This is a genomic window from Bacillus horti (assembly GCF_030813115.1).
Taxonomy (GTDB): Bacteria; Bacillota; Bacilli; order Caldalkalibacillales; family JCM-10596; genus Bacillus_CH; species Bacillus_CH horti.
This window is the reverse complement of the sequence record NZ_JAUSTY010000013.1, coordinates 1-115,343: the sequence shown is the minus strand read 5'-3', so window position 1 is coordinate 115,343 and position 115,343 is coordinate 1. Positions and strand designations below refer to the sequence as shown.

The 115,343-nt window shown below is 39.8% G+C and carries 111 protein-coding genes and 1 pseudogene (1 of these 112 running past the window's edge); 34 read left to right on the top strand and 78 right to left on the bottom strand.

Annotated features, from left to right (window positions below):
* From katG to J2S11_RS15255, 5 genes are all read right to left on the bottom strand, one after another.
* A protein-coding gene (gene katG, locus J2S11_RS15275) for a catalase/peroxidase HPI (protein ID WP_307395977.1) crosses the window boundary here: on the bottom strand, nucleotides 1-1,867 show its 5' portion. The gene continues 347 nt to the left of window position 1, outside the view; only the first 1,867 of its 2,214 coding nucleotides appear in the window; it begins with the start codon at nucleotides 1,865-1,867; its stop codon lies off the left edge, out of view.
* A 238-nt stretch (nucleotides 1,868-2,105) separates the two neighbouring features.
* Complete coding sequence (locus tag J2S11_RS15270; RefSeq protein ID WP_307395976.1) at nucleotides 2,106-2,549, bottom strand: SRPBCC family protein; 444 nt, start codon at nucleotides 2,547-2,549, stop codon at nucleotides 2,106-2,108.
* A gap of 70 nt (nucleotides 2,550-2,619) precedes the next feature.
* Entirely contained in the window at nucleotides 2,620-2,937 is a 318-nt protein-coding gene (locus J2S11_RS15265) for an acyl-CoA dehydrogenase family protein (RefSeq protein ID WP_307395992.1), read from the bottom strand.
* Between the two features lie 10 nt (nucleotides 2,938-2,947).
* Nucleotides 2,948-3,274 (bottom strand): type II toxin-antitoxin system RelE/ParE family toxin, encoded by a 327-nt coding sequence (locus J2S11_RS15260; protein ID WP_307395975.1) that lies wholly within the window; start codon nucleotides 3,272-3,274, stop codon nucleotides 2,948-2,950.
* Complete coding sequence (locus J2S11_RS15255; protein ID WP_307395974.1) at nucleotides 3,258-3,530, bottom strand: type II toxin-antitoxin system Phd/YefM family antitoxin; 273 nt, start codon at nucleotides 3,528-3,530, stop codon at nucleotides 3,258-3,260. The genes J2S11_RS15260 and J2S11_RS15255 overlap by 17 nt, the downstream gene beginning before the upstream one ends.
* 380 nt (nucleotides 3,531-3,910) lie before the next feature.
* On the opposite strand from J2S11_RS15255, the gene ilvA reads away from it, so the two are divergent.
* Nucleotides 3,911-5,176 (top strand): threonine ammonia-lyase IlvA, encoded by a 1,266-nt coding sequence (gene ilvA / locus J2S11_RS15250; RefSeq protein WP_307395972.1) that lies wholly within the window; start codon nucleotides 3,911-3,913, stop codon nucleotides 5,174-5,176.
* Between the two features lie 107 nt (nucleotides 5,177-5,283).
* On the opposite strand, the gene J2S11_RS15245 is transcribed toward ilvA, so the two are convergent.
* The 3 genes from J2S11_RS15245 to J2S11_RS15235 form a co-directional block, all read right to left on the bottom strand.
* Nucleotides 5,284-5,562 (bottom strand): hypothetical protein, encoded by a 279-nt coding sequence (locus tag J2S11_RS15245; protein WP_307395971.1) that lies wholly within the window; start codon nucleotides 5,560-5,562, stop codon nucleotides 5,284-5,286.
* Between the two features lie 180 nt (nucleotides 5,563-5,742).
* Nucleotides 5,743-6,111, bottom strand: a complete 369-nt coding sequence (locus J2S11_RS15240; RefSeq protein WP_307395969.1) for a hypothetical protein — start codon at nucleotides 6,109-6,111, stop codon at nucleotides 5,743-5,745.
* A gap of 237 nt (nucleotides 6,112-6,348) precedes the next feature.
* Nucleotides 6,349-6,807 (bottom strand): hypothetical protein, encoded by a 459-nt coding sequence (locus J2S11_RS15235; protein ID WP_307395967.1) that lies wholly within the window; start codon nucleotides 6,805-6,807, stop codon nucleotides 6,349-6,351.
* Between the two features lie 419 nt (nucleotides 6,808-7,226).
* Between J2S11_RS15235 and J2S11_RS15230 the strand changes: the two genes are divergently transcribed.
* The 4 genes from J2S11_RS15230 to J2S11_RS15215 are packed head-to-tail and all read left to right on the top strand — an operon-like array spanning nucleotide 7,227 to nucleotide 12,673.
* Nucleotides 7,227-8,531, top strand: coding sequence for a phenylacetate--CoA ligase family protein (locus J2S11_RS15230; protein WP_307395965.1), 1,305 nt, complete (start codon nucleotides 7,227-7,229; stop codon nucleotides 8,529-8,531).
* Nucleotides 8,532-8,545: 14 nt separating this feature from the next.
* On the top strand, nucleotides 8,546-9,922 hold the full coding sequence (locus tag J2S11_RS15225; protein ID WP_307395963.1) for an ATP-grasp domain-containing protein: 1,377 nt from the start codon (nucleotides 8,546-8,548) through the stop codon (nucleotides 9,920-9,922).
* Between the two features lie 40 nt (nucleotides 9,923-9,962).
* The gene (locus tag J2S11_RS15220) at nucleotides 9,963-11,348 is read left to right on the top strand and encodes a glutathionylspermidine synthase family protein (RefSeq protein ID WP_307395962.1); all 1,386 of its coding nucleotides are present in this window, start codon (nucleotides 9,963-9,965) and stop codon (nucleotides 11,346-11,348) included.
* 2 nt (nucleotides 11,349-11,350) lie between these two features.
* The gene (locus J2S11_RS15215) at nucleotides 11,351-12,673 is read left to right on the top strand and encodes an MATE family efflux transporter (RefSeq protein ID WP_307395961.1); all 1,323 of its coding nucleotides are present in this window, start codon (nucleotides 11,351-11,353) and stop codon (nucleotides 12,671-12,673) included.
* Nucleotides 12,674-12,797: 124 nt separating this feature from the next.
* Here J2S11_RS15215 and J2S11_RS15210 read toward each other — a convergent pair whose 3' ends face one another.
* The 6 genes from J2S11_RS15210 to J2S11_RS15185 form a co-directional block, all read right to left on the bottom strand.
* Nucleotides 12,798-12,977, bottom strand: coding sequence for a hypothetical protein (locus J2S11_RS15210; RefSeq protein WP_307395959.1), 180 nt, complete (start codon nucleotides 12,975-12,977; stop codon nucleotides 12,798-12,800).
* Nucleotides 12,978-12,992: 15 nt separating this feature from the next.
* The gene (locus J2S11_RS15205; protein ID WP_307395957.1) at nucleotides 12,993-14,141 is read right to left on the bottom strand and encodes an AimR family lysis-lysogeny pheromone receptor; all 1,149 of its coding nucleotides are present in this window, start codon (nucleotides 14,139-14,141) and stop codon (nucleotides 12,993-12,995) included.
* A 239-nt stretch (nucleotides 14,142-14,380) separates the two neighbouring features.
* Nucleotides 14,381-15,181, bottom strand: a complete 801-nt coding sequence (locus tag J2S11_RS15200) for a CPBP family intramembrane glutamic endopeptidase (RefSeq protein ID WP_307395956.1) — start codon at nucleotides 15,179-15,181, stop codon at nucleotides 14,381-14,383.
* Between the two features lie 164 nt (nucleotides 15,182-15,345).
* Complete coding sequence (locus J2S11_RS15195) at nucleotides 15,346-16,158, bottom strand: MerR family transcriptional regulator (protein WP_307395954.1); 813 nt, start codon at nucleotides 16,156-16,158, stop codon at nucleotides 15,346-15,348.
* 219 nt (nucleotides 16,159-16,377) lie between these two features.
* Nucleotides 16,378-16,806: a hypothetical protein gene (locus tag J2S11_RS15190; protein ID WP_307395952.1), complete on the bottom strand. Its 429-nt coding sequence runs from the start codon at nucleotides 16,804-16,806 to the stop codon at nucleotides 16,378-16,380.
* A gap of 97 nt (nucleotides 16,807-16,903) precedes the next feature.
* Complete coding sequence (locus tag J2S11_RS15185) at nucleotides 16,904-17,116, bottom strand: hypothetical protein (RefSeq protein WP_307395950.1); 213 nt, start codon at nucleotides 17,114-17,116, stop codon at nucleotides 16,904-16,906.
* Nucleotides 17,117-17,299: 183 nt separating this feature from the next.
* Here J2S11_RS15185 and J2S11_RS15180 point away from each other — a divergent pair, with 183 nt between their 5' ends.
* Nucleotides 17,300-17,530, top strand: coding sequence for a helix-turn-helix domain-containing protein (locus J2S11_RS15180; protein WP_307395948.1), 231 nt, complete (start codon nucleotides 17,300-17,302; stop codon nucleotides 17,528-17,530).
* A 229-nt stretch (nucleotides 17,531-17,759) separates the two neighbouring features.
* Here J2S11_RS15180 and J2S11_RS15175 read toward each other — a convergent pair whose 3' ends face one another.
* Genes J2S11_RS15175 through J2S11_RS15165 form a run of 3 tightly spaced genes read right to left on the bottom strand, consistent with a single transcriptional unit; the run spans nucleotide 17,760 to nucleotide 21,279 of the window.
* Nucleotides 17,760-18,791, bottom strand: a complete 1,032-nt coding sequence (locus J2S11_RS15175; protein WP_307395946.1) for a DNA cytosine methyltransferase — start codon at nucleotides 18,789-18,791, stop codon at nucleotides 17,760-17,762.
* A 1-nt stretch (nucleotide 18,792) separates the two neighbouring features.
* The gene (locus tag J2S11_RS15170) at nucleotides 18,793-20,211 is read right to left on the bottom strand and encodes a protein NO VEIN domain-containing protein (protein WP_307395944.1); all 1,419 of its coding nucleotides are present in this window, start codon (nucleotides 20,209-20,211) and stop codon (nucleotides 18,793-18,795) included.
* Between the two features lie 18 nt (nucleotides 20,212-20,229).
* Nucleotides 20,230-21,279: a DNA cytosine methyltransferase gene (locus J2S11_RS15165; RefSeq protein ID WP_307395942.1), complete on the bottom strand. Its 1,050-nt coding sequence runs from the start codon at nucleotides 21,277-21,279 to the stop codon at nucleotides 20,230-20,232.
* A gap of 417 nt (nucleotides 21,280-21,696) precedes the next feature.
* Here J2S11_RS15165 and J2S11_RS15160 point away from each other — a divergent pair, with 417 nt between their 5' ends.
* Both J2S11_RS15160 and J2S11_RS15155 read left to right on the top strand, forming a co-directional pair.
* A complete protein-coding gene (locus tag J2S11_RS15160) occupies nucleotides 21,697-22,449 on the top strand; it encodes a spr1630 family ClpXP-sensitive toxin (protein ID WP_307395941.1) in 753 nt (250 codons plus the stop codon).
* A 38-nt stretch (nucleotides 22,450-22,487) separates the two neighbouring features.
* Nucleotides 22,488-23,696, top strand: a complete 1,209-nt coding sequence (locus tag J2S11_RS15155) for a spr1629 family repressor/antitoxin (protein WP_307395939.1) — start codon at nucleotides 22,488-22,490, stop codon at nucleotides 23,694-23,696.
* A gap of 324 nt (nucleotides 23,697-24,020) precedes the next feature.
* On the opposite strand, the gene J2S11_RS15150 is transcribed toward J2S11_RS15155, so the two are convergent.
* Nucleotides 24,021-25,256, bottom strand: coding sequence for a hemolysin family protein (locus J2S11_RS15150; protein WP_307395937.1), 1,236 nt, complete (start codon nucleotides 25,254-25,256; stop codon nucleotides 24,021-24,023).
* A 600-nt stretch (nucleotides 25,257-25,856) separates the two neighbouring features.
* Here J2S11_RS15150 and J2S11_RS15145 point away from each other — a divergent pair.
* Nucleotides 25,857-26,639 (top strand): MBL fold metallo-hydrolase, encoded by a 783-nt coding sequence (locus J2S11_RS15145; protein ID WP_307395935.1) that lies wholly within the window; start codon nucleotides 25,857-25,859, stop codon nucleotides 26,637-26,639.
* Between the two features lie 100 nt (nucleotides 26,640-26,739).
* A complete protein-coding gene (locus tag J2S11_RS15140) occupies nucleotides 26,740-27,483 on the top strand; it encodes a DUF4386 domain-containing protein (protein WP_307395990.1) in 744 nt (247 codons plus the stop codon).
* A 17-nt stretch (nucleotides 27,484-27,500) separates the two neighbouring features.
* Here J2S11_RS15140 and J2S11_RS15135 read toward each other — a convergent pair whose 3' ends face one another.
* Together J2S11_RS15135 and J2S11_RS15130 are read right to left on the bottom strand one after the other, a co-directional pair.
* Complete coding sequence (locus J2S11_RS15135) at nucleotides 27,501-28,094, bottom strand: Crp/Fnr family transcriptional regulator (protein WP_307395933.1); 594 nt, start codon at nucleotides 28,092-28,094, stop codon at nucleotides 27,501-27,503.
* A 34-nt stretch (nucleotides 28,095-28,128) separates the two neighbouring features.
* Nucleotides 28,129-28,461 carry a hypothetical protein gene (locus J2S11_RS15130; protein WP_307395932.1) on the bottom strand — a complete coding sequence of 111 codons (333 nt, stop codon included), beginning with the start codon at nucleotides 28,459-28,461 and terminating at the stop codon, nucleotides 28,129-28,131.
* A 320-nt stretch (nucleotides 28,462-28,781) separates the two neighbouring features.
* On the opposite strand from J2S11_RS15130, the gene J2S11_RS15125 reads away from it, so the two are divergent.
* On the top strand, nucleotides 28,782-30,305 hold the full coding sequence (locus J2S11_RS15125; RefSeq protein ID WP_307395931.1) for a GGDEF domain-containing protein: 1,524 nt from the start codon (nucleotides 28,782-28,784) through the stop codon (nucleotides 30,303-30,305).
* Nucleotides 30,306-30,368: 63 nt separating this feature from the next.
* Here the strand turns inward: J2S11_RS15125 and J2S11_RS22335 are convergent, their stop codons facing one another.
* The 7 genes from J2S11_RS22335 to helD form a co-directional block, all read right to left on the bottom strand.
* Complete coding sequence (locus tag J2S11_RS22335; protein ID WP_370875536.1) at nucleotides 30,369-30,491, bottom strand: hypothetical protein; 123 nt, start codon at nucleotides 30,489-30,491, stop codon at nucleotides 30,369-30,371.
* Nucleotides 30,492-30,823: 332 nt separating this feature from the next.
* A complete protein-coding gene (locus tag J2S11_RS15120; RefSeq protein WP_307395929.1) occupies nucleotides 30,824-31,975 on the bottom strand; it encodes a Ger(x)C family spore germination protein in 1,152 nt (383 codons plus the stop codon).
* A gap of 12 nt (nucleotides 31,976-31,987) precedes the next feature.
* On the bottom strand, nucleotides 31,988-33,409 hold the full coding sequence (locus J2S11_RS15115) for a spore germination protein (RefSeq protein WP_307395928.1): 1,422 nt from the start codon (nucleotides 33,407-33,409) through the stop codon (nucleotides 31,988-31,990).
* Complete coding sequence (locus J2S11_RS15110; protein ID WP_307395926.1) at nucleotides 33,406-34,491, bottom strand: endospore germination permease; 1,086 nt, start codon at nucleotides 34,489-34,491, stop codon at nucleotides 33,406-33,408. Before J2S11_RS15110 ends, J2S11_RS15115 begins: the two co-directional genes overlap by 4 nt.
* Nucleotides 34,492-34,623: 132 nt before the next feature.
* Nucleotides 34,624-35,193, bottom strand: coding sequence for a hypothetical protein (locus J2S11_RS15105; protein WP_307395924.1), 570 nt, complete (start codon nucleotides 35,191-35,193; stop codon nucleotides 34,624-34,626).
* Nucleotides 35,194-35,349: 156 nt separating this feature from the next.
* On the bottom strand, nucleotides 35,350-35,763 hold the full coding sequence (locus J2S11_RS15100; RefSeq protein WP_307395988.1) for a GNAT family N-acetyltransferase: 414 nt from the start codon (nucleotides 35,761-35,763) through the stop codon (nucleotides 35,350-35,352).
* 187 nt (nucleotides 35,764-35,950) lie between these two features.
* Nucleotides 35,951-38,290: an RNA polymerase recycling motor HelD gene (gene helD, locus J2S11_RS15095; RefSeq protein WP_307395922.1), complete on the bottom strand. Its 2,340-nt coding sequence runs from the start codon at nucleotides 38,288-38,290 to the stop codon at nucleotides 35,951-35,953.
* Nucleotides 38,291-38,680: 390 nt separating this feature from the next.
* Here helD and gntK point away from each other — a divergent pair, with 390 nt between their 5' ends.
* A complete protein-coding gene (gntK, locus tag J2S11_RS15085) occupies nucleotides 38,681-40,222 on the top strand; it encodes a gluconokinase (RefSeq protein ID WP_307395921.1) in 1,542 nt (513 codons plus the stop codon).
* Between the two features lie 70 nt (nucleotides 40,223-40,292).
* On the opposite strand, the pseudogene J2S11_RS22330 reads toward gntK, so the two are convergent.
* The 3 genes and pseudogenes from J2S11_RS22330 to J2S11_RS15075 all read right to left on the bottom strand — a co-directional run.
* A pseudogene (locus J2S11_RS22330) lies at nucleotides 40,293-40,529 on the bottom strand (hypothetical protein); the annotation flags it as partial.
* A 124-nt stretch (nucleotides 40,530-40,653) separates the two neighbouring features.
* Nucleotides 40,654-41,373, bottom strand: coding sequence for a 3-ketoacyl-ACP reductase (locus tag J2S11_RS15080; RefSeq protein ID WP_307395920.1), 720 nt, complete (start codon nucleotides 41,371-41,373; stop codon nucleotides 40,654-40,656).
* A gap of 118 nt (nucleotides 41,374-41,491) precedes the next feature.
* Nucleotides 41,492-42,541, bottom strand: coding sequence for an MBL fold metallo-hydrolase (locus J2S11_RS15075; protein ID WP_307395919.1), 1,050 nt, complete (start codon nucleotides 42,539-42,541; stop codon nucleotides 41,492-41,494).
* Nucleotides 42,542-42,779: 238 nt separating this feature from the next.
* Here J2S11_RS15075 and J2S11_RS15070 point away from each other — a divergent pair, with 238 nt between their 5' ends.
* Entirely contained in the window at nucleotides 42,780-43,379 is a 600-nt protein-coding gene (locus tag J2S11_RS15070; RefSeq protein ID WP_307395918.1) for a TetR/AcrR family transcriptional regulator, read from the top strand.
* 124 nt (nucleotides 43,380-43,503) lie between these two features.
* On the opposite strand, the gene J2S11_RS15065 is transcribed toward J2S11_RS15070, so the two are convergent.
* From J2S11_RS15065 to J2S11_RS15045, 5 genes are all read right to left on the bottom strand, one after another.
* Entirely contained in the window at nucleotides 43,504-44,589 is a 1,086-nt protein-coding gene (locus J2S11_RS15065; RefSeq protein ID WP_307395915.1) for a helix-turn-helix domain-containing protein, read from the bottom strand.
* Between the two features lie 206 nt (nucleotides 44,590-44,795).
* Nucleotides 44,796-45,272, bottom strand: a complete 477-nt coding sequence (locus tag J2S11_RS15060; protein ID WP_307395913.1) for a hypothetical protein — start codon at nucleotides 45,270-45,272, stop codon at nucleotides 44,796-44,798.
* 2 nt (nucleotides 45,273-45,274) lie between these two features.
* Complete coding sequence (locus J2S11_RS15055) at nucleotides 45,275-45,469, bottom strand: helix-turn-helix transcriptional regulator (RefSeq protein ID WP_020617409.1); 195 nt, start codon at nucleotides 45,467-45,469, stop codon at nucleotides 45,275-45,277.
* A 237-nt stretch (nucleotides 45,470-45,706) separates the two neighbouring features.
* Nucleotides 45,707-46,081, bottom strand: a complete 375-nt coding sequence (locus tag J2S11_RS15050) for a phosphopantetheine adenylyltransferase (protein ID WP_307395912.1) — start codon at nucleotides 46,079-46,081, stop codon at nucleotides 45,707-45,709.
* Nucleotides 46,082-46,368: 287 nt separating this feature from the next.
* Complete coding sequence (locus tag J2S11_RS15045) at nucleotides 46,369-47,088, bottom strand: 3-ketoacyl-ACP reductase (RefSeq protein ID WP_307395910.1); 720 nt, start codon at nucleotides 47,086-47,088, stop codon at nucleotides 46,369-46,371.
* Nucleotides 47,089-47,244: 156 nt separating this feature from the next.
* Here J2S11_RS15045 and J2S11_RS15040 point away from each other — a divergent pair, with 156 nt between their 5' ends.
* On the top strand, nucleotides 47,245-47,631 hold the full coding sequence (locus J2S11_RS15040; RefSeq protein ID WP_307395908.1) for a DUF1259 domain-containing protein: 387 nt from the start codon (nucleotides 47,245-47,247) through the stop codon (nucleotides 47,629-47,631).
* Between the two features lie 244 nt (nucleotides 47,632-47,875).
* Here the strand turns inward: J2S11_RS15040 and J2S11_RS15035 are convergent, their stop codons facing one another.
* A complete protein-coding gene (locus J2S11_RS15035) occupies nucleotides 47,876-48,397 on the bottom strand; it encodes a TetR/AcrR family transcriptional regulator (RefSeq protein ID WP_307395906.1) in 522 nt (173 codons plus the stop codon).
* Between the two features lie 153 nt (nucleotides 48,398-48,550).
* On the opposite strand from J2S11_RS15035, the gene J2S11_RS15030 reads away from it, so the two are divergent.
* Nucleotides 48,551-49,300, top strand: a complete 750-nt coding sequence (locus J2S11_RS15030) for an SDR family oxidoreductase (protein ID WP_307395904.1) — start codon at nucleotides 48,551-48,553, stop codon at nucleotides 49,298-49,300.
* A 210-nt stretch (nucleotides 49,301-49,510) separates the two neighbouring features.
* Here J2S11_RS15030 and J2S11_RS15025 read toward each other — a convergent pair whose 3' ends face one another.
* On the bottom strand, nucleotides 49,511-50,002 hold the full coding sequence (locus tag J2S11_RS15025) for an NUDIX hydrolase (protein WP_307395986.1): 492 nt from the start codon (nucleotides 50,000-50,002) through the stop codon (nucleotides 49,511-49,513).
* 443 nt (nucleotides 50,003-50,445) lie between these two features.
* The gene (locus J2S11_RS15020) at nucleotides 50,446-51,351 is read right to left on the bottom strand and encodes a LysR family transcriptional regulator (RefSeq protein ID WP_307395903.1); all 906 of its coding nucleotides are present in this window, start codon (nucleotides 51,349-51,351) and stop codon (nucleotides 50,446-50,448) included.
* Between the two features lie 122 nt (nucleotides 51,352-51,473).
* Here J2S11_RS15020 and J2S11_RS15015 point away from each other — a divergent pair, with 122 nt between their 5' ends.
* The gene (locus J2S11_RS15015) at nucleotides 51,474-52,214 is read left to right on the top strand and encodes an SDR family NAD(P)-dependent oxidoreductase (protein WP_307395902.1); all 741 of its coding nucleotides are present in this window, start codon (nucleotides 51,474-51,476) and stop codon (nucleotides 52,212-52,214) included.
* Between the two features lie 203 nt (nucleotides 52,215-52,417).
* Here J2S11_RS15015 and rlmH read toward each other — a convergent pair whose 3' ends face one another.
* From rlmH to rpsF, 19 genes are all read right to left on the bottom strand, one after another.
* Complete coding sequence (gene rlmH / locus J2S11_RS15010; RefSeq protein WP_307395900.1) at nucleotides 52,418-52,897, bottom strand: 23S rRNA (pseudouridine(1915)-N(3))-methyltransferase RlmH; 480 nt, start codon at nucleotides 52,895-52,897, stop codon at nucleotides 52,418-52,420.
* 272 nt (nucleotides 52,898-53,169) lie between these two features.
* Nucleotides 53,170-53,337 carry a CxxH/CxxC protein gene (locus tag J2S11_RS15005; RefSeq protein ID WP_307395898.1) on the bottom strand — a complete coding sequence of 56 codons (168 nt, stop codon included), beginning with the start codon at nucleotides 53,335-53,337 and terminating at the stop codon, nucleotides 53,170-53,172.
* A gap of 322 nt (nucleotides 53,338-53,659) precedes the next feature.
* Nucleotides 53,660-54,886, bottom strand: coding sequence for a S1C family serine protease (locus J2S11_RS15000; protein ID WP_307395896.1), 1,227 nt, complete (start codon nucleotides 54,884-54,886; stop codon nucleotides 53,660-53,662).
* 170 nt (nucleotides 54,887-55,056) lie between these two features.
* The gene (locus tag J2S11_RS14995; RefSeq protein WP_307395894.1) at nucleotides 55,057-55,851 is read right to left on the bottom strand and encodes an MBL fold metallo-hydrolase; all 795 of its coding nucleotides are present in this window, start codon (nucleotides 55,849-55,851) and stop codon (nucleotides 55,057-55,059) included.
* Nucleotides 55,852-55,865: 14 nt separating this feature from the next.
* Nucleotides 55,866-56,645 carry a two-component system regulatory protein YycI gene (locus J2S11_RS14990; RefSeq protein WP_307395893.1) on the bottom strand — a complete coding sequence of 260 codons (780 nt, stop codon included), beginning with the start codon at nucleotides 56,643-56,645 and terminating at the stop codon, nucleotides 55,866-55,868.
* A complete protein-coding gene (locus J2S11_RS14985; protein WP_307395891.1) occupies nucleotides 56,632-58,011 on the bottom strand; it encodes a YycH family regulatory protein in 1,380 nt (459 codons plus the stop codon). The genes J2S11_RS14990 and J2S11_RS14985 overlap by 14 nt, the downstream gene beginning before the upstream one ends.
* Nucleotides 58,008-59,846: a cell wall metabolism sensor histidine kinase WalK gene (gene walK / locus J2S11_RS14980; protein WP_307395889.1), complete on the bottom strand. Its 1,839-nt coding sequence runs from the start codon at nucleotides 59,844-59,846 to the stop codon at nucleotides 58,008-58,010. Before walK ends, J2S11_RS14985 begins: the two co-directional genes overlap by 4 nt.
* The gene (gene yycF / locus J2S11_RS14975) at nucleotides 59,843-60,565 is read right to left on the bottom strand and encodes a response regulator YycF (protein WP_307395888.1); all 723 of its coding nucleotides are present in this window, start codon (nucleotides 60,563-60,565) and stop codon (nucleotides 59,843-59,845) included. The genes walK and yycF overlap by 4 nt, the downstream gene beginning before the upstream one ends.
* Before the next feature lie 225 nt (nucleotides 60,566-60,790).
* On the bottom strand, nucleotides 60,791-62,386 hold the full coding sequence (locus J2S11_RS14970) for a peptidoglycan DD-metalloendopeptidase family protein (RefSeq protein ID WP_307395887.1): 1,596 nt from the start codon (nucleotides 62,384-62,386) through the stop codon (nucleotides 60,791-60,793).
* A gap of 621 nt (nucleotides 62,387-63,007) precedes the next feature.
* Nucleotides 63,008-64,294 carry an adenylosuccinate synthase gene (locus J2S11_RS14965; protein ID WP_307395885.1) on the bottom strand — a complete coding sequence of 429 codons (1,287 nt, stop codon included), beginning with the start codon at nucleotides 64,292-64,294 and terminating at the stop codon, nucleotides 63,008-63,010.
* 1,317 nt (nucleotides 64,295-65,611) lie between these two features.
* The gene (locus J2S11_RS14960) at nucleotides 65,612-66,061 is read right to left on the bottom strand and encodes a GNAT family N-acetyltransferase (RefSeq protein WP_307395883.1); all 450 of its coding nucleotides are present in this window, start codon (nucleotides 66,059-66,061) and stop codon (nucleotides 65,612-65,614) included.
* Nucleotides 66,062-66,152: 91 nt separating this feature from the next.
* Entirely contained in the window at nucleotides 66,153-66,749 is a 597-nt protein-coding gene (gene rdgB / locus J2S11_RS14955; RefSeq protein ID WP_307395881.1) for an RdgB/HAM1 family non-canonical purine NTP pyrophosphatase, read from the bottom strand.
* Nucleotides 66,750-66,944: 195 nt separating this feature from the next.
* On the bottom strand, nucleotides 66,945-68,300 hold the full coding sequence (dnaB, locus tag J2S11_RS14950) for a replicative DNA helicase (RefSeq protein WP_307395879.1): 1,356 nt from the start codon (nucleotides 68,298-68,300) through the stop codon (nucleotides 66,945-66,947).
* Complete coding sequence (gene rplI, locus J2S11_RS14945) at nucleotides 68,297-68,743, bottom strand: 50S ribosomal protein L9 (protein WP_307395877.1); 447 nt, start codon at nucleotides 68,741-68,743, stop codon at nucleotides 68,297-68,299. Before rplI ends, dnaB begins: the two co-directional genes overlap by 4 nt.
* Nucleotides 68,740-70,719 carry a DHH family phosphoesterase gene (locus J2S11_RS14940; protein ID WP_307395875.1) on the bottom strand — a complete coding sequence of 660 codons (1,980 nt, stop codon included), beginning with the start codon at nucleotides 70,717-70,719 and terminating at the stop codon, nucleotides 68,740-68,742. The genes rplI and J2S11_RS14940 overlap by 4 nt, the downstream gene beginning before the upstream one ends.
* Before the next feature lie 40 nt (nucleotides 70,720-70,759).
* Nucleotides 70,760-71,704, bottom strand: a complete 945-nt coding sequence (locus J2S11_RS14935; RefSeq protein WP_307395873.1) for a YybS family protein — start codon at nucleotides 71,702-71,704, stop codon at nucleotides 70,760-70,762.
* A gap of 134 nt (nucleotides 71,705-71,838) precedes the next feature.
* Nucleotides 71,839-72,072, bottom strand: coding sequence for a 30S ribosomal protein S18 (gene rpsR / locus J2S11_RS14930; RefSeq protein ID WP_307395871.1), 234 nt, complete (start codon nucleotides 72,070-72,072; stop codon nucleotides 71,839-71,841).
* A gap of 38 nt (nucleotides 72,073-72,110) precedes the next feature.
* Entirely contained in the window at nucleotides 72,111-72,611 is a 501-nt protein-coding gene (ssb, locus tag J2S11_RS14925) for a single-stranded DNA-binding protein (RefSeq protein WP_307395870.1), read from the bottom strand.
* A 34-nt stretch (nucleotides 72,612-72,645) separates the two neighbouring features.
* Nucleotides 72,646-72,933: a 30S ribosomal protein S6 gene (gene rpsF / locus J2S11_RS14920; RefSeq protein ID WP_307395868.1), complete on the bottom strand. Its 288-nt coding sequence runs from the start codon at nucleotides 72,931-72,933 to the stop codon at nucleotides 72,646-72,648.
* A 552-nt stretch (nucleotides 72,934-73,485) separates the two neighbouring features.
* On the opposite strand from rpsF, the gene J2S11_RS14915 reads away from it, so the two are divergent.
* Both J2S11_RS14915 and J2S11_RS14910 read left to right on the top strand, forming a co-directional pair.
* Complete coding sequence (locus J2S11_RS14915; RefSeq protein WP_307395866.1) at nucleotides 73,486-74,379, top strand: hypothetical protein; 894 nt, start codon at nucleotides 73,486-73,488, stop codon at nucleotides 74,377-74,379.
* Between the two features lie 55 nt (nucleotides 74,380-74,434).
* Complete coding sequence (locus J2S11_RS14910) at nucleotides 74,435-74,920, top strand: hypothetical protein (RefSeq protein ID WP_307395865.1); 486 nt, start codon at nucleotides 74,435-74,437, stop codon at nucleotides 74,918-74,920.
* 120 nt (nucleotides 74,921-75,040) lie between these two features.
* Here the strand turns inward: J2S11_RS14910 and ychF are convergent, their stop codons facing one another.
* Entirely contained in the window at nucleotides 75,041-76,141 is a 1,101-nt protein-coding gene (gene ychF / locus J2S11_RS14905; RefSeq protein WP_307395863.1) for a redox-regulated ATPase YchF, read from the bottom strand.
* Between the two features lie 195 nt (nucleotides 76,142-76,336).
* Between ychF and J2S11_RS14900 the strand changes: the two genes are divergently transcribed.
* Nucleotides 76,337-77,320 carry a quinone oxidoreductase family protein gene (locus J2S11_RS14900; protein ID WP_307395985.1) on the top strand — a complete coding sequence of 328 codons (984 nt, stop codon included), beginning with the start codon at nucleotides 76,337-76,339 and terminating at the stop codon, nucleotides 77,318-77,320.
* 131 nt (nucleotides 77,321-77,451) lie between these two features.
* Entirely contained in the window at nucleotides 77,452-77,577 is a 126-nt protein-coding gene (locus tag J2S11_RS14895; RefSeq protein ID WP_307395861.1) for a hypothetical protein, read from the top strand.
* 181 nt (nucleotides 77,578-77,758) lie between these two features.
* On the opposite strand, the gene J2S11_RS14890 is transcribed toward J2S11_RS14895, so the two are convergent.
* The 5 genes from J2S11_RS14890 to J2S11_RS14870 all read right to left on the bottom strand — a co-directional run bounded on the left by J2S11_RS14890 (nucleotide 77,759) and on the right by J2S11_RS14870 (nucleotide 82,718).
* The gene (locus tag J2S11_RS14890; RefSeq protein WP_307395859.1) at nucleotides 77,759-78,160 is read right to left on the bottom strand and encodes a YmaF family protein; all 402 of its coding nucleotides are present in this window, start codon (nucleotides 78,158-78,160) and stop codon (nucleotides 77,759-77,761) included.
* A gap of 142 nt (nucleotides 78,161-78,302) precedes the next feature.
* Nucleotides 78,303-80,378: a molybdopterin-dependent oxidoreductase gene (locus J2S11_RS14885; protein ID WP_307395857.1), complete on the bottom strand. Its 2,076-nt coding sequence runs from the start codon at nucleotides 80,376-80,378 to the stop codon at nucleotides 78,303-78,305.
* Nucleotides 80,379-80,490: 112 nt separating this feature from the next.
* Nucleotides 80,491-80,694, bottom strand: a complete 204-nt coding sequence (locus J2S11_RS14880) for a DUF951 domain-containing protein (protein ID WP_307395855.1) — start codon at nucleotides 80,692-80,694, stop codon at nucleotides 80,491-80,493.
* A gap of 49 nt (nucleotides 80,695-80,743) precedes the next feature.
* Nucleotides 80,744-81,580 (bottom strand): mechanosensitive ion channel family protein, encoded by an 837-nt coding sequence (locus tag J2S11_RS14875; RefSeq protein WP_307395854.1) that lies wholly within the window; start codon nucleotides 81,578-81,580, stop codon nucleotides 80,744-80,746.
* Between the two features lie 100 nt (nucleotides 81,581-81,680).
* Nucleotides 81,681-82,718, bottom strand: coding sequence for a YkvI family membrane protein (locus J2S11_RS14870; RefSeq protein WP_307395852.1), 1,038 nt, complete (start codon nucleotides 82,716-82,718; stop codon nucleotides 81,681-81,683).
* Between the two features lie 118 nt (nucleotides 82,719-82,836).
* On the opposite strand from J2S11_RS14870, the gene yyaC reads away from it, so the two are divergent.
* The gene (gene yyaC, locus J2S11_RS14865; RefSeq protein WP_307395850.1) at nucleotides 82,837-83,460 is read left to right on the top strand and encodes a spore protease YyaC; all 624 of its coding nucleotides are present in this window, start codon (nucleotides 82,837-82,839) and stop codon (nucleotides 83,458-83,460) included.
* 89 nt (nucleotides 83,461-83,549) lie between these two features.
* Here yyaC and J2S11_RS14860 read toward each other — a convergent pair whose 3' ends face one another.
* From J2S11_RS14860 to rpmH, 13 genes are all read right to left on the bottom strand, one after another.
* Nucleotides 83,550-84,257: a DUF554 domain-containing protein gene (locus tag J2S11_RS14860; protein ID WP_307395849.1), complete on the bottom strand. Its 708-nt coding sequence runs from the start codon at nucleotides 84,255-84,257 to the stop codon at nucleotides 83,550-83,552.
* Nucleotides 84,258-84,451: 194 nt separating this feature from the next.
* Nucleotides 84,452-85,612 carry an aminotransferase class V-fold PLP-dependent enzyme gene (locus J2S11_RS14855; RefSeq protein WP_307395848.1) on the bottom strand — a complete coding sequence of 387 codons (1,161 nt, stop codon included), beginning with the start codon at nucleotides 85,610-85,612 and terminating at the stop codon, nucleotides 84,452-84,454.
* A gap of 404 nt (nucleotides 85,613-86,016) precedes the next feature.
* The gene (locus tag J2S11_RS14850) at nucleotides 86,017-86,856 is read right to left on the bottom strand and encodes a ParB/RepB/Spo0J family partition protein (protein WP_307395846.1); all 840 of its coding nucleotides are present in this window, start codon (nucleotides 86,854-86,856) and stop codon (nucleotides 86,017-86,019) included.
* Nucleotides 86,837-87,610: a ParA family protein gene (locus tag J2S11_RS14845; protein WP_307395844.1), complete on the bottom strand. Its 774-nt coding sequence runs from the start codon at nucleotides 87,608-87,610 to the stop codon at nucleotides 86,837-86,839. Before J2S11_RS14845 ends, J2S11_RS14850 begins: the two co-directional genes overlap by 20 nt.
* A 296-nt stretch (nucleotides 87,611-87,906) precedes the next feature.
* Complete coding sequence (noc, locus tag J2S11_RS14840) at nucleotides 87,907-88,755, bottom strand: nucleoid occlusion protein (protein ID WP_307395843.1); 849 nt, start codon at nucleotides 88,753-88,755, stop codon at nucleotides 87,907-87,909.
* A gap of 345 nt (nucleotides 88,756-89,100) precedes the next feature.
* Nucleotides 89,101-89,817: a 16S rRNA (guanine(527)-N(7))-methyltransferase RsmG gene (rsmG, locus tag J2S11_RS14835; protein ID WP_307395842.1), complete on the bottom strand. Its 717-nt coding sequence runs from the start codon at nucleotides 89,815-89,817 to the stop codon at nucleotides 89,101-89,103.
* A gap of 29 nt (nucleotides 89,818-89,846) precedes the next feature.
* Nucleotides 89,847-91,739 carry a tRNA uridine-5-carboxymethylaminomethyl(34) synthesis enzyme MnmG gene (mnmG, locus tag J2S11_RS14830; RefSeq protein ID WP_307395840.1) on the bottom strand — a complete coding sequence of 631 codons (1,893 nt, stop codon included), beginning with the start codon at nucleotides 91,737-91,739 and terminating at the stop codon, nucleotides 89,847-89,849.
* Between the two features lie 145 nt (nucleotides 91,740-91,884).
* The gene (gene mnmE / locus J2S11_RS14825) at nucleotides 91,885-93,261 is read right to left on the bottom strand and encodes a tRNA uridine-5-carboxymethylaminomethyl(34) synthesis GTPase MnmE (protein ID WP_307395984.1); all 1,377 of its coding nucleotides are present in this window, start codon (nucleotides 93,259-93,261) and stop codon (nucleotides 91,885-91,887) included.
* Nucleotides 93,262-93,554: 293 nt separating this feature from the next.
* Complete coding sequence (gene jag, locus J2S11_RS14820) at nucleotides 93,555-94,334, bottom strand: RNA-binding cell elongation regulator Jag/EloR (protein ID WP_307395838.1); 780 nt, start codon at nucleotides 94,332-94,334, stop codon at nucleotides 93,555-93,557.
* Nucleotides 94,331-95,098, bottom strand: a complete 768-nt coding sequence (yidC, locus tag J2S11_RS14815; RefSeq protein ID WP_307395836.1) for a membrane protein insertase YidC — start codon at nucleotides 95,096-95,098, stop codon at nucleotides 94,331-94,333. Before yidC ends, jag begins: the two co-directional genes overlap by 4 nt.
* A gap of 26 nt (nucleotides 95,099-95,124) precedes the next feature.
* Complete coding sequence (gene yidD, locus J2S11_RS14810; protein WP_307395835.1) at nucleotides 95,125-95,334, bottom strand: membrane protein insertion efficiency factor YidD; 210 nt, start codon at nucleotides 95,332-95,334, stop codon at nucleotides 95,125-95,127.
* 63 nt (nucleotides 95,335-95,397) lie between these two features.
* On the bottom strand, nucleotides 95,398-95,781 hold the full coding sequence (gene rnpA / locus J2S11_RS14805; protein ID WP_307395833.1) for a ribonuclease P protein component: 384 nt from the start codon (nucleotides 95,779-95,781) through the stop codon (nucleotides 95,398-95,400).
* 113 nt (nucleotides 95,782-95,894) lie between these two features.
* Nucleotides 95,895-96,029, bottom strand: coding sequence for a 50S ribosomal protein L34 (gene rpmH / locus J2S11_RS14800; protein WP_307395831.1), 135 nt, complete (start codon nucleotides 96,027-96,029; stop codon nucleotides 95,895-95,897).
* Nucleotides 96,030-96,724: 695 nt separating this feature from the next.
* Between rpmH and dnaA the strand changes: the two genes are divergently transcribed.
* The 6 genes from dnaA to gyrB all read left to right on the top strand — a co-directional run bounded on the left by dnaA (nucleotide 96,725) and on the right by gyrB (nucleotide 103,178).
* Nucleotides 96,725-98,083, top strand: coding sequence for a chromosomal replication initiator protein DnaA (dnaA, locus tag J2S11_RS14795; protein ID WP_307395829.1), 1,359 nt, complete (start codon nucleotides 96,725-96,727; stop codon nucleotides 98,081-98,083).
* Nucleotides 98,084-98,437: 354 nt separating this feature from the next.
* Nucleotides 98,438-99,574, top strand: a complete 1,137-nt coding sequence (gene dnaN / locus J2S11_RS14790) for a DNA polymerase III subunit beta (protein ID WP_307395828.1) — start codon at nucleotides 98,438-98,440, stop codon at nucleotides 99,572-99,574.
* Nucleotides 99,575-99,613: 39 nt separating this feature from the next.
* On the top strand, nucleotides 99,614-99,835 hold the full coding sequence (gene yaaA, locus J2S11_RS14785) for a S4 domain-containing protein YaaA (protein WP_307395827.1): 222 nt from the start codon (nucleotides 99,614-99,616) through the stop codon (nucleotides 99,833-99,835).
* A 9-nt stretch (nucleotides 99,836-99,844) separates the two neighbouring features.
* A complete protein-coding gene (recF, locus tag J2S11_RS14780) occupies nucleotides 99,845-100,966 on the top strand; it encodes a DNA replication/repair protein RecF (RefSeq protein WP_307395825.1) in 1,122 nt (373 codons plus the stop codon).
* Nucleotides 100,967-100,970: 4 nt separating this feature from the next.
* A complete protein-coding gene (gene remB / locus J2S11_RS14775) occupies nucleotides 100,971-101,222 on the top strand; it encodes an extracellular matrix regulator RemB (RefSeq protein ID WP_307395824.1) in 252 nt (83 codons plus the stop codon).
* Between the two features lie 42 nt (nucleotides 101,223-101,264).
* On the top strand, nucleotides 101,265-103,178 hold the full coding sequence (gene gyrB / locus J2S11_RS14770; RefSeq protein WP_307395823.1) for a DNA topoisomerase (ATP-hydrolyzing) subunit B: 1,914 nt from the start codon (nucleotides 101,265-101,267) through the stop codon (nucleotides 103,176-103,178).
* A gap of 180 nt (nucleotides 103,179-103,358) precedes the next feature.
* Here gyrB and chrA read toward each other — a convergent pair whose 3' ends face one another.
* Nucleotides 103,359-104,618 carry a chromate efflux transporter gene (chrA, locus tag J2S11_RS14765; RefSeq protein ID WP_307395821.1) on the bottom strand — a complete coding sequence of 420 codons (1,260 nt, stop codon included), beginning with the start codon at nucleotides 104,616-104,618 and terminating at the stop codon, nucleotides 103,359-103,361.
* 43 nt (nucleotides 104,619-104,661) lie between these two features.
* Nucleotides 104,662-105,990: a hypothetical protein gene (locus J2S11_RS14760; protein ID WP_307395819.1), complete on the bottom strand. Its 1,329-nt coding sequence runs from the start codon at nucleotides 105,988-105,990 to the stop codon at nucleotides 104,662-104,664.
* 327 nt (nucleotides 105,991-106,317) lie between these two features.
* Here J2S11_RS14760 and J2S11_RS14755 point away from each other — a divergent pair, with 327 nt between their 5' ends.
* The 7 genes from J2S11_RS14755 (at nucleotide 106,318) to J2S11_RS14725 (ending at nucleotide 115,014) form a co-directional block, all read left to right on the top strand.
* A complete protein-coding gene (locus J2S11_RS14755; RefSeq protein WP_307395817.1) occupies nucleotides 106,318-107,184 on the top strand; it encodes a VOC family protein in 867 nt (288 codons plus the stop codon).
* A 327-nt stretch (nucleotides 107,185-107,511) separates the two neighbouring features.
* A complete protein-coding gene (locus tag J2S11_RS14750) occupies nucleotides 107,512-107,904 on the top strand; it encodes a hypothetical protein (protein WP_307395815.1) in 393 nt (130 codons plus the stop codon).
* A gap of 127 nt (nucleotides 107,905-108,031) precedes the next feature.
* Nucleotides 108,032-109,321, top strand: coding sequence for a cell wall-active antibiotics response protein LiaF (gene liaF / locus J2S11_RS14745; RefSeq protein WP_307395813.1), 1,290 nt, complete (start codon nucleotides 108,032-108,034; stop codon nucleotides 109,319-109,321).
* Nucleotides 109,318-110,394: a sensor histidine kinase gene (locus J2S11_RS14740; RefSeq protein ID WP_307395811.1), complete on the top strand. Its 1,077-nt coding sequence runs from the start codon at nucleotides 109,318-109,320 to the stop codon at nucleotides 110,392-110,394. The genes liaF and J2S11_RS14740 overlap by 4 nt, the downstream gene beginning before the upstream one ends.
* Nucleotides 110,391-111,020: a response regulator transcription factor gene (locus J2S11_RS14735; protein ID WP_307395810.1), complete on the top strand. Its 630-nt coding sequence runs from the start codon at nucleotides 110,391-110,393 to the stop codon at nucleotides 111,018-111,020. Before J2S11_RS14740 ends, J2S11_RS14735 begins: the two co-directional genes overlap by 4 nt.
* A gap of 117 nt (nucleotides 111,021-111,137) precedes the next feature.
* Entirely contained in the window at nucleotides 111,138-113,735 is a 2,598-nt protein-coding gene (gene gyrA / locus J2S11_RS14730) for a DNA gyrase subunit A (RefSeq protein WP_307395809.1), read from the top strand.
* A 205-nt stretch (nucleotides 113,736-113,940) separates the two neighbouring features.
* Nucleotides 113,941-115,014 (top strand): HD-GYP domain-containing protein, encoded by a 1,074-nt coding sequence (locus J2S11_RS14725; protein ID WP_307395806.1) that lies wholly within the window; start codon nucleotides 113,941-113,943, stop codon nucleotides 115,012-115,014.
* Nucleotides 115,015-115,343 lie beyond the last annotated feature (329 nt).

Below are 115,343 nucleotides of genomic sequence, written 5' to 3'. Positions count from 1 at the left end.
CTAGAACACGCAGTCCACCAACAAGAGCCGTCATTTCTGGAGTCGTAAGGTTAAGTAGCTGAGCCTTATCTACTAGAAGCTCCGCTGAGCTCACACTATATTCCTGCTTCTGATAGTTACGGAAGCCATCAGCAGACGGTTCTAGGACTTCAAAGCCTTCTATTTCCGTTTGCTCTAATGTGGCATCTCCACGCCCAGGGGTAAAAGGAACAGTTACGTCGAAGCCGCCATCCTGAGCTGCTTTTTCTACGGCAGCAGTACCACCTAGTACAATTAAATCAGCAAGACTAACTTCCTTATCATACTGCTTTTGAATATCCTCGAATACAGCTAATACCTTAGCAAGCTGCTCCGGCTGATTCACTTCCCAATCCTTCTGTGGAGTTAGACGAATACGAGCACCGTTAGCACCACCACGCATATCTGAACCACGGAACGTACTTGCGGAAGCCCACGCAGTCGTGACTAGCTCACTGACGCTTAATCCGGAGTCTAGAATTTTAGCCTTTAGCTCAGCTACATCTTTATCTGTTAAATCATAATTACCTGCTGGTATTGGATCCTGCCAGATAAGCTCCTCCTCTGGAACCTCTGGACCTAAGTATCTAGAACGTGGGCCCATATCACGATGTAATAGCTTGAACCACGCTCTAGCAAATACATCAGCAAACTCCTCCGGGTTCTCATAGAAACGGCGAGAAATTTTCTCGTACTCTGGATCATAACGCAAAGCCATATCTGCCGTAGTCATCATTGTCGGAACCCGAACGGATGCATCCTCAGCATCTGGGGCAAGATCGTCCTCATCAGGATTTACAGCCGCCCACTGATACGCACCTGCAGGACTCTTTGTTAGCCACCACTGATATTTAAACAATAATTCGAAGTAACCATTATCCCATTGTGTAGGGTTAGCCGTCCAAGCTCCTTCAATACCACTTGTGATCGTGTCACGTCCTTTACCGCTACCATGAGCACTGATCCAACCAAGACCCTGTGCTTCAACAGGGGCAGCCTCTGGATCTGGACCAACTAGAGCAGCATCCCCTGCACCATGTGCTTTACCAAACGTATGTCCACCAGCCACTAGAGCTACTGTCTCCTCATCGTTCATTCCCATACGGGCAAACGTGTCACGAATGTCACGAGCACTCGCAACCGGATCTGGATTACCGTTAGGTCCTTCTGGATTGACATAGATAAGACCCATCTGAACGGCAGCAAGTGGGTTATCAAGCACACGATCACCAGTGTAACGGTTATCTCCTAGCCATTCCTTCTCTTTACCCCAATAGATATCTTCTTCTGGATGCCAAACATCTGCTCGTCCGCCTCCAAAGCCAAACGTCTTAGCTCCCATTGATTCAATAGCAACATTACCCGCTAAAAGTATCAGGTCAGCCCAGGATATCTTGTTTCCATATTTCTGCTTAATCGGCCACAATAGGCGACGAGCTTTATCAAGGTTCCCGTTATCTGGCCAGCTATTAAGTGGCGCAAAGCGCTGTGTACCAAATCCACCACCGCCACGTCCGTCACCTGTACGATACGTACCAGCCGAGTGCCAAGCCATACGAATGAAGAATGGACCATAATGACCATAATCAGCTGGCCACCAATCCTGACTGTCTGTCATCAGATCAAAAAGATCCTGCTTAAGAGCAAAGTAGTCTAGTTTTTTAAATTCCTCTGCATAATCAAAGTCCTCACCCAGAGGATTAGATTTTTTGTCATGCTGACGTAAAATGTTCAGGTTTAACTGGTTCGGCCACCAGTCTCGATTTGTCGTACCACTTGACTGTGTACTAGTAGCACTACCATGACCAAACGGGCACTTCCCCACACTTGCATTGTCTTTCGGATCCATACGATATTCCCCTCTCTAATATAGAAGTATCGAATAATTATGCTTATAGTCATAATAAAAAACACATAACTACAAAACAATAATTATTATTATGTAATTATTATAATAAAATGTTCTTTAAAAAGAAAGAAAAAAGCATCGCGTCACCATAATTACAAAAATGAAAGGGAAAAACCGCTCCATTGAACATTTGAGCCGCTACACTAGGAGTTTATTATTTTTAGTCACTCACAATCATCTAAGCTTCAGCAACCTCTTTTACACGTTCAGTAAATTGTACGACAACTTTATCAGAAGCAAACAACAGAAATAAGCTTACGAACCACTTTAGAGGGCGATTGGTGACCGAGTATTTAAACAAGGTCTTAGTCTCACTAATTTTCCTTAATTGATACAAAGCTGTTATTTCAAACATATTAGCAAGCGTAAAGCCTACTTTTAATTTTTTCTGATCAGGTGTATTTAAATATTCTAATGTTTCTACATCATACTCTTCTATACGGTTGCCCTCTTTATATTTTTGGCGATATATACTGCCAACCACTTCGTCCGTTATTTTTATAGGTTTATTGTCAACGACTTGAGGCATGATTTTTTGCATCGTTTCAAGCGAACCATCAAAAAGCAGCCAAATTTGTTCAATTGGAGCGTCTATTTCTATCTCCTTAGTCCATTGCTTCATTTTTCAAGCACCTCTATTCAATCTTTTATCCGAAACTAAATTCCTCTAGGCTTGTTGCTATGGCACATTTCTATTCTCTGCTAATCACCGACTTAGCCAATAACTGAATGGTCATGTCATTCATCGATGAATTATGCAGTCCTGCACGGACAACGCGGTAATAGGGCTGCAAAGGATTGCTGAGTGACAAGCTATGCGCGCCGACGATCCGCATCGCCAGGTCTACCACTTTGATGGCGGCGTTAGTAATAGCCATTTTGACCGCACCCAGCTCTGGCTTCATCTCATTTCTAGCCTCTTCATCCGACTCATCCCAACGCCTTGCGAGCGTATATAGAAACTCCCGCGAAGCATCGGAGACAGTGTCGTGAACGCTTGTGGTGGTTATAAAGTTGTTTTTATTCTATTGGAGTAAATAGTTCACGAAGGTAGCCTCTCCGTCCATGTAAAATACGATAAATAACTACCGTATCTTTAACGACACGATAAAAAACCACATACGGATGCACAACAATGAAACGGTATCCTCGGTTAATAAGTGAATATTCGTCCTCAGATAATACAGATCCCTTATTTGGGAATTCTGCTAGACCTGAAATTTGTCGATCTAATTTTTGTAGCAGGCTTTCTGCTGCAGAAGCATTATCTTGTGATATATATGAAAATATTTCATCCATATCATCAACAGCAGCGGGAGAATACTTGACCCTAAGATTTTGAGGCATCCATTTTCCTCCGTATCCTTGCCATTACTTGCTCATGCTCAAGCAATTCTTCACCTTCTGCAATCTGTTTCTCAGCAAGTAATAGCTTTGATTGTAGCTTGATACGAGCCTCCATTCTTCGATATGCCTCATGACTCATCACAACTAAATCCGCTTCACCATTTCGCGTTAGGATAACCGGCTCATCAAGTTCGTGGCAATATTTCGAAAACCCATTATAATCCTGCCGAATTGTAGTGGAGGGCTTAATATTCATGCCTATTCAATCCCCTTCCTTTTAGATACCTATATTCTAACTATATTATATCATTATTCTTATTTTTGATACCCTGTTGGGCTAGTACAAATAACATGAACCTCAGAAGATTAATTCTACTAGAACCACGTACGTCTATGACAATTTCAAGTCAGCCATGAAATGTCATTGATCTTTTATAGCGAATTATGTTAATATTCTAAGCAATATTTCTATTTGCTGAGTTCACGTGTGGTTAAGTGGCCACACTTTTATTTTTTTATACTATCAGGGGAGAATTTATAAATTTAGAGGTAGATAGTATAAGAAAAACTAAGGCTTTCTCCATGACTTGGCGATAAGCCAAGTTTTTCTAATATAGCTGTGAAGGAAGGGATCGTATGACCATGGTTGAAACAAAGCATCAGGTTGGAATTCAAGATATTATGCACGCACATCACGCCCTAAAGGACGTGACTATCCATACTCCACTACAAAAAGACCCCATTTTATCCGCCAAATACAACTGCAACGTCTACCTAAAAAGAGAAGACCTCCAAGTTGTCCGTTCATTTAAAATACGTGGACCGTACTACATGATCAAAAGCCTACCGGAAAAAACCCTAGAAGCAGGAATTGTCTGTGCCAGCGCGGGGAATCATGCCCAAGGTGTGGCTTACTCCTGTCAGAGACTGAATATTAAAGGAAAGATTTATATGCCAAGCACTACGCCGAGGCAAAAGGTTCAGCAGGTCAATATGTTCGGTGGCTCCTCGGTGGAGGTTGTTCTAATTGGAGATACATTCGATGACGCTTATGACGAAGCGATAAAAGCCTCAACAGAGCTAGGCATGACATTCATTCATCCGTTCGATGATCCATACATTATCGCAGGGAACGGGACAGTAGGCTTAGAAATTATGGAGGACATGGATAGCCCATTAGATTACGTGTTTGCCTCTGTAGGAGGAGGCGGGCTTGCCGCAGGTGTAGGGATGTATATTAAGTCGATCAGCCCTACTGCCAAAGTAATTGGTGTCGAGCCAAGTGGAGCAGCTTCTATGCAGGCTTCTTTAGATAAGGGTGAGGTCATTCCTCTAGAGCATATCGATAAATTTGTTGATGGAGCAGCCGTTAAGAAGGTTGGAGATATCTCGTTTGAGGTTTGCCAAGAAGTACTTGATGACATCGTGCTCGTTTCTGAAGGAAAAGTATGTACCAGTATCCTTGATATGTATAATCGGAGTGCCATTGTGGTTGAGCCTGCTGGAGCTCTGCCGATCGCTGCCTTGGAAGAGTATAAGGATAAGATCGTCGGTAAAAATGTAGTGTGCGTCATAAGCGGTGGCAACAACGATATTGACCGTATGCCCGAAATTAAGGAACGATCCCTGATATCAGAAGGCTTAAAGCACTACTTTACAATAAAATTCCCACAGCGTGCTGGAGCTCTACGTCAGTTTTTGGATGATGTCCTTGGCCCTAATGATGATATTACACGCTTCGAGTATACAAAAAAGAACGACAAGCTAAGCGGACCCGCCCTCGTCGGCATTGAGCTGAAATCTACGGAGGATTACGCTCCGTTAATTGAGCGGATGAAGAAAAATCGTGTTCAGTACATTGAGCTGAATAACGATCCGGTGTTGTTTAATTTGCTTGTTTAGGAAGGAATAGACCAAGGATCATTTTGGGTCACATTAAAAGGAATCTTCTCTTCTATCATAATCGCTATAAGAAAAATAGGGCTCCCAAGCTTATGGAGAGCCCTGTTCTATTGTGATCGAAGCTTGCTTCTGACTTTAATGGAATAGAAAATTAAGATCACACTTAGTACAGCAAAATAAACATACGGGGGATTATTAAGTACAGTGATACTAAGAATGAATAGTGGCACGGCAACCATAAGGGCCGATAGTAATGCGCTGATTTCAGCGGCAAACTTTCTTTTTAACAGAGTATAGAGAATTAGAAACGGAACGGGTCCCAAAATCACTACTGCCAACATATAGCCAAGAGGATTTTCCGACATCCAAGAGATTATTTGATCCAACTTACACACCTTCTTACCTAATTCTCATTTAAAACGGCTCTTTATTTGAAATTGTGTTTCAATAAAAGATTATATTACATAAAGCACGTTCTTCATATACCGTTAGCGTATCTATAAAACCATTTCTGAAAATTTTAATCATTTTCTATGCCTGTAGAAGGCTTATCACTAATTCTCTCGTTATCCTTCTTTCTTAAATGAGCGAATGTATAAGTTAAACCTAGTATGACTACACGGATACAAAAAAATGGTATGGTTATCCTCAATAATATTCAGCCCAATTATTCCCATGGCATGAGCTAAAAATGCGCCAAAGCTAGTGATGTCAGAGCCAAGCTTTATACTTACAAGGAAATATATGATCAAAGATACTGGTATAACAATTAAAAACAAATAGGGTGGGTTATCTATGGTGACGATCATAAATAGACTTAGTGGAATATAGACACTTATTCCTGCAATGAAGAAACCTGTTTTTGGATTATATCTTCTTTTTAGTAGGGCGTACAAAATGACTACAGGTAAAGCCCCAAATACTAGGACTGTCATAACATAATTTAGCTAACTCTGTCCGATCCACGTAAAAATCTGATCCATTCTATCTCTCCTTAAAACTATTCTTCTAGATATGAATACCCTAAATGTTACTCAGCCTATCATTTTAGAGGAGATAAAATAGGGATAAATTCCAATTTGTTACCACTGATATTAACGATTAGTCTTTCATTCAGTCTCCAAAATTGGTAAGAAGACCTGATAGAGAGTACCCTGACAGGTCTTCTATTTCTACTCGTCAAAGTATTGATCAAGAAAACTAAAGTCAAAGTCATTCTCCGTTATATAATCTCTTATACTTCCAGACGAATTATCAACGATAACGAAGCCATTACTGAAAATTTGAAGAATATACAGCAGCTTATAATCCCCACTGATGTCAAACATATACTCACTTGTTCCCAACTCACGAGTAGAATTAGTTCTTTTAAACTCCCCTTCTGTCAGTCGATCCAGTACTCTTTTTATTTCTTGCTCGCTTTCTATTCTTACGATGTTATCCTCGGAATACCCCGCATCAGGAAACTTTCTAAAGCTGATGTAACGAATATCTCCTTCCGTTACATTCTCAATCACTAGCTCTTGAAATGTAACTGTTTTATTATTGTAGTTAATAACAATCCCAGATAGCACGGCAAGAACAAGGAAAATCGCCAAAGTAATCAAACCATACTTTGTTCTCAACTTCAAACAATCATCTCCCACCTCTGTAAAGAATGATATACCCTAACCTCATTCATTTTCTATACTTGTTGGAGATTTAACACTATTCTTCTCTTCACCCTTTTTTCTAATTCTAGTAGAAAGATAAATGATACATTAGCAGTAAATTCCAAATCATTTCCAATGGTATCAAAGTTCAACGTTTCGTTCAACCTGCTTTTGGAAAAAAGAACGACATACCCCACATAGAAGGAATGCCGTACTTTTAAAAAATTGTCTTTAGCTATTGAACACGCTTCTGTAAATTAAGTTGGAGTTAGATGGTTATTATTTCTAAAAAAAGAATAAATAGCATTATGTTTCGACAATGTTTTCAATAAACCTATGCTATCTTTTTCTACAGAGCCAACAAAACTATTTTTAAACAGCACAAAGGAGGAATATGAATGCTTAAACCCCTTGGGGAAACCAATGATATTATTCATCTGGACAAGCTAAAGACCGTTGACTCTCTCATTCAATTTTCTCGTCAAAATTCTAGCTTTTATTCTGGCAAGTTCGGTGGATGTCCATATGTGTTTTCTACGTATGATGATTTTAGAAGCGTTCCTTTTACTACTTCCCAGGATCTCATTAACAAAATCCCCCCTTACGATATGCTCACAGATTCAACCGAGGAAGCCTATGTATTCACTAGTGGTGGAACATCAGGTCAGCCTAAGCTGATTTTTATTACAGCAGACGAGCTAAAAAAGAATATTGCTTACCATGGGTACGGATACAGAAGGGCTGGGATTACCTCACAGGATATTGTAGGGACATTTGGCATTCCCGGATACCTTACATCTGAATTCACTGTATATCTAGGACTTGAACACACTAAATGTATGATTGTACCACTTGGTATATATTCAGATCCGGAGAAGCTTCTATATTACATACGTCTGTTTAACGTTACTACCTTACTGGTTATGCCCTCAGATATCATCCCCTTTATTCAATACCTTGAGCAGACAGGGGAAACGCTTAACATCGCGAAGATGATCTATGGTGGCGAGAAAATGTATCCATCTACACAGCAATACATACAGAGAGTGCTACATGTACAACACTTTGGTGCCGTCTACCAAAGTATGGACGTAGGGACAATTGGATACCAATGTGAATGCTCTGAGGCTGGGGAATACCATATACACGAAGATTTATTGTTTGCTGAATTTCTAGATGACGATGGGAGCTTAATCGGAGTAGGAGAGCAGGGTGAATTGGTAGTAACAAATTTGAATCGGAGGCTAATGCCTGTTATTCGGTATAAGACGAATGATAGGGTTCAGCTTCTGGGAAGAGGCTGTCAATGTGGGGATCGTAACGTGAAAATTAGCTTACTAGGACGAAAAGGGGAGTACTTTAAAATTGGTGGTGAGCAATTTACATTGAAAGCTATACAAAATTTAATAGAAAGATTAGAAGGAAGTACAGGTGTTTTTCAAATTGAGATTACCAAAAGGGATCGTAGAGATCACATCCTATTGAAAATTGAAGAGGCTGGATTATGGAAAGCTTCTAAATTAGAAAAAGAAAGCTATAAGCAAACGATACTACATGAACTTGCAAAAGAGATCCCCAAACTTATGGATATGCAGCTAAAAGGTGTCATCCATCCTACAGATATCATGTTCACATCAAGGAAAGGTTTAGTTGTTTCAGAGAGTTCTGGCAAGGTTATTCAGGTTTGTGACTTTAGAGAATAAAGGAGAGCTGTTATATGATTCTTAATAGCGAGTTTACACATAGATTTTCGGAGGTCATAAGGAAGGACACTAGCCGATTTCTACATGCGACCGATCAGGTTAGCAGCATGATTCAAGAGGAAGGATTCATTTTCAAAAATAAAAGCTTACCCTTCTCTTTACAGCCTCTTGTTATATCCGCGGAGGAAAGCAACTATTTTAAGGAAGTAACAGAGATTATCCTAGGGAGTCTGGAAAAATTATTGGAGGCCTATGTGACTGATCCTCATATAAGGGAGTTCTTCTCCTATTATAAAGAATATGAACACTTGATTATGCTCAACCCAGGATATCAAAAGAAAATCAGGATATCTAGATTCGATACAATTTGGTACGGAGGCGATCAATTTAAAATTCTGGAGCCTAATACCTGCTGTCCTGGGGGAGTAGTTGTTCTAGGGAAATTAAAAGAACGATATTTTCAGATCCCCTTCATCAAAGAGTTTCTAAAGGAATATAAGACCAATGAATTTCTATGTGATGCCCCAAGCGGATTTTTGATGGAATTAGTCAATGCTTACAGAGAAATGGGCGGACCAAAGCACAAACCTTCGATTGCTTTTGCGAATTACAACGGACAGTTTAGTTATGAGCTAAGCCATATGAAGAAATATGCACAGGATATGGGGCTAGAAGCAGTGATCTGTGACCTTAGAGAGCTTAAAATTTCCGAATCTTCCTTATTCTATGAAGACTTATGCATTGATATCATATACAATAAAGTTGATCAATTGGAACTGGGTAAAACTGATATGCAGGATGTGCTAACAGCCATTGAAAAGGGATATGTTTGCTCCGTAAATTCATTCGCCTCGATGTTTATAGGAGAAAGTAAGCTAACCCTGGCTCTGCTGACGGATAAAAGCTTTCAAGAAAAATATTTAACCCATGATGAAGTTGAGGCGATTCGTAAGCATGTGCCTTGGACTAGAAAATTAGAAAACCGTACATCAGAGTATGAGGGTGCGACAATAGATCTCTTATCATTTACTAGAAGTAACAAAGACAGCCTTGTATTAAAAATAGATAACGAGACTCGTGGAAGCAACGTGTTTATTGGAAACATGGTACAGCAAGCAGAATGGGATAGCTTAATTGAAAAGAATAAAGATACCAACTGGGTTGTCCAGGAGTATTACCCCATTAAAGAAATATGTGTACCTATAGCTATGGATGGAGACGTAAGCTTTGTTAACAAGAAGTTTGGCATTGATATGTTTATGTTTGGTGGCAAATATGCTGGGGTAGTTTCTAGAATTTCCGAAAATTCTATCATCAATGTAGGACAAGGAGGATTTGAACAACCCGTTATTGAAGTGGTTGGTGTTACAGAAGCCATGAGAAATAGCTAGACTAGTGTTGATCTACCAATATTTTTTGGAGGAATCGAATATGGCAAATATTGTAGGAAATAACATGAGTGATCTAATTACCACATTCAATAAATACGTAAAAGAGAATGAAGCTCTTGCGATTGAGGCGTTCCAAGAGCTGCGGAGAAAAACGGAGGAGGAGGACTTATTAAACATCAACAACAAAATACCTATTTTTCCCCGACCAGGATTAATCCAAACAGATCACCTAAACAAACTTGCTCAGGATACAGAAACAATATTGAACATCATAACGACCATCCCTGAACGAATATTTAATCATAACATTAAGGAAATGTGCTCTCATGTAGGGCTTTCAGATCAGCATTATGAGCTGGTTAAACAAACGTATGGAGCTAATGATGGCTTGATGTCACGATGCGACTTGTTTTTTGAAGCAGATCATTCCTATAAATTCTTAGAGTTTAATGTGGATAGCAGTGTTGGAGGACTTGAAATTGCCGCTGTGAATAGAGTTATGGAAGGCATTGAGCTCTATAAAAGCTGGAATCTAAATAATGATTGGAAGTATGATGATCCGTTAAAGAATCTGATCTCTTTAATTCATCATAGAGTGAGTGAAAAGAACATGGAGAATAAGCTTGTTACTGTTGCTGTTATAGACTGGCATACCTATATAGACGGATATATATGGAGCCTGAATTTAATAAAAGAGTACTTAATCGAAGCGGGCTACAATGTCATTGTCTGTAGCCAGAAGGATGTAGAATTGAAAGATGGGTACCTGTGCTATCAGGATCAAATCATTGACGTCGTATACCGCGTATTTTTGAGTGACGACGCCTTGGAAAACCCTAGGGAAATCCAGCCTATTTTAGACGCCTATAAGGAAAATAACCTGATTCTTCTATCTGGGATTCATACAGAGCTGTATAGCAATAAAACCATTTTTGCTTTGCTCTCCGATCCAAAGTATAAGGACTATTACTCCGAAAAAGAACAAGAAGTCATCCATAGGTGTATTCCATGGACCCGTGTACTTGAAGATACAGCAACAACATATGAGGGGCGGGAAGTAAATTTAATCAACTTTATTGTTGAAAACCAGAGTGACCTTGTGCTCAAGCCCGCACTTGGGTATGGAGGACAGAGTGTGACATTAGGATGGAATTCCTCAAAGGAGGAATGGCAGAAGAAAGTGTTCAGTACCCTTCAGTCTAAAGAGCGATTTATCGTTCAAAAAAGGGTCGTTCCTGTAGAAGAGGAGATGCCTAAGCTGGATGAGAATGGGATTAGTTTTGAAAATGTTATGTTAAACTGGGGCATTTATGTCTTTGATGGTCGTTTCTCAGGAAGTATGCTACGCGGTCTTACAACGACCGACCATGGAATTATAAATGCTGCACAGGGTGCATCCATGACCTGTGTCTTTTATCGAGATTAGGCATGAAAGAAAACATGAAAATCATTAATCTAACGATACCTACCATCATTGCCATGTCTTCTACCACCATCATGGGAATCGTCAATTTGATCATTGTTGGTTCCCTAGGGTATGAGCATATCGGCGCTGTGGGCATTACGAACGTAATCATTCTTAATCTATTTGCTCTTTTTGGCGCTATTGGATACGCGATCAATTATTTGGTTGCACAGCATTACGGAGCAAAGAATTACGAGAAGTGTGTCAATTACACGTATACAGGTATCTATCTAACACTAATCCTTTCCATTCCAATATTAATTTGCTCTTTTTTTGCACCTACTTATATTTATAAGATAATTGGGGCATCCGAAACAATTGTAGCGATTGGAACAGGCTATCTTAGTCTGAGACTCATTTCCTTTTGCTTCACGATGTTCCGTACGGTTTTCTTAGGCTTTATCAGAGCCATTGGAGACACGAAATCCCCTATGTATAGTGGGATTATAGGGAATGTATTAAATATTGTCCTTTCTTATGTCTTGGTATTTGGTATGTTCGGCTTCCCCGAACTGGGTATTTTGGGAGCTGGTTGGGCATTTTTGATTGCTGAGATTGTTCAAACGATCTATGTGGTCATCTATTTTTATCTGGTTAAAGAGCTACCAACTAGGCAGATCCCTCCTTTTAGAAAGGGAGAGTTTAAAATCGTTAGCTCAGAGTCAGCGAAGATTGGCCTAGAGGATCTGGGGATGAGTGCCGCTATGATTCTCTTCACAGCCTTTGCTGCTAGACTTGGAGATATTGAATTGGCAGCTACAGAAATAGCCCTGAACGTTCTATCACTTGCTTATTTACCTGGGATTGGCTTTGGAACAACGGCCACCATCTTAATCGGACAAAAGATCGGTGAGAAAAACAACATTGCCGCTCGTTTAACTGGGGTAAAAATTTTAAAGGTCGGAGCTATGTTCCTCATTCCTTTAAGCATCGTCTACTTCTTTGCGGCTGAGCAAATAGCTAGATTGTTCACTGATGATACCCTAGTTATTGAATATACCGTAATCGTCTTAATGCTAGCTTCGTTCTTTCTAATTATTGATGGATTACAGTTAGTCGTGGCGGGAGCACTGCGAGGGGTAGGAGAAAATACATACCTTATGAAAACGTCCTTACTGCTGGGCTGGGTTTTCTTTGTTCCGTTAACCTACCTTTTAACCTTTGTGGCATCCATGGGACTACTCGGAATGTGGATAGGCTTTTACGTCTATATCGTCGCTCTATTCGTTGCATTTATTATAAAGTACAGAAAGATAGAGTGGGGTAAGATTGAAATTAGAGGTTAGGTCCTTGTTTGAGCATCCTGTTATAAGAAAAATAAGAATTAGTAAAGGCTACTCATTTATGGTGAGTAGCCTTTAAGTTATTTAGGCCTATATCTATATGCCTTCTTATTTGTTCAATTTGGGACTATTCCACAATGTATCCTGGATTTTTTGAGGCAGAAAGTACAGGCTTCCCTATAATACTCTTAGATTCCACAATATATCCTGATCCTGGATTTGCTGAAGCAGTATATATCCCTGCAAATGAAAATACAAGGGTTACCATCAAAGAAGCACTAATTAGTACTTTTCCTATTCTTTTCAAATGAATACACTCCTTTCACATTGCGAAGATCTCTAGCACTAGCTGATCCTCTTTTAATTTTTTGAGTTCTTCCAAGGGAAGTTGAAGGTGAAATTGATCTCCAATTTTTTTAAACCATCGTACAGACTGACGGAAAGATGTTAAATCATTTTCAATTAATCCAAAGTGATAATAATAAAAGGCTTTATCATAATCTGCTAAAGCAGACACATCAATTCCTGAAATGAGAATTCTAGCCTCCGTCAAATCTCCTTTTTGGATCAAATAATAAAGGTAGTCTGATTTTGTTTGATAATCCTTATTTTCGTATGTAAATGCTCTGTCAATCTTCCAGTACGAATTGAGGAAAGAAACATCTCGGTTGACAGCCTCAATATACGAAGCTTTTTGATATCGCGTAAATAAAGTAAATGCTCTTTGGAAATAATCACTAGCTTTTTCATAGTCAGTAAAGAGATAGGAATAACCTAATTGATAATAGGCTGACCCCTTCTTTTTCTCATAATAATTCTGTTCTACTACCCATGTACTATACTCTCTTGCCTTTATAATATCATTTTTTAATAGTGAAACATAGTTCATTAATAATCCAATTCTCACCTTAAAACTATCTCTAATAAATGAACTCTTTACTTTCTCAACATCTTCCTCGATTAACGGGATATACGATGAGAGCGAGTGGAAATCTTGGAGATCAACATATATGTACCCTTTAAGGATAACTCTAAGGAGATCCATTTCAAGCTCTTTTGGTTTAAAAACCTCAACTTTTTTAAGCATCTCTACAGGGGTGAACGCTTTTGACTTCCTAATTTTTAAGAGCTCATACATCCCTGCCCACTCTTTATCAAGTGGGTTTACAGCTGTGGCTAAGGATTGGATTAAGTAATCAAGCTGCTCATCTAAATCATTCATCCAACAGTATTCTAAAGCAAACCGAGCATTCCTCGATTTTTGAGTTAAAACATACTCTGCCATAATACTCAGTTCTCCGTCTGGAAATAAATGCTTCACAATGGCTAATACGGACTCAAAATTAATTTCATCAAACCCATGCAAATATCTTGAGATGGTTGACTCACTAACTCCCGCTATACGGGACAGCTTGCGTTGATCAAGATTGTCTCGACTCTCAAGAGTTTTTAAGATACGCTCCTGGAGCACATCCTTTCCCCCTTTTACTGAATATTACTAGATGGGCTTTAGCAAAAGTAGTCGTTTAAATATTCAGTCCTATTTTTAATTTGATTATATACTTTTGCATGCTTGAGTCAAGATAATTTTGCGCAATTAGGGAGTTTTTGGTTGTGAAAAATGCAGTAACAACTAGGCATGGTGTAGGTAGGGTTATGCTAATTCTAGAATGACTTGATCTATACCAATATATGTGAGGTTAATAATGTTTATGTCTCTCCGATTAATTGACAGTATCCCCCCCGCCTATTTCCATTGATTACAATCAGGACAACTGCAACTGCTAAATATAGAAACGCGGTAACGGTTAGAATAGGAAGAAGGTCTCTCACCTGAATAGCGAGAAAAAAATTAAAAAGCTGATGAATCAAAATAGGAATCACGAGATTATGATTCAAGTTGTAAAAGACTGTGATTATGATAGAAACAGCAATAATAGAAACAATAAAGCAAATGATATATTGCACAAGCTGCAGTCCTGAGTACTCTGAAGCTATAAACCATAACGGCGCATGCCAGAAGCCCCAACCTACCCCAACAATTATGGATGATTTTAATGGGCTAAATCTCTTTTGCAATTCATCTAATACAAATCCTCTCCACCCTAATTCTTCTCCAAGCGGCCCTAAGATGATATGACTACCAAATAGGATAAGGAGTGTAACCCATGATGCCGTAACCTGTTCAGATATTGACACGTTCCATATAAATTTAATAATGAGTAGACTTCCTCCTAAAAGAAACAGCTGCAGAAAAATGATGCACAGCACCGTAGTGATTTTGACCTTTTTTCGAAATTTCTCTTTGATGAATTCTATTAGGTTTCCCTGCGGATAGATCTTACGGAACATGACAACGAAAACAATGGTAGCTGTCCACGCCGATAGCCCTTGCAATAGTCCTGCTACTGGTTCAGATTTAAAAACAAACATAACTAAGCCTATCAGAAGTATAAAAGCAAAGAATAGTAAGTAGGTCCATAGAATATATTTCTTTATTAGTCCAATCAACTTAATCTCCACCTATCATCGTTATTAAAAGGAAAATGATCAAAACAAAAAACCAAAAGAACAACACATACATGTGTTCCATTGGTTCAAAATATAAACTATGGTGTTACCCCCATGTCAATACACTACATTTAAAGAGATTCACTTAGCAATTACTTAGGGATTCACTTTTCTTCAACAGGGATGTAAATTTCTAAGAATACTCGCTCCTTGTTTTCGAGATATGTGATGAGGCGTGTTGTAGCGAAAGCAACCCCCATTGGTTTCAGTCCTTGATTTTCTCCCCAGGCTAACGTAGACTGGAAAACCTTTTGTTTCACATCCTCATTTCCATTCTGAAAGCGACCGTCTTCAACTATTGTATAGATACATCTGGAATACTCTAAATATGATCTGGTCTTCTCTCTTAGATTTGCTTCAGTCTTTTCAACAATATACATACTGGAGTCTAGAAACCCGTTTTCGTCGAACGTAAAGCTTCGTATGATTTTACTTAGGATATCATCCTTCATCGCATCCATATTTTCTAATATGGCTGGATACTCCCCAAAGGCGTTAAAATCAGAGATCTCTCCGACTACCTCATACGTCGGAAGCTTCCTTATGGAATATTGATTTAAATGGCTTTGAACATCATTACAGAATTCTTTTGTTTCATTAATTTTTTGAAGCATGTACTCTTTGATTCGTATCGTTTCTTCTAGTTCTTTTGCTTTTTCCTCTAGCAAGCTCCCAAGCGCTTCTATTTCGCTCCCTGCTTGTAGCTTTCTTACTTCCTTTATGGATAGATTTCTCTTTTTATAAAAATCCGTTACCAATAACGCATAGATATCGTAAAAGTCGTACTGTCTATACTGATTCGTTTCTTTCTGCTTTGGTTTAACAACCCCCTGTTCTTCATAATATCTCAGTGCGTCTCTTGATATCCCGAGTATTTCAGATAATTGACTTGTCCTATATGTATGACCTTCACCCATTTCAAACCCACCTCCTTATCTTTCAATATATAAATGATAAAGACACGATTATGTTACTCCAATTGTAATTGTAGATGAAGGATGTAAAGTTGGACAACAAGGAACGAAAAAAATAAGCGGAGAATTCATTTTGCTTCTTCCTGCTTGTTTCTATATTTATTAGACTCTGTGTACATATCGAGAGTTTATACCATCGCGAACCAGAAAAGTACTTATGCATTAATCTGTGGCTTCATTTTTTCTAATCCTACCATAAAAGATAATTGACCCTATGATAGCTATTATGATGTAGAGAAATGGAAAATTATTATATGTGACAACTTGAAAACCAATTAAACAACCGATTCCAACGATAAAAGTAACAAATGTAGCGATGTCAGTGCCATACTTCCTTTTGAGCAAGAAGTAAAGGATCACAGCGATTGGCATGATGGAAAAAAGAAAATATGGTGGATTATCAATGGTCACCATTAATAGAGTGAACACTGGAACATAGACAATGATAGCAGCAATTAGAGTGCTAACATCTTTACTGAATTTCCTCTTTAATAGTAAATACACTAATACAAATGGGAGCGGCCCCAGAACAAATATAGTAATAATATAGTTAAACGTACTTGCAGATGCCCATAACAATAATTGATCCATCTTATCATCCTCCTTTAGAATAGCTTTCCAAGTAAAGCCCTTAGCAACTATTTAATTCAAATTATGCTTTAAATTTCCTGTTTGAGGGATGAAGATACTATAACATGACCTCTATTCTAGATAACTCCTGCTCTTGCCTTTCTAAGATATAAATTACTTTCAGTAGAGCTTGTACGGCCTCCTCTCTTGTATATACTTCGTCAGCTAATAAATCATGGGCAATTTGGATTAAGGAAAATTTGATCTCTACGAAAACCATTCTTTTTTGTAGGTTCATTAACATTTCTTGACTGCTACAATCCTCATACATTTTATTTCTCCCTTCACTATTAATAAAGGCTACACCAATCTAGGGCTTATCTCTATTAAATTCACGAATGAATTCATAGCTATAACCCCATACTATGTACGCTTATGCGTCCAATGTTTGCCATTATTTTACCGTACGCTTATAGGTACAGTCAATCTCTTAATATGAGGAAGGAAGAATTAAATGAAAAAGGTGTACGTTCGTATTAATGAACTTCTCCATCAACACAATTTGTCTATGAATGAACTACATCATCGCACTGGTATAAGAAGGGCTGCTTTAAGTGAGTTGGCAAATGGAAAACGAGAGAGGATTCAGTTTGAGCATGTTGAGAAGTTAGCTAATGTTTTGGGGATTGAAGATATTAACGAGATCATTACTTTAGTTGAGATTTCTAAGGAGCTTGAAGAGTGAATACCTCTTATGCTTCTGCAATGAGTATCTAGAATTTCTTCAATAACTGAAGGTTTGCTATTGTTAAAACCAATGAAGTTTAGGAGAAAAAATAGAAAATGACTAGCAACACCATGTCACTAGTCATTTTCTATTACAAAAACTCGCTACATAGTCCCATTTGTTTTTGAGATCGCGTTTCATACAAATTTTATAAGAATCAACATTCGAACATTTCGATTATCTGATATTAACTATATTGTAGCTTTGCCTCATAAACTGCTGTGTCATTAATATTTTTATAATTGCTTAATGTACGTGCTAATTCATTGGCTATATGCCACAACAATACTGGTGGTATAGCATTTCCTAGAGCTTTGTACTGAGTCCCTTGTGAGTTTATTAGCTTAAAGGAATCAGGAAACGATTGGATCCTCGCAACTTCTCTAGGTGTAAAACGGCGGTATCTGCCATTAATTTTTAATACAGGATCTGTACTATTAAGACTTACTTTTGCAAGATGAGCTCCTACGGTATTGCAGGGTTTATTTATGTCTTGAGCTCTTCCTTTATTCATATCCTTTTTACCTCTTAACATTCCTTCGACAGCTTTTTGACTGAAGTAGTACTTGTCATCCACCCTGCTTTCAGGAAAGATTATATCTCTTAATTTAACAACCTCTCTCCCGAATAAATTACTCTCTGTAGAACACATAGGTTCTGGAAATGAATATTTAACATTTATATCCTTCCTTATCCCCACTATAATAACACGATGTCTATTTTGTGGCACCCCAAATTCAGCAGCGTTAAGCACCTTATATTGAACATTATACCCACTATCTTCAAACTCTTTGATAATTAAAGGAAATGCTTCACCTTTATTTGCAGACAATAGCCCTTTAACATTCTCTGCAATGAAAGCCATCGGTTTTTTATGATTTAGAACCCTTACCATTTCAAAAAATAATTTACCATTATCATTTTCTATACCTAATCTTCTTGGATTCTGAGCAACAATGGAGAAAGAAACACAGGGAAACCCTCCAATTAATACATCGTGTGGTGGGATCTCCTCCTCCTTGACTTCTCGAATGTCTCGTACATCAGGAGAAACTTTAAAATTTTCTTCAAATATTTCAGCTATTTTTTTATCGAATTCATTAGCATAGACTATTTCAAAGGGAAGCCTGTAATAATTTCTATTTAAAAACTGGAAATCACCTTTTAATCCTAAGTCTCCTCCACCACAACCCGAAAATAAAGAGGCTACTTTATACATATTAGGCACCATCCTTTTGTATCAATAATTCCTTTTCAATTCCTGTTACCTCCGGATTGAAAATTATATCCATTCCATTTCTCGGTGTAGCAGAAAGGTTTCCTCTTTTGTACTCTCCTACTGGATCCTTTAAAATTATTAACTTTATTCTTCCTTTAGTAACAAGTAGACGATATACAAAGTATCTGTCGCTATGTGTTTCAGCAGCACTCCACTCATTTGGTGTTAAATGGAACCTCATAAAATCAATTTCGGTAGAACTTTTTGTTGTCTTAACTTCAATGAATTTGTGAGTCTCATCGACTTCCCTTGAGTTAATATCATAACCCACTGCATAAGTTGATGGAATTAATTTTATCAGATGTTTAAGGTCTGAGCGACCTTCATGCTCAATTCTTATTTTCTCATGATTTAATATTAGACTTTCACCTACTGAACCAATTCCACCTGTTGTATCCATTCCACCTTCTTCAATTACCCTTTCAATATCAAACATATTTCTAAGTTGGTTATATTCATTACTAGATTCGGATACTAAAGCAAGGATATCTGTATCAAAAAACCCTTCTTCACGCTCTGTATTAAAATACTTTATCCAGTCCTGATCAATCGTTTTTACTTCATCAAGATTAACTTCATAAGGGTTTTGTATATATGAATAATAATCAAAAAAATCAGTGGAATTAATAAACCGTTGAATCGCCAAACTTTCTACCGTATTTATGTAATATTTACCATCCGGTCTTTTTACCAACAAATTACCCTGTGTTAAGTAATCCAATATATCACCAGCATATCTAATTACATCACCAGTCCAGTCATACTCTACTTTCTTTCTACGATTAGAGCTAATTAATTCCCATGTTTCTTCACACGATCGGTTATCACGACTTACTCTTAAATCATTAAAAATACAATGTGTAGCTTCAGATTTTGTGATGCCTGCTCGCTTTCCATATTCTGTTTCCGCAGAACTTAACATTTTTAGGATATATGATGCAGGCCTAAAGTTAATCTTCTCTTTTATATACATTAAATTAACATGTGGCTTTACAAATCCTCCAGGATATTGGAAATGGTAACAAAAAAGTTTAAAGAATTTAACTAAGTCTTGATTTGTTGCTAACTCTATCGCTCTATTACTCGGTTTAAGGTAATCTCCTTCTTTTACAACAAAACTAAAAAGAGCATCAATTTCGGTTCTCCAATTGTCTATTGTTTTTTGTTTCTTTGTTAGGTTGCCAGGATACTTTTTAATCGAGAAATCTAAATCACTTTTAAATTCATTTACTTTTTTTCTTCCTATTAGTGTAATTTCACTAGCTAGATATATTAATACATTTTCAATATCACCTTTGAAGCGAGGTCGTGGATGATGAATTCTAAAGTAATACTCTTTTGGCACTTCATAATAAGCCATGTTTTCACCCCAAAGAAGCTATTTTAAATATGATAATAACTTTTCCGCTATTGCTTGTGCTAAAAGTGGAGGAACTGCATTACCAACTTGTCTATATTGTTGAGTCCTATTCCCATAGAAAATAAAATTGTCAGGAAAAGATTGAAATCGAGCATTCTCTCTAACAGTTGGTACTCTATTTGCATTATAATGAAAATGGTGTCTATGGCCTGTATCAATAGTTAACGTAGGACGTTGACCATGATATCTTGTCCATGCAACATTAAATTTTCTAGTCCCTCTAAATTCTTCTGGTAAATCCTTATAATTTCCACCTTCTGGAACTAAACTGATAATTTTTTGGGTCTTTTCACTGTGATTTGTAGCTTGGTGGTTATGAATTCTTCTAGAATTTTTACGACAATATTTTTGAAATTCATTTTGAGGTTCGAATAAGTAATCCTCAATTTCATCACCTAGACTATTTTCAAGTAGCGGTAAATCGCTTGTAGCGTTCTTTGCTGTTATCCACTCATTCTCAAAGAACAACTTTGGATCAGGGAACTGGTAACTTTCTCCACTTCTTAATCCAACAAAAAATACTCTCTTCCTCGTTTGAGGAACACCATATTCAGCGGAGTTAAGTAGTTGATAATTTACTTTATAACCTATACTCTCAAATTCTTCTAAAATTGATTCCTTAATTTTACCTTTATATAAACTTATGATTCCGGGAACATTTTCAATTACAAATGCCTTAGGTTTAAGTTCATTAACTAAACGTATATAAGACAAATATAAGCTGTTCCTTGGGTCATGTAACTTCCGGGGCCCTGATAGTGACATACCTTGGCATGGGGGCCCACCAATAATTACATCTACATTCTGATTACCAATTAACTCAAGAATCTCCCGACCTGTTACTTTTCTTATATCCTTACATAAACCATAAGCACCCTTATGATTCAATTTAAAGGTGTTTATAGCCGCTGCGTCTTCATCAATACCCAACAAAGTCTCAAATCCAGCAAATTCAAAACCAAGTGATAGTCCTCCACATCCACTGAATAAATCTATAACTTTATACATATTTATTGCTCCTTTACATACAAAACACTCTAAAATAATCTTAACAGAAATTAGATAAGGTGATGCAAATTATTTTGTGTACATAATTTAATAATATATGCATGAGGCAAACTCGGATTTGTTGTCAAAGAATGCTCACCAGAAAAACCTACCACCTGAAATATAATCTATTTAAATTCAGACATTACCTATTCAAATTTTAGAGTGATGATTATTTAAACACTATATATTATTTTATTCTTGACGGTACCATGACTCTCTCTTCATTTCACTAAATTTAAAATATATTAAGAACTATAAACTTCATGTAAATTATAATATAAAACTTTAGAAAAACAAGAAAAAATCATTTCTTTTTATCCAGTTTTCAATTAGAATAAAAACTAATTAATCTATTTGTGAATTGGAGGAATGAAAATGAACCAATACAAATTTAACTCACAACATAGCAAAATGATTGTTGAAGCTATCGTAGAAGGATATCGCGATTATATCGAACACCGTAAGGATCGAAGAGAGAAAATGAAAATTAGCTCTGCCTTTGCGTGGACTAAAGGGAACTTTATAGAAAGCAAGATTGCAGAGGAATGTATTGATTTCGGATTTACATATAAGAAATCTAAAGCAGGACTTACATGGGACTACCTTCAATTTATTCATGGAGACTCTAAAATTCTCTTTCTCATAAAAAATGCTGCATATTTTAACGAAGATTGCTTCTCACAGGCAAAGCTACCTACAAATGACGGAAGAAATGGGGGACGTCGCACTTATCTTCATGAATTATCTAAAATTAATAAAGACTTATCATTTCCCTCCAATACCCAACAGGTAGCAGAAGGAAACTTTGGATACTATGAACAGCTTTCGTTTTTAGTGACAGAAAAGCAAATAAAGAATGAACTTAATGAATTTAAATCATCAAATAATGAATTTCATATTTTAACTTATGCACTTGACGATGCATATCAGATATCTGAGATAATGCATTATCTTCCAAACCCGTGGGATAATATAGCATATCCGGTAGAAAGTCTTTCAAGTTATATTTCAGGTGCAGATTTGACAGATGAAGATCGAGAAGTTATAGCTCCTGATTCAAATGACGATCTCATTGATCCATCAGCATTCGATATTGGAATTCTTGATGATAAAAAACAGAATGAATAAATAAGCCACATTTCTCAGTTAGATAAGGAGGGAGCGAAGTGTTTATTGGTGAAAATTTGACCAATCTCCGCATCATGTATGGATATTCAAGAAAACAGCTCTCTGAATTAATAGGAGTAACAGAACAAGCAGTATGGCAATACGAAAATAATCACACATCACCAAAAATTCAAGTTATCAACAAGTTAAAACAAATTTTCGATGTGAAAAACAAATATTTTTATTCTAATGACATTCTTACTAGGAAAATGATACCTGAGAATATCAAAGTAAGAAACATTGCTTATCGCTCAAAAGTTGTGAATGTCATTTCAAAAACTCAGGCAGAAGCCAAACACCTAGAATTTTTAGATACATTTGTTAACTATTTAACCGCTAAAGTAAGTTATCCTACTATGAAGATAACCCAATTAAGGGACGAAGTAATTCAATATTTAGATTCATCTGAAGACAGTAGGCTAATTCAAATTAATAAAGTGGCAGAACTAGCTCGTAAAAGACTGGGTTTTAGGAAAGATACAAATGAGGATCTAATGTTTCTAGTCGAGAAAAGTGGAGTATTTGTTTTTGAAAAGGCAATAGGTGAAGAGATTGATGCCTACAGCCTATGGACTTGTCAGGAACGCCCTTATATCATATTAGGAAACATGAAACGTTCCGCTTTTCGAAGAAATTTTGATATAGCACATGAGCTAGGGCACATACTTCTTCATTATCATATTGATTTCACTAGCTTGGATAGGAAAGAACACAAAACTATAGAAAACGAAGCAAATTCATTTGCAGGTATTTTCCTGTTACCAGAAAATGAGTTTGTAATTGATATGAAAAACATTTTTCATACTACTAACCCAGATGCTTACATGGATTTGAAAAAGAAATGGAATACCTCATTACAAGTACTAGGATATCGTGCAGCTAACCTAGGAATTATTGAAGCTAAAAATCATCGAAATTTTTATGCAGCACTTCATAGAAAGGGATATTTGAAAAAAGAACCTCTAGATGAATTAACCCCTCTTCAGAGACCGATGAAGGTAAAATCTATAATTGATCTAGTTTCAAAAAATGGGCTTATCGACTTACGTCAAATGATTGAAGACGATTGGAAAGTAGGAGTTTCCTTTTTTCATTATTTGACAGGTATTGACTCTAATTTTTTCAAAAATTATTTGACTATCCCACATGGTTTCAAATTTGAAAATGTTATTGATTTAACTTCTCGTATTTCTGGTAAAGGCAAGTAACTCTAACAGAAAATTTATACAGTTTTTTCTTTTTTTTATTATCTCCTATTATGCAGACAAGTATATAAAGAAAGATGAACGCTATTGTTTCTCTCTTTTTTATACTGAGAGTTGCATTATCTTCTAATGTAATAATGATAATTGCTTATAGTAAGCCCATTATGACATTAATTTAAACGAAATTCTGAGAGCTAATAAACTGATACTCTCATGGTAATACGCATTATATATACAGCTATTCCTTTATAAAAATTCTAGTGTATGCCTTTTCCCTCAAAAAGACTACTCCGACTTATAAGAGTAGTCTTTTTATATCCTAATCCCTTATTCTTCTACCTTATTAATCTCAACCCCCTGAACCCTCCGATTATTAACCTCAAGCACTTTAAACTCTAGCTTTTCATAACTGAAAGTCTCACCAGCTTCAGGCAAGTAACCTAACGTATTAATAATAAAAGCAGCCACGTTATCGGACTCAGCAGGAATATTCGTTTGAAAAACAGTGTTTAGCCTATGTAAGGACAGCTTTGTGTCACAGACGATTTGCGTCTCCGTCTGACTGTAGATTAGTGAATCCCCTTCATCTGTCTCATCCTCTATGTCTTGTCCAATCATCGTTTCAATTAAATCCTCAAGCGTAATTAACCCTTCTGTTCCTCCATGCTCATCTAAAACGATAGCAATATGCTTCTTTTCCTTCATCATCTGCTTGAATACGGCATCAACAGGATTAAATTCATAGACATACAACGGCTCCAGGTCCGAGTAGTCCTGAATATTTTTCTCAGGGTTGCTTGCCCACACGAGCATAAATTTGGAGTGGAACACACCCACAATGTTATCTGTATCCCCATTATAAATAGGGTAGCGTGTAAACTGACTCGCTAATAAAAACTCACGCGCTTCCTCATAAGACACATCCTTAGAGATGGACTTCATCTCGACACGATGTGTTTTTAACACGTCAGCTACATTTAAGCTTTTGAAATCTATAACCGACTTTAAGCGGTACATCTCATCGTTCTTGAACGTCCCTTCCGTATGAGCAATATCCACCATGGCTCTCATCTCTGCCTTAGAAATCGTTACTTGGCTATCTGGGTCTTGTCCTAGAAGCTTAATCACGGTTCTTGTAAGTAGGTTTAATAGGTAAATGAAAGGCTTCAGGATAAAAAGAATGATCACAGTTGGATAATACACAATGTGTGAAATTCGCTCAGGAAAGGCTGCTGCAATCGACTTGGGCATGACCTCAGCAAAGATAATGATAAGCACCGTTAAAATTGCCGTAGTAATCCCAATAGGCCAATTATACTCAATAGCCACAATCGTTACCAAGGAAGGAAGAACGATATTAGGTACATTGTTAGCGATTAAAATACCTGGAATAAACTCTTCCGTGTTGTTCACTAGCTTCAATAAACGTGCAGCCTTTTTATCTCCATTTGTTGCTTTCATGCGCAGCTTCATTTCATTTGTTGCTGTTAATGCTGTTTCACTACCAGAAAAGTAACTGGATGCGATGAATAACAAGATGATGGAAATGATTAATATGGTCAAGCTTTTTCACCTACTCAAGTTGATTTGTTGTATGTGTTAATCTTTACAAGTATAATACCATTTTCGTACGGGCCTGTCCCTTTTGAAGATGTGTGGGAAATCTACGAATTTGGAAATGCAAAAACTTTCTAGAATAGGGGGACAAGCTCGGGTTTTATTGATAAAATAAGACTAGCATTTACGGAAAATTATGGGTTGGGCTAGTCACCTTTCAGTACTCTCATTTTACAATGGGAGGGGGTGATTGTATGATTTCTTTCGCTGAAACGCTTGCTTTGATGATCAGTTTTTCCATGCTGATTCTAGTTTTGGCTCAAGGAAGAAATGAAAAAAAGTAGCCCACCCCACGAAGGTTAACTACTTTTCTTCAAATTGTTAGTTGACTAGTTCAACTTCCGTAATTGCGAGTCGGTATGTTCCTGCATACTGACTTTTACTATTATATGCAACTTTGTTCGATCTAAACACTCCCAATTGTAATGGGGCCAATTTTAAACATATCGTACATTTATTATAAAGCTTTTATCTAACAAAGTCCAAGAAAAATGTAACATTTGTCAAATAGAATAAGGCTATTAAATCAAATTATGGAGGGATTGTATGCTAAAGGATTTGTGGTTTACGGTACAGAAAATTGATTCAAATACATATGCGATCAGTGAGTATGGACATTGGGAAAAGGTCCATTCATTTTTATTGTTGGGTACAGAGAAAGCAGTCCTTATTGATACAGGTCTTGGTATTGACAGCATAAAAAGAATAACAGACCAACTGACGACTTTGCCCATTGATGTTATCACGACACATGTGCACGCTGACCATATAGGAAGTCATGGTGAATTTGAAAGAATCTATGTCCATGAGGGAGATAAGGATTGGCTAGTGAACGGGATTAAGGGGTTATCTATTGAACAAATACGGAAGGATGTTAGTAGAGATATTACATGGCCTACTCCAGAGTCGTTTGATCCTGAAACCTACCACCCTTTTCAAGGGGAGCCAACAGGCCTATTAATCGATGGGGATATATTGGATTTAGGGGATAGAAAGTTAAAGATCTATCATACTCCCGGACATTCTCCTGGTCATATATCCATTTTTGATGAAACCAACGGTTATCTATTTACTGGAGATCTGCTATATGACGAAACGCCTATATATGCTTTTTATCCTTCAACAAATCCCGTGGACTTAGTCAATTCCTTGGAGCGAATTTCGGAGATACCAAATGTAACGATGGTTTACGGCTCGCATAACACGTTGGGGCTTCAACCAGACATTTTAGCGGAAGTGAAAGCAGCTGTTACCTATCTGAGAGAACATGAGCTTACTCGGTTCGGTACAGGCATTCATACATTTAACGGATTTAGTGTACAATTCTAATTTATTTTCATGTCCCTTGACTTAAGTCAATGAAATGCTCAATACCCCTAGCTACAATAAGGTTAACACTTATATGACATTAGGGGGTAATTACATGGAGATGACAAGAACAGGGAACGGATTAACAAGTCAGCGGAAAGTAGCCATAGTGGCGGGCTCAGCCTTAATGGTTATGGTGGTCGCCGCAGCCTTTTCATTTGGCTTTGCTCATACACAGCTTTTCGTAGCAGGAGATGGTGAGGCTACCTTCCACAATTTGATCTCACAAAGTGGACTTTTCAAGGCGGAGATCTTTGGTTGGATTATTATTTTAGTGAGTGACATTGTCGTCGCTTGTGCGTGCTATATATTGCTAAAGCCAGTAAGCAAACACCTTTCTCTTCTTGGTGCAGGCTTCCGGCTAACCTATTCCGCCATCTTGGGAATAGCTATTATGAATCTATTATTGGCTCTACTAGTTGCAAACAGTGCGGATTATGTAGCAAGCTTTACCACCGCTCAGCTTGGAGCTCAGGTCCTGTTCTACTTTCATGCTTTTGAATCGATTTGGTCTGTTGGGCTACTCATCTTTGGAGGACATCTGCTTATCCTTGGATTACTAGCCTTCAAAGCTGACGGTATCCCCAACTGGATCGCCATCCTACTACTGTTTGCGGCTGGGGGTTATGTTGTTCTACACTCGTTTGAGCTCTTTTTCAATGAGTATGAAGCAATCCTGAGCATGCTTAATACAGTCCTTGTTGTACCTATGACAGTAGGAGAGCTAAGCTTTGGTTTATGGCTCCTGTTTAAGGGAGGCAAAAAGCCTGTTCAAAAGCAGAATTCGGCAACAGCTAGTCTTTGACCTGTTGGTTTTTATATTCATTCTTTGCCTTCTTTGGTGGAGAAAATTCTCTTCTTGATCCGGCTTAATGATTCTGGAGTCATACCAAGATAACTCGCTAGTTGATGCTGGGGCACTCGGTCGATTAGCGGGGATTTTTTATGTAATACAGCCTTGAAGCGTTCCTCTGGTGAGGAAGCAATAAAAGCAGCATATTCCTCCTGAACCTTGCTAAAGCTCTCTTCAATCATCCGCCGGGTCATTAACGCCAATTCGGAGTATTTCGTATACATGTCCCTTTCCGTACTAAGGTCGCCAACCACCGCCACAGTATCTTCAACACAGGTGAAGGTGTACTCAGAAGACTTGTCTTCTTTATGCTGGTTAAACAAAACAATAGCCTGCTCTTCCGTATAAAAATTTGACGTAACCTCTCTCCCATCCTCATCAACCGAATGCTGCCTCACACAGCCTTTTAAGATAAAATAGCATTTTGTTGGAACGTCCCCTTGCCTAAAAAGCTCCGTCCCCTTCTTAAACTCTTCCATATCAATTTCGTCCATGATAGCCTGCTGTTCTTCTTCACTCAGAGATGTCAATCTGTTCATATATTCAAATAGGATGTCCTTCATTTTTACCTTCCCCTCCCACCTGTTTCTTCCTTGATTAAGGTATCAATATGCTCTCCAAAAACTCATTAGTCACCTTATATTTCTTTGGTCTTTGACTAGTTAACTGTACATGACCTTCTTCAGTCAATCCCCTCAATATTTGATTTAGTTTATACCTTGATTTATTGGTCATCTCCATTAGCTTAGTAACTGATATACTGGCTTCATCCTCAATAAATACACTTAGATACGTCATCATTTCTAATAACTGAGCTTCGTCCATTCTTTCTGACCAATCTTCATTGTTAAAGTATTCCTTAATTAGCTCCATTTTCGATAGGTTTATCTCTAAATCCTCTATGATTCCTTCTTGACCAACCGAAAGCAATTCGAGCATATCTTTTAAATAAAATGTGACTTCTCCTTTGTTTAAGGGAGCAGGGATTTCTTCAAGTGCTTTATAATACTTCGATCTATCCTTATTTATTGCGTAAGAGAAAGTTATAGCTGAATATCTTTCTAAATATCTAGATAAATAACTACATACGAGTAATCGTCCTGTCCTTCCGTTCCCATCATAACAAAAAAATTAAACTTTTATAGCTTAATTATACCTGTTTCGTTCCCTAACAAATTAAGATAAAATTTAAGTAGAAAATAGTTAGACAACTCAACATCATAGGTCAGGGAAGGCATGGATGAAAAATGATGAAGGATAAGCTTTACCTATATATAATTGTAGGAACTATACTTGTACGGTATCTGCTGATTCCTTTTTTTGATATTCATCCAAACCTAATTTTGCTATTGGAGACACTTCCGTTCATCCTCTCCGCTATCCTACTCTACCGTGTTGCTGTTGCCCATGCTAAACCGTACAAGAGCTTCTGGCTTTTACTTTCCTTAGGGAGTCTATTTTTTGCCACTGCAAATGTAACATGGGTAGTTTATGAGATATGGTTTAGTATTGAAGCACCCATTCCTAGCATTAGTGATATTTTTTGGAGCCTTCAAAATATAACCTATGTGACAGCTTTAGTTTATTTATTAATGCGGGATCGAAGTATCTATCGCAGTATTCGCTTTTTGTTTGATACAGCTATTGTTCTGATCACCGCTGGAGCTTTGAGCTGGGAATTTATTATCTTCCCCTATATGGATTATTTCTTTAATACAACGAGCCTCTGGGGTGTTTTAGTAACCACCATCTATCCCGTTACAGACTTAGCTATGCTTATGTGTATTTTTATGCTGTATTACACGAACCGATTTCCTTACTCGAAGCAGGTCTTTATGTCTATCATTGCAGGAATGATTGTTTTTATTTTGGGAGACACCCTCTATTTGTCACAGGTCATTTATGGGACCTATGCGATTGGTAGCTGGATTGATCCTCTATTTAATATAACGGTTTTATTACTAGCTTATGCTGGTGTACGTTCCACTCAAACCAAGCTTCGTACTGTATCCCTTGCTCAAAAAAAGGAGACAAGCACTCGGAAAATTAAATACGTCCTACCTTACAGTTGTCTGATCATGCTGCTTGCTCTTACCGTCCAACGGTTTGAATTAATTACCGCCGACCTTATCATCATAGCTAGCTTAGTCACCATTCTGCTCATTATTGTTCGGCAGGTCATTGTTCTCCAAGAGAATGATACATTGATGCTTAAGCTTCAGGAAGCCTTGCAGCGGGCAGAATATCTTGCCTTGTATGACCCTCTCTCCAAGCTACCAAACCGTCGTTATTTTGAGATGCATGCGACTAAACTGATAGAGAGGAGTAAGGGCAACGAAAGTGAGAATAATAGCTTTGCCTTACTTTTCTTGGATCTTGATCGCTTCAAGTTTGTTAATGATAGCTACGGGCATGATGTAGGTGATGCACTGATCGAGGGGGTTGCCGAACGAATAAGCTCATTAGCAGATGAGAGACACTTTATCTCTCGAATGGGCGGGGATGAGATGACTGTACTATTTCAAGGCTACCAGTCTGAGGAAGAGCTGATGCAGTTTAGCCACCGTATAATAGCTGAGGTTGGACGACCTTTTCAATTTGGGGATATTCAATTTGAAATTGGTGTTAGTATAGGAATATCCATATACCATCAGGACGGAGTCACTGTCACTGAGCTTCTCAAAAATGCAGACGTCGCCTTGTACCAGGCCAAAGCACTGGGGAAAGGTAGGGCTGTATTTTATTCGAATCCATTTATAAAAAACAAAGGCTAGGGATTTTACATGCTCCCTAGCCTTTTTCTTTTTTGTATTTGTTAAACCTTAACGCTCACAATTTCATTCAAAAAATTTTTTATTCCCGTCCATCAGCTGTAGCATACGTGAAAGTATCATGACCATTTCCGCTCTAGATGTGACATCCTGTGGCCTGATAGAGCCAGAATTGTCACCTTTAATAATACCCAGAACAATTTGGCTGTGGATCGTTCTGAATGATTAGCTCAAGATTGTAGTCTGAGTCATCCAAACTGTCCCGTTTTCTAGCTTCACATCAATTTTCGTATTCCCATCGTCTGTCTGGTACATCAGAATATCCGTATGTTATCCATTAAAGGCTCACCCCTCATCTAAAGCTTAGCTACAAAACGCAATCGTATGTTCTTTTTTCACTACATATGTATGACCTTTTGCAGATAAAAAAAGCACCTTGTAAGGTCTGATGCTACCCTACAAAGCGCCTTGTTTTCCGCTTATAGCTTTTTCCCATTCATTCCTTTTTCCCTGATAGGTTTTTAATTCACCCGCTCCTTATACTTACCCGAATGCTTAATAACGGCGTTTACACGTACATCCCCTAGCTCAATCACCTCTTCGTTTGGCTTACCCCTGATGTACTTTTCCCAATTTTTATGGTCATAACGATAGACCTTATCATTCAGATTATAAACATCCGCTCCCATTTCTAATCCTTTTTCAAATGTCATTCTGATATCCTGCTGAATTTTTTCCTCTAATCTGGCCGTCATAATCTTTTCCCCGATCTTTTCTTCCATCTCTTCTATATAAGCACCTATATCTATCTCCAAATCATAACGGACCTTCCCATCCTTAAAGGTGTGCTTAATATCATAATCCTTAGTATGAACGATTAGAGTCAGTGTTTGATGACCCCCATCATCTATCGTCAGCGGCATTCGCCTCATATCCTTATCTAAGTAGCTTTTACCCACGAGAGCTTCGTGCTCTAAAGCTCCTTTATACTTCTTATATTCAAAAAGATAAACACCACCTAATTTGATCTGCTCAGATACCTTCTCCCCCTCCTTCCAAGTCCCTTTATCGATCATAAGATATGGGAGAGCGGCCGTTCTACCAGGCTCTAAGTAATCAGCGAGGAACTGAAACAAATAAATAGGCTTTATATCTGAATACTGTTCATATGTGTCTATTGGATTCATTAAAATGGTCTCATAAGGAGAAAACCCAAAAAAAGCACTCACATTATAGATATCCTCAAAAAGACTTCCCGTAGCATAAATCCAAACATTATACCTAATCTCTGGAAAACGGTTAATAACATCCGTCAGTTTTTCAATTTCAAGCTTTTGAATGGCATCCTTCGTTAGAACAATCGAAGTAACATGACCCCAATAGAGCAAAAATTGCTCTGAACGATACAAAGCAAAAATAGCATCAGTAATCGTTCTTCCCCTTGCTTTTCCAACAACAATGGGCTTCTTATCCATAACCTGTCCTTCTTGTCTTGCTATACTAGCAAAATTCAAGATTTGAATATAGACGACATACTCACCGTCCTCATAATCTATTCCAACGGACGTACCGTACAACGTATAAGTAATCTCCTTATAGTCCCAACAAGCCGTTAACGTAAGTAGCATGGCAAAAATACATTGTAGCTTGATAAAACCTATAAACACTTTCATCGGTCTTACCTCCTACTTTTTCTTTAAGTATTGGGGCTTAAAACCCTTCAATTTCCTAGGATATAAAAGAATGCTACGGAACACATCCTTTAAATTCAAAGGAGAAAGAGGTGCTAAATACGGAACACCAAAAGAGGTTAAGGTCGAAAGGTACGTAACAACAATCATAAAAGACAGGACAAAACCAAACATCCCTAAAAGAGATGCTAAAATGACTGCAATAAAGCGTAGTACACTGACAGTCCCTGTGAGTGCCTGACTAATTAGTGTAGAACCAGCAACAACTGATGCTGCAACAGTAACAACCAGGGTAGGCGAAACCAAACCTGCTCGAATGGCTGCATCACCAATAATTAACCCGCCAACAACTGTAATAGATTGGCCAATACTAGAAGGCAGACGATAGCCAGCCTCCCTAAAGACCTCCATCAAAAACAGCATTAAGAATACCTCCAAAGGTATGGAAAAAGGAATCCCCATCCTGCTTAAAGCAATTGTGGCTAATAAACGAAAAGGAATTTGATCCAGATGGAAGCCCGTCAAGGACACATAAAAGCTGGGTAAAAGAATCGAAATACCTAGGCTGAACATGCGCAGAATACGACCAAAGCTAGTCGATAAAAAATTAAAGTGATTGTCCTCTGCCGTTTTCAATTGCAAAGAAAGGGTTGCCGGTGCCACAAGTGCACCCGGAACGCCATCAATTAGAATAGCAAAGCGTCCCTTAAGCAAACAGGAAACGATAAAATCTGGTCTTCCTGAATAAATCGTTAAAGGAAAAACAGAATACGGATTGTCAGAGATTAATTCCTCTAGCTGTGTTGCACTAACCAGCTCATCAATTTGCTCTGTAATTCCTTGGAGCTTATTTTGGATATCAGTTACAACAGAAGGAGAGATTTTTTCTGTTTCATAGAGCAAACACACCTTTGTATTGGTCTTTGTTCCTATGGAATAGGTTTGTAGGGCCAGTGTTTCGACGGGTAAACGCTTGCGAATAAGCCCTATGTTCGTTTCAATATTCTCAATTAGACCATCACGAGGACCACGAACAGAGACTTCGATATTCGTTTCCTCTGTTTGTCTTTCGGGGAACTTATGTGTACTGAAGGAATAGCCGGCATTTAAATGATCCATCCACAAAACAATTTCTCCATGGAAGATATGTTTATTGATCTCACGGATTGAGAGCTCTTTAACAGATTCTAGTTTAATGGAGCAAGCTTCCTCAATGTGGCTACATTGATCAAAATGAGTAAGCTGGTAGATACGCTGCATATGCGGCAGTATAACCTGGTTCAAATATTCTACATCACATAGAGAAGGACAATAAATATACATGGCTTTCTCTTTTTTACCGTAGGTATGCTCATAAAAGATCACATCATCACATTGCTTAAACGCTTCCTTCACTTTCCCAATATTTTTGCTCATCTTCTTCTCACCCTCATGATCCGCTTTGGCTTAGAGAATAGGGCCAATAAAAATAGTAGAAGTGTTAAAGCCAATAGAACAAAGAACGTCGTCGGATAATACACCTTCCTTAATATACGCAAAACAGTAATGTCTCCAATAGGAAAAATAGCTACTCCAAAACAAAGGATTGAGATTCCAGCGGTGACTATTTTCTTCCTCCATGGAATCAACTCAATTAAAAGATACAAGGCTAGCGCTATACGAATATATGCCCCACTCATCCACTGATAAATAGATAGAAAATCTACATGCTCAATATAGGTCCCAATACGAACTAGCCTCCATTGTTCAAAAGCAGGACTACGCTGTAGCCCTGCTTCTACTGGACCAAATGCAGCTAAGGCCCCCATTGTCGGACCTATGGTTAAACCAGCTATGACTAAGCCTAAAATGACTAAATGCCTTTTCTTAATTTTGGTGGAAACATATTGCTGTAAAAATACAAGGTAGATCAATTCGATCAAGCCTGCCCCCACATAAATGGTTCCGGACCACATAGGACTTATCCCCTTCTCAAAAATGGGAAACAGCAGGCTATAATCTTTATATGTAAAATTAGCGATCATCACAAACTCACCGAGTAAAAAGACTAAGGGAAGCAAAATCCCTGCAGAAATAACTATGGCTCTCAGGCCTTTTATTGCTGTGTATAAAGCAAATCCAATAAAAATAAAGCCCAACACTCCCGATGGTGTATTAGGTAAATAAGTAGCATTTGTCCAGACTAGCATATCTCTTAATGTCACTATAACTACAAAGATTAATGAAGCAATCATGACCAAGTTGATGAACACCCACCAGCCTTTGCTGTAGTTCTCATTTAACCAGGTCTGTATTCCATTTTGCTTGGTTTTCTTGATGATATAGCCCACCATGAGGAAAATAGGAATAAACATAGCTACTGAGACCAGCACTGAAAGCCAGGAGTCGCGAGCCGATACCTCTAACAGGATTGGAATAATTAATACGTGGTTCATTAAGCCGATGGACATAATGAAAGCGAAGGATATCTGGAGAAATGAATATTGATTTACTGGCATCTTGCTCACCCGCCTAAATTCGACTTGTTTGTATCGTTTGCATAGGCAGGAAAAATTATTCAATATATAAATGTATTAATGATTTGATAGCTTTCGCTCCTAGAGTCGTCATGTTTCTACTCAAACTTTTTTCTATCTAAGCTTAACCCTACTAAACTTATAAGCATAATTTTCCTCCTCTAGATTCCGCAAAATGGTACTTACTTCATCTACAAGAAAAAGATCCACAAATGTTGTATATTTCTCATGCTCCACTACAATGCTCTTACAAATGTTTCTAAAATGATCGATTTCTTCTAATTCCCCTTCATTAAGGACAACATGATCTATCCCTTCCTCTGTAGAAGCTACGCGCCCACGTATCTGTTCTAATACCGAAAATTCCCCGTGGTTTATCGTTAGCGAAGGATCAATAGTACTTAATATATGATTAAACCTCCATAAATAGTGAGAAATGTAGGTTTGATGGTTAACCAACTCCCTTAATTCCTCCATCGAATACAATTCTATATGACGATGCTCTATAATCTCTAAAGCGAAATGAGCTTCTGCTCTTAGACTTCCAAATGTAGAGATAGTAAAGTCATTACTTATCACCTTATATGTATTCAATTTTAAATTTTGTTGTATAAAAACGCTCAGCAAAAATATAACTACAATAACTGCTGCAAAATACTGGAGCCTCTTCTTTTTCACTTGCATTATCTGTATCTCCTTTCCTAGGTATATAGGTCTGTATAGTTTAGATATTAATCAAACCACAAGTGCCACCATATAATACATAAGCAAGTTATTGCAATACACAACACATTCTAGAAATAGACAAAGATGCTTGGAGAATCTCCAAGCATCTGCTTTTTACTTACCCGAAACACCCGACTGCATACTGTAATTCCTGACGAGCATCCCATTCGATCTGTGCATGCCAAACCTCTCATAATAAGGCACCAGATCATCATCACAGCACAAATCAACCATGTAAATATCCTCAAGCTCTTCTAACATCCGCTTAACTAGCTCCTTGCCAATGCCTTTATTTTTATACTCTGGCAGAACTTCAAGGAACGGAATATACGCAGATAGAACTCCATCACTAATAGTCGTTATAAACCCAATAACTTGATTAGCATCCTCATCAATCGCCACGATCACTTTACTGCTATTTCTTAAAAGGGTTACGTGAGTTTGTGGACTTGGAGGATTAGGCCAATCTACAAAGAAGCCCTTCAACATATCAGCTGAAATTCCATCAAGATTATTTTTATATTTCATCAAATATCAATCCCCTCATTTATTTATTCATGAGTTAAGCGATTGACATATTAATAGTAAAATAACAAAACAATAACCCCCAAACGTTCCCGAATCCCTATAGACTTTATGGACGTCAACTAGGCTCTAGAGACCCCACTTTAAAGAGGTTCTACTTAAGAATCCAAAATCCTTTCTTCAATACCAATTAAGTCGCTTGAATCAAACCTTCCTGTAAAGTCTCGTTCAGAAATGAGCTAGGTTCGCCGACACTGTAAAGTTGCAAGTGATGCATTGCTCTAGTACATGCCGTGTAAAAAACTCTACGTAGGCTCTCATCCCCATATAAATGTTCAGATGCATCATAGATAATAACAGCCTCGAATTCGATACCCTTGGACAGATAAGTTGGTATAATCACAACCCCTTGTTCATACTCTGGTGAGCCTTTCTTCAAAAGCTTTATATCTTCTATGCTAGACAAGGCTTCGTAGGCTCGCTTACTTTCCTCAGCTGATTTGCAGATGATAGCAATGCTGTTGTAGCCCTGACTTTTCAAAGTAGCAACTTTGGATTCAATGCTACGATGTAGCTCAGTATGATCTGCTACTTGAGTCAGCTTAGGTAGCTCACCCTCACGTTCAAAAGGAATGATCTGCTCGCCATTAGGAATTAATCTGCGAGTAAATTCAATGATAGGTTTTGTTGAGCGGTAGCTCCGCTTCATGTTTATGACTTCTGTTTGATCCTCTCCATATAGGTCAGTTAGGATCGTAAAATCCTTCGTTTCATGGGCATGAGCAAATATAGCCTGATTAAAATCACCTAGAACAGTTACTCTTGCCAAAGGAAATAACCTCTTCAAGAACTCAAATTGAAAAGGTGAATAGTCCTGCGCCTCGTCAATAAGGATGTGTTTTGTTGAGCGATCCGTTTGGAAGCCTTGTATTAGCTCAGTCAAAAGTAAAAATGGAGTAGCATCCTCGTAAAAAATTTCTCCTTCATCTAGCGCTTTTAGCGTAGCTCGGCAAATATCCTTCCACTCCGAAGGGACATCTCCTTCCATCCACTGTTCGATCTGTAGAGAACCTTCAAACAGCTGCTTGTATATCCCCTTAATATCAATGAAACGAAACTCCTGGATGTGTTTACGTAATGGTTTAAAATTCCGACGAACAATCAGCCTAGCAAGAGCTTCTGTGTCCATCTCGTAATCAGCAGTCGACTCTCTGTCATAGCCACTCTTTTTCGCTAAATAATTATGGGCTTTAAGATACTCCTCATCATCAAGCAGTTCAATTTCTTCTTCAACCCACGGCTTCGTCCATTCCAGCTTTTGGGCTTTTTTGACCTGCTTCATCAGCCAATCCCTTAGGTTCTCAAGTCTGTTATAGAAGCCTATTGCAGGATCACTGCTATAAAATTCCTCGGCTATTTGCTCAGCCGTAACAATTGAAGCTCCTTTAAAGCTTATGCCCTTAAATACCATTCCAGATGACTCTAGTTGTTCTCTGTATGCTTTAATAACCTCATAAAAACGAGTAGATGCTTTGAACCGGATACTAGATACCCTTGATTGATACGAAGGAGTATTTTTTGCCGTTAAAACATATTCCAATTGGTCGAAGGGATCTTCAATTTGAAAATCCTTCCCCAGTCTATGGTACAGGTATTCTTGGAACGTGACCTGTTGCATATTCTCTTCGCCAAGCTCCGGAAGCACATTAGACACATAGCTATTAAACATAGCGTTTGGAGAAAATAAAATAACTTGATCAGCGTTTAAGCTATCTCTATATTTATAAAGCAAATAAGCAATCCGCTGTAAGGCAGCCGATGTCTTCCCACTACCCGCTGCACCGTGAACAATGAGCATCCTTTTTCGATCATGACGAATAATCCGGTTCTGCTCCTGCTGAATGGTTGCTACAATACTATGCATATGCTTGTTTGTTCCTTTTCCAAGAACCTGCTGCAAAATCTCGTCTCCAATCGTAAGACTCGTATCAAACATCGATTGAAGCTCGCCATTACGGATCAGATATTGAAACTTTTTCTCTAGCTGGCATTGAATCATTCCTTCAGGGGTTGAATACTGAGCAGGACCAGGCTCGTAATCGTAGTAAACACTTGAGACCGGCGCTCTCCAGTCATAAATCAAGAAATCTATTCCATTTTCATCCATAAGCGAGGATATCCCAATATAAATCTGCTCCTGAGTGGAAAGCCCTTCTTCAGTTAGATCTATTCGCCCAAAGTAAGGAACCTGCTGCATACGACGCAGTGTATCCAATCTCTTGGCGGCATGCTTATGAGTATTTTGACTAACAGCCAGCGCTTGCCCCTGTTGTCTTAAACTAATGACAGTCTCAAGGTAATCATCGAACGTATCAGTATTGACCTTAACTTCATCCCAAAAATGCTTGCGAATATTTACAACTTCACTCTGACGATTAGAAGTCTCTTCCTCATATTTGCGAATTTGCTCCGCAATGACCTCCATTACACGGCCCACTCTCTTCTGCTCCTGCTTAAATTCTGAACTCATAGCATTCACTCCTTAGAAATATAAATATGGGGGTTGACGAATGGAAATTTGTATAATATAATTAAGGTAGGATATCTATGACCATTTAAAAATTTATTAATATCCATCTATATAATTTACCACGGCTTTGCACTTTTTGCAATCTCTTTGACGTGATTTCTATTTCTACAATTACTATTTCTACAATTAAATATCTATTAAATTGATTAAGCTTCTAAGAACGATTTTAGGGGTTTTTTTTTGATTCTTAGGTATCAAAACGCCTCTAATTATACGAGGAAAGCTCAGCCCTCATGATTGAAGCATTACATATAGACTTTGATGATGTTCGAGGAAAAGTAGAAGACCCATGGAGGTCACAAATAATGTTAAAAGGAGAACGGCCAGAAAATGACTAGCTACATGTTAGGGATAGATATTGGGACGACGAGTACCAAAGCAGTCCTATTTACTGAAAAGGGCAAAGTTATCCAAAACGAGAATATGGGTTACCCGCTTTACACACCGAATATGTCGACAGCTGAACAAGATCCTGAAGAGATTTACCAGGCTGTTTTGCAAACGATTACTAATATAACGAAACATCATACTGATAAAAAGCCATCTTTCATTTCCTTTAGCAGCGCCATGCATAGTGTCATTGCCATGGATGAACATGATCAGCCACTGACACCGTGCATGACTTGGGCAGATAATCGCAGTGAAGCCTGGGCTCAAAAAATAAAAGCTGAATTAAATGGCCATGAAATCTATAAACGAACAGGAACCCCGATTCATCCCATGTCACCATTAAGTAAAATCGCATGGATTGTGCATGATCGTCCTGAACTGGCTGTAAAGGTAAAAAAATATATCGGAATTAAAGAATATATATTTAAGAAATTCTTTAATCAATATGTTGTCGATTATTCCTTAGCTTCATGCATGGGCATGATGAACCTTGAAAAACTGGATTGGGATGAAGAAGCATTACAAATCGCGGAAGTAACTCCTGCTCAGTTATCTGAACTCGTACCAACAACCAAGATTTTCAGCAACTGTAATCCGGATGTAGCCAAACAAATTGGGATTGATCCACAAACCCCTTTTGTTATTGGAGCCAGTGACGGAGTGCTGTCTAATTTGGGTGTAAATGCGATTGGAAAAGGCGAGGTCGCCGTGACCATTGGAACAAGCGGTGCGATTCGGACCATTATTGACAAGCCGCAAACAGATGATCAAGGACGAATCTTCTGTTATGCCTTAACAGAAAAACATTGGGTCATTGGCGGTCCGGTAAATAATGGGGGCATGATCCTACGGTGGGTCCGTGATGAGCTTGCATCATCAGAGGTAGAGGCAGCCAATAGTCTGGGAGTGGACCCCTACTCTGTATTAACGAAGATGGCTGAACGTGTTAGACCAGGTGCGGATGGGCTTTTATTCCATCCCTACCTTGCTGGTGAACGTGCACCTTTATGGAATCCAGATGTCCGCGGCTCATTCTTCGGTTTAACAATGTCACATAAGAAAGAACATATGATTCGGGCAGCCTTGGAAGGAGTCATTTACAATCTATATACCGTATTTTTAGCACTAATGGAATGCATGGACGATCCTGTAACACGCATTCAAGCAACGGGAGGATTCGCCAGGTCAGAGGTTTGGAGGCAAATGCTGTCCGACATCTTTGAATCGGAGGTCGTCGTACCAGAAAGCTTTGAAAGCTCATGCTTAGGTGCCTGTATTTTAGGCTTATATGCTACCGGGAAAATTGACTCATTTGAGATTGTTTCAGAAATGGTCGGCAGTACCTTCAAACACACACCGAAGGAAGAAGCTACAAAAGAATATAGGCAGCTGCTGCCCATCTTTATTAACTTATCAAAAGCACTTGAAGCAGATTATACCCGTATTGCTAATTATCAAAGAGGGTTAATAAAACACAGCTAAGAAAAACTAGAGCCTGTGGAAGGTTCTTGCTTATAGACTCCCACAGGCTATCATTATCGTTTAGAACCATTCAATAGCTATCCCCGACTAAGATTTCCTGTTCTCTTGTTTGATAGCTTTCCCATGCTTTATCGGCCTGAGGGGAAACATTATAAGCAAGCACATCCAGAGAAGAACAAGACTGTTGTAGCTTATAAACCGTCTTTCTAACCTGTTCTTTATTGCTCGCATCCATTTGGAATGGCTGGTTCTGAATGTTTTCTTTATTTAAGTAACGATGTACCTGTTCTAATTTTTCTCCGTTACGATCACTGAAATAATAGGTCCAGTGTTACAATGCCAATAAAGTATCGACGTAAAGAAACGTTGTATTTTTTGTCTTATTTCTGATGAATAGTTCCACTGTTTTGAAGTCTAGTTTTCCCTTTTATTTAAGGGTTGGTGGACCATAATCCAGCTGACTTAATAAATACACGTGGATGAAGCTTCAGCTGAGCAACGATAAATTCTGCTAAATCCTCTGGTTGCATGACCGTTTCTGGGTTTCCGTCTGTTAAGTTCGCATTAACTGCAAGCTCTGTAGCAACCGTGCTTGGTGTTAACGCCGTCACCCGAATATTATGCTTCCGAACCTCTAAGGCTAGTGACTCCGTTAAACCGAGTACACCAAATTTAGAGGCGCTATATGCACTTGTCAATGGCGCTCCTTTTTGACCAGCCGTTGAAGAAATATTAATGATGTCTCCACCGTTCTTTTCTATAAGCTGTGGAAGGACGGCTCTGGTTACATAGTAGGTTCCCATTACATTTACATCAATGATCGCCTTCCAATCCTCAGGAGAGAGATCAAGAAAACCACCGAACTTTCCAATTCCTGCATTATTAATCAATATATCAAATGAGCCTAGTTCACTCGTGAGTGACTCTACTGTTTTCTCTACCTGTTCTAGTGAAGCAATATCAGCTGTAGCATACGCTACTTTCACTCCAGTTGGTTCAATTTCAGCTGCCAAACTCTTTAAATCTGCTTCTGTTCGAGCCATAAGTCCAACATGGACCCCTTCTTTTGCAAGAGCAATGGCTGTTGCTTTTCCGATGCCTTTACCACTTCCCGTAATGAGTGCTGTTTTTCCTTTGATGGATTGAGCCATGGACCTTACCTCTTTTCTATGAATTTCTTATTTCAATTTAATTGTTATTGTAATGACTTTCCTTCCTTATGTAAAGAAATCACTACTGACCTTCACGAAACCCTACCCAACCCTCAACTTAATCTTTCCACCATGCTGAAAAAGGAACGGAATACTCTCCTCTTAAAGGGACAGTTTCTCCAATTTTAGGAGCCATTAATGGAACATTGGCTTCTCTTGCCTTTTTTATTGCTCGTTCCACCGGTTCAGTCCAACCATGAAAAGCAAGGGTAAAGGCTCCCCAATGAATTAACATCATATTCTCCCCGTTAACATCTAAATGAGCCTGAACTGCTTCTTCAGGTGTCATATGTACCCAATCCCATCGTTTATCATACTGACCACCTTCTATTAAAGTCAAATTAAATGGTCCGTATTTCTTTCCTATTTCCTTAAAGTGTGAATCGTATCCTCCATCTCCGCTCGTATAGAAACGTGTATGTTGTCCAAGAATAACCCACCCACCCCATAAGCTCGTATCGCGATTAAACATTCCTCTACCTGAGAAATGCTTAGAAGGAGTTAAAGCAATCGTTAAACCTTGGAACTCCATTTCGTCCCACCAATTGAGTTCAGTGATTTTTTCTTCTGCAACTCCCCATCGACTCAGATGAGCACCTACACCGTGAGGGACAAAAAAATGACCGACCTTACTCTTTAGTCTTTTAATAGAGTGATAATCTAGATGGTCATAATGGTCATGTGTAATAAAGACAGCGTCCAAGAATGGCATTTCATCAATAATAGATAGTGTGTCCTTACTGTATCGTTTGCTACCCGCAAAGGAAACCGGTGAAGCAACAGGTCCTAGCATAGGGTCTACTAATAACTTCTTATTATCAATACTCAACAAGAACGCAGAGTGCCCGAACCACGTTAAACTATCTTCTTCCCTTTTTACTTTATTCCAATCTATAGATGAAACTTGAATTGGACTACTAGGTCTACGATCTTTACCTCCAGACATATAATCCCTCATCATAGAGAGGACATTTGAAGCACCCATGCTCATTTCTGTTGGAACGGAATTGACAAACTTCCCATTAGAAAAGTTAGCCAATCCATCATACTTCTGTTTTCGATTTTTAATTGAATTTAGCCCAAACGCTTGGAGTATCCCATTCAACATGACATTGTCATTCCTTCCTGACGATTTAAAAGTATTTAGATCATTATATAGTAGCTTGTCTTAGCGTACTAAAGTACATATAAGTACATAAATACACAGTAGTATAGTAAGATACAACTATGTATAATTGTATATGGAAACAGAAAGTCTACAATTCTTAAAAAAGTTTATTCCGTGCATTACTGCACAGATTTCTTTTTATTGTGTATTTATTTTCAGGAAGGCAGGTGAATCTTATATGTCCACGACGGATCGAAGAATACGCAAATCTCAAGAAGCCATAAAAAAGGCTGTTATTGAACTGATGATGGAAAAAAACTTTGACCAGATTACGATCCAAGATATATCTGACCGAGCAGACGTTAGTCGAAGAACGATCTATCTTCACTACACAGATAAATTCAATCTTCTAGATAAGCTCATTGAAGAGCACATTGAAGATCTATGTGAGCTCTGTGAATCGACTGACGATGACACTGGATATATAGATATGGGATTGTTATGGTTCGAGTATTTTGAGAGCCACTATCTATTCTTTTCTGCCTTGCTAGCGAGTAAAGGTGATTCTTTTTTCCGCAATCGTTTCCTTTCATATTTCATCAAGGAGCTTGAGTATGAGCTGGACACTAGACCTGAAGGGAGCACTCAAGGATTACCTGGAGGCGAAGATGTTGATATTCAATTTTTAGGAGCCGCGATCGTAGGGGTAGTGGAATGGTGGTTTAAGAACGAAAAGCCCCTCCCTCCTTCCATAATGGCTCAGCGGTTGGGGAGGCTACTTGAACGGAATCTTGAAGCTTATGCGCCTGCTTGCATGAAGGACGGTGCACTAAATTGACCTTAATACGGCGACTTTGAAAGGATCACCACATTCAAGACCCTCTTCCATTTCCTAGTTAAATAGCGGAAGAGGGGCTTATCTTATAAACATGAGTTTCTAGTGGGGGTTCAGGGGAAGGAACCTAGTCTTGGCGATCTACTCCTATTTTATCAATCAGATTTAGATATTGAGTATCTCCATATCCTACTGCTGGGAAAGCCTCAATTAATCGCTTCAGCATTTCTGCTCTGGGCAGATGGTTATTTTTTTGAATGTACCTTGTAACAATATTATCTTCCTTCTGCATTTCTAGAAATAACTCTATAGCTTGATGCATCACAGGAAGCACTTTATTGCTTGGTTTCCTATGATGGACTAATACTTCTTCATAGACAGAATAATAGCTACCTAAAGGAAGCTCCGTTTGACTTACTTTAAATTCATCCTCTCTAAAGCTATTAAAAAATACTTTACCTTCGTACTGAGATTGCTCCAGATAAGCAAGGATAGTTAACAGGTTCATCTGACAAAACATATCCTCCCCAAACCATAGAACAATATAGTTATACTTTTTCTTAAACAGGTTTGTTAGGGGCTCTATTACCTTCTTGCTATAACTGTCTTCGGACACGTTATGTCCTGTTGCTCTTGTTTGAATAAACGCAAGATCAAAAATAGATGTAGTTGTCGCATTTACGCACATTGCTTCATTAAACGGTACATAATCAGAATCTCCCATGAGCTTTTTATTTTTAAACTCCTCATACATGACTTGACCGTTTAATATGTTCAGTACATGTTGGTCAAATAATTCTTCCTTCCTTTTTCTTAATTGTTTAACCTCTTTTTCTCTAGATCTGTTCATTCTACCGCCTCCCTCATCAATAGTGATTTTAGCAAATGATTGAACAGGTAGTTGATCAAGCTGAAATTCTCTTGGACTAACACCAAAAACAGCTTTAAAGCTCCTACTATAGGCTTCTTGGGATGAATAATTATAATCAAGGGCAATATCAATTATCCTCCGCTTATTTTCTAAATCTTCCGTGGACAAATATAGCTTTCTTAGAAGAATATAGCGCCTAATGCTAATGCCTGTTACCTGGTGAAACTTAAAAGAACAATAATAAGGGGAATATCCCATATAACTAGCTAAGTCCTCTAGCGAAAATTCATTTTTTAAATGATCTTCAATCCAATCTATCATCAACTGTATATATTCATTCATTTGCCTCACTCCTGAATATAAGTATAGATTACATTGATTTTATTTTCTTGATACTTGTTGTGCTTAGATAGCGTTAAGAGGTTGTGTAAGGTAGTAGAGTTTACAATGAAGCTGGAATTATGTACAAAAAGGACAGGTTTTCCTGTCCTCATAATTAGTAAATGATATGAACTACTCTAGCTTTTTATCGAAATTCAGCCTCTGCTTTACTCAGAAATCGTTTCTCCATTGGAATTACTTTTACCTATCCGATGCCGAAATATTCCTTGTAATAACATTGAACCTAACAAGAGTACTAATAAAATCCACCATCCTACTGATTCAAAAACCTCTTGAGGAAAAATAAAAGTGTAACCAAAATAAGCTAAAAACAAAGCTCCTTGGAGTATTTTAAACGTTTTCGCATCGGCTTCATTACTTAATGCTACAAGCCTTTCGTCGCTCTCTTTAATAAGGATACTCCGCATCTTCTGGGGGGAATTCTTTATTCTTGATACCTTCAAGAAAGAAACGAACGCCATACTTAACGGTAAAAGTGACAAGGCAAACAAAGCCTGGTTGTCTGAAAGTAATGGAATATCCCATTGTCTAGATACAAGACCGACTGCCAAAAGGGCGAGACCGACAATCAACGATACAGTCATAACCATTTTAGACTCTTTAACTATCTTTTCTCCACTCATGCTCATTCCTCCCAAAATAAATCATTTAATGTTTTATTAAGTGCCTTGCATATTTCAGTACACAATTTGAGGCTTGGATTGTAGCTACCTGACTCAATTAAATTTATGGTTTGCCTTGTGACACCAACGATCTCAGCTAAACGCTCCTGAGATACTTCAGCTTCTATCCTGGCAATCTTCATTTTTTTATTTTTCAAGATGCCCCATCTCCTTTGATTACACTATATCACTCCATATTACAAAATGTCAATTATATATTACTTTATGTAATGTTAATTTAGCACCCTGCACATGATGAGCAGTTACGTATAGGCAGTGTGTTCTTACTTCATACACGACCATAGCACATATAAAAGATTATGAGCAAAAGAAAAGTCCAAGCACGCTATCTGCTTGAACTTCTCATATACTTTGCTGTGATTAGGAAAAGAAAGTTAGTCTCGTACAACAAATCGTAAGGCGAACGCAAGCACTAAACAAACGAGAGCAACGATATCCACGAGCACGACGGTTTTGATCTCACTGTTGAAGCCCCCTGCCGAATAAGCAATCAGAATGAATGAGGCTACACTGATGAAACCTCCAATGAGTGCGAGTGGCTGCAACGCAGGCTTAAAAGCAGCATAAACTAAAAACAGACCGAGCAGTCCAAAGAGCACCGCACGGTGTCGCATTAGGATGACAAGATTAGTCTCCTGAACCGGAATACCATAAAGAGCGGTGAGTCGGTCAGCTCCCAAAACACCGATGACAGGGAGCATGTGAATGATCCCAACGATAATGAATAAACCAGAAATAATTGCTTTCAAAATGTTACCCCCCTACTGGTTTTCTTCCAATCAGCAAATACTTTGTTTCACCAATCTGTTTACTAATTCAACATTTTTGGTTCATCTATCAAATTCGTGTCCCATTACCGAAATTCCTTTAGGAGAGGTCATTCTTTTTCATAAATGTAAAAAAGCTCTCCTTATAATAAACAGTTTTTATTATGTAAACTGTCTACCACAGGAGAGCATATTTATTGTGCGGCTCACTTCCTACGAAGTACCTATGAAGAGTTCGACTGTTTTGAACTCTAGCTTTCACCTTTTATTTAAGGGTTAGTAGACCATAATCCGGCTGACTTAATAAATACACGTGGATGAAGCTTTAGCTGGGAAACGATAAATTCCGCTAAATCCTCTGGTTGCATGACCGTTTCTGGGTTACCGTCTGTTAGATTCGCTTTAACCGCTAGCTCAGTAGCAACCGTGCTTGGTGTTAACGCAGTCACCCGAATATTATGCTTGCGAACCTCTAATGCTAGTGACTCCGTTAATCCGAGTACACCAAATTTGGAGGAACTATACGCACTTGTTAGAGGCGCACCTTTTTGACCAGCCGTTGAAGAAATATTAATGATATCTCCACCGTTTTTTTCAATAAGCTGTGGAAGAACAGCTCTGGTTACATAGTAGGTTCCCATGAGATTGACATCAATGATCGCTTTCCATTCTTCAGGAGAGAGATCAAGAAAGCCACCGAACCTTCCAATCCCTGCATTATTAATTAATATATCAAATGAACCTACTTCACTCGTGAGCGAACCCACTGCTTTCTCTACCTGTTCAAGTGAAGCAATATCAGCTGTAGCATAAGCTACTTTCACTCCAGTTGGTTCAATTTCAGCTGCCAAACTCTTTAAATCCGCTTCTGTTCGAGCCATCAGTCCAACATGAACTCCTTCTTTTGCAAGAGCAATTGCCGTTGCTTTCCCAATGCCTTTACCACTTCCCGTAATGAGTGCTGTTTTTCCTTTAATCGATTGAGCCATGGACCTTACCTCTTTTCTATGATATTTCTTATCTCAATATTATTGTTATTGTAATGACTTTCTTTCCTTATGTAAAGAAATCACTTATATTTACAAGCTACTAAACTTTAGCCCAAATCATAAATTAAAACAAATTGATAGTAAAGGAGAGCTTTTATGGATATCAATAAACTTTGCCAACAATTTGGTCAAATCCTTAATGAAACTCCAAAGATTAACAATGGGGTTTGCACTGTAGAAATTGAGCGCCAGCTAAACGTTACCATTCAAGGTCGTCCTAGCCGTGGTGAGCTTCATGCAGAAGTATCGTTTGAATCCTTGGATCATGATGGTCATGCACTTAATCTTGGTGAAACAGTACTACTTGAAGAAGAAGTACCGGCATTTTCTAGCCTATTAATTAGAAACGGTATCATCATCAGTGCTCTTCATAATCATTGGCTATTCACTAAACCAACCATTCTTTATATTCACTTTCAATCTGTTGAACCACCCTTAAATTTTGCTCGTAAAGTTGCAGAAGCATTTAAGGTTCTAAGATGATGTAAAATGACAAGGAGCTGTTCTCTCACTGTGGCGAACAGCTCCTTTATTTTGTCTAGTAAGACTGTTGAATAGATCATTAGATCTTAGCAGCACAACAACGGCTTCTGCCCGAGTCAGTTTATAAATATAAAGCACACAACCATAGTCTATAATCTCATCAAAAAAGAAGAGCAGTCATCTGATAACAACTCCTCTCCTCTCTCTGTATAGCCTGAATAATTCTTTCTTTTCAACTATGTTACTAATCTTCAACTCCTGCTTCAATCAGCTTCCATACAGATTCAAACTCTGCTTTAAAATCCATACGCAACCAATTATCCGCATAAGCTGGTGCGGAAAAATAAGAAAAGGCCATCAAAAATGCATACAAGCGTCCATCATCCTCAATGCCACTAGCTGCCTTTAGGCTCCCTATCAAATCTCCGATGTGCCTAACAAGTACCGCTGGATTCCGATCGATATACGCTGTATACAGCTTAAACATTTCAGGCTCACGTACATACGCCTCATATTTTGATTGACTTAATACCCATAACCAATCATGCACAATATCCTTCTTAGACGAATACTTCTCCGTATTAAATGGAAAAAGCCCTGCCAGTTCATGATCCAGCCACGACAGCGCAAGCTCAGTCCACAGCTCTTCCTTCCCCGAAAAATACTTGTAAATCGCTGCATGTGTCGTCCCTAATTCAGAGCCGACTTTTGACAAATTAACCTTCTCCATCCCTTGTTCTATAACCATTCGATGTGCGGTTTCCATAATGAGTTCTCTGCTTAAATTTTTCATACTTTTATTATACAGATTGACACTCCAAGTTACAACTATTGACTTTTGTAACTCAGGGTTGTATGCTAAAATAAATCACAGGTTACAAATATTCGTAAATGTAACCTGCAAAGGAGGAGCTTATATATGGAACTTTTAAATCGTACAATTATCGTTACGGGTGGTACTTCGGGCATCGGTCTTGCCTTCGCCTTGAAATTTTTGAGTGGTGGTAATAAAGTGATCGTCATCGGGCGTAATCAAACAACCCTTAATCAAGTAACGAAAAAACATAAGGGGCTCATTGGACTACAAGGAGATGTTTCCAATCCGGGCTCTGTTCGTGAAATGGCCGCATTTCTACGTGACCGCTATCCTGAAGCCTCAATCCTATTCAATTCGGCAGGGATTATGCGTGAATTCAAATTGATAGACGATAGCCTTGATTTGGAGAGAACTACGGCCGAGATTCAAACAAACTTAAACGGGACCATCTGGATGACTGAAGCGCTGCTCCCCCAATTAGCCCAACAAAGTGAAGCGATGATTGTAACGGTAAGCTCTGGTCTTTCCTACGTCACTTCACCCCTTCATCCCGTTTATTCGGCAACAAAGGCGGGAGTGCATATGTTTTCTGACGCTCTAAGAATCCAACTCAAGAAAGCTGGGAAAAATATTCACGTTATGGAGCTTGTCCCTCCTCTCGTTGCGGAAACAAACCTTCTACCTGAAAACGAAGGTCCCATTCCCAGCATGAGCCTAGATACGCTCGTAAAGCATGGCCTCAAAGGGATGGAGAAAAACAAAAAGCGGGTTGTTCCGGGCTTATCCAAGGTTTTGCGCTTTGGCGGAAAATTCTTTCCGGATGTACTTGCAAATTCGATGGCGCGGGGCTGAGAGTGTTCTTCATGCTCTCCCCCTCTTTCTCTCAGCTGATCGTAAAAACAGATTACTCTGGAAGAAATGAAGAACGTCGGCAGTGACGGGTCTCCTTCGTGCTGTTCAAGCATCGTAGATCTCGTCTTCAAGGAAGAAAGCAAAGTTACTTTATAGAGTAGCGCTTGGCCCTTCTACTGACGAACAGGTAGAAAGGGCTTTTCTGCTAACTTACTTCGATATACCTGCTTGATGCTTGATTTTGAACTCTGGACTCGTTATATAATCCATGTAATTCACCATTCCATTAAACTCCAAATAAGCCTGATAGCGAGCCCGAATAGCTGGCTGTGTTATGAAATCAAGAACTTCATCTTTCGGCACCCATCGGCTATCGGTTGTTTCTTCCGTAACCGCTAACAGCTTCCCGCCAACGGGTTTACATACAAATTCAAATATTACTTGTGTAGGAACATCAGTCACACCGTCATACCATTTAAAAATACCTGTATTCGAATAGACACCAATTAAATAGCTGACCGTGGCCTCAATGCCACTTTCCTCTTTAATTTCACGAGCCAAAGCATCCATCAGATTTTCTCCAACTTCTACTTGTCCACCGGGGCACACCCAACCACCGTCACGTGTTTTTACCAATAAGATATTTCCGTTCCCATCCTCAACAATTCCACCTGCAGATACAATATGTGTTGGGAAGCCCATTTCAAAAACCTCCATTTTCATTAGACTAACTTCTCTTTCAATATTGTTCCTGGAAAATCAAAATGACAACACTCGCCGCTTGCATCAAATATCCCTGAATGATATCTATCATTGTTCCCTCACCTTTTGGTTGCTAGCAATCTACCTGTTAAGGCTTCTACAAAGTCTACTTTTTTCTTTCTTCTACGCCTTTTAGCCATCCAAAACTCCTTCTGTATAAATTATCTTTACAAGATTCGACAGAAAGAGTGGAAGTTTCTTCCTGTTATCTAGTTATTCTGAATATACCTGAACTTATTTCATTGATATTTGAAAATGAGAACACCTCAAAATGCACTTCCTTCCATTCAACTCCTTTAAATGGGCAAGTTCTAAAACTTCCATCATATACTTGTATCTCGTCGAGTTATGGTACAGTTCACCGCGGCGGGGGGATCGGCAAGTTATGTTCGAATGCAGGAAATTGTCCTTCTTTTTAGATGGAGTTTGAGCTGTTGAAACAGCTTTCCACTAGCCAGTTGCAACGGATATGCCGATGCTTTGCACAAGATCCCGAATGTCATGAATATAAGGCTTCCACTGACCATCCTAACCGTAGTCCCACTTATTTCGGGTTCAATCATAATTTTAGGGACGAGCGCGATCCCTAACCCGTTCTGTACATAATATTTTAACGCCGTCATGCTACCGATCTCCATGGTATCCAGCATGACGTTCCCATTTTCCTGTAATACCATCTCCAGCTTCCTGCGATATGGACAAGTCGCTGATGTGATAAGCAGACGATACCCCCGAAACTCCTCCGGCACTATCACCTCTTTCTGAGCAAGTGGATGATTCTCGGGCATCAATGCCACGAACTCTTCCTTGAATAAAGGCTCGAAATATAACTCGGATCCCAAGTCAGGTGCCGCAGAAAGCGCAAAATCAATTTCTCCTTTGAGGATCCGCTCTCTAAGGATCGGAGTATTCGAAATTTCCACGGAAATGCGGATATTCGGATGCTCGGACATAAAATTCCTCAGAACACCAGGTAAACGATAACTAGCCGTTGGCTCCGTTACCCCTATGCGTATATGTCCTGCGTCGCCTGATTTCACATTGGATAAACTGGTCTGAAGATACTCCATATTTTTTGTGATTTGTAAGCTCTGATCGTAAAACAGCCTACCGGCTCCCGTCAGACCGATTTCTTTACCACGCTCTATTAGCTTAACGCCCAGTTCAGACTCAAGCTTTTGAATTTGCATCGTGACGGTAGATTGCGCATAATTCATTTCTTGTGCCGCGCGGTTAAAGCTTCCGTATTTCACAATCATTTGGAAAGTTTTTAACGTGTTAAGATCCACAGTCCATCCCCCTTAACCACTTCAACATTATTGAACAAATGCTTCAATTAGTTCAATTATACAAATACTAGTACAACCTTTACAATGAATAATATAAAAGGCATAGGGGGAGTGGAGTTATTATGAAATTAAAAAGTAAGGTCGGCCTTGTTACTGGCGGCGGTACGGGGATCGGAAGAGCGACAAGTCTCATGCTAGCCGAACGGGGGGCAACCGTTATTGTGAATTATTCACGTTCTCAATCCGATGCGGAAGAAACCGTCCAATGGATCAATGATAAAGGCGGGCGTGCTATAGCCATACAAGCTGATGTTTCCCAGGACAAGGAAGTAGAAACCATGGTCCAGACGGCCGTACATAAATTCGGTAAGATCGACCTACTCGTAAATAATGCTAGTATCACCAGACATATTCCGATGGATGATTTAGCGTCAGCAACGGAGGAGGTATGGGACAATTTGTTCGATGTGAACGTGAAGGGCATGTTTTACTGCGCGAGGGCTGTCGCTCCCTTCATGAAGAAGAATAACCAGGGAGCGAATGTAAATGTTGGTAGCATCGCCGGGCAGACAGGACTAGGCTCCTCGCTTCCCTACGCCGTATCCAAATCAGCGGTTCATGGACTTACGAAATCTTTAGCCCGAGCTCTAGCTCCCGCTATTCGGGTTAACTGCGTCGTGCCGGGAGCCGTTGCGACAAGATGGTGGGACGGAAAGGAAGAACAAATGAAGAGATTGGCCCCCCATCTTCTGCTGCAGCAGATTTCAACGCCTCGTGATATCGCCCAACTGATCTGTGCTGTTTTGGAACAGGAAGCAATGACCGGTCAGATCATAACCGTGGACAGCGGTCAAACATTATAAGTCAGCTGTTTGGTATACTTTCCAGCTGGCTTTTAAAAGGAACACCCTCTAATTTGCAGATGAAGTAGTTTCTTTGTCTAGCCCCTTCCGTCAAGACGAAAGCCCCGGAGGGCTTTTGCTTCTCACAAGCAGAGGCTCCCCCCCAGTACCACCAAGCACGCTTTTGCAGGCGCCTACAAACACGTAACAGCCTCAACTTGCCGTTATTTATGATAAGGCTCCCCCCGATTAATCCGAAAAGCCCGATAAACCTGCTCCGTTAAAATAAGCTTCATCAACTGATGCGGAAAAGTCATCCTCGAAAAAGATAGCTTCACCTGCGCCCTCTTCAGCACTTCGTCAGACAGACCATTTGAGCCACCAATCACAAAGCATATACTACTATGCCCATACGTAGCCAAACGATCCAGTTCTTTAGCTAACTGTTCAGAAGACCAATTCACCCCATCAATCGCTAAGGCAATCACATACCGATCTGCTTTAATCTGCTGTAGAATCCTCTGTCCTTCCTTCTCCTTAACCTGCTCAATTTCCTTCTCACTCATTTGCTCTGGAGCCTGCTCATCCGCAACCTCAATCATCTGAAGCTTACAGTAAGGTCCTAACCGCTTCTCGAACTCTGCAATGCCTAGCTTTAGGTATTTTTCTTTGATCTTCCCCACACTGATGATTGTGATCTGCACGAAGCGAGTCCTCCTCTAGTTCTATCTATTTGAACGTAATATTACTAACAATTGGTCAAAATCACCCGGGCAAATCTACAAGTTGTTGCCAAAATACAACGAAAAAATTCTTGACACAAGATCTAGTTTGACAAAAATATAAAGATATCCACATGTTGATCACAGGGTGTGTATAACTTTGCAAATATTTGTAAAGCCCTGCTGTGTAGCGTTTTATGCCATATATTTCAGAATATTTCGGAGCAAAGGACAAAGTTATCCACGGGTGTTTTTTAAATAACCAAGAAAACGGGAGCTTCCGAGCAAAAATCGCAGGTAGGAGGAGCTTCCCATGCCTTGAAAGTTATTTCATCTAGCCTGTACACATCTGGAGCATCCTCATATTCATCCACAAAATGATCAATTGCAAGCTCTAAATGCTCCTCACAGCATACGTACATTCAAACACCTCCTTAACAAAAAATTTATGGCTATCCTTCTTATATACCGAAGACTTTGTTTTAATATATACCTTCATATCTATTAATTGATCTCTGTTGAAGATCCTTTCAACATCCTTCTACAGTATAACAAGCAATAGGGGCATCCTCAACCTACCTGAGAATACCCCTATTATAATTTCTAGTTACTTTCAACTACTTCATCAAGCTTCACTCAGAGAATACTACTGTATTTAACTCTTGTTAGTATTTGCTCTGCTCTCTTATTAAATCTACTTATCACCAGTCGATGACACATTCGTTGACCTACTAGCTCCCCACCTTAATTAGAAGAACTCTTAGATAGCACAACATCAATATCCTGAGTCAATCCACCACGATATACTGTTACTGTAACCGTATCACCAATCGATTTTTGAGCAAACAAGTATTTGCGCAGCTCCATCGAGTTGTTCACTGGGTCACCATCTAGCGCAACAATGACATCTAACTCCTCAATGCCAGCCTGTTCAGCAGGTCCAAGCGTTTCTGTACTACGAACGACGATACCTTGATTCACTTCCTCTGGCAGATTCAAAGTCGTTGTCCAGTGGCTAGAATCAATCGAAGCTAAATCAATGATGCCTACTCCTAGGAAGGGACGCTGTACCTCCCCATGCTCCACTAAGTCATTAATGATTGGAACTACATCGTTAATCGGAATGGCAAAGCCTAAACCTTCTACGCCTTGCGTAGCAATTTTTAAGCTATTGATCCCAATAACCTGACCTTCTATGTTAAGCAAAGCCCCACCACTGTTTCCAGGGTTAATGGCCGCATCTGTTTGAATAACATTAAGCTCCCAATTGTTTGATACCGTAACGGAGCGCTCTTTGGCTGAGATAATTCCTTGTGTCACCGTACGAGAGAATTCTAATCCAAGAGGATTCCCGATCGCAATCGCTGGCTCACCTGCTCGAATCGTGTCTGAGTCACCGAATTCTGCCACGATATCCACATGCTCCGCATCAATCTCTAGAACAGCTAAATCAGTAAGCTGATCGGCTCCTATTAAAGTAGCCTCTACTCTTTCTCCGTTCGGTAAGGAAATCTCCACCTTTTGGGCTCCCTCAATCACATGGTAGTTCGTCACAATATGAGCCTTGTCTCCCACAATCTCATAGACGACACCAGATCCTGTTCCGCTTTCTACTTCCTCAACCCCACGGGAAAAGAAGTCGGCCTGCTCCTGGAATCGAACAACACCCACAATGGCATCTGACACCTTCTCTACCGCATCAATGATACCAGATGAGACACTAAGCTGTACAGGCTGGTTAACAGAAGACTGCGAAGCGCTTGTTTCCGTAGCCTCTTGCTGCTGCTGAGCATTTTTTGGTGCTACATCATAAGGTAATAGGTTCAGCGACGCTAATCCCGGGATCAATAAGGCTACAATCAAGCCTCCGACCATCGCTGAAGCTAACGCTGTAATCCATGTACGTCTAGGGCGCTCCTTCTTAGAACGAGACTCCTGACTAACGTATTCATTATCATCATAGTATCCCATTTGAACACCTTCCTTCGTGCTTATCTTTTTTAATTTATAATGGCTTGGTATTTGTTTGTTATTGTTATTATTATACTAAGCTACCTAAAAAAGAACCATGTAGGAATTGTAACAATTTTATGTGAAACTATGGGATCAGCATTACCTATTATTCCACGTCTAGCTACCCTTTAAACCACCGCTAGCTTAGTCGGTTTATCCGGGTATGTATCGTGCAGGGTAAGCCCGCGACCTACCTCAATATCTCTTCCCTCTAAAATTTGCTGTACCGTCATACGCGCCAAGTCAACCATATTGTTGTCCTTACTTAAATGAGCTAAGTAGACTTTCTTTGTCCTAGAGCTAATAATATCTGCTAGTGCCTCTCCAGCTGCATCATTAGACAAATGACCCATATCCCCGAGAATACGGCGTTTAATATTCCATGGATAATGACCCATCCGTAGCATTTCTACATCATGATTAGACTCAAAGATAATCACATCGGAATCCTCAAGTGTCCCTTTTATCCGTTCACTCACATAGCCCATATCTGTTGACATACTTAGCTTTTTACCCTGATGATAAACACAATAAGCCATCGGTTCAATAGCATCATGAGAAACTCCGTACGAATGCACCTCTAGATCCTTAAACATTAGCCTCTGATCCTGCTCAAAGTGAAATTTCTGTTCCGTTTCGATCTTACCGCATAGGCGATCAATTTCCGTCCATGTCTTAGCGTTGGCGTACACCGGAATTTTATAGCGTCTAGCAAGCACACCTAAGCCCTTAATATGATCAGAGTGCTCATGTGTCACCAATATGGCGTCTAGCTCCTGCGGATTCTCCCCAATTTGGGCAAACAAAGCCTCTAGCTGCTTACCCGTTAATCCTGCATCGATGACGATTTTAGCCTGTTCTGTCGCTACAAAAGTAGCGTTCCCCGTGCTTCCACTAGCTAATACTGAATACCTTAATGCCATACCGTCTACCTCTCCTAACGCGTATATTCTGTCTCTATTGCTCCCGTGATCGCATTCACGTAGATCATTCTTACTCTATCGTCTGTTTCAATCATAATTCTCCAAGCTGGCGTAAGCACCTGACCCTCCACCTCATAAACCTGTCCATAATAACCCAAGCGGACATCTACGATCGTAGAAAAGTAAGGAATGGCTTGATTATCTAGTAACGTACGAATACTCGTATAGGAGGAGATTGTAGGCTGCTTCGTCCCCATATTCACCACTTGATAATATGTTTGTTCATAGCCCGTTAGAAAAAGCTCCTCTTCCACTTGATTCACATAAAATTCAATGCCTCCGATAAAAATCGGATGACCCTCCACCTTCTGTAAAAACAAGATCGAATCTCCGGCCCATTGATCTAGCTCGTACTGCTCAAAACGATGTATATATGGCTCCACTAAAGGCCTAATGTCTTGCTCTTGCCCCTCCTCTAGAAGAATAGGGTCATGGAATTGAGAAATGAGCATGTTCTCCTGAAAAAGAAGAGATTGATTCTGCAGATTCTCAAAATCCTCAAACACATTTGTTAAAAACTGAGCGTTAAGCTGAGACAGCTCCGGCTGCTCTGCCTGCAGCTCCGTTTCCAAGCTGATATTACGTAGCGCCAAAAGCTCCTCTACAGAACCTTCGCTTAGCTGGGCCAATTCAAGGGGCCTGGTTTGGATTTTCTCCCACAGCTGATAGCCCAAGAAAGAGTTCAAAACAAGGAAAACGAGAATAAAAATGGACTTCGTTCTACTCCAATTCATTGTTTCCCTCCTCTAGCTCCTCCTGTATTCTACTTAGTGGGTAAAGATCCTCTACTTGACGGATAAAGCTTCTTTGTCCGTTTTTCCACTCTATGATCCATCTTGGACGATAGCTAATGGAATTGTCATTATACGTATAGGCGTACCCCAGAAACATATCTTCCACTTCTTCTAGCGGAATCTCAAGTCTTTCTAGCTCCTCGATCATCTGCAGTCCTGAAGGTAACTCTCGTCTTCGATCATCCATCACACTGTCTAGCTGAAGCAGGGAGCGATAATAGCTGACCACCCTGCCATCCTGTATGTCCAATTGTATCACGTTTTGCTCCTCATCGGGATGATCAGAGAAAACAGGATACTGGTTCATATATCGTCTAAACTCAATCGAAGCTTCATATGCATTTGGGTTATGGTAGTTATATAGATAGTAGCCACGCTCCCAGCCTCGATGCTGATTGACAAACTGGGTAGCTCTTTGGATAAATTGGTTATCTGAAGCGTCACCCTCCCGTTGTGTAATAGCAAGGGGATGTACATAATTCATCGTCAGACCACTGGCTAACTGCAAGCCTCTCGTCCCATCCGTATAAAACACCTCTCCACTTCGATCCTGAATTTGTCTCACTAAAAGCGGATCAACAAACAAGTATGAAATAAGCGTGTCGATTTGAATACGGCGGAAAAAATAATGGTACTCTGTCATTTCCACAGGCTCATCCGTTACATAGATATATTGATCTAATTGATTAGGATCAGGATTGTCATAGAGAAGGATGGCCGTTTGTTCAGGCTTATTTTCTCCCAACGCTAAATACTGCCGAAGCTCAGAGGAATTAATGGATGTATTAGAACGTAAAAACCTTTGCTCATCATAATTAATAAAGAAGGCAAAAACATTATCCATGACAGGGTTAATATATAAAAACATGCTCCCTACGTCCGAGTATTGCGTATCTCCTGTATTCAGCGTGAAGAGCTCACCTAATGTAGATAGTGGAAGATTCGTAGGGAAGGCAAATTCAATGGCCTCATATCTCGTCCGTAAATCATTCCATTGCCTCTGGTTTCCCTCTACCTCACGAAAGCCTGTAAAGCTCCAGTTCTTCATTTGCTGTTTGATCACATTTGTATATTCAACAGAGTCCGGGCTAGAAGCCGTAATGCGTTCATCTCCAAAATAGTACAGGATTTTTTCAGGTTGAATTAAGTCCTGGAGCTCACGACGTTCAGCAATCCCTTCCTGTGTCACATATTCCGTCGGTAGTAGATAATCATAGCGAGGCTGATACGTCCATATCTGCCAGGTTAGGACAATGCTTGAGGCGATAAGCCCTATTAAGAGGACCGTTTTCAATTTTTCTATCATACCTCATCCCCTCTATTCTCCCGTATAATAGGCAGACGAATGAATACCTTCGTCCCTTCGCCAACCACACTATCCAAACGAATGGAACCGTCATGAGCCTCAATTATTTCCTTGGCAATAGCGAGTCCTAATCCTGTTCCTCCCATTTCCCTTGAACGGGCTTTGTCAACACGATAAAAGCGTTTGAAAATATGCTTTAGGTCTGGCTTAGGAATCCCTATGCCGTTATCGGAAATGACGATCTCTATATCACTTTCCTTTAATGAAGCTTCAACCGAAATGACGCCTCCCTGATTGGAGTACTTGATCGAATTGGACATAATATTATCCATCACCTGAACCATCTGATCTGGATCAACAAGGACTAGTGGAAGATCATCAGCTAAATCTAGCTTAACCTCAAGCTCTCGATTAGCAAAAGGAATAGAAAAACGCTCTACAACATCCTTAATTAATAAGTGCATATTTGTTGTCTTCCACTTCAATGGAATCTTTTTCGTATCCATACTGGATAACTGAAGCAAATCATTCACTAATCGAATCATTCGCTCTGTTTCATTTTGAACTACATGAATAAATCGCGGAGCTAGATCCTTGTCCTGTAGTACCCCATCATCTAACGCCTCAAGATAGCTCTTCATCGTTGTCAATGGCGTGCGCAGCTCATGAGAAACGTTTGCTACAAATTCCTTCCGTTCGCCCTCTAGCTTCTCCTGCTGTGTCACGTCCTGTAGCACGATAATAGCTCCTTGTGTACCACCCTCCCAATTGATTTGAGTCGATTTTACCTGGAGAATGATAGGCTGCTCATTCACAGCAACATCAACTAGGAAACGGTAGTCCTGTACCTCATAGATCTTCAGCCACTCCTGATCAGGAAGCTCTAGCACGTCGGCAATAGGTTCACCAACCATTTCCTCTTCTGTTTTCCCTAGCAAAGCCTCAGCCGTCGCATTTGAAAGCATAATTGATCCACGATGATCGATCGCTACAACCCCATCACTCATATGAGATAGGATGGAAGCGATACGATTCCGCTCCTGAGCGTTATCATGTAACGCTTTACTTAGGCGCTCCGACATTTCATTAAACACCTGCGCTAGCTGTCCAATTTCATCCTGACCATATATCTTAACCTTTTTCGAAAAGTCTCCATCTGCCATCGAGCTAGCCTGTACCGTCATATCCTTAATAGGTGATGTGATCGTTTTGGCCAAGGTCACACCTAATGAAACGGTTAATACTAAGGCAATAAGCGTTCCCGTCACTAAGATTCCGTTAATATCCTGAATTGTTTGATAGGTGTCCTCCATCGAAGCCATTAAATAAATCGCACCAACCACTTGATTCCCTAACGTTATTGGCAGGGAAATAATTTTCGTCCGATGTCCATTCTCAGGATTAATACGAATCGTCTCATCTCTAGTCCCCGCTAGAGCCCGCTTGACCTCAAGCTGCGTATTAATCTGCCCAATTATTCGCTGTCGGTCAGTCGAAGCTCCAATAACAACCCCGTTCTGATCTAACACCTGGATATCAATTAGCGGTGTAGAAAAAAAACGATCGATAAAAACATCCATATCCTCACGCTGGAGCGTCCCAGTCTCTTCATCCTGACTCTCATCAAAATAGTTCTGAGCACTGTACGCAAAGAGGCTAGCCTGTTGATCTAGCATCCGTGTAAAGTTATTAACATAGTGCGACTCAAGAGAGTTCATAAAATAAGCGCTAAAAACCTGCATAGCAACTAAAATGAGCAGCACATAGATCATTGTGAATTTCCAATTTATACTATTAAACCATTTTAATTGCCTTAGCGCCTTCATCACTTTCATAGCAGCATTCCATTTCCTTTAGCCGTTGTATCCATCAAGGAATATCCCACACCTCGCCGAGTCAAAATATACTCAGGCTGACTTGGGTCCGTCTCCACCTTCTCTCTTAAGCGCCTAACCGTCACATCAACCGTTCTTACATCTCCGTAATAGTCATAGCCCCAAACAGCCTGTAATAGATGCTCTCTCGTTAGCACATGGCCTAGGTGCTTAGACATGTATAATAAAAGCTCAAACTCCCGATGAGTGAGCTCAACTCTTTGCTCATTTTTATAAACCGTGTACGATTCTGGATGAATGATAATATCTCGAATGCGGATGCCCGTATCCTCCTCCGTATTCGCCTCTTTCTGCTGAACGATTCTACGAAGATTCGCCTTAACACGGGCCATAAGCTCTCTTGTGCTAAAAGGCTTCGTTACGTAATCATCCGCCCCCAGCTCTAGCCCAAGGACCTTATCTACCTCGGAGTCCTTAGCTGTAAGCATAATAATGGGAACGTCCTGCTTCTTTCTAATTTCACGACACGCCTCAAGCCCATCCTTTTTAGGTAGCATAATATCTAACAGAATAAGATCAGGTAGCTCTTCATTTGCTTTGGCGATTGCTTCTTCTCCATCAAAAGCGCAAACCACAGTGTAGCCTTCCTTCTCTAAACTAAATTGTAGAATATCGGCGATAGGGCGTTCGTCATCCACCACTAGAATTTTATAGCTCATCCTCGGACCCCCCTTTTATCTATAGCTCTATTGTATTCCATTCTCTCCAGAAAAAATAGAAAAACCTACTCCATGAAGAATGTTCAACATAAAGTAGGTTGGGTACACGTATAGAAAATATCTATTATAACTAGAATGTGGCTTTAAACTTACTACCTATTGCTTTATATGAAAGAATCATTATGATTCTACGTTTACTAATGTCATTCTCGTGGTATGTGATTATTAACGGCTCACATACTGAGCTGGGTTTAGGTTTCTTCCATTTTTAATAATTTCAAAATGCAAGTGTATACCCGTGGAGTTTCCGGTTGACCCCATAACTCCTAACTTATCGCCTGTTTGGACGACATCTCCTTTTGAAACAGAGATCGATTCTAAATGTCCATATAGCGTTTCATAGCCATTACCATGATCGATAACTACATAATTTCCATAGCCACGATGATAACCAGCTGTCGTTACTTTACCATTGTCAGCAGCTTTAATCGTTTTGTCACGAACACTGCTAATATCAATACCGTTATGCTGCCTGCCCCACCTAGGACCAAAACCACTGGAAACCTTACCACCAACCGCTGGCCAGCTGAACTGTCCTGAGCCTCTGGAAGGCTTAACCTTTGTCCCTACTAAGACAACCTCAGTTTCAGGCTCAATCATCACTTCTGAATCAATCGCCTGACGAGTAATTTCCTTACCGTCTACCTTAACGATCTCATAGACAACGGCCTTCTGACCCTCTGAACCATGAGTTACCGTACGTCTTTCACCTTTATATAGCTCGTCCGTTTGCTGGTAGTCCGTTGTGAAAGGAATTTTCTCCACTTTCTTAACCTGCTCTACCGTTTCTACGGAAATAAAGGCCTTGCTCCCTGTAATCACAACCTCTTGACCAATTTGAAGTAATTGATCCGCTTGTAGTTCAGGGTTTAACGCTAAAAGCTCACTTGTCGTCATGTCATGCTTTTGAGCAATGCTTCCTAGCACATCACCAGACTGAACCTCATAAATCTGTTCTTCAACACTTGTTCCGTGGAAAATCTCACTTAGCTGTTCAGCATTCATGACATCCTCAGGGTTAACAACTGTTTCATGCACGCCAATTTGCTGCTGAACATTCGCTTTCGTCATATGCAGCTTATCGAAATCTAAAGCACTGATATCTAAAGCCTTTCCATTAACAGCCGTATTTTCTGACTCATCAGGATCGATTTGACCATCATTAGCTAGAGTCGCGACGGCAAAGCTAGCATTTCTATCTTCTCTAAATCCTTCACTTTGCATCGTAGCCAAAAATTCTTCTGAAACATATTCGCTTTTCATTTCGTCTAGTAATGTATAGACGCTTTCTTCGTTTGGAATATATCCGATGAATTCACCATCGACCTCCAAACGGATAGCCGTAGCTCGTATTTCAAAAAGCCCTTCAAGCTCTTCTAAAGTAGCTTGATTGTCAAAAGACGGCTTGTATAATTCTTCTTCCTCAAAAGCAACCTTGTGATTGGTTTGGAAGGTAATATCTTCATAATCCGCCGTTACAGCTTCTATTTTATTGTCGATCCATTGATTAACGATGTCAGGGTTATCGACCGTACCAATCTGTTGATTTTGGAAATACACGTGATAGATCGGTTGAACCTGAGATTGATAGTATGTATAGCCTACCGCACTCACTGTAAATAAGACACCTGCTGAAATACCTGAAATAATAATGTGTTTCTTGTATTGCGAAATAGTACGTTTACCATGCTCGATTCCCTGGGTTATTCTAGCTTTCATCCACATTGAAGCTTTTTTGAGCTTGTCTTGGAATGTCGACATGATAACCTCCTTTCAAAAACCCATGAACATTTGAAAAATGAACGCTTAGTCATTTTCGATCTAGTTAGCTGCTAGTTTCATAGATTTTGCTTTAGTTGTCTGGCTATGTGGCTCCGTCTTTCCTTCGCCGGTCTTGCTTAAAACTATATTTCGTAAGATCATTCGATGTTTATGTTCGTCTTGTTGTGTCCATTTTTTGACACTCTATAGGAAATCCTAAGTCTTATGACCTACTCATAATGCTATGTATATAGTTCTATAGCTTTTCTTTAATTTGACAAAAATCTGTGCCTACTTCTACAAACTACCCTATCACTTTATCATAGAATGGCTTTTTTAGACAAGGCTTTTTCGTACAATTTACAGCAAAACACTAGTATTTCTGGATATTAAACATAGAAGAATAGGCAACTAAAAATGAATGTTACGAAATATAAACCGCTTACATACATATCCTATTTAGGATTGCAAAAAAACCACACACTGAAAAAGTGCATGGCTTCTCCTTGTGAACACAATGTGAACGTATAGCCAAATCAACATAAATCAGCCTAAATACGATAAGAACACACGGCGAACACAGCTATTTTTTCATCAAAATTTTCATTATAAAAGCTCGATTTAAGCATAAACTCCACGAACTAGGTTCGTCTGCTGACGGTCTGGACCTACAGAAAAGATGGTTAATGGAATTCCTGTAAGCTGAGAAATTCTTTCTATATAATGACGCGCATTTACTGGTAAATCATCAAGAGAACGACACTGTGTAATATCCTCTGTCCATCCAGGAAGCTCCTCATACACAGGCTTACACTCCGCTAGAACCTTTAGACTAGCAGGGAAAGCGTCTATAACCTCTCCTTTATACTCATACGCTGTACAGATCCTTAGCGTATCTATGCCTGTTAGCACATCTATAGAATTCAAGGATAGATCCGTAATTCCACTTACACGTCTTGCGTGACGTACCACCACGCTATCAAACCAGCCTACACGTCTAGCTCTTCCCGTCGTCGTCCCGTACTCCTTCCCTACCTCTCGGATCTGATGAGCGATTTCACCATCAAGCTCCGTTGGGAAAGGACCGTCGCCGACACGAGTCGTATACGCTTTAGCTACACCGACAACATGCCCAATTTTTGTCGGACCTACTCCAGACCCGATACACACTCCACCAGCAATAGGGTTTGAAGACGTAACAAACGGATACGTTCCTTGGTCGATATCAAGCATGACTCCCTGAGCCCCTTCAAACAACACGCGTTGACCACCGTCTAAGGCGTCGTTTAACACCACAGACGTATCTGTCACATAAGGGCGAATTTGATCCGCTAATTTGACATATTCGTCATAAATCTCCTCAAATTTAAGGCCTTCTTCATTATATACCTTCTCTAATAAACGATTTTTCTCCGCTAGATTTCTTTCTAACTTCGCTTTAAATTCCTCTGGGTCTAACAGATCAGCAATACGGATTCCCGTTCTTGCCGCTTTATCCATATACGCCGGCCCAATCCCTTTACCAGTCGTTCCAATTTTATCGTCACCCTTGCTCTTCTCCTCAGCAAGATCTAACCTTATATGATAGGGTAAAATCACATGCGCACGGCTGCTAATTCGCAAATGTTCCGTTGAAAAGCCCTGATCATGAATATACTGAATTTCCTCAATTAAAGCCTTTGGATTAATAACCATTCCATTACCGATAACACAAATCTTATCCTGATAAAAAATACCGGAGGGAATCAGATGGAGCTTATACTTTTTACCTTCAAAAATAATCGTATGTCCCGCATTGTTTCCACCCTGATAGCGTGCAATAACCTCCGCTTTCTCAGATAGAAAGTCTGTGATTTTTCCTTTTCCTTCATCTCCCCACTGTGTTCCTACCACAACAACACCTGCCATGGGAGACACCTCCATTCAGCTTTATGTAATCTGTAATCCTTTTTAAGTGTAACAAACCTCCCACAGAAACTCAACAGGATATCCGAACATTTAACACTTTATTAAACATATCGTTCGTGTATTTGTTAGGATTTCTCCTAAACCTATGGCATGTTATCGTGCTCAATTTATTTTATTAGTATTCATTCCGAGTGTGCCACTTTATCCATAGATATAATGAACTAATTTAAATCATCAAATAAGACAATTTCAGATTTTATGCTTATTGACAGCCTCTATTCTCATAAAGTAAGATACAGCAAAGAAATAGAAGAGTTTATATTTACCAATTACCTTAAAATTTGCTAGAAATAATTTGATCGCTTACTTAGCTACTTTCATTCAGATAAACGGTAGCTTACCAAAGGATACAATCAAGCTCCAATTTGCCATACCAAGCCATTTTTATTTTTCTCCACCCAATGAAAGAATAATGAATATTGCTGGTTGGAAGTTCTTGGGTAGAAACATAGCCGAAGAAATGGAATTTGAAATATCTACCCTTTCAGCAAAGTCCTTTGATCTATTCTTAAAATCAGAGGAGTATATAAGCTCAGAACCACCACAAATCCATCTTTTTATAGACTTACATACAGATCCAATCATTTTGCCTAAAAAACATTTCTTTAAATCGTTCGCTTCAGATAATTAATAGTATCAACTCAACTTTCGCAGGGTCAAATTGGTAATAGGCCCCTTATATGATGAAGGTAGGACAGCTATTCAGTACAGTAATGGACCTGTCATTCACTTTCTGCTACGGCCTTTTGCCTGAGTATGAACACGAACACATCATAAGGGGGCTTCAGTAAACGGCATCAGTGAATGACTTCAGTAAGTGACTTCAGTAAGTGACTAGTGTTAACTTTTTTGTTTTCGATGTAAAACGTGCTGTATGGTTTTCTCTAACGGACAAAATTGCATCTTAGAAGTCTTTTTTGGACCGTTGAAAATTCTAACGGACAAATCTGCACCTTAGCCGTGAAAATGAGGCCAAAACTGAGGGATTCCCATTCTAAGGGTCGAAAATGTCCGTTACAGATTAATTCAGGTAAAATGACGCTCTAAGGGTCAATTTTGTCCGTTACAGCTGAGAGACAGGCAAAATAAACAGTAGCAACTAATGTGATGCCCATTTTAGGGATAAAAAAGATAGGATCATAGGCAAAGCCATTGCTCCTCATTTCCTCTTATTAGATTAATCTATACTGTTATTTCAATCTAACAAATAAAAGCCCTCTCATAGTAGTGAGGGCTCTGATAAACGAGACTTTACCTTTATAAAACCTTAGTCATCTTAACAATTTCTTGTTGATATCCTAGTTTCTCATATAACTTTATAGCTCTTTCATTTTTTTGAAAGACATCTAATACTAAAACCTGTATCCCTTTTTCTGCAGTCCATTCCTCTGCTTTTTGCATTAATTTTTTACCAATCCCCTTGCCTTCCCCTTGGGGCAGAACAGCAATCGCAGATACATAGCCCTGCTTTTCTCCCGTAAAATAATCGGTCTGCTCAGTCAGCTCAATATACCCTATAAATTCTCCATCCTCTTCAGCTACGAAGATATTTGAACAATTCCTTTCAACAGCTTCCTTTGCCAAATCCATTTGTTTTTTATTCATTTTTTCTTGATCTCTATAGCTCATAAATTCTAAATCACTAAATCTTGCTGCCAGCTGAAGTATCTGGTTCTTATCCACATCTTTGTAACCCCTAATTATCATAACTTTTCCCCTCTGATGTATTTAATACGCTTAGCCCACTTTATTTATTAACCCTTACCCTTACACACTTTTACAAATTAGATCTTCCCTATCATAACCGATCAAGCAAGGTTTCCTTCAGTTTTTCTAAAGCCAGAGCTCTATGGCTAATTTGATTTTTCGTTTCATTTGAAGCCTCTGCTAACGTGATACCCCTTTGAGGCAGATAAAAGATAGGGTCATAGCCAAAGCCGTTACTTCCCTTTTCCTCATGCTGGATTAATCCTTCTAGCTTTCCTTCCGCCAAAAGCACTGACTCCCCTGGAAAGGCTAGGCATATCACCGATTTGAAATGTGCTGTTCTCTTTTCTTCAGGAACACCCTCCAGCTCAGCTAAAAGCTTAAGATTCCCTTGATGTGAATCTCCACCAGCATAACGCTTTGAATAGACACCCGGTCTCCCATCTAGTGCGTCTACAAACAGACCACTGTCATCCGCTAATACAGGCTTACCTACGATCTCCATAATCTCAGTCGCTTTTTTTTCTGCATTGCCCTCCAAGGTATCTCGATCCTCAACGACATCAATATCCAGATTAATATCATCCAAACTAAGCGCCTTAATACCGATTGGCTCTAGAATTTTCTTTATTTCTTTTATCTTCCCAGCGTTATTCGTTGCTACAATAATCTCCATATTAGAACTCACCCCTTTAACTCCTTCCTACTGCCCATACCTCTTCATGCTCAACTCATTCAGTACTACTTTGCCATTCTAAATTTAGAAAAAGAGACCCGGATATATCTTCCTTCCCAAGTCCCTTCCCCTTACATCTTTTCTTCTTCTTCTACTTCTTTTTTACTTCTCTATTACTACCGTAAGCTTACGATTTCACATATAACACTATGCCCCAGGAGGTGCCTGCGGCTCATCCTGACGACTCAGATTCACAAACTTATTATATTCCTTCAAAAACGCCAGCTCGACCTTACCAACCGGACCATTACGCTGCTTAGCGATTATGATCTCAATTACGTTCTTGTTCTCACTTTCCTGATCATAGTAATCATCACGGTATAAAAAGGCCACAATATCCGCATCCTGCTCGATTGATCCCGATTCCCTCAAATCAGAAAGCATTGGACGTTTATCCTGCCTTTGCTCCACCGCACGGCTGAGCTGAGATAGAGCAATCACTGTACAATCCAGCTCCCTGGCGATCGTCTTTAACGTTCGAGAGATCATGGAAATTTCCTGCTGCCTGTTTTCCTTCCCCGAGCCATGAATAAGCTGTAGGTAGTCGATCAGGATCATCCCCAAGCCATGCTCAGCCTTCAAGCGACGACACTTCGAACGAATCTGTCCAACCGTAATACCGGGAGTATCATCAATATAGATGCTGGCCTTGGAAAGCGTAGCAATCGCCATCGTTAGCTTCTCCCAATCCTCTTCCTTAAACGTCCCCGTTCTCATCCGGTTTGCGTCGATGTTTCCTTCCGCACAAAGCATACGCTGTACCAGCTGAGACGCTGACATCTCAAGGGAGAATATAGCTACTGTTTCATTCGCCCGAGCCGCCACATTCTGAGCAACATTTAAAGCAAACGCCGTTTTTCCTACAGACGGTCTTGCGGCTAGGATAAACAAATCGGAGCGCTGGAACCCAGATGTCATCTTATCCAAATCGCGATATCCCGTAGCCATTCCCGTCAAGTCACTAGATGAGTTGTGCAGTGTTTCAATTCGCTCATACGTCTCTAGCAATACATCTTTAATCGCTACAAAGCCATCATTTGTCCGGCTTCCCGACAAATCCATGATACTTCTTTCAGCCTGAGACAGGACCTCTTCCACTTCATCCTGAGTGGAATACCCGCTGCTGACGATCTGAGTAGCCACTTTGATCAGACGGCGAAGCAGAGCTTTTTCCTGCACCATTTTCGCATAATACGCCACGTTAGCTGCCGTTGGAACGGAATTCGCTACATCACTTAAGTAGCTTACTCCCCCCACGTCCTCAAGCCACTTGCGATCCTGCAGCTCTGACGTGACTGTAATCAAATCTACAGGCTGACCAGCTTCAGCTAGCTCCTGCATGATTTCAAAGATACGCTGATGTGTCGTCCGATAAAAATCCTCAGCTTGAATGAACTCTACGGCGCTGATTAAAGCATCAGGCTCTAAAAATACTGCTCCAATCACAGCCTGTTCAGCCTCTATATTATGAGGGGGAGTCCGATCTAGGAATAAGTCACTCATTTCTCTTCAACCACATGAACATGAAGCGTTGCCGTAACTTCCGCATGCAGCTTCAAAGGAACCTGAGTGACACCTAACGAGCGGATCGGCTCATCAAGCTGAATCTTCCTTTTATCCACCTTATACTTCTTCTTCGTCAAAGCCTCAGCAATTTGCTTGCTCGTTACCGCACCGAACAATCGTCCACCTTCTCCAGCCTTCGCCTTGATCGAAATCTTCTCCTGTTCTAGCTTCGCTGCTAGAGCCTTCGCTGCATCGACTTCTTGCTGAGCCTTCTTTTCCTTACTTTTCTCCTGTGCGGAATGAGTCTTCATATTTCCTTGGTTTGCTTCAATCGCTAGCTTTCGAGGAAACAGATAGTTACGTGCATGCCCCTCTGATACATCCTTGATTTCACCCTTTTTCCCAATTCCTTTTACATCCTGCTGTAAAATAACCTTCATCCTTCCTCTCTCCCTTCTATATGTTCATCAATCACTGACTTCACTTGCTCAAGAGCTTCTTCAACATTCGTATCCTCAAGCTGAGTGGCCGCATTCGTCAAATGACCGCCGCCCCCCATTTTTTCCATGATGACCTGCACATTTAAATCACCTAAGGAACGCGCACTGATCGTAACCACACCATCAGCCCTCTGACTCAGCACAAACGAAGCGACTACTCGGTTCATTTTCAACAGTGTATCTGCCGCCTGAGCAATGAGCACCTGCCCATATTTCTCACTCATTTCAGCAACAGATATGGCAATGTTCCCTCGGTAGAGCTCCGCATCCTCCACCATTTTCGCTCGAAGGACAAACTGCTCCTTATCCTCCTTTAACAGCTTTTGAATCAGACCCGTGTCTGCTCCATGATGTCTTAAATAAGACGCTGCTTCAAACGTTCTCGAGCCAGTACGGAAAGCAAAGTGATTCGTATCTACCACAATTCCGGCTAGCATAGCTGTCGCTTCAAGAGGATGCATCTGAATTCGACTGCTCTGATATTCCAAAAGCTCTGTAACAAGCTCACTCGTAGACGACGCATAAGGCTCGATATAGACCAGCAACGGATCAGGAATAAATTCTTCTCCTCTGCGGTGATGATCGATTACCACTCTTCTTGGGATCTGATCGATCAGCTTGCTCTCAAGCGCAAGAGATGGCTTATGCATATCCACCATCACAAGCAAGCTTTCCTCTGTCTTTAATTCTAACGCTTTCGCCGGCGAAATAAAATGCTTGGCAATATCTTCATCCTGCTTGATTTCCTCTAACAGCCTCGTGATGCCCGGTGCAGGCTGTGATAAATCCAAAACGATAAACCCTTGCTTCTCATTCACCTCTACTGCCTTAAGCACACCGAGCGCTGATCCAACTGAGTCCATGTCTGGTCCTTTATGCCCCATCACAAAGACATAATCACTTTCCTTTATCAAATCCTTAAGCGCGTGCGAGATGACCCTTGCCCTTACTCGTGTCCGTTTTTCCACTGCATTGGATTTTCCACCGTAAAAAGTAACCTTTCCAGTGCCTCGCTTGACCGCGGCCTGATCACCACCACGTCCCAAGGCGATATCTAGGCTGGATTGAGCTAGCTGACCATTTTGGACGAAATCATCTGCTCCAGAGCCTACTCCGATACTAAGAGTAATAGGAACCCGATTATTACTAGTTTTCTCTCTGACCGTATCTAGAATATCAAATCGACCTTCCTCAAGCCTTTTTAGCGTTTGCTCCGTCAACACACCAAAAAACTTATCCGAAGACGTTCTCCGTAAATAAATCCCTACATCCTTCGCCCACTGATCGATCATCTTCGTCACTTCACTCAATAGGAGAGCCCTTCTCTGCTCATCCAAGCTCTGGCTTACTTCATCAATATTATCGACATGAACCTGAATGAACACAACCTGCTCCTGCTTATACTTTACCTGAAGCTGCTGAAATTCCGTTTGATCAAACAAATGAATTTTGCGCTCCTCTGGTTCATGGATAAACGCAAACGTGACATCCTCAAAGCGAAAAGTGCCTCTTAGCTCCGCTTGATCTAGCACAGCCTCTAGCTTAGGAATCATTTCCACTAAATGTCGCCCAATAATCGATTCCTCTTCAGCCAACAGCTCCGTGATATACTTGTTGCTCCAGACAAGCTTTCGTTCCTCATCGTATAGGATAATTCCCATCGGTAAGTCACTAACAATATCCTCTCCGACCTTCTTTACTCGATACGTCAGCGTCGCTATATATTCCTCTAAAGCAAGCTCCGCCTTCTTCTCCGACCGAAGCCATTGAAAAACCACACCTGCTAGCAACAGGAAGGCAGATAGACCGATGATCCATTCCACATACCATGACACGGCCAACGCAAGAAGAACAGCGATCAGCGTCAAAGCGAAGAATAATCTTCGCCGCGTTTGATTCGCTAGGAAACCTGGCATATTCTCAGCTCCCTAATTCGTATTGGTTTTTCTTTCATGCTTACTTTTCCTTTGATTGAAGCCTTTTTCTAATTCCTAATCCCAATTCAAATATTCCAATCATACGAATGACCAGCGTAGCAAAGCTTGCTAAAAAGACGGTCAAAACAACTGCAATAATTGGCAGTGTCTTCCCCCATTTTTTATGATGAGAATAATAAGCGATAACGGCTAAGCCCTGGATATATAATAAAATCTCTAAAATGGGATGGATATTCACAACAATCATATAGATCGCACTGCCCTGCTGAGCCATATTGAAAATAAACACAAGCAAGGAAAGCAAATAATAAAATAGTAGAGATTTCGGGAACGACCACTCTCTAAATGGAGGGAGCCCTTCAATAGCATGCCCTAAGCGCTTCAAGATAGGACGACTTATCAAATGATTTAAACTAGCTAAAAGCAAGGAGGATAAAATCATAATAGCAGGAAACATATCTGCTACCATTCCAATACTTTCTCTGTACGCCTCAAGCTGTGTTTCATTTAAAGGAAGCTGTAAAAAATGGCTGGCCTCCTCCGTTGTATTCACCATATCCGTTACGTACTGCTGCAAAACCTGCACCATATTAATATCAAATAGAACCAAGCTTAAAAGCAGGATAAGCAAATAATTTGCTAAATACGTGAGGGCCCCACCGATAATCGGAGAAAATCTCCCCTTCTTATGAGCATAAAAGTAACCCATCACTCCACCGACAGTTAGAGCCATAATCGTTATAATAACAGCCGGGGCAAGTAAAATAAGTGTGACGATAGAAGCAACGACACCAACGATAAGAGTAGACTTCCAGCCATAGCGCATCATATGTATCATAAATGGAAGGGGCATAAACAATAGAACAATCAAATTAATCAATGGCACAAAAAGCATAATGAATAACAGGACGATAAAAACACCTGTCATTATCGCTCCATGTGTTAGGGCACTAATATTTCTCATTTCCAGAGCTTCACTCCAATCATGTTACATGTAGATAATTATATAAAAACCGCGGGTATAAAGCAAAGCTTCTGTTTATAAAAACAGGGTGAACCCTAAGGTCCACCCTGTCAATGTTACGCTTCTATGAAAAACTATTCTTGCGTGTATGGCATTAATGCCATTTGGCGAGAACGTTTAATTGCAATTGTAAGCTTACGTTGGTATTTAGCTGCAGTTCCAGTTACACGACGAGGTAAAATTTTACCACGCTCACTGATGAACTTTTTCAGTAAATCCGTATCTTTATAGTCAATTTTAGTGATCTTGTTCGCTGTAAAGTAACAAACCTTACGGCGCTTACCACCACGACCTGGTTTTCTAGCCATCGTATTCCCTCCTTTACGACCTTGTAGGTATAAATGATTTAGAACGGTAAATCGTCATCCGATATGTCAATGGGTTTGCCGTCACTGGCAAAGGGATCATCGTTAAAATTAGATTTCTGTCCTTGACTCTGGTATTGACCTTGTCCTTGCTGCTGATAATTCCCCTGCTGGTCATTACCCTGATAGTCATTCCCGTAATTACCCTGATTACCTTGTCCTTGTGTAGACTCCAAAAAGCGCACATTATCTGCTACAATCTCAGATACATAAACCTTGCGACCCTCGTTATTTTCGTAGTTACGAATCTGCAAACGTCCCTCAGCAGCCGTTAAACGACCCTTCTTTAGGTAGTTGGCACACGTCTCTGCTAAACCACGCCAAGTCACAATGTTAATAAAATCTGCTTCTCTTTGCCCCTGCTGATTCGTATAAGGACGATCAACAGCCAAAGTAAACGTGGTTACAGCCACACCATTTGGAGTGTAACGCAACTCAGGATCACGAGTAAGACGACCAATCAAGACAACTCGATTTAACATGAGCTTCTCCCTCCCATTTCCATGCTAATGAAATCTATTCGTCTTCTTTTACAACGATAAAACGCATGATATCTTCGTTGATGTTAAATAGACGCTCTAGCTCATCCACTACTGCAGGATTTGCATTGATGTTCATCAATACATAGTAACCCTCACGATAGTCATTGATTTCATAAGCTAAACGACGTTTGCCCTTATCATCCAATTTTTCAACTTCGCCACCGTTATCTGTTACCACAGTTTGGTAACGTTCAACTGTTGCTTTTGTTGCTTCCTCTTCAAGGTCTGGGCGTACGATATACATTACTTCGTACTTACGCATAGTATGACACCTCCTTCTGGACTTTGCGGTTCCCGTAGGAACAAGGAGCGAGTAAATGTACATAAACAAATACTACATTGCTCTCACATCTAGTCATTATACCAAACACGTACCTATTACACAAGAATTATCTTAATACATACCGTTGATATATAGCCTTCTTCTGACCACTGTATACTTTCTCCAACTTTTCTCTTCATTAAATACCTGCACAATATCTAGAAAATATAAAAGTTATTGATACTGAGAATTTATCTAATCTCTTTTACTTTTGAAGCTCCTTTAGTAAATTATTATCCCTTGATTTACACCAGGGCAAATATATTATTAAATCTATGAATCATTACTATAGATATATTAATTTCCAATTTTTATTGAAATAAATCCATCTACTAGTTCTTTTGTATTAATTATTAAATATGGGAAGGAATTGTTATTTATATATAGAAGTAGTCATTAATCTAGTAGTTATACTAGAAAATAAAAATTTGGGAGGAATTAGGTAAGAAGAAGTCGATTTATATTTTTATAGGTGTATTATTAATTTCGGTAATGTTTAGTAATAATTCTTACGCTTCAACAGTTGATAGCATTAGTAGTCAATATAATCTAACTGCTGGTAAAGTTGATCTAAGTCTGTTAGATCCAGAACTTCAATTAATGCTATCAGAACGTTATAAAGAAGTCGACGATTACTTTTTATTAATCGAAGAAAAAGAAATGATGTACGATGAAATTCTATCTACTTTATCAACAAACAAACTAAATATGGAAGAAAATCATATGCTTTATATAGAAGCGAGCACTTTAAAATCTGAAATATTAGATTTAAAGAATAATATGGAAGAAAATATTGGGCTTATAGAAATTGAACATTTTGGAGATATTGGATCTAATGAAGACTTATCTATAGCTTCAGTTTCAAGCGATGTTGACATTACAGTCAATCTATATTATGACCAAACAACTGGCCAATATGTTTTAAGTGGGGGCTGGGAATGGAAAAATAGAAATTGGTTTAGTGACTGTGGTTGGGGTGCCTGCGGGGGATATAACGGATTTGCCCTTCAGATTCTTAATCGTGATATAGCTATTTTTGATGAAACTCTCTATACTTATTCAGGTTTAAGAGAACAATTCGTTAGAACTAATACTATGGAAAAAGAATATTCTTCCTATGGATTAGGAATGAGATTCCAAGATAACCAAATAGTTAGAAATTGGGAATATGAATATGATTCTCATAGAGGACAGGGACGAATTTGGTTTGAATTTTCTGATGGTACTCCAACGGGTACAATTGTTTCTTATAAAGCAGGCTATGCCCATACTTGGAATAGTACAGAAGTGTCAAGCATAACCATTTCTGCAACTGGAATTTCTTTTTCTTTTTCTACCACAGAGAATAGATGGTCTGATGAAAGAAATGGGAATTTTCGGTTTTAAAAAAAGAATACTTAGAGAATCTAAACTCTTACAAAGCTTATATTAGGAGAGTTTTATGCAAAGGAAAACAATATTAGTGTTACTTTCTTTATCTACATTAATAGTACTACTTGTAGTCCTTCTTAGTAAGGATAGTGATAAAAGTCAAATATACCCTAATAGTACTTCTATAGAGAGTAAAATAGAGATAAATGCTGAAAATATTCAATATTTACTATATGATGTCAATAACAAATCTCATCTACTTGTATTAGATGAAAATAATAATGAGATTTTGTCAAGTGTCATTGATAGAAATGAAATATCGAACAGTTTATTCTGGAAATACTCGGAGAGTATACATGGAAAAAATATCGTCCATGCTGTAATTCTAGATAATCAAATAACGCATATTGAAACAGAGGTTGACAGCGTTTACCATACCTATAAAAATAACAAGGACTACAAAGTTTACCTAGGTATATTTGATGTTGATTTGCCTAAACCTATATCCATTAAAGGCTTAGGTACTGATGGAACAGTTTTCTACAATTCTTTTTAGTACCTTTTATGTCACTTTGTAAAGTAAAAAGCTTTCCATCGCCAATTTTATGCGTGATGGAAAGCTTTTGGTTTAAAAGATATAATCAATGGTTAGACAATCAATCTCCATCTCAAATCATCACACATTAAAGCGGAAGTGCATCACATCGCCATCCTTAACGACATAATCCTTTCCTTCTAAACGCAATAAGCCTTTTTCCTTCGCTGCGTTCATAGAGCCCGTTTCCGATAGATCATCATAGTGGACAACCTCAGCACGAATAAATCCACGCTCAAAGTCAGTATGAATCACTCCTGCTGCTTGAGGAGCCTTCATTCCCTTTTTGATCGTCCAAGCACGTACCTCTTGTACACCAGCTGTAAAATACGTATATAAGCCTAGTAGCTTGTACGCCTCACGAATGAGCTGATCCAAGCCAGACTCTTCAATTCCAAGCTCCTGAAGGAACATTTCTTTATCCTCTCCATCGAGCTCAGCAATTTCCGACTCCACCTTCGCGCTAATCACAACCACTCCAGATCCCTCTTGAGCTGCAAACTCCTTAACACGCTTTACATACTCATTGCCTTCTACGTCTGTAATTTCATCCTCACTAACGTTAGCCACATAAAGAACCGGCTTCTGTGTCAATAAATGAAACTCCTTCAGTAGCTTCGCTTCTTCTTCCTCTACTTCAAGACTTCGAGCTGGCTTCTCCTGCTCTAGCACTTCCTGCACACGAACTAAGAGATCATGCTCAGCCTTCACCTTTTTATCTCCTGATTTTAAGCTTTTCTTTACTCTCTCAATCCGCTTTTCCACGGATTCTAAGTCAGCTAGAATAAGCTCTAGGTTAATCGTCTCAATATCTCTAACTGGATCCACACTACCTGATACGTGAGTGATGTTCTCATCCACAAAGCAACGTACCACATGAGCAATCGCATCCACTTCACGAATGTTTGCTAGGAACTTATTCCCTAACCCCTCACCACGACTAGCTCCTTTAACCAAACCTGCAATATCTACAAACTCAAACGCTGTAGGAACAACCTTATTCGGCTTAACAAGCTCTGTCAAACGAACCAAACGCTCATCTGGAACCTCAACAACCCCTACGTTTGGATCAATCGTACAAAACGGATAGTTCGCTGACTCCGCCCCCGCTTGAGTAATCGCATTAAATAATGTTGATTTCCCTACGTTAGGAAGTCCAACAACTCCACATGACATTCCCATTTATCTCACATCCTAATTGTTCTATTGTCGCACTATACCAAAGTATATAACGAAATGGCTTTAGCTTCAATTAGATTAGAATGTTTTCTTGATATTGTTGTTTTCTATGAATAAACTTTGTTATTTTTCTGAATATAGGATATAATCAATATAATGAAACGTGGTTTTACATAACGAAACAAGAAGGTGATTACAATTAAAGCCATTATTGTAGAGCAGTTCGGCTCAACAGAACATATGAAATATGTAGACATTGAAATACCTCCAATAGGTCCAAAACAAGTTTTAATTCGTGTTATGGTAACAAGTGTTAATTTTGCAGATGTTAAAGCAAGATATGGCAATAAGAGACAAGAGAAACTTCCGTTTATTCCTGGCCTTGAGGCGTCTGGTATCGTCGAACAAGTTGGAGATAAAGTAACATCTTTTTTTGTAGGGCAAAGAGTAATGGCGTTTCCTCATAATGGCTCGTATGCAGAGTACATCATTGCTGATGAGAGTTTAACTTTTGCGATTCCAGATCATATTAGCTTTGATGTTGCGGGATCATGTGGCATTGTCTCATTCTTGTCCTACAAGCTGTTTACTGACGTAGCCAAATTACAAGATGGAGACAAGGTTCTCGTTCATTCTGCCTCTGGAGGAGTAGGAACAACAGCTATTCAAGTTGCAAAAGGATTAGGGGCAAAAACGATTATTGGTACTGTAGGCGATGAAACAAAAATTCCTGTAGCCGTAGAAGCTGGAGCAGATCATGTGTTATGCTACACTAATGGAAATTTTTCACTGAAAGTGAATGAATTAACTGATGGTAACGGTGTCAATATTATCTTGGATTCTATTGGTGGGGAAATAACTGAGCAAAGTATGGAGTGTTTAGCTAACTATGGTCGCTTAGTTGTATTCGGAAATTCAAGTGGAAAATATGGAAAGCTTCAAATGGGTGAACTCCATTCAAGCTGTCGTTCTGTTCTTGGGTATAGCTTGGGAACAACAAGGAAAGAACAGCCAGAAGTATTAAAGGATACTTCTTTACAAGTCATGCGTATGTTAGCCAATGGACAAATTAAGATTAAAATAGGTAAAAAATTACCCTTGAAAGACGCTGCACTAGCCCATCAATTAATAGAAAGTAGAAAAAGTATTGGAAAGATTCTATTGTATACGGAAAACTCTTAAACGGTAACATAGGCTGATCGATTCTGAAAGCGACATTCTCGCATTCCTCAGCTTTAATGGCCTATTATTTATACTGCATAATCATTGCTGTTTCCAGACAAACTGTGTACAATAATCTCGAGGTGAAAACAATGAAACGTATCTTTTCCGTAAAAGGTATTATAATCATGGCTGTCGTTGGACTTCTTGCCGTAGCAACCTATTTCTATGGAACGATCATCTATGAAATTGTTGTTAATGATATCATGAACCAATAATCACTCGAAGCACATAGAAGGCAAATAAAACCGATAAAAAAAGGGAGATCCCGAGTCAGCTCATGACCAAGGTCTCCTTTTATAATTATAATGTACTATCTCTGTTATTCCAATTTCCTGCGTTTTATTTCTATCCTATTCATTGTATCCTATTCATTTGTAAAACTCACGATGTTGCTTCCTAAAATTCGTCTGATGTTCTTCCCGAGTAACGATGAGTATGTGGTGTTCGGCCGTTTACCGTCGTCACGCCCTCAAAGTAATGAAAGTGCCCCCCACCAGATAAAGGAACAGCGGGTCCTGTTCTTCCTGTAATAACATGAGTGTGACCATCATCATACGAGGTAGTAGTCTGGTAAGCATGAGTGTGCTGTACACCGCTTGGAGCAGGAGCTGTCGTCCCTACATATCTATGTCTATGACCAACATCAAACGACGTGACTCCTTTAAAGTTGTGGACATGGACTTGTCTGCCATCCCATGAAATTAAGTACATATCATGGGTGTGTTCACCATCCTTCTGCTCACCCGAAGAAACGACTATACCGTATACCGGTCGCTCCTCTACATTTTTCCCCTGCATTGTTCAATCCCCTTTACAAGTATTGGGTAAACGAATACTTTTATTTACCATATGCAGGTTTATTCTTTGGCGGATTCATCACATGCCTATTTTCGAAAAATATGCTTAACACCAGTCTGCTGATCTCTTAAAAAATATCTGACTAACCTAGCTTTCTAATTCCAACCAAGCAATCATACAATGTACTTCCTAAGCCTACGTCAGAAATCGTATTGGGAGTTAGCTGATTAATTGTACCTCCAAACTCCTGCCAGCGTCCTTCATCCACGTTAATGGTCGTTGGATGAGTACCGACAACGATCTTCACTCTCCCTCTAAACACACCCCGATCATTGAATATCTCAATCTGATCGCCATCAGTAAGACCTTCCTGCCTAGCAATATATTCAGAGACTTCAATTCGTGGACTCTGCAGGGCCTGCACAAGATGGAAATGCTGAGAATGTAAAGAACGCTGCGGGTGAATAGAGAGCAACGAGTAAGGATATCGACTAGCAAGCTCTGGCCTACTCCATCTACTTTCCTCTGGAAGCATTAACTGAATCATAGGCTCTCGCTTCTCTTCTTCTAGCTTTATTGAATGGAACTCAAATTTACCAGAAGGCGTTTCAAAACGAAAATCCTTCCAGGGAACAGGTTCAAGCTGAAGCTTCACCGTCGTCTCCTGCTTTAAACGCTCTAACGTAATACCCTGCTCAGCCAGAGAGGGTATCCCCATTTCTAGAAACTCTTCGACTGTATAAGCAAACTCATCTCCGAAGCCTAAGCGCTCAGCGAGCAAAGTCCATATTTCTCTATCAGACTTCGCCTCTCCATAAGGCTCAACAACTTGCTTTCCATACGTGACAAAGCTATGAAACATGGAGGCGTAATAAATATCCTCCTCTTCAAATACCGTTGTACACGGTAGCACATAATCAGCCACCTTCGCCGTATCGGTCATAAACTGATCGATAACCACCTTCGTTTCAATTTGGCTAAACGCTTGATACGTTTTTGACGCATCAGGAACCTGTACAAGTGGATTTCCTCTCGTGACAAATAGCATTTTAATGGACGGATTCCGAGCCTCAAGCACCTCATCTGCCTGAGTCATACGGGTAAACGTTCGTCCTGCCTGCTTTCGCTCAGAGTGAGCCAAAGCGGTCGTATTAAAGCTACGTCCTACCCCTAGATGAGCATAATTGGCTCCTCCACCAGGAATACCGATATTTCCAGAGATCGCTACAAGCGCATCAATAGCCCGAATCGTATTTCCACCGTTGCTGTATCTTTGCAGTCCTAACCCAAGCAAGGTACACGTCGGTCTTCCTACACTAAAGGCATGAACTAATTCATTGATTACTTCCTCTGGGACCTCTGTCCACTCTATCGCTTGATCCAAGGATAGGGGCTCAATCACCTGCTTCAAAAACTCCTCATATCCATGGGTATGATGCTTTAGAAAGTCTTCTGCTTGTAGTCCCTGCTCCACCAGCTTCTTAATGATGATAAGTGCTAATACTCCATCCATCCCTGGACGAACCTTCACATGCTGATCAGCTATACGGGTTATACCAGTCGCTAAGGGATCTATAACAATAAGCTTAGCTCCTCTTTTCTTAGCCTTCTGTATATAGGGATAGAGATGCATATTAGTGGCTGTAACATTTCTGCCCCATACCACAATCGTTTGGCTGTTCTTCAAATCATCTGGATCATGACTATAGGCGCTACCGAAATCGACCATTTGGGCCTCAATGCCTGCCCCCCAGCAAAGACTTCCTACAAGCTCTGTAATGCCTCCATACGCATTAAAGAAGCGCTGGTCTAAATTCTTGAGCAGACCACCATTGGAATAGTCATGGCTATGTAGTACAGCTGTAGAGCCGTACTCCTTCTTCACCTTTTGCATAGCTGTGGCAATCTCATCTAGAGCCTGCTCCCAGGAAATTCTTTCGAACTGACCATCTACCTTCTTTAACGGATACAAGAGGCGGTCAGGATGATTCGCTCGATCAGCAAGCATGACACCCTTGCCACATATTTTACCTTGAGTAATCGGATGAGCAGAGTCTCCCTCTACCTTTTTAACCTTGCCGTCTGCCGTGGTTACCTCAAAGCCACAGACATCCCAGCAGTTTAAAGGACAGGCTGTTTTATGCTTCTGTTGCTTTTGCTGTTTATCAATTTCTGCTTCACTACCTCTACTTCTCTCCGTATGCTGAACAACGCTCATGTCCTTGGCCTCCCATCCCTACACTAAAACCTCAACCTCTACATCTTTCTCTATTCTGTCCTGCCCTTTCTACTAGGAACCTCTTACGTTCCTTGCCTACCGAAAACTAGCTCTACCCTTCCTGCTGCTCCGTCTCTAGTACCTTCTTCAGTCTCTTATCAAAATGGCTGCGCGCCATCATCACACTATGCTCGCATTTTAAGCATTTTATGCGGATGTCCATCCCCATGCGAATAATCTTCCACCTATTTTCCCCACAAGGATGCGGCTTTTTCATTTGTACCACATCATTCAGCTGATACTTTTTCTCCACCATGCTCATCAGGCTCCCCTATCTTCTATCGTCTAGTCCCTTGACCAAACTCCTACTTCATTTCAATCTCTAGCTTCTCGAACTCTTCCTTCAGTTCCCTACGCAGCTTTCTAGTTATGGCCCAATGAGTCATAGGCTGACACTCTAGCGTTAAGCGAATGACCGTACCCGATCCACTCAACTCCTCAACACCCATAATTACAGGCTCGCCAATAACCGCTTCTTCCTTTTCCTTCACATACCTTGCTACGGCCTCAACAACCCCTTCGACTCGGCTGATATCCTCTTTTAAAGGAACACCCACATCAAGCACAGCTACGCCATTTTCTTTTGAGTGATTCGTCACATGAGTGATCGAGCCGTTAGGTATGATATGAATTTTACCAGTCCAATCCTTTATTTTCGTTACCCTTAAGCCAATTTCCTGAACTGTACCCGAGTAACCAGCTGTATCAATATAGTCACCTACAGAAAACTGATCCTCATAAATGATAAAAAATCCAGTGACAACATCCTTTACTAAGCCTTGTGCCCCAAAGCCTATCGCTAACCCAACTACTCCAGCACCTGCCAATAATGGTCCTAAAGCAATATTAAATTCCGCTAAAATCAAGAGAATGGCAATAAAGTAAATCACATTTACCGCAATGTTATTTAAAAGGCTAGATAGTGTCTTAGACCTTTTTTGAGAGAGCTGTACAGGTCCTTTGACACGCTCCCTTAGCATTCGATCAACCGTTTTCTTAAAGATGCCAATACATATTTTTGCCGCTAAATAGATAAGAAAAATTTTGACCGCTACGGAGCCTATATGCAGCCATAGCTCTGGCCTGCTCAGCCATTCATACGTATTGTTCCATAAGTTCTGTAACCCACCGGAATCATTCATTTCTTTGTCCCTCCTGTATTCGATTTTGCTTCGTCTGATTGTATTCTCTGATTGCACGTTTTCTACAATTATGATGTACAGGACTAACTTATTTACCATCTTACCTCATTTTTTCCCTCTTCGCCAACGGATAAAGCAGGATCATCGCGAGGATAAAAAGATTTAATACACCATACAGAGGATAAAGTAGCTTCACCAAATTGGAGAACCCAAAACGTGTCATAGGAATGATGAGAAGCATTAATCCTCCTGCTAATAGCCACTTGGGAAGATATAGCTTTTCGGCTCTAGATATTATCCCAAACACTCCACTGATAGCCGTGGTGTAAATCGCTAGCCATAGTACAAACGACACAAGTAAGGTTAGTTCCACCGAGAAGTACCTCAAAATGGCATATAAAGGAACCTCATAGAACATGATATCGCTGGAGATACGGAGCAGTGTTTCGTTATAAAGCACAGCTACCGCACATAATCCTATTGCACAGGCCACACTAGCAACCTTAATCTCTACAGGTTTAAGTGATCGACCAACGACAGATAAAATAGCGATTAGCGGTAGGATGTTAAAGGCTGTAAAGGTAATGGCCGACGAGAGAATATTTTGCTCAGACAATACGTCTGTTTTTTCCCCATACCCTGCTTCAATAAACATAAGACACACAGCAATAAGAGTCATAATTAAGACAGGAATTAGAATACTATTTAAAGATATGACACCCTCGAACCCTTTTATAAAAGCTAGTAGTACACATACACCGAGAATAGCCACTCCAGCCCAATAGGGAATAGACCAATACTGTAAAGCGGCACCACTACCCGCAAACATAATGACTGTGGTCGAAAGTAAATAAATAAGGATGAAAAAGTCGTACATTTTCCCTAATTTGCTTCCAACTAGCTCCTTTAACACATATGTATAATTATGAGCTTGAATACGCTGACTAATCGTCAGAATAATATAACAGCTTATTGAGAAGAGAAGAATAGAAAGAACCACGTACATACTGCTAGAAGAGCCGTAGGAAGCAAAGAACTCCCAAAGCTCTCTCCCTGAAGCAAATCCTGCACCAATCGTGGTTCCCATGATAAGAAATGCTATTTTTAAGCCATTCCAAAACACCCGGATATTTGGCATGTTCATATCCCCCTTTATCACTTGACGAACTAAGCATGTAGATCCCAATCATTCCGCGTATATTTTCAAAGGGCTTTTCCTATACTGGTAATACTTATCCCATTGAAGGAGGTAGCTTATGGAAAATCAACGAAATACTCTCCCATCTGAACCTATGTTTCGCGACTCCTATCAAAGCACCCAGCTTGTTGAAAGATTGTCCAACTCTCTTTACTCCACTTTATTAAACAAGCACTCTTTTTATGACATTGTCCTGGCCTGTATAGGAACGGATCGATCCACCGGTGACGCGTTAGGTCCACTAATTGGTACGAAGCTAAACGAATTAAAGATGGAGGGGCTGCACGTCTATGGCACTTTAGACCAGCCTGTCCACGCTATGAATTTAGCAGACACCGTTATTGCTATCAAAGAAGAGCATAAATGGCCCTATATTATCGCTATAGATGCTTGTTTAGGAGACTTGAAAAGTGTAGGCATGATTACCTTGGGTCAGGGAGCTCTAAAACCAGGGGCTGGTGTACAGAAAAAACTGCCCGAAATTGGGCAGCTACATCTTACGGGCATTGTGAATGTTGGGGGATTTATGGAATACTTCGTTTTGCAAAACACTCGGTTATCGGTTGTCATGAGTATGGCAGAGAAAATCGCTCAGGCTATCTATCAAGCCTCGGTGAAACTCCAGCAACCAAAAGAACCTCCTAGCAAGGAGGTTGTCCGATACCATATTCAAAGTCAGTGATTCAATGCTCATGTGATAAAGCTGTGTAACTTTGGATCACTGCTGCTTCTCACTTTCGTTTATAAAGACAATCTGATATTTAGAAAAAACTATAACTGTATATAATGATAGATGAGAGTCAGAATAGCAGAGACCAACAAGGCCGGAAGAAGGTTTCCTATTCGTATTTTTACGATCTCTAGCATATTTAAACCGATCGCTACTATGAGGATTCCACCTGTTGCCGTTAGATCAACAATTAGCTTATCAATCAGCTCAGGAGACAGCACATACTGGATAAACGTTGCTCCAAAAGCAATGGCCCCTTGATAGAGAAACACGGGGATAGCGGAGAACATTACACCTATCCCTAATGTAGAAGAAAAAATAATCGCTGTAAATCCATCTAAAAAAGCTTTTGTATAAAGCACATCATGCTCCTGCCTCAAGCCACTATCCAAAGAGCCGACCACAGCCATCGCCCCAATACAGTAAATTAACGTTGTTGTGACAAACGCCTGAGACACATTCCCTTTAAGTCGCTTCCCTGCTTTCCTTTCAATCCACTTACCTGCGCTCTCTAGCCTCTGTTCAATATTCAACCATTCACCAAGAACGCCACCAAGGGCTAAGCTAAAAAGTACAATAAGAATTTCATTCACCTGAAAAGCCATTTGTAGCCCTAACAGAATAATAACAATTCCAATCGCTTTTAAAATCGTTTCCTTCATTTCCTGCTTTAAATTAGAAAATACCTGTCCTAGTATAGCTCCAACTACAATGGCAATTGTGTTGACGATCACACCTGTTAGAATCATCTATGCTACTCCTTCACTTTAACAAGCCCCTGCTTTATCTCAATAGTTATCATTACCTACAGCTATACATTCTACATTCCTATGAATAACGATGAGCTTATAACAATTTATAATTAGTTTTAACAAATCGTAATTGCTTATATGAAATTATTAATTTCCTACAGACCTTAAATTACTTCTTAATCAGAATAACTTTAGACAAAGCCAAGCATCCCATCCCGAATCTCATTTAAGGCAACAATAAGCTGATCTACCTCCTGCTTCGTATTAAATAGACCGAAGCTTATTCTCACAGCGCCTATTTGCTCCGTTTTTATACTTTCATGTCCTAATGGAGAACAATGCAATCCTGCCCTTGTGGCAATCGAATAATGCTGGTCTAGTATATGAGCAAGCTCCTGAGAAGCAATTCCTTCTATATTAAAAGCAATAACGGGTGCCCTCTCCTCACCTAAGCCTGGACCATAGATTTGCACACCTTGAACCTCTGATAGCTGAGTAAGAGCATAGATCGTTAGCTCCTGTTCCTCCTTGAAGATTGTTTCCATTCCCCGCTCTAAAAGAAATTTAACACCAGCACCCAATCCTGCAATTCCTGGTGTATTTAATGTCCCTGACTCATACCTAGCTGGACGTTCCCCGGGTTGTTCCTTTAATTCAGAATGACTGCCTGTCCCACCATGTAGGAGAGGTGTCAAATTCAAGTCTGGAGCTATATATAATGCTCCCGTACCCTGAGGCCCATATAACCCCTTATGTCCCGGAAATGCTAGAAGACTTATCCCAAGCTCATCTACATCAAGGGGAACGAAACCAGCAGATTGAGAAGCATCCACCAGCAAGGGAATATTCTTTTTCCGCGCGATAACACTGATTTCAGCAAGAGGTAAAATCGCTCCAGTCACATTAGAAACATGTGTCACTGCTATTAGTTTTGTATTTTCATCCAAGCTACTTTCTAATTCCTCTAAAGACAAGCTTCCGTTGTCCTGCACCTGTATATAATCTACCTCTACCCCATATTCTTCCCGAATGTATTCGAGCGGTCTTCTTACTGAGTTATGCTCATAGGATGTAGAAATCACTCGATCTCCCGCTTCCCATACAATCCCCTGTATAGCTTGATTCAATGCATGAGTGGCGTTCGAGCAAAAGATCAAATTTCTAGGGTCTTGAATATTAAAAAACTGTGCTAATAATGCACGCGTTTCTCTAATCTTAGCATTAGCTTGTCGGGCTAGCTGATGCCCTCCCCTACCAGGGTTTGCTGCGTATTCATTTATCGCCTGAGCTACCGCTTCTGCCACACCCTCTGGCTTTGGCCATGAAGAAGCAGCATGATCAAAATAGATCACTTTGACTCACCTCGATTATTGTACTGTTGTAATATTAATTAGCCTCCATACCCTTACAACTTTGTATCCTTGCTATCCTCTGTGTCATTACTGACCTTAATATCTTTAATAGCTTAGTCTATTTTCAATATAACTGTTTGTCTTTAATCTTTAATGACTACTAATTCCTACTACGATTTTAAACCTGTTTCGATTCTTCAGTTGCTCTCTTAAAGCCTTCGCTAAAAACATAGATCCATACAGTCTTTCTTATCCAAATCCTTATATGAAACGAATGGAAGAGCTATTTTGTTAGTATAGCAAATAAAAATGAAAAATAGAAAGAATATAGACTCGATATCCTCTCTACTTTTCATTTTTAGATATATTTTCGACTACGCCTCAGGCCTTAGCTTCTAAATCAACTAATGTAAAAGTTTAATAATACGTTCCAGATCCTCATCTGAGAAAAACTCAATCTCAATTTTCCCTTTATTTTCACCCTTTTTGATTTTCACTGAAGTACCTAACGTATCTCGTAGGGCTTCCTCAATATGGGTCAGATGAACATCCTTTTTCTTTTTTACTTTATCCTTTGTTCCACGTGAAACATGTTCTAGCCTTTGCACGATTTCCTCCAGCTGCCTTACACTTAGCTCTTCATCAATACACTTCTTAGCTAGCTGAAGCATAACCTTACGTTCCTTCACACTTAAGAGGGCTCTAGCATGTCCCATAGATAATGTTCCACGTGAAACATAATTTTGAACATTGTCTGGTAGATTTAAAAGGCGCATAAAGTTTGCTACGTGTGAGCGACTCTTGCCTACCTTCTCAGATAGCTCTTCCTGTGTCAATTCAAACTTATCTAAGATCTTTTTATAGGCTACAGCTATTTCCATCGCGTTCAGATCCTCACGTTGAAGATTCTCAATTAAGGCGATCTCCATGACCTGTGCTTCATTAAATTCCTTAACTACTGCAGGAATTGTAGCTAAGCCAGCTTCCTTTGACGCACGGAAGCGACGTTCACCAGCAATGATTTCATAGCCTTTGATGCTTTTCCGGACAATAATGGGCTGAATAACACCGTGTTCTTCAATCGATTTCTTTAATTCCTCAATCGCTTCCGCTTCAAACTCTTTTCGTGGTTGATATGGATTAGGGCGTAAGTCATTGAGTTTAATTTGAATGACTTTTTCTTCATAAGTAACCTCTAATGACGTAAACAGAGCGTCTAAGCCTCTACCTAACCGTTTCGACATTAGCAACCACTTCCTTTGCAAGATCTAAGTAAACCTCTGCCCCTCTTGACTTAGGATCATACGTAATTATCGATTGACCGTGGCTAGGCGCCTCACTAAGCCGAACATTACGGGGAATAACTGTTTTGTACACTTTATCTTGAAAATACTTTTTAACCTCTTCAATGACTTGAATACCTAGATTCGTTCTAGCATCTAGCATCGTGAGCAAGACTCCCTCAATAAGTAACGAGGTATTCAAATGTTTTTGAACTAAACGAACCGTATTAAGTAATTGACTTAGTCCTTCCAAGGCATAGTATTCACATTGAATGGGAATAAGTACTGAATCTGCGGCGGTAAGGGAGTTTATCGTTAAGATGCCTAATGATGGTGGGCAATCAATCAGAATATAGTCATACTCATTTTTTATCGCTTGCATCGCTTTTTTTAAGCGTATCTCTCTCGATATGGTTGGGACTAGCTCTATCTCTGCCCCTGCTAGCTGAATCGTTGCAGGAACAATAGAAAGCCCTTCAATACTTGTCCTTACAATAGCGTCCTTCATATGCACTTCATTAATCAATACATCATAAATACAGTTTTCTACATCTGCTTTATTAATTCCAATCCCACTAGTCGTATTACCCTGTGGATCAATATCAACTAATAAAACCTTCTTGCCAAGTGTAGCCAAGCTTGCACCTAAATTAATGGAAGAAGTTGTTTTGCCCACGCCACCTTTTTGATTTGCTATAGCAATGGTTTTGCCCACGCTTTTCACCTCTTTATCTACTTTTGCTTTCATCATGCTGTCTGTTACATCTCAACGCTGGTAGCTGAAGCAATATCACTGAGTGTGAAGAAGCTTCCTTTTGACTAACGCTCATGTATGGACTTCTCTGTATACATTCGCTCATACCTGTCTGAAACTGTACAGGCTATAAACCTTGAACAGTATTCTTCTCATAAAGCTGATCTACTCATTCGTTTTAGACGACATCTAATATTGAAATATCGTCTATATGATGTATCTTTCTTAATGCTGTCGCTATCTCATATATGCTTAGCTTAATTTTTTTTCGGTATTTTTATTGTTACCTGATAGTAGTCCTGATGGTCCGACTCATCCGTTTCTATTGATAAACCGCTTTGTACAACCATATCAACAGACTGACGAATTGTGTTTAAAGCCAATCTTACATCCTTTGAAAAGGACTTTCTTACCTGCTTCTTCTTTGGCTCTTCGTTCAGCTGATTTATGTACTGCTCAATTCGCTGCTCTGTTTGCTTCACGTTTAGGTCTTTCTCAAGAATTTCATGTAAGAATTTGAGCTGTAGCTCAGGCTCCTTCAATGCAAGTAACGCTCTAGCATGCCGTTCTGTGATAGAACGTGCCTTTAACGCATCATGGCACTCCTCAGGAAGCTGTAGTAGACGAATCTTATTAGCAATAGTCGATTGACCTTTTCCTAGACGCTGTGCAAGACTCTCCTGAGTTAATTGATGAAGCTCCATCAATTTTTGATAAGCTATAGCCTCTTCAATAGAGGTTAGATTCTCGCGCTGCAAATTTTCAATCAATGCGACAGAAGCAGACTGTGAATCATTAAAGTTACGAATGATAGCTGGAATAGTAGGCATGCCAAGCTTGGTAACGGCCCGCCATCTGCGTTCTCCTGCTATAAGCTCATAGCCGCCTCCCTCCATCTCTCGTACAACGATAGGCTGGATAACACCATGCGTTTTAATCGTCTGACAAAGCTCATCAAGCTTTTCATCATTGAACTCTGTTCGAGGCTGGTAGCGATTCGGTATAATCTCTTCAATAGCAATAGATTTTACTTCATCTACTTCCTGCTCTGTTGTATTTAATTGTTTATCCCCTTTACCAAAAAAACGAGTAAATTGTTCTTTCATGGTATGTTCACCTACTCCAAATTACTCAATAGTCCTGAACAGATGGAGGTTCAGCAGCCAGAAATCTCAGCTTTACTCCGTTATCCTCATGACTATTTATATTTTCTATGCAAGACAAACGCACCAAAAGCATCTATGACCGCGCCTTCGATGTGATTCTCTAAGCTGTTAAAGCACCTTTTTGAATGATATCTATTAGATTATTACTATACCATTCTTTATTCTATCATTTTTCTCCTGCAAAAAAAAATAAAATGTTCCACGTGAAACATTTTATTTTTATTAATTCATCCTATTTTAATCATTCGATTGATCGACAACAAGTATACCAGCTATCTATATCCCTTAACTAAGAGGCTGCTTATTAGGGACTCCCACCTTGCGTGGATATTTTTTAGGCGTTTCCTTCCCTTTCTTAATGAGAACAATATGTCGTTCTCCTTCCTCCTCAGGTAAAGAAAACGCATGAGTTTTACTAAGCTGACCACCTAACAAAGAAATAGCCTTATTTGCTTCCTCCGCTTCCTCTAAGCCCTTAGCACCCTTTAAAGCCAGAAATTCTCCACCTTTTTTAGCAAAAGGAAGGCAAAGCTCCGCTAACACAGCTAAACGTGCTACAGCTCTTGCTAAAACTAAATCATAGCTTTGTCGATACTTCACGTTCTGCCCCGCGTCCTCTGCACGTGCATGCACAAATTCAACCTCCTCAAGCTCTAGCTCATTGGCTAGATGCTCTAAAAAGTGAATTCTCTTCTGTAAGGAATCTACTATAGTTACTTTTAAATGAGGGAAGCAAATCTTTAAAGGTAGGCTAGGAAAGCCAGCACCAGCCCCTACATCCATCACCTTCTGCACATCCGTAAAGGAATAGAAGAAAGCAGGACTTATTGAATCATAGAAGTGCTTTAAATAAACACCATCCACATCAGTAATCGATGTTAAGTTCATTTTTTCATTCCACTCAACGAGCAGCTCGAAATAACGTTCAAACTGGTTCTTTTGCTTTTCAGCTAATGTAATCCCATGCTTCTCCAAAGCTAGACAAAATTCTACCTGTTTCATCCTACTCCTTTTACTCCTAACATATTGATTTAAGCCTTCACTCGATTCATTTGCTCTAAAAAGATTAACAGAATAGATATATCTGCTGGAGTAACTCCTGATACCCTAGACGCTTGAGCAATGTTTAACGGTTTGATTTCTTTAAGCTTTTCCATCGCTTCCATAGAGAGACCTTTAATGCTCTCATAATCCAGTTCTGAGGATAGCTTTTTGTTCTCCATATTCTTTAATTTCTCAACCTGAAGCAGTTGCTTAGCAATATAACCCGCATATTTAATTTGAATCTCCACCTGCTCTGTAACCTCTGTAGGTAAAGGACTTGGTGCAGGTGATATAGCTTCAATTTGAGCATATCCGATCTCAGGTCTTTTTAGGATGGTAGCTAGATCAAAGGCATTGTTCAATTCCTTAGATTCAACGGAACGAAGAATGTCTTGTACTCTCTCCTCCGGTCTTACCTTCTCCTGCTCTAATCGAGCCATTTCACCTTCGATTAAACGTTTCTTTTCACTGAAACGAGCATAGCGCTCCTCAGGTATTAATCCGATATCATAACCTACATCAGTTAATCTAAGATCAGCGTTATCATTACGTAGAAGTAAACGATACTCTGCTCGTGACGTTAACAAGCGGTAAGGCTCTCTCGTTCCCTTCGTAATTAAATCGTCGATCAATACGCCAATATAAGCCTGTGAGCGATCTAACACAACAGGATCACGCCCCTGAACCTTACGAGCAGCATTGATTCCTGCCATAAGGCCTTGTCCAGCCGCTTCCTCATAGCCGCTCGTTCCGTTAATTTGACCAGCTGTAAATAAGCCTTCAATAAGCTTCGTTTCTAGGGATGGCCATAGCTGAGTCGGTACAATGGCATCATATTCAATCGCATATCCTGGTCTCATCATTTTACAATTCTCCAGTCCCGGAATAGAACGTAAAATTCTAAGCTGTACATCCTCAGGTAAGCTAGTGGATAAGCCTTGTACGTATACCTCAGACGTATTTCTTCCCTCCGGCTCTAGAAACACCTGATGCTTCGGTTTATCAGCAAAACGAACAATCTTATCTTCTATAGAAGGACAATATCTTGGTCCTGTTCCTTCAATTTGTTTGGAATCTCCATACATTGGTGAGCGACCAAGGTTTTCCTGAATCACCTTATGGGTTTCCTCTCCTGTATACGTTAGCCAGCATGGGAGCTGTTCCTTAGGCTGCGGTAATTCCGTTGTTTCAAAGGAAAACGCTCTAGGGACATCATCTCCAGGCTGAATTTCAGTCTGGCTATAATCAATCGTCTGTCCATGAACACGGGGAGGTGTCCCCGTTTTGAAGCGAACCATTTCAAATCCAAGCTCCTGCAGATGATAGGACAAGCGAATAGAAGGCTGCTGGTTATTAGGACCACTCTCATAGGATAAATCCCCTAATACAATACGTCCACGAAGGTATGTCCCTGTGGTAAGGACAACTGTCTTTGAATAATACTCAGCCCCCGTCTTCGTCACAACCCCACAACAAACACCATCTTTGACAATTAACTCTTCCACCATCGCTTGGCGTAAAATTAAATTAGGTGTATTTTCAATTGTCTCCTTCATCGTATGCTGATACAAAAATTTATCTGCTTGTGCACGCAACGCCTGTACAGCAGGTCCTTTTCCCGTATTTAGCATACGCATCTGAATATATGTTTTATCGATATTTTTGCCCATCTCACCACCAAGAGCATCAATCTCACGAACAACATGCCCTTTGGCTGGTCCACCAATAGACGGATTACACGGCATATAGGCTACAGCATCTAGATTTAACGTCAGCAATAACGTTGAACAGCCCATACGAGCAGCCGCAAGAGCTGATTCAACACCAGCATGTCCCGCTCCAATGACGATAACATCAAAATCATCTCCACGATAATTCATTCACTACAGCTCCTTTCACCTTATATTTAGGTAAAATCCATGTCCTCCATTCCGCCGCAAAGCGCTTAACCTCCACTATGGACATGGACTTTACACTTGATAAAAAAATCATTAGGCACGATCTTTTCTATATTTACCTTTGTAGCTATTTTCCTAAGCAGAACTGTGAAAATAACTGATCAATCAAGCTCTCACTTACTGCATCCCCAAGAATTTCACCTAACAGCTCCCACGTTTTCTGTAGATCTATCTGGACAATATCAACAGGGACTCCAAGCTTGACTCCTTCAATCGCATCACTAATCGATTTTTTCGCTTGATTCAACAAGGCGATATGCCTAGCATTACTCACATAAGTCATATCCCCTGCCTCAACATCGCCAGTAAAATAGAGCTCCGCAATAGCCTGTTCAAGCTCATCAATCCCCTGTTCTTCAAGCAATGACGTGGTCATGACTCTTCTCTCACCAGCAAGCTTCTGAAGCTCCTTCACATCCAATTCACCAGCTAAGTCCATCTTATTTACAATAAGAATAGACTTCAAATCCCTAACCAGCTCAATCAACCTACGATCCTCTTCATTTAAGCGCTCTGTATAATTAAAAACAAGTAAGATTAAATCCGCTTTTTTCAGCTCTGACCTAGATCGCTCTACACCAATCTTCTCCACTAAATCCTCTGTTTCACGAATCCCTGCCGTATCCACTAGCTTTAACGGCACTCCTCGAACATTAACGTATTCCTCCAGAACATCTCTTGTTGTTCCTGGAATATCCGTTACAATCGCTCGATTTTCATGAACAAGAGCATTCATCAAGGAGGATTTCCCAACATTAGGTCGACCTACAATAACAGTAGATAGCCCCTCACGTAGAATTTTCCCTTGCTCAGCCGTACGTAAAATATCTTCAATCTTACTCTGAACATATTGGGCTTTATCAAGTAGGAGCTGTTGCGTTACGGCTTCAACATCATGCTCTGGATAATCTATCGTTACCTCAATATGTGCTAACGTTTCAAGCAGCTCTTGTCGCAAACGCTGAATCAGCTTAGACAGCCTACCCTCCACCTGCTGCAACGCTACATTCATCGCTCGATCTGTCTTCGCTCGAATTAAATCAATAACAGCCTCTGCCTGAGACAGATCAATGCGCCCATGCAAAAACGCGCGCTTCGTAAACTCACCAGGCTCCGCTAATCTGACTCCCTCATTCAGCACCACATTGAGCACTCTTCGCACAGATACTAAACCACCATGGCAATTAATTTCAACGATATCCTCTCGGGTATACGTTTTCGGTGCTCGTAGCACCGTCACCATGACTTCCTCTATTTTTTCCCCAGCTTCTCCATCTAGCAAATGCCCATACTGAATCGTATGACTATCCACAGTGGATAACGAATGCTTACCTTTATATATTCGATCCACAGCCTCAATAGCATGTGGTCCACTTACTCTAACAATGGCGATTCCTCCCTCACCCATCGGTGTGGAAATCGCAGCTATCGTTTCTAATTCCATCATAACGTTCACCTCAACGTTAATAGCGTTCCCTAAATAAATAGAATAACACATCTTACCAGCAATAGAAAGAAAATATGCCCTTCACTCACCCATCGTTTCTGCTTCACAATGAACTTACCCACATGTGTATAACATTTCTAGCAGATTAAACACTTATTTAAAACATTTTTGTCTTACATAGCTCATCTAATTTTAGTCTAACTTATCCACAAATTGCAATTTTCAAAGCACAAAAAAAGAGCCTCCAATCACGGAAGCTCTCTCCTTTTATAAAGTTATACACAAGTACATCATTTAGGATAAACAACAATATGGCGATGTGGATCCTGCCCATCACTTCGAGTCGCAACCCCAGCGTAATCCTGTAGATGAGTATGAATGATTTTTCGTTCAGCAGCATTCATAGGCTCTAAGGCTACCTTATTCCCGCTACGAATCACTTTCTTGGCCACTCGATCGGCAAGCTGCTCTAATGTTTCCTTACGTTTAGCTCGGTAATTCTCCACATCAATAACGATACGAATATAGCTACTCGAATGACGATTCGCTACGATATTCGTCAAATACTGAAGAGAATCTAGCGTCTGACCCCTTCGTCCGATCATCAGTCCTAATTGAGTCCCTGATACATCAAACAACCAGTAATCAGCTTGCTTCTCTACCTTTACCTTCACAATAAGATCCATTTTCGCCAGCACATTTTCAAGAAAAACAACAGCCTCTTCAATCGCCTCTTGAATTTCCTCTTCCTGTACTCGCTTGGTTTCATCAAAAGTAACAGAATCAGCAGTAGAAGTATTAGCTCCATCTGGCACAATAGCTGTCTTCGCCTGATCTAGACTCTGATCTTCTGTCTTTGAATCTACGTTGTTATGCTCAAAATGTTCTTCAACTTTGGAATCCTTACGTTCAACTTCTATGACAGCCTGCTTTGCACCAAAACCCAAAAATCCTTTACTAGGCTCTTCAATTACACGAATGTTGACAAATTCCTCTGTAGTTTGTAATTGACTGAGAGCCCTCTCCACAGCTTCTTGTACTGTTTTTGCCCTAGCAGTCACTTTATTCACTTTGCAGCATCCCCCGTTTTCAGTTTATACATATCCCTCATGAAATAGTATTGAACGATTGTAAACAGATTTCCAACTACCCAATATAGGGATAACGCCGCTGGAAAATAGAAAGCAAATACGGTAATCATAACAGGCATAATTACAAGCAGAACCTTCATTTGCGGATTCATCTGCTGAGTACCCATCATTTTTTGTTGAATATATGTTGTGATACCAGCTAAGATCGCTAAGCCCCAGAACGGTTGTCCAAGTTCAATCCCTAAAAAAGTATGACCAGGGATATCGGAATGACGATATACCGCTTGATAAAAGGCGATTAAGATCGGCATCTGTACCAACAAAGGTAAACAACCAGCTAACGGATTAACGTTATGTGATTGGAATAACTTCATTGTTTCCTGCTGCATCTTTTGCTGATCCTTCTGGTACTTTTCCCTAATCTTCTGCATTTCTGGCTGAAGAGCCTGCATCATTTTAGAGCTTTTTAGCTGTTTAATCATCAAAGGTAACGTTAATAAACGCAACAATATAGTAACAATGATGATAGCCAAGCCATACATATCAAAGGCTGGATCACCGGAAGAATTTAAAGTAGTAGCAAAATACTCTAGTAACCAAGCTAGTGGAAAGACAAAATAGCGATCCCAAAATCCATTCTCAGGATCAATTGGTTTCATTAAACCACTATCCTCCATGCCACAGCCTGCTAGAACAATCATTAGTATCATCAAAACGGGTATTAACAAAAGCTTACGGGACAAAAAGGTCTCCTCCTAACGCAATATTATTATGGCACTTCGTCAATTCCCCCTGGGTGCCAAGGGTGACATTTTATGATTCTCTTTATCGCTAGAAAACCACCCTTTAGCGCCCCATACTTCGTGATAGCCTCTAACGCATAATGAGAGCACGTAGGGTAAAAGCGACATGTAGGAGGTTTTATAGGAGAAATGATTTTCTGATAAAATCGAATGAACCATAGGAACAACGTTTTCATTATAGCACCTCGCCCCTATAGGTTGAAGGCTTTTCACACATCTTTCCCAACTAAATGTGTAAATTAGTCATTTTTCCTACTTTTTTTAGCTAGGGGCTGTTCCTTCTTCCTTTTATGTAAGTCTGCTCTTCTTAACACATGACTAAAGCTAGAGCATAGCCCTGCAAAATCAAGATCAAGAGCAGGCTTGCGTACAATCAGTACAAGATCAAAGCCACTTGCAATCTGCTGCTTGTTTGCTCGGATCGCTTCCTTTAGCTGTCTTTTCAAGCGATTTCTCACAACAGCGTTTCCAATCTTTTTGCTTATAGAAATCCCTGCTCGAAAAGAATCCGTCCTAGCATGCGGATACGCATACAAAACAAGCTGGCGATTAGCCACAGATATCCCTCGTCTGAATACTCTCTGAAAGTCCTCATTTTTCTTTAATCGAAACTTGCTTTCCATGATTTCCTCCAATAGAGAAGTACCTTGTAGTAGATAGTCTTACTATATAAAAGAAGGGTTAAACCCTCCAGCCATATTCTAAAATTAGAAAAAAGACCACTGAAATCAGTGGCCTATGCAGATAATACTTTTCTTCCTTTTTTACGACGACGAGCTAAAACTTTACGTCCGTTCTTCGTGCTCATTCTAGCACGGAAACCGTGAACCTTACTACGTTTACGATTGTTTGGTTGAAATGTTCTTTTCATTATAAGCACCTCCTCTTCTGGAGTCCAAAACTCTATATTGTACTTAAATCGATTACCACGAATCAATTACAGACATTCTTATATTATAAAAAAACTCATTCTATCTGTCAATGTACAGTTTTAAAACTTCACTTTTTCTCTCCTGTGCATAACTATTCCACACCTTTATTCTTTTTTCCACGTCATATTGACAACCTGTCCACAAAATATAGTGCTGTTCATAAAAATAATACACAAAATGTGCACATTGTGGATAACCTATATAAAATCATTGAAATGGTACGCCATTTTTGATATGATATGTTTGCTTTACTCATGTGGATAATTCAGATTTTAGTAAATATATCCACAGTCTGTTGATAAGTGTGTGGACAGTTTTTACACATTGTCTATATCTCCATTCTAATTTTTCCACACATTACATGTTATACTCCCTCAGCCTTTGTCCTTCCTAAACCGAATTATACACAAGGTACGTGGACACTTTTTACAGTCTAAAAAAGTATAAAATTTGATATTATATTTTCTTTCAAATTTTATACTTTCTGACTGCAGGACATAGGACGACTTGCAACTTTAGTTGCTTAGCGTCACTTGCACACTTTGGGTGAAAGCTCCCTCTAATGATGGACTAGACGACCTCTTCGAGAGGCTTCGATAAAAGCTTTTTCTTACATAGAAGAAAGGAAGTAACTATGGAAAATGTAAATGAACTTTGGAGCAAAGCGCTAGGCGTGATGCAAAAAAAAGTGAGCAAGCCAAGCTATGACACCTGGTTAAAGCAAACAAATGCTCATTCATTAAAGGGAGATCAGCTGGTTATTGCCGCCCCTAATGAATTTGCTAGAGATTGGCTTGAATCTAGGTATTTAGAACTAATCTCGGAAACGATCTATACCATCACCGGCTCCAAGCTAGACGTTCGCTTTATTATTCCTAGCAATCAACAGCTAGATGATTTAGATATAGAGCTAGCCTTTCAAAAAAAGAAACAGGCCGAGCAGCAAGAGCAAAATGAAGAGCAGCATCAAAGCATGCTTAACCCCAAGTATCTGTTTGATTCCTTTGTTATAGGATCGGGGAACCGATTTGCTCACGCAGCCTCTCTTGCTGTTGCAGAAGCACCTGCCAAAGCTTACAATCCATTGTTTATCTATGGAGGAGTTGGGCTAGGAAAAACCCACTTAATGCACGCTATTGGACACTATGTTTCAGAGCATAACCCGCAGGCTAAAGTGGTTTACCTCTCCTCAGAGAAGTTTACCAATGAGTTTATTACTGCGATTCAAAACAACAAAACGGTAGAGTTTCGCAATAAATACCGTAGTGTGGACATCCTTTTAATTGATGATATTCAGTTCCTAGCTGGAAAAGAACAAACACAGGTTGAATTTTTCCATACGTTTAATTCCTTGCATGAGGAAAACAAACAAATTGTCATCTCTAGTGACCGACCCCCTAAGGAAATACCAACCTTAGAGGATCGCTTACGCTCACGCTTTGAATGGGGACTTATTACAGATATTACACCGCCTGATTTGGAAACAAGGATCGCTATTCTTCGTAAAAAAGCAAAAGCCGAACAGCTAGATATTCCTAATGAGGTACTTGTTTATATCGCAAACCAAATTGATACGAACATTCGTGAGTTAGAAGGGGCCTTGATTCGAGTGGTGGCCTACAGCTCCTTAGTGAATCAGGATATGAATGCGGAGCTGGCAGCAGAAGCATTGAAGGACATTATCCCAAGTAATCGTCCTAAACAAATTACGATTTTAAAGATCCAACAATTTGTAGCCGATCATTACGATCTAAAAGTAGAGGATTTTAAAGCCAAAAAACGGACAAAAGCTGTTGCTTTCCCGCGCCAGATTGCTATGTATTTGTCCAGAGAGCTAACAGACTCCTCATTACCTAAAATCGGTGAAGAATTTGGTGGACGGGACCATACAACGGTCATTCACGCCCAGGATAAAATAAAAAAAGCTCTACAAACAGACACACAGCTACAAAAAACGATTCAAAATTTAGCCGAAGCCATTAAAAATCAATAGGAATTCAACTAGATTTAATTAAAATTTCGTAGGTTCGAAAAAAAATGTCGTTATCCACCTGTGCATAACTATCCGCACAGCAAGTAGCCTATACACAATCTATGCACATGTGTATAGGCTTGTCTGTTTTCCTTTTTCGACACTTTTCCACAAATCCACAGGGCTTATTACTATTATGACTTTTAAATAAAGACATAAATATATATAAAGGACTAGAGAACGTTCTAACGTGATTCCCAAGAATATGATAAAATAAAATAATGCCAAATTTTCTTTAACACAACCAAGCTGATTCTTATTTATATGTTGCTATAAATTAAAATATGTACGTCATTTGGTCGGAGGGATTTTAACATGCAAATTGTTATTCAACGTGATTATTTAGCTCAAGCGGTTGGACAAGTCTCTAAAGCCGTTTCATCTAGAACTACGATACCCATTCTAACAGGGATTAAAGTAGCGGCTACCTCAGAGGAAGTCATTTTTACAGGAAGTGATGCTGATATATCTATTCAAGCTTCTGTACCTGTAGAAGTAGAAGGTAAAGAAATTGTAAAAGTGGTTAAACTAGGTACTATTGTTCTTCCGTCTAAATATGTGACGGAAATTGTGAAAAAGCTACCAGAGCCCCTTGTAGAAATTGAAGTACAAGACAATAACGTAACCCTGATTCGATCAGGAAGTGCTGAATTCAACCTGAACGGCTTAAACGCAGACGAGTATCCCAAGCTCCCACAAATTGATGATGAAAAGCTATTAAGCCTTTCTAGTGATTTGTTTAAAAGCATGATTCGTCAAACCTCGTTCGCTGTATCCACCCAAGAATCTCGTCCGATCTTAACGGGAGTTCTATGGAACCTAGAGCAAAGTGAACTGAGCTTCGTCGCTACAGATAGCCATCGAGTAGCTCTACGAAAGGTTCATGTGGACGCTACTGAAGAATTAGAAATCAAAAATGTGGTCATTCCAGCCAAAAGCTTAAATGAGCTAAATCGTATTTTACATGATGAGGATGAAGTCATTGAGATTGTGGTCAGTGACAATCAGATTTTGGTTAAGGCGGATCATATTTTATTCTATTCTCGTCTATTAGAAGGAACTTACCCGGATACATCTAGAATTATTCCTCAATCTAGTAAATCACAGGTAACTGTTGAAACGAAGCAGCTGTTACAGGCCATTGAGCGTGCCTCCTTGCTAGCAAAGGACATGAAGCATGTGGTCAAGCTATCGACGATTGCTGGAGATCGTATTCAAATTTCATCAAACACACCAGAGGTTGGGAAAGTGGTTGAACACATCCACGCTCAAGAGATATCAGGGGAAGAAGTTCAAATTTCCTTTAATTCTAGATATATGATTGAGGCCCTAAAAGCGATTGACCATCCAGAAATTCAGATTGGCTTTACTGGAGCGATGAGTCCATTTATCATTCGCCCAACAGAGAATGATCGTATTTTACATCTTGTCCTCCCTGTGAGAACGTATTAACCCAAGGCACATTTGATTGCGATTGAAGGAGAATGAGTAATGATAAAAAAGATTGGGATTACACCTCCTGTGATCACCTTAGGTCAGTTTTTAAAGCATACAGGGATCATTGATACGGGCGGTCAAGCAAAATGGTTTCTACAGGAGAATATCGTGTTTGTCAATGGAGAGGAAGAGAACCGGAGAGGGCGTAAGCTCGCACTGGGAGATCAGATTGATATCCCTGAAGTCGGCCAATTTGAAATTGTAGAAGAGAGCTAGGGGATTAATGTGTATGTGAAGAAGCTCGCCTTAAAGCAATATCGAAATTATGAGCAGCTTGAATTATCCTTTGATGCGAATGTTCATCTATTTATCGGGGATAATGCCCAGGGTAAAACAAATATCCTTGAAGCGTTATATGTTCTTGCGTTCGCCAAGTCCCATCGTACCTCTAAGGATAGAGAATGGATTACATGGGATCAGGATTTTGCTAAAATAGAAGGGGTCATTGAAAAAAAATACGGTCCTGTGCACTTAGAGCTTCTCATATCAGCAAAAGGAAAAAAAGCAAAGGTGAATCATTTAGAGCAGCGTAAGCTCAGTGAATATGTAGGGGTTCTAAATGTGGTAATGTTTGCTCCTGAGGATTTGGAGATCGTGAAGGGCAGTCCTCAAATACGCCGACGCTTTCTAGATATGGAATTGGGACAGATTAGTCCGTCCTATCTTCATGCTCTTGCCCAATATCATAAGCTCCTTTCCCAGCGAAACGCTTTATTAAAGCAATGGGAAAAAAGGAAAGAGAATAGACCTGTAATCGAAGTTTTTACAGAGCAAATGCTAGCCTATGCGGCAAAGATTTTACTTAAACGAACAGGCTTCATTAAGAATTTACAAGAGTGGTCTAGTGCGATTCATCAGAGCATAACATCGGGTAAGGAGCAGCTTGAGCTGCGTTACGTTTATTCCACGCCGATGGATGAAGGGATGAAGGAGCAGGAAATCATAGAGGTTCTACGTCAAAAGTTTGATAAAATAAGAGAGCAGGAGGAATCACGGGGAACGACTTTGTTTGGTCCTCATCGTGATGACCTGCAATTTTTTATCAATGGAATGAACGTACAAACCTTTGGATCACAGGGACAGCAGCGTACAACAGCTCTATCGACCAAGCTAGCTGAAATCGAATTAATTCATTCAGAAATAGGAGAATATCCGATTCTTCTGTTGGATGATGTGTTGTCTGAGCTAGATGATCACAGGCGCTCCCATCTATTAGAAACGATACAGGGCAAAATCCAGACGTTTGTCACGAATACAAGTCTAGAGGGCTTAGATCAACAGATCGTCAATGAGGCGACGATTTATAAGGTACAGCAAGGAAAAATAAGCCCGATGAAGGAAGGATAAGTTCATGTATGTACATTTAGGTGGAGACACTGTCATTCGCTCAGCGGATATGATTACAATCTTAGATTACAACCATATAGAGCAGGGCAAGGCTATGGAATCGTTTTTGACTTCCTTTGCTCAGCAAAAAAAACTGCTTTGGATTTCGGAGCAGACTATGACCAAGTCCATTGTGGTCACAGATCAGTATGTTTACGGTTCACCGATCTCTTCTCTGACTTTATTAAAGAGAACGACGGAAGAGACGTATCGCTAGATTATTAAGCATCTAGCATCAATGTAAATGAGGTGAAGAAAGATGACAATCAAGGAACAATCCTATGATGAAAATCAGATACAGGTGCTGGAGGGCTTAGAGGCGGTACGTAAGCGTCCAGGGATGTATATCGGAACTACGTCTTCCAAAGGCTTACACCATCTCGTATGGGAGATTGTAGATAATAGTGTGGATGAATCATTAGCCGGCTATTGTGATACCATTCAAGTGAATATTCAAAAGGATAACAGCATTAGAGTCCTAGATAACGGACGTGGAATTCCAGTAGGGATCCATGAAAAAATGGGGAGACCAGCCGTTGAGGTTATTATGACCGTTCTCCATGCAGGGGGTAAGTTTGGTGGAGGAGGCTATAAGGTATCAGGTGGACTTCATGGAGTAGGAGCTTCAGTTGTAAATGCTCTTTCCGAATGGATGGAAGTACGTGTTCATTTGAATGGCAGCATCCATTATCAGCGCTATCATCAAGGAGTTCCTCAAGCCGACTTAAAAGTAATCGGTGAAACGGAGTATACGGGAACAGAAACCATATTCAAGCCTGACCCTGAAATTTTCAAAGAAACAACCGAGTATGATTTTGAAATCCTACGTACTCGCTTAAGAGAGACAGCGTTTCTAAATAAAGGCTTGAAAATTATTATTGAAGATGATCGTTCTGAAGAGGTTAAGCCGGAAATCTTTCATTACGAGGGGGGCATTGCTTCCTTTGTGGAGTATTTGAATCGGACGCGAGAGGTTCTACATGAGCCGATTTATATCGAGGATCAAAAGGAAGGCATGATCGTTGAGATTGCCCTACAGTACAACGATAGCTTTGCTTCCAACTTGTACTCCTTTGCCAATAACATAAATACCCACGAGGGTGGAACACATGAGTCTGGCTTTAAAAGTGCCCTAACACGTGTTCTAAATGATTACGCGAGAAAGCAAGGCATGCTCAAGGATGCTGATTCTAACCTAACAGGTGACGATGTTCGTGAAGGATTAACAGCGATCGTTTCCGTTAAAATTGAGGATCCGCAATTTGAAGGGCAAACGAAAACAAAGCTCGGCAATAGTGAAGCCCGTAGTGTGACAGAATCCTTGTTTGCTGAGCATTTCTCTGACTTCTTGAATGAGAACCCTTCAACAGCTAGAAAGGTCATAGACAAGGCCTTAATGGCCCAGAGAGCACGTGAGGCAGCTCGTAAAGCAAGAGAGCTAACAAGACGTAAAAGTGCCTTAGAGGTTAGCTCCTTACCAGGGAAGCTAGCGGATTGCTCAAGTCGTGATGCGGCTATCAGTGAGATTTACATCGTAGAGGGTGACTCTGCCGGAGGTTCAGCTAAGCAAGGTCGAGATCGTCACTTCCAAGCGATTCTACCGTTGCGTGGTAAAATCATTAACGTAGAAAAAGCCAGAATCGATAAAATCTTATCGAACAACGAGATAAGAGCAATTATTACAGCGTTAGGGACAGGAATTGGAGAGGACTTTGATATTGAGAAGGCCAGATACCATAAGATTGTGATTATGACCGATGCCGACGTGGATGGAGCTCATATTCGTACCCTCCTGTTAACGTTCTTCTATCGCTATATGAAGGAAATCATTGAGAAAGGCTACGTGTATATCGCACAGCCGCCTTTATACAAGGTCTCACAAGGGAAAAAGATCATCTACGCCTATAACGAAAAAGAGCTACAGGCTGTGTTGAGTGAGCTTGGAGAGCAGCCTAAGCCAGGTATTCAGCGTTATAAAGGATTAGGAGAAATGAATCCTACTCAGCTGTGGGAAACGACTATGGACCCTGAGTCCCGTACGTTTTTACAGGTTAGCCTTAAGGATGCCATTGACGCAGATATGATCTTTGAAACCCTAATGGGAGACAAGGTTGAGCCAAGACGTGACTTTATTCAGGAGCATGCTCAATACGTTCGTAATCTAGATATTTAACGTAACGATCATAATTTGAAGGAATGAAAGATAGAGTAAAGAATGATGATCTACTATGAAAAAGCAAAACTCAGTCCGTACAATGGACTGAGTTTTTTGTATAAAACGTTCTTAGCAAGCATTGTCTTATGAGTAGCTGATTAATCATGAACTAAATTATGATCATAATCATGACAGCTTTTACGAAAGTACACCTATGAGAATTCCTCCTAAGCAACCAGCCACAACAACCGTCCAAGGAGGAAGCTTCCAAATCGCTAGCATCCCAAATAACAGGACAGCAAGAGAAAAATCAAGAGGTGAGTGAACTGAGCTTGTCCATATCGGATGGAATAACGCAGCGATAAGGAGTCCAACAACGGCTGCATTAACACCAAATAAAGCGCCTTGAATCTTCGGCTCGTTACGTAGCTTGTTCCAGAAAGGTAAGGCACCTAGAAGCAGAAGGAATCCAGGGAGAAAAATAGCAATCGTTGCTAAAACAGCACCTATTATTCCATTCATCATTGTTCCTAAGTAGGCAGCAAACGTAAATAAAGGACCAGGAACAGCCTGTGTAGCTCCATAACCAGCTAGAAATGCTTCTTCGGAAAGCAAGCCTGTTGGTACAAGCTCTCTTTCAAGTAAAGGCAACACAACATGCCCTCCCCCAAACACAAGGGAGCCAGCACGGTAAAAACTATCAAAAACAGCGATCGCATCAAGAGAGGTCACATCTCTCAAGATTGGGAGGAGAAATAGCAAAGCGAAAAAGAGAGTTAAACAAGTGATAGCAAACGTTTTACTGATAGGAATATGGACTGGAGACTCTCCTTTTGCTTGCTCTCCGCGATACAGCCAGTAGCCTACTAAGGCTGCCAAGCCAATGATCAAAACCTGAGATAGAACCGTCGGCCATAATAAAGTAAAAAGAATCGCTATTAATGCAAGTGTTCGTCTTTTCGTATCCGGTGTCAGCTTGGAGGCCATTCCTAATATAGCGTGAGCAACAATCGCTACGGCAACAATTTTCAAGCCCTGAATCCATCCTGCCTGTCCTACATCAAAGCCTTGAAGGACTAAGGCGAATAGCACCAAAGCGATGACAGAAGGCAACGTGAATCCAAGAAAAGCTACTATTCCTCCCATAAGCCCTGCTCGCATCACACCAATTCCAAGACCCACCTGACTGCTCGCTGGACCAGGTAAGAACTGACTTAATGCTACTAAATCGGCGTATGCTCGTTCGTCCAACCATCTACGCCTGTGGACGTATTCATCATGAAAGTATCCCAAATGAGCAATCGGTCCACCGAAGGAAGTAAAGCCTAACTTTGTTGAGACAAGGAAAACCTCAAGTAACGAATGTTTCTTCTGTAGGTTTGCATTTTCCTGTTTATTATGATCAGTTTGTTGTCCACCATGTGTATCATTTGCAGTCATATTTCTGTCATTTTCCATAATATATAATCACCTTTTATCTAGAGTATCTAGTGCCTCATGATTACGAGCGACTGATTTCTAGGAACCTTTGGAATATATTTTTAATATCACCAGTCTGACCATCTGAAGCAAGGAATTGCTGAAGCTCCGTTTCTACTTGTAAAAGTAGACCTTGTCTTTGTGCAATATTGTCTTGATCTTCTGTCACTCTCCCATCAATTAAGTCAAAGCCAAAATTTAAGCCAATGTCAATCACTAAATCTCCAATAAGCTCAGCTTCCATCATATCAATTCTATACCCCTCATAAGCTACTTCATTAATGACTGTATCTACTATGGTATGTAAATCGTTGGTCACTGCATTTGTATGACCAAAACCAGCCTGAGAGCTTGCCACACTAATCAAATTCTTAACGTCTCCAGCAACTAGCCTAGTATCTACGATATCATCCTCTAAAGCGATAAGCTCCTCTCCGTACTGTTTTACTCTATCTGCGGCAAAACCTATAATTTGGTTGTAGGGTCCATCACCAGAGAACAAATTAGCCTCGTTTAAATACACCTTGTTATATATTTCCTGAGCCAGTATATCAATTGTAAGTTCACCAGAAGCAATCCCTATGGTATCCGCTAAATCATAAAAACGTTCTTTTTTATCATCTAGGCTTAGGTACCGATTATATTCGATTTCTAAGGCTCTTTTTAACGTAGCATTTCTAATGACATGACGAATATTGTCCCCATTCTGATAGTCTAGCTTCTGCTTTAACTCATTCGACCATTTTGGTCTAGACATTTTACCTATGCTAAACTTTTTAAGTACTGGTGTTGTTTTATCACCCTTCACTTTTCGAGTTTGCAGCTGTAGCCAAGGAATAAACTCGGTTAAAAAATGGTCATTAGAGTTAAATTCTATATCATTATTTTTAATAAACTCAACTAGCCTTGATTTAATACCGTATGTTTTATACTCATTTTGTTCTAACCAAGGAGCAACGACATAGTTATATAGGTTGCTAACCTTCTTAGAGCCATGGGTATATCTTTCTCCACTTATTTCTATGACACGTTGAATAGGCTGATCATGAAAAGGAGATTTATGTATAGGAGGAGACTGTACAGAGGCTTCTTGGTCTACAACGTCATTCGTATCCTTCGCCATGTCTAATTGTAATAATTGCGTAACAGCTTGATTACCAATGCTTTGCTGTAGCTGAAAAAGCTCCTGCTTAGAAAGGCCAGAGGTATTCTCAGTTTTGAATTGAAGCTCTCCATGGGATGGAGAGGATAATAGCTTTTTTTGTATGGATAGAGAACGGTCACCTTTTTGTGGTTTAGAAGATGCTTGTCTGAACGATTCCTTTTTTGCTATCGAATGAGACCTGAACATAAAAAGTCACTCATTTCCACCTTTTTTCTCATCATAGCAATCAAATTCTTGTTTATCAATTGAATGGATAGAAAAAATGTGTTTCTTAACAATATTTTAATCTTTCTAAAAAGGGTTGACCTCAAGCGTAGGTAAAGGACTAATCATTAATCACTTTACTTAAGTAAGTAACTTGACTTTTTAGAATAACCATCATATACTTACAAAAAGTAAGTGAAAAATGAATAAACGTTTGAGCATACTATAATAAACGTTCTTCATACAAAATCTTCTCTCCCTCTAGGAACGGATGGAGGAGTTTTTATTCTAGAAAGGTTAGGTGCTACTATGAGCTTTTCAATTCATCCCCAAACATCAATCGGTTATGTCCATCTAAGAATCTCAAGCTTAGAGCGTTCCGTTGATTTTTATACGAAAAAAATTGGCTTTTCTGTTTTACGCCAGGAGCAAGCAGAAAATGGGAACAATATGGCTCTCCTTACAGTAGACGGCCAAACACCGTTGTTAATCCTAGAGGAGTTACCTGATGCTGCACCAAAGAGCAGGACAACAGGTCTATATCACCTGGCAGTCCTTGTTCCTTCAAGGCAAGCGTTGGCTAATTGGCTTTTTCATTTTAATGAACAGGAAGGTCGGCTTGAGGGAGCATCTGATCATCTATTTAGTGAAGCTTTATATCTGTCTGATCCTGATCATAACGGTATTGAGGTGTATGCAGATCGACCTCGTGAGCAGTGGCCCAAACAAGATGATGGAATGTTAAAAGGAGAATCTCTCCCATTAGATATTCAACAATTGTGGAATGAAGCGGAGCGTTCATCAAAGAATGAGCTACCAGAGGGAACGACGATTGGTCATATTCATTTACATGTTGATCATATGAAAAAAGCAGAGGATTTTTACCATGGAGTATTAGGCTTTGATGTGATGATTCGTATGGCTGACCACGCTCTTTTCGTAGCAGCAGGAGGATACCATCATCATATCGGATTAAACACCTGGGTGGGGGTGGGTGCTCCTCCTAATCCACCACACGCTGTAGGATTATCTGTCTTTTCCATTCAGCTTCAAAATAAAGAAGAATTTGATGTGATAGCAGACCGATTAAAGGCAGCAAATATTAAGCTTGACGAGCAAGAGGCAGGCTTACTGGTTCAGGATCCAGCAGGGAATACTATTCACTTTACCTACTAAGGTATATATAGGTGCAACTTTGTTATTCAAGCTCATCTAGTTTGAACCAAAAGAGAATCTGAATTTATTAAATAGTATAGCTAAAATAGAATAAAAAGAACTGAAACGAGCTAGCAGTCCTTTAGTAAAAGCTGCAAGGCCCTTCAGTTCTTTTTCATTCATTAAAAATTAAGCCATTGTGCAAAATGCAACTGACCATCCTGATAGTTGATGAAAAATCATGATCTAAGACCCTAGACCTACATAACATTCAAACCAAAGGTTGTTTTAGGAAGGATAGATTTGTTGTATCCTATGAGTAAGATATAAGAAAGGACGCGGTGCAAAGTGAAGATTAATAATAAGTCTTTGATCGGATTGGGTTTAATATTACTTGGGATTATTTTATTTATCTATAGTGGAAATATATTTACCGTTATCGGTGGAGTGGCTCTCCTTTTTGCCATGTATTTTGGATATAAAATGTATAGAGAAGCAGCAACCGACGGAGTTAAAATTTTAGGAGCCATCATCGTAGTTATAGGTGCAGTATTTCTCATTTCAATGTCTCCGTTACTTATCGTCTTAGCTCTTTCATTAATCTGTGTCTACCTAGGCTGGAGATTAATTAAAAGGAATGATGATTCTGATTTTCACTCCTCTCATCGTGACGACAGATCCTCGGGACCTATCATTGAGGTAGAAAAGCCATTTGACAGCAACTCTCGTGATTCTAAATAGTCATATTTCATTGAAGGATGAGCCATGGGTGCCCTTGGCTCTCTTTTCAGCTATACAAAATCCTTGATAGACTATAAGTGTCGGAGCACATAAACCTCATGTGTGTGGAGATAGGAAGGATGAAAAAATGAGCCAATTGATCTATCGTCTTGCAGGCTTTATGGCTATTTTTGTGGGCATAAGCATCTTTGTGGGTGCCCTTGAATTTGAGCTTGGCTCTGAGCTGCTTGGTCCCCTTTTTTTATTTGGTATGGGGATTGTGATTTATTCAAGTTTATATAGATGGCTAGGAGCAACCATTTTTGTTCTTGGATTTATTGCTCTTTTTGAAATCCTATTCGCTATAAATATTGCAGGTATAGTTTTTGGCTTTTTGTTCCTTTACTTTGGTGTGCTTCTTTTTAGAGGGAAATCAAATAGGGGCGGAGCTCAAGCCAAAAGTGATAAGCGAGCAGAGGAACAGGATGAAGAAGAAACTGAAAAGCTTAAAGCAGAAGGAGTAAATAAAGGGAAAGAAAATGAAGAGCGTAGAACGGAAAAAGAACAGGAAGTGGATAAAAATATAGGAAAAGAGAGATTTACTGAAACTGAAGAGAGTGTGAAGCAGGTTTATCAAGAAAATGCAGGGAAAGAAAATAAAGTTGCTGGAGGAGCGGAGCTTCCAGAAGAAGAAACAAAAGATTCGGAACTAGAAGAGAAACATGAGACTCGGAATACTTCGGAAACTCAAGCTCATGAAGTACAATCTGTGGGGACGGTGTGGAGCTCTATTGCTGATTTAGAAAAAGCTAAGCTTCATACTACTGAGCCTACGTCTTCTGAAACGAAAGACAAAGATAAAGATGGAACAGCCCCAATAAATGAGCTAGACGAACAGAATGAACACATCCAAACAGATCATAAAGCAGATTCAACAGTAGCTAAGGATAGCTCTGCTCAAAGCAGAGACAAGGATGAGCAGGAGGAAGAGACTCTACCTCGATCTACGGCTCCTACTATGCCTATCCATCGAAGAAAGGCACGTACTACTGGATCCAAAAAGAACAGCTCAACGGTACACAATCAGTTTATTGGCGATTTTCGATATATGAAAAACCAATTTGAGCTACACAATATGAATATGTCCTACGTGATTACTGATATTAAGATGGATTTATCCAAAGCGATTATCCCTGAAGGAGAAAGCTCGATCGCCATCAGTGGAGTTTTTGGTGATGTAGATATCTATGTGCCACCAGATTTAGATGTGTCCATCGCCACGAGTGTAACGGTCGGTAACTTTGAGATTTTAGGACATAAGCAAAGTGGGATTAACCGACAAATTAAGCTTGCTACAAAAGGCTATGAGCAATCGGCTAGAAAGGTGAAAATATCTGTGTCTCTTTTTGTAGGGGATGTGGATGTGAGATTCTTATGAGCGGAGAGCGACTTACTAACATCCAGTGGAAGCAAATGAGATTATCGATAGGGATTAGCTTTTTGGCTACATTTCTCATTACCCTAAGTACATTTTTCTACTTGGGCTTAGATTTCAGAACCCTTTTCCAAGCTAGGTGGATTTTTCTACCGATCTTCATTTGGGTCGTATTGCTTAACTTAGTTGTTGGTGGACTTATTGGATATATTAATGGAAATCGTCTAAAAAAAAGATTGGAAAAGCTTGTTGTTTCCATCCTATCGTTTGAAAGAGGTAATTATGCTCAGAGGGTTCCTGAGCTAGGTTCAGATGAGATTGGCTTAGTTGCCGAGCATTTAAATGAAATGGCTAGGAGGATTGAAAAGCAAGTGGCCTCCCTACAGAAGCTGTCCACAGAAAAGGTGGAATGGCAGGAGTCCATGAAACAGTCCGTTATTTCTGCCGAGCGTCAGCGGATAGCGCGTGAGCTTCATGATGCCGTTAGTCAGCAGCTTTTTGCGATCTCTATGATGACCTCTGCCGTTTTGGAAACGACAGCGTTTTCTCAAGAAAAGTCAAAGAAGCAAATCGAGATGATTGAGAAGATGGCCGGCAATGCACAGAATGAAATGCGCGCTCTCTTACTCCACCTGCGGCCTGCTACTTTAGAAGGTAAGGGACTAAGAGAAGGAATATTAGACCTGTTAACAGAATTTAAAGAAAAACAGTATGTTCAGATGGAGTGGAAGGTAGATGAATTGCCTGTATTACCTAAAGGAATAGAGGATCATCTTTTTCGCATCGTTCAGGAAGGATTGTCTAATGTATTCAGGCACGCTAAAGCAAGCTCTGTATCCCTTTTACTTGCGGTGGAAAACAGAAGAATTCATCTAAAAATAGTAGATAACGGGGTAGGTTTTGACATGAATGGTACAAAGCTCTCTTCCTACGGATTGCAATCTATTCATGAGAGAGTTAATGAGATCGGTGGAGTGGCTGAAGTCATTTCCTTCCCGAATAAAGGAACACAGGTTAGCGTAAAAATCCCGATTGTAGATGAAATGGACGAAAAGGAGGAGCAGGTAGAATCATGATACGTGTATTATTAGTGGATGATCATGAAATGGTACGCATGGGTTTGTCTGCGTATTTAGAATCCCAAAGCGATATTGAAGTTGTCGCAGAGGGGTCAAATGGACAAGAAGGGGTTAACCTTGCTATTGAGCATAATCCGGATGTTATAGTAATGGATCTGGTGATGGAAGGAATGGATGGCATTACAGCGACAAAGGAAATCATTCGTGTCCAGCCAAGCTCCAAAATTATTGTGCTAACAAGCTTTATTGACGATGATAAAGTTTATCCTGTTATCGAAGCAGGAGCATTAAGCTATCTATTAAAGACCTCAAAAGCAACTGAAATCGCAGCAGCCATCCGAGCAGCAGCTAAAGGGGAGCCTATTCTTGAAGCCCAGGTGACGGGAAAGGTTCTTTCTAGAATGAGAAGAAATGAGGAGAAAAAGCCCCATTTAGATTTAACGCCTAGGGAATTAGAGATTCTATGCTTAATTGCGGATGGAAAAACGAATCAAGATATATCTGATGAGCTGTACATAGCGGTTAAAACGGTCAAAACCCATATCACCAACATTCTTTCTAAGCTAGAGGTAGATGACCGTACTCAAGCGGCCATTTACGCTCATCGAAACAATCTTCTTTAATCAACACACCTTCCTATAGTCTGACTGAAGGGAATTTGTGAAATATGCTGGAATCATGTATATTTAATAGTGGAGAGAGAATTAGACGATAGGTGTCTATGTTACGGAGGTTAGTGCATGGCCGAGATGGAACAATCAAGGATTAAAGAGATAAATATCGGGCAGGAAATGCGTAGCTCATTTATGGACTATGCGATGAGTGTTATTGTTAGTCGAGCGCTCCCTGATGTACGTGACGGGCTTAAGCCTGTACATCGGCGTGTGCTTTTTGCTATGAATGAATTAGGGATGACCCCTGATAAAGCGTATAAAAAATCCGCACGTATCGTTGGGGAGGTTATCGGTAAGTATCATCCACATGGTGATTCCGCTGTGTACGAAACAATGGTTCGTATGGCTCAGGATTTCTCCTATCGCTATATGCTTGTAGATGGGCACGGGAACTTTGGTTCAGTGGACGGAGATGCAGCTGCAGCGATGCGTTATACAGAAGCAAGAATGTCCAAGATTTCGACAGAGCTTCTTAGAGACATTAATAAGGACACAATCGATTATCAAGAGAACTATGATGGACAGGAAAAAGAGCCAGTCGTTCTCCCTGCACGTTTCCCTAATTTATTAGTGAACGGAACAACGGGAATTGCTGTAGGGATGGCTACCAATATTCCACCGCATCATTTAGGTGAAGTGATTGATGCCGTCCAGCTGATCATTGAAAATCCGGAGGCTACCATTGCTGATCTTATGGAATACGTTCCTGGTCCTGATTTTCCTACAGGAGCGCAAATTTTAGGGAAGTCTGGAATTCGTCGAGCGTATGAAACAGGTAGAGGGACCATTACCTTACGAGCGAAAGCGACTATTGAAGAAAACGACAGTGGCAAAAGCCGTATTATCGTAGATGAAATCCCTTATCAGGTTAATAAAGCAAAGCTCATTGAGAAGATTGCTGAATTAGTACGAGAAAAACGAATTGAAGGAATCACAGACCTACGGGATGAATCCGACCGTAATGGGATGCGTATAGTGATCGAATTACGTCGAGATGTGAATGCAAACGTTCTGCTTAATAATTTGTACAAGCAGACAGCCCTTCAAACTACTTTTGGAATCAATATGCTAGCTCTTGTACATGGGCAGCCTAAGGTATTGAATTTAAAGCAGGTTCTAGTTCATTACTTGGACCATCAGAAGGTTGTTATTCGCCGTCGTACAGAGTTTGATTTACGTAAAGCAGAAGCAAGAGCTCATATATTAGAAGGTCTTCGTATCGCATTAGATCATTTAGATGCTGTTATCCAGCTGATCCGTTCGTCTAGAACAACGGAAGAGGCTAGAGATGGATTAATGAATAACTTTCAGCTTTCCTATGATCAGGCTCAAGCGATCCTTGATATGAGGCTGCAACGCTTAACTGGCTTAGAGCGAGAGAAAATCGAAAATGAATACACCGAGCTTCTACAAAAGATCGCTGAGCTAAAAGCGATTTTAGCAGATGAAGCGAAAATCTTAGCCATCATCAGTGAAGAGCTAGCTGAAATTAAAGCTAGATTTAATGATGAGCGTCGTACAGAAATCACGATTGGTGAAGATATGATTGAGGATGAGGACCTTATCCCACGTGAAGAGGTTGTTATCACACTAACCCATAGTGGCTACATTAAGCGTCTCCCTGTTAGCACGTACCGCAGCCAAAAGCGTGGTGGTCGTGGCATTACAGGTATGGATACGAAAAATGATGATTTTGTGGAGCACTTATTTGCGACTAACTCCCATCATTTCGTTATGCTCTTTACGAACAGAGGAAGAGTGTATCGCTTAAAAGCGTATGAAATTCCAGAGTTAGGTCGAACGGCTCGTGGAGTTCCTGTTATTAATTTAATTCAGATCGAAAAAGGAGAGTACATCTCCGCGATTATTCCTATAGAAGAGTATGTCCAAAATAGGTATCTATTCTTCGCTACTAAAAATGGAATCGTCAAGCGTTCCTCACTAGATGCGTTCGGAAACATCCGTCGTGGTGGTTTATTTGCTATAAACCTACGTGAGGATGACGAACTAATTAGTGTTAAATTAACGGATGGCAACCAAGAGATTATCATGGGGACAAGTCATGGAATGTCTATTCGCTACAAAGAGACAGACGTACGGATGATGGGTCGTACAGCAACAGGTGTTAAAGGAGTTACTTTACGTTCAGATGATAAAGTTATTGACATGGATATTGTCAATGAAGATCATGATGTTATGATCGTTACAAGTAAAGGCTATGGTAAACGGACACCAATTGAAGAATACCGTACACAGACGCGTGGAGGAGTAGGAATAAAAACACTAAACGTCACAGATCGTAACGGACCAGTTGTTGGACTTAAAGCGGTGGCTTCAGACAACGATTTAATGATTATTACCGTAAGTGGTGTGATCATTCGTCTAAGCGTTAGTGATATCTCCACTATGGGTAGGAATACGCAAGGGGTTCGCTTAATTCGAATTCAAAATGAAGAAGAAGTTGCAACCGTTGCAAAAATAGAAGTAAATGATGAAGTAGAAGAAGCCGATGATAATAGTATAGAGGAAAGCGTCGGTAGTATTACTGATGCACCAACAGGAATGGAAATGGATCAAGATGAAGGAGATTATGAAGCTGAGGATGTGCAGGACTTAGAAGATCCTGAGCATGATGCTGAAATTGATGATCCTGAAGAGCAGTAGAAGGACAACAGTATAGCAAAAGAACTATAAACAGATATATGAATAGTAAAGTGTAGATGAAATACTCTGTGTATCCCTTTATAGAGTAAGAAACTATAACTTTCAAAATAGCTACCTAAACGTATTGTTTGGGTAGCTTTTGCCTAGTTTCAAAGGAATTAATCGCACATAACAAACAAATAACTCACACTAGACGGTGATAAAAATGCAAACAAATAAGAAAAAAAAGCTAGCTCCTCAACAGTATAAGCCCGGACTTAAGCTTGCTGAGCCTGTCGTGTCCCCTAATGGAAATGAACTTTTTCAGTCAGGTTACTTACTTAGTAAAAATGACATTAAGGTTTTGCATGCTTTTTTAATTCCTCATATTGCTGTAGAAGCAAAGGACGACACTAGGTCAGACGAAATTGATGTCGATCAATTTAGGAGTATTGATCAAGTTTTTATTGATATTTATTCGATAACCTCAGCCCAAACGGAGAAGCTTTTTACTCAATTTAAAAATGGCACAATGATTAGTTTTCATCACATCGAGAAGAATGTGATTCCGTTTATTGAATACGGATTACAGCACTCTCCTTCTATTATCGTTGATTTTTTTAAGCTGATTAAAATGGAGAAATACTTATACCAGCACTCGCTTCTTGTTTCCTTATTGGTAGGTCTAATCGCTCATCGATCGGGTATGGGGAAGCAACAGGTCTTTGAGGCAGCCCTTTCTGGATATCTTCATAACGTAGGTAAATTATTTGTGGATGAAAATATTCTTAACAAAGCAGGTGTTCTTACTGAAAGTGAGCTCCATGAGGTACAGAAGCACACTCATTATGGCTATGAATTCTTAAAGAAAATGCCTCATATACCTGAGGATGTGCTGGTCGGCGTGGCCCAGCATCATGAACGTGAGGATGGCAGTGGTTATCCCTATGCTACAAAATCTGAAAGCATCCATAATTATGCTAAGATCATCGCAATTGCTGATATTTATGTGGCCATGTGTGCAAAGCGGATTTATCGTCAGGCCCATTCTCCATTTGTTGTTGCGGAGCAAATCAAAAATGACAGCTTTGGTAAGCTAGACCCTAGATATACGCATTATTTCTTAACTTTAATTGCCGCTTCCATAAAAGTAGGAAAAAAAGTGGTTTTAAATAATGGCTGGGTGGGGAACATCGTATATATAGATGCTCATGAATTAACCAGACCTGTTGTAAACTGTGAAGATAAGATCATTGATCTTCAGCTCGAAAGAGAGTACTATATTCAATCTGTTATCTAAGTAAAAAGAAATGATTATTTTTCTTTTAAAAAAGTGTTGCATTATAATTTTAGCTGTGATATATTATTACTTGTCGCCGCAAGACAGCGACATGATGAACGAAATAAGTTTTGATCCATAATTCAACGGGTATTTAAATAAGTTCATCATTCTTTAGAACCTTGAAAACTGAACAAAGAATAGCCAAGCGTAAAAAATCTGTTGCTTGCCTTCCTTTCGAGGAAACAAGGAACAGGTCCAATTCTTTTGAATGAACAACGTAATGAGAGCTTATTTCAAGCTATTTCATAAAACTTTTATGGAGAGTTTGATCCTGGCTCAGGACGAAC

Excerpts from the sequence above, each read along its gene's own strand:
- J2S11_RS15270 (WP_307395976.1), bottom strand. The coding sequence starts at position 2,549 with ATGAAGCAATGGACTAAGGAGATAGAAATAGACGCTCCAATTGAACAA.
- J2S11_RS15260 (WP_307395975.1), bottom strand. The coding sequence starts at position 3,274 with ATGCCTCAAAATCTTAGGGTCAAGTATTCTCCCGCTGCTGTTGATGAT.
- J2S11_RS15255 (WP_307395974.1), bottom strand. The coding sequence starts at position 3,530 with ATGAATATTAAGCCCTCCACTACAATTCGGCAGGATTATAATGGGTTT.
- ilvA (WP_307395972.1), top strand. The coding sequence starts at position 3,911 with ATGACCATGGTTGAAACAAAGCATCAGGTTGGAATTCAAGATATTATG.
- J2S11_RS15240 (WP_307395969.1), bottom strand. The coding sequence starts at position 6,111 with ATGACAGTCCTAGTATTTGGGGCTTTACCTGTAGTCATTTTGTACGCC.
- J2S11_RS15230 (WP_307395965.1), top strand. The coding sequence starts at position 7,227 with ATGCTTAAACCCCTTGGGGAAACCAATGATATTATTCATCTGGACAAG.
- J2S11_RS15225 (WP_307395963.1), top strand. The coding sequence starts at position 8,546 with ATGATTCTTAATAGCGAGTTTACACATAGATTTTCGGAGGTCATAAGG.
- J2S11_RS15220 (WP_307395962.1), top strand. The coding sequence starts at position 9,963 with ATGGCAAATATTGTAGGAAATAACATGAGTGATCTAATTACCACATTC.
- J2S11_RS15215 (WP_307395961.1), top strand. The coding sequence starts at position 11,351 with ATGAAAGAAAACATGAAAATCATTAATCTAACGATACCTACCATCATT.
- J2S11_RS15195 (WP_307395954.1), bottom strand. The coding sequence starts at position 16,158 with ATGGGTGAAGGTCATACATATAGGACAAGTCAATTATCTGAAATACTC.
- J2S11_RS15190 (WP_307395952.1), bottom strand. The coding sequence starts at position 16,806 with ATGGATCAATTATTGTTATGGGCATCTGCAAGTACGTTTAACTATATT.
- J2S11_RS15185 (WP_307395950.1), bottom strand. The coding sequence starts at position 17,116 with ATGTATGAGGATTGTAGCAGTCAAGAAATGTTAATGAACCTACAAAAA.
- J2S11_RS15180 (WP_307395948.1), top strand. The coding sequence starts at position 17,300 with ATGAAAAAGGTGTACGTTCGTATTAATGAACTTCTCCATCAACACAAT.
- J2S11_RS15175 (WP_307395946.1), bottom strand. The coding sequence starts at position 18,791 with ATGTATAAAGTAGCCTCTTTATTTTCGGGTTGTGGTGGAGGAGACTTA.
- J2S11_RS15170 (WP_307395944.1), bottom strand. The coding sequence starts at position 20,211 with ATGGCTTATTATGAAGTGCCAAAAGAGTATTACTTTAGAATTCATCAT.
- J2S11_RS15165 (WP_307395942.1), bottom strand. The coding sequence starts at position 21,279 with ATGTATAAAGTTATAGATTTATTCAGTGGATGTGGAGGACTATCACTT.
- J2S11_RS15160 (WP_307395941.1), top strand. The coding sequence starts at position 21,697 with ATGAACCAATACAAATTTAACTCACAACATAGCAAAATGATTGTTGAA.
- J2S11_RS15145 (WP_307395935.1), top strand. The coding sequence starts at position 25,857 with ATGCTAAAGGATTTGTGGTTTACGGTACAGAAAATTGATTCAAATACA.
- J2S11_RS15140 (WP_307395990.1), top strand. The coding sequence starts at position 26,740 with ATGACAAGAACAGGGAACGGATTAACAAGTCAGCGGAAAGTAGCCATA.
- J2S11_RS15135 (WP_307395933.1), bottom strand. The coding sequence starts at position 28,094 with ATGAAGGACATCCTATTTGAATATATGAACAGATTGACATCTCTGAGT.
- J2S11_RS15125 (WP_307395931.1), top strand. The coding sequence starts at position 28,782 with ATGAAGGATAAGCTTTACCTATATATAATTGTAGGAACTATACTTGTA.
- J2S11_RS15120 (WP_307395929.1), bottom strand. The coding sequence starts at position 31,975 with ATGAAAGTGTTTATAGGTTTTATCAAGCTACAATGTATTTTTGCCATG.
- J2S11_RS15115 (WP_307395928.1), bottom strand. The coding sequence starts at position 33,409 with ATGAGCAAAAATATTGGGAAAGTGAAGGAAGCGTTTAAGCAATGTGAT.
- J2S11_RS15110 (WP_307395926.1), bottom strand. The coding sequence starts at position 34,491 with ATGCCAGTAAATCAATATTCATTTCTCCAGATATCCTTCGCTTTCATT.
- J2S11_RS15105 (WP_307395924.1), bottom strand. The coding sequence starts at position 35,193 with ATGCAAGTGAAAAAGAAGAGGCTCCAGTATTTTGCAGCAGTTATTGTA.
- J2S11_RS15100 (WP_307395988.1), bottom strand. The coding sequence starts at position 35,763 with ATGAAATATAAAAATAATCTTGATGGAATTTCAGCTGATATGTTGAAG.
- helD (WP_307395922.1), bottom strand. The coding sequence starts at position 38,290 with ATGAGTTCAGAATTTAAGCAGGAGCAGAAGAGAGTGGGCCGTGTAATG.
- gntK (WP_307395921.1), top strand. The coding sequence starts at position 38,681 with ATGACTAGCTACATGTTAGGGATAGATATTGGGACGACGAGTACCAAA.
- J2S11_RS15080 (WP_307395920.1), bottom strand. The coding sequence starts at position 41,373 with ATGGCTCAATCCATCAAAGGAAAAACAGCACTCATTACGGGAAGTGGT.
- J2S11_RS15075 (WP_307395919.1), bottom strand. The coding sequence starts at position 42,541 with ATGTTGAATGGGATACTCCAAGCGTTTGGGCTAAATTCAATTAAAAAT.
- J2S11_RS15070 (WP_307395918.1), top strand. The coding sequence starts at position 42,780 with ATGTCCACGACGGATCGAAGAATACGCAAATCTCAAGAAGCCATAAAA.
- J2S11_RS15065 (WP_307395915.1), bottom strand. The coding sequence starts at position 44,589 with ATGAATGAATATATACAGTTGATGATAGATTGGATTGAAGATCATTTA.
- J2S11_RS15060 (WP_307395913.1), bottom strand. The coding sequence starts at position 45,272 with ATGAGTGGAGAAAAGATAGTTAAAGAGTCTAAAATGGTTATGACTGTA.
- J2S11_RS15045 (WP_307395910.1), bottom strand. The coding sequence starts at position 47,088 with ATGGCTCAATCGATTAAAGGAAAAACAGCACTCATTACGGGAAGTGGT.
- J2S11_RS15040 (WP_307395908.1), top strand. The coding sequence starts at position 47,245 with ATGGATATCAATAAACTTTGCCAACAATTTGGTCAAATCCTTAATGAA.
- J2S11_RS15035 (WP_307395906.1), bottom strand. The coding sequence starts at position 48,397 with ATGGAAACCGCACATCGAATGGTTATAGAACAAGGGATGGAGAAGGTT.
- J2S11_RS15030 (WP_307395904.1), top strand. The coding sequence starts at position 48,551 with ATGGAACTTTTAAATCGTACAATTATCGTTACGGGTGGTACTTCGGGC.
- J2S11_RS15025 (WP_307395986.1), bottom strand. The coding sequence starts at position 50,002 with ATGGGCTTCCCAACACATATTGTATCTGCAGGTGGAATTGTTGAGGAT.
- J2S11_RS15015 (WP_307395902.1), top strand. The coding sequence starts at position 51,474 with ATGAAATTAAAAAGTAAGGTCGGCCTTGTTACTGGCGGCGGTACGGGG.
- J2S11_RS15005 (WP_307395898.1), bottom strand. The coding sequence starts at position 53,337 with ATGTACGTATGCTGTGAGGAGCATTTAGAGCTTGCAATTGATCATTTT.
- J2S11_RS15000 (WP_307395896.1), bottom strand. The coding sequence starts at position 54,886 with ATGGGATACTATGATGATAATGAATACGTTAGTCAGGAGTCTCGTTCT.
- J2S11_RS14995 (WP_307395894.1), bottom strand. The coding sequence starts at position 55,851 with ATGGCATTAAGGTATTCAGTATTAGCTAGTGGAAGCACGGGGAACGCT.
- J2S11_RS14990 (WP_307395893.1), bottom strand. The coding sequence starts at position 56,645 with ATGAATTGGAGTAGAACGAAGTCCATTTTTATTCTCGTTTTCCTTGTT.
- J2S11_RS14985 (WP_307395891.1), bottom strand. The coding sequence starts at position 58,011 with ATGATAGAAAAATTGAAAACGGTCCTCTTAATAGGGCTTATCGCCTCA.
- walK (WP_307395889.1), bottom strand. The coding sequence starts at position 59,846 with ATGAAAGTGATGAAGGCGCTAAGGCAATTAAAATGGTTTAATAGTATA.
- yycF (WP_307395888.1), bottom strand. The coding sequence starts at position 60,565 with ATGAGCTATAAAATTCTAGTGGTGGATGACGAACGCCCTATCGCCGAT.
- J2S11_RS14970 (WP_307395887.1), bottom strand. The coding sequence starts at position 62,386 with ATGTCGACATTCCAAGACAAGCTCAAAAAAGCTTCAATGTGGATGAAA.
- J2S11_RS14965 (WP_307395885.1), bottom strand. The coding sequence starts at position 64,294 with ATGGCAGGTGTTGTTGTGGTAGGAACACAGTGGGGAGATGAAGGAAAA.
- J2S11_RS14960 (WP_307395883.1), bottom strand. The coding sequence starts at position 66,061 with ATGATAATTAGGGGTTACAAAGATGTGGATAAGAACCAGATACTTCAG.
- dnaB (WP_307395879.1), bottom strand. The coding sequence starts at position 68,300 with ATGAGTGACTTATTCCTAGATCGGACTCCCCCTCATAATATAGAGGCT.
- rplI (WP_307395877.1), bottom strand. The coding sequence starts at position 68,743 with ATGAAGGTTATTTTACAGCAGGATGTAAAAGGAATTGGGAAAAAGGGT.
- J2S11_RS14940 (WP_307395875.1), bottom strand. The coding sequence starts at position 70,719 with ATGCCAGGTTTCCTAGCGAATCAAACGCGGCGAAGATTATTCTTCGCT.
- J2S11_RS14935 (WP_307395873.1), bottom strand. The coding sequence starts at position 71,704 with ATGAGAAATATTAGTGCCCTAACACATGGAGCGATAATGACAGGTGTT.
- rpsR (WP_307395871.1), bottom strand. The coding sequence starts at position 72,072 with ATGGCTAGAAAACCAGGTCGTGGTGGTAAGCGCCGTAAGGTTTGTTAC.
- ssb (WP_307395870.1), bottom strand. The coding sequence starts at position 72,611 with ATGTTAAATCGAGTTGTCTTGATTGGTCGTCTTACTCGTGATCCTGAG.
- rpsF (WP_307395868.1), bottom strand. The coding sequence starts at position 72,933 with ATGCGTAAGTACGAAGTAATGTATATCGTACGCCCAGACCTTGAAGAG.
- J2S11_RS14915 (WP_307395866.1), top strand. The coding sequence starts at position 73,486 with ATGTTTAGTAATAATTCTTACGCTTCAACAGTTGATAGCATTAGTAGT.
- J2S11_RS14910 (WP_307395865.1), top strand. The coding sequence starts at position 74,435 with ATGCAAAGGAAAACAATATTAGTGTTACTTTCTTTATCTACATTAATA.
- ychF (WP_307395863.1), bottom strand. The coding sequence starts at position 76,141 with ATGGGAATGTCATGTGGAGTTGTTGGACTTCCTAACGTAGGGAAATCA.
- J2S11_RS14895 (WP_307395861.1), top strand. The coding sequence starts at position 77,452 with ATGAAACGTATCTTTTCCGTAAAAGGTATTATAATCATGGCTGTCGTT.
- J2S11_RS14890 (WP_307395859.1), bottom strand. The coding sequence starts at position 78,160 with ATGCAGGGGAAAAATGTAGAGGAGCGACCGGTATACGGTATAGTCGTT.
- J2S11_RS14885 (WP_307395857.1), bottom strand. The coding sequence starts at position 80,378 with ATGAGCGTTGTTCAGCATACGGAGAGAAGTAGAGGTAGTGAAGCAGAA.
- J2S11_RS14880 (WP_307395855.1), bottom strand. The coding sequence starts at position 80,694 with ATGGTGGAGAAAAAGTATCAGCTGAATGATGTGGTACAAATGAAAAAG.
- J2S11_RS14875 (WP_307395854.1), bottom strand. The coding sequence starts at position 81,580 with ATGAATGATTCCGGTGGGTTACAGAACTTATGGAACAATACGTATGAA.
- J2S11_RS14870 (WP_307395852.1), bottom strand. The coding sequence starts at position 82,718 with ATGCCAAATATCCGGGTGTTTTGGAATGGCTTAAAAATAGCATTTCTT.
- yyaC (WP_307395850.1), top strand. The coding sequence starts at position 82,837 with ATGGAAAATCAACGAAATACTCTCCCATCTGAACCTATGTTTCGCGAC.
- J2S11_RS14860 (WP_307395849.1), bottom strand. The coding sequence starts at position 84,257 with ATGATTCTAACAGGTGTGATCGTCAACACAATTGCCATTGTAGTTGGA.
- J2S11_RS14850 (WP_307395846.1), bottom strand. The coding sequence starts at position 86,856 with ATGTCGAAACGGTTAGGTAGAGGCTTAGACGCTCTGTTTACGTCATTA.
- noc (WP_307395843.1), bottom strand. The coding sequence starts at position 88,755 with ATGAAAGAACAATTTACTCGTTTTTTTGGTAAAGGGGATAAACAATTA.
- rsmG (WP_307395842.1), bottom strand. The coding sequence starts at position 89,817 with ATGAAACAGGTAGAATTTTGTCTAGCTTTGGAGAAGCATGGGATTACA.
- mnmG (WP_307395840.1), bottom strand. The coding sequence starts at position 91,739 with ATGAATTATCGTGGAGATGATTTTGATGTTATCGTCATTGGAGCGGGA.
- mnmE (WP_307395984.1), bottom strand. The coding sequence starts at position 93,261 with ATGGAATTAGAAACGATAGCTGCGATTTCCACACCGATGGGTGAGGGA.
- yidD (WP_307395835.1), bottom strand. The coding sequence starts at position 95,334 with ATGAAAACGTTGTTCCTATGGTTCATTCGATTTTATCAGAAAATCATT.
- rnpA (WP_307395833.1), bottom strand. The coding sequence starts at position 95,781 with ATGGAAAGCAAGTTTCGATTAAAGAAAAATGAGGACTTTCAGAGAGTA.
- rpmH (WP_307395831.1), bottom strand. The coding sequence starts at position 96,029 with ATGAAAAGAACATTTCAACCAAACAATCGTAAACGTAGTAAGGTTCAC.
- dnaA (WP_307395829.1), top strand. The coding sequence starts at position 96,725 with ATGGAAAATGTAAATGAACTTTGGAGCAAAGCGCTAGGCGTGATGCAA.
- dnaN (WP_307395828.1), top strand. The coding sequence starts at position 98,438 with ATGCAAATTGTTATTCAACGTGATTATTTAGCTCAAGCGGTTGGACAA.
- yaaA (WP_307395827.1), top strand. The coding sequence starts at position 99,614 with ATGATAAAAAAGATTGGGATTACACCTCCTGTGATCACCTTAGGTCAG.
- remB (WP_307395824.1), top strand. The coding sequence starts at position 100,971 with ATGTATGTACATTTAGGTGGAGACACTGTCATTCGCTCAGCGGATATG.
- gyrB (WP_307395823.1), top strand. The coding sequence starts at position 101,265 with ATGACAATCAAGGAACAATCCTATGATGAAAATCAGATACAGGTGCTG.
- chrA (WP_307395821.1), bottom strand. The coding sequence starts at position 104,618 with ATGGAAAATGACAGAAATATGACTGCAAATGATACACATGGTGGACAA.
- J2S11_RS14760 (WP_307395819.1), bottom strand. The coding sequence starts at position 105,990 with ATGTTCAGGTCTCATTCGATAGCAAAAAAGGAATCGTTCAGACAAGCA.
- J2S11_RS14755 (WP_307395817.1), top strand. The coding sequence starts at position 106,318 with ATGAGCTTTTCAATTCATCCCCAAACATCAATCGGTTATGTCCATCTA.
- liaF (WP_307395813.1), top strand. The coding sequence starts at position 108,032 with ATGAGCCAATTGATCTATCGTCTTGCAGGCTTTATGGCTATTTTTGTG.
- J2S11_RS14740 (WP_307395811.1), top strand. The coding sequence starts at position 109,318 with ATGAGCGGAGAGCGACTTACTAACATCCAGTGGAAGCAAATGAGATTA.
- J2S11_RS14735 (WP_307395810.1), top strand. The coding sequence starts at position 110,391 with ATGATACGTGTATTATTAGTGGATGATCATGAAATGGTACGCATGGGT.
- gyrA (WP_307395809.1), top strand. The coding sequence starts at position 111,138 with ATGGCCGAGATGGAACAATCAAGGATTAAAGAGATAAATATCGGGCAG.
- J2S11_RS14725 (WP_307395806.1), top strand. The coding sequence starts at position 113,941 with ATGCAAACAAATAAGAAAAAAAAGCTAGCTCCTCAACAGTATAAGCCC.